The sequence below is a fragment of the Hyphococcus luteus genome, assembly GCF_002943565.1.
Taxonomy (GTDB): Bacteria; Pseudomonadota; Alphaproteobacteria; order Caulobacterales; family Parvularculaceae; genus Hyphococcus; species Hyphococcus luteus.
This window is the reverse complement of record NZ_PJCH01000010.1, coordinates 171,071-262,992: the sequence shown is the minus strand read 5'-3', so window position 1 is coordinate 262,992 and position 91,922 is coordinate 171,071. Positions and strand designations below refer to the sequence as shown.

Below are 91,922 nucleotides of genomic sequence, written 5' to 3'. Positions count from 1 at the left end.
CAAAGCATGAGTAATCGGGCTTGGCGCCCAGCGGTCAGGCTCCTGTGGCAAGGTCAGTTTTTGACCTGCAAGATGGGAGATGAAGATGAAATACTACGTTGGATTGGATGTTGCGCTGCGTTCACTGGCGCTTTGCGTCATTGACGCCGACGGCAAGATTGCTCTCGAACGAGCGTTGCCATGCGAAATTAAAGACGTCGCTGATTGCATTCGTGATTTTGGCAAGCCCGTCGAAATGATTGGTTTTGAAGCCGGCACAATGAGCCAGCATCTATTCCACGGGCTGGTCGCTGAGGGTTTTGAAGTTGTTTGCATGGAGGCGCGCCAGGTGAGCGCCGCTCTGTCCGCCATGCGTAACAAGACTGACAAAAATGATGCGCGCGGCATTGCGCAAGTCGTCCGGTCCGGCTGGTACAATCCGGTTCACATGAAAAGCCGTTCCAGCCATTGTGAACGAGCGCTTCTCACCAGCAGAAAAACAATCCTTCGCAAATGCCTGGATCTGGAAAACGAAATCCGTGGTCTGTTCAAGGCCTTCGGCATTCGATTGCCGAAGGCGATAAAGCGGTACAACTTCGCCAAGCAGGTGCGGCCCATCATCGAAGCTGACGAAGGCTTGTCACATGCGTTGTTGCCGGTGCTTGATGCTCATGAAACATTGCTGGTCATCTTTGTGGAACTGGATCGACGAGTAAAGACGTACGCACGAAAAGACCCCGTTTGCACCCGTCTCATGACGGCGCCGGGCGTTGGCGAAATTACGGCGCTGAGCTTTAAGGCGGCTATCGATGACCCGACGCGGTTTAAATCCTCCCGCAATGTTGGCGCACACTTCGGGCTTACGCCAAGACGCTTTCAATCCGGCGAGATGGACAATCATGGCCGAATATCCCGCGCGGGAGATGAAGGCGTTCGAGCTAATCTTTATTCGGCGGCAAACTCACTGCTGACACGGTCACGCAATCCATCGAGGCTCAAGTCATGGGCTATGAAATTGATGCGTAGCAAAGGTCGACGTAGAGCAACCGTCGCGCTTGCCCGCAAACTCGCGGTCATCCTGCATCGCATGTGGGTTGCCGGGACAGACTTCCGATGGAACGCTACGGAGGTAACTGCATGATCTAAAACCTCACCCCGTTCCATCGGGATCGTCCTCACTTGGACGAGGTTGGTGGATGAAGCCGATTATGTCTGCTGCGCCTTATAATAAGCGCGACTCAAAGCGAGGCTCTCCACAAACCAATCCGGCACATGCATGCAGCCGCTTTTCATCTTACGAAGCGAACAGACTGCGGAGAGAAGCGTGACCCAAGTGAATACGAAACCGCGGAAAACTAAATTTGGAGCTTGACTGGACCCGCCGATTAGAGAAGCGGACATCCGGCAGGAAAAACAGGCGGCCGCTCTACGCCGCAAACCGGAATAAGGCGATACTGTTCAGGATTCGGCAGGCGTGATATGAACGGAATTTCGCGGCGCAGCGGCCCTCACCGGTGCGTTTCTCATGAACTGATCAGGCGCAAAAAGCCCATGTCCGCGTGCAGCACTTCCTATTGCCGCGCAAGCGTTGCGAACGGCACGAACTGAACATCGGGATGCGCCAGTAAAAGCGCATCGCTCTCAAGGCTCGCCCAATAGGTCGCGCCCGCCGGATCATAGTCGACGAGAAACCATCGCCCGGCCCCGTCCGGATAGGTCGCATAGCGCATGACCTTCTCCTCGCCCGAAGCATAACGAATGCGCAATGACGGGATGTGCCCGCCTTCAATCGTCCAGACCTCATCGTCACGCGTCCACGCGCCGACAAGCTTTGGCGGCGGTATGTTTTCAACTGGCGCACCCTCGATTTTTACAGTCACCTCGGTTGTTTCAGTCTTGAAAAACACCGAACTCGCGCTTTGCCCGCGTCCGTCGCCGGAGGCGGCCAAGGAGAATGTGAATGCGCCGGACGCTGTTTCCGGCACGTAAATCAATATGTCTCCGCCGACATCGCCGCTGCGGAATAAGTAAAGGCTCGAATCCAACAGCTCAGCGCCCTGCGGCAACGGACTGGGACTAATCAATGGGCTTGCCTCAATAGCACCCAAAGCGCGTTTGGGCGCGCCTTTGACTGGCTGCTTGAACGGCACGACGAGCGCCGCGCCGGGACGGGCCGTGACTTCGAACGACGTTTGATATTCCGGGCCACCGCACCCTGCAATCAGCGCTATCCCAAGGGCGGACATAAAAGTCCGGGCTGCGGAAAAGTTCGAGTCCGCTGTCATGATCGATTTCCCTCTCACGCCATGCGTCAAAAGCCACAGGACGGCATGGCGACGCACTGCATCAGCGCGGCGCGCAGCGCTTCGTCATAGGCGTCGCCTTCGCCGTTATAAAGACCGCCGCGCTTGAGCCCGTCTATGATGGCGTTCGCTTTCCTGCGCGCCTGCTCGCTCGCCTCGTCCATTCGTGCGAAAAAAGCGTCGTAATCGGTCATAGCCTCAGCGCCGTCGCGGCGCATATGATGAAGCATCGCGCGCGACAGGCGCGCGTCGAGCCTGCGGGCCGCGGGCGCGGCGGACATATCGATGATGCGCGTATAATCCGCAATGGCGCCGTCATAGTCCTGAAGATAGGCCGAAGCCTGGCCGCGCAACTCAAAGGCGTACGCGCGCTGCGCCGCATCGGGCAGGCCGAGCGCCAGCGCGCGGTCGAGATCGGCCTTTGCAGCTGTATAGTCCTGACGGTCCAGATGGAGCCTGCCGCGCGCAGCGTAGAGAACGCCGTTCTCTATCTTTGCTATCGCGGCGCTGAAGTCCTTCAGCGCGCCGTCCGCATTTTTCGCCGCATACCGCGCAAGCGCGCGCTGATAGAGCAAATCCGCCTTCGCATTATCGTTCGGCGCCGTTTCGAGCGCACGCGTAAAATCGGCGGCTGCCTGCTCCGGCTCGCCGAGCGCCGCATAGGCAAGACCACGCTGAAAATACCCGTTCCATTCCGGATTGATCTCGATCGATTTGGTAAGATCGGCGAGCGCGCCGGACGGATCGTTCAGCTGCAGGCGGGCCATGCCCCGCATCAAATGGGCGTTTTGACGAAACGTCGCTTGCTGGCCGGCGAAAAGCGGATCGGCGATAAGCCTGTCGAGGTCAATTTTCGCATTTTTTAAATCGCCGTCCCGAAAATTTCCTTCGGCTTGTTTGGCAACGGTGTTGAAATCCTCGCGCGCAATCTGATTCCGGAATTCCTCGCGCCCGGCATTATTCAGGGACGCGACAATAGCGTCATTACGGTCTTGGATGAGGCTGACAAAGTTCGCCCGCGCTTTTTTTATTCTTTCATTTCCGGGACTATTTGAGAACGCCTTGTCATATTCAGCCAGAACTGCGTCATGGTCGGTCGTCGTCGGCTCGGCGATGCGTTGCACATTGTATGAAAGCGTGTAATCAAATTTTCGGTTCGCTGGCGCCAACTCAGGGCCATAACATATTCCCGATTGCATAATCCGTTCGTCTTGGTAGCTGAAATTCTCCTTATCGAAATTGCACGGATCAGCTTTGCCGGTTATTCTGAAAGCGTAGTAAGCGTGGCCAAGATTTTCCGCGATGTAAAAATGCGCCACGGCGAGACGTTCGGGATCGGATTCCCTGCGGATAACCTTTTGGCACGCCTCGATCTTCTTTTCCCAGGAATCATTTTTGACGTCTCGCCCGTCGCTGCATGCCTCCCAGGCGGACGCAGCAAACGCCGGCGGCGGCGCTGCCGCAATGCCGGCGGCGGTCAAAAGGGCGAAAACAAGCTTGCCGCCCAATCCCCAAATCCGGCGGCCGCTTGCGCCGGCTTGGCATGCGCTCGCGGCCGGGCCGTTTTGTGCGCCGGCGATAATCGGCGCGACGAAAAGCGAAAGAAAAGTCAAAACGAATTCTCCCTTTGCAGCGCCATCACTCAGGACGAAACACCGAGGCCCGCAGGAGCGCCAGCGCCCTCTGCGCGTCTTCGTTTCCGCTCGCCGCCGCCTTGCGATACCAACGGGCCGCTTGGTCGAGATTGCGTTCGACGCCGCGCCCTTCCTCGTACATCAGACCAAGCGAAAACTGCGCGGATCCATGGTCCTGCTCGGCCGCCCGGCGAAACCATTGCACGGCCGCGACATCGTTTTGCCCGACGCCATCGCCGTTCTTATACATCAAGCCGAGATTTTTTTGAGCGGAGGCGTGGCCCTGCTCCGCCGCCAACCGGAACAGTCGCGCAGCCTCCCCGCTGTCCTGCGAAACCGCACGCCCGGCGAGGCGCATCACGCCAAGACTATATTGCGCTGACGAATGACCCTGTTCCGCTGCCTGACGATACCAGCGAGCGGCCTCAACACCGTTCTGCTCAACGCCGCGGCCGTTCTCATACGCCCAGCCAAGATTATATTGCGCGGCCGCGTTTCCTTTTTCCGCCGCTTGCCGCCACAGGCGCGCCGCTTGCGCGTCGTCGCCCCTTTTATGCGCGTCATAGCCCTGCGTAGCGAGCGTTTCCGCCGGGGTTTCAGGCGGCGTCTTACCGAGGCGGATCAGCGCCTCGCGCGCCTTGCCGGCGCCGGATCCGCCTTGTTTCACCGCCTCTTTGTACCAGTAGATCGCTTGCCGGCGGCTCTTTTGCAGGGCGACGCTTTCGCCGCGCCAGGCGCCGGTGTCCACATCTTTGATAGAGACCGTTCCGCCGGTCTCGTATTTTTCCCCGAGGCTGTATTTGTCATAGGAAGACCCGTTCCTGGCCTGTCGTTCGGCCCGCTCTTTGCCGTAGGCGTACGTCTCTCTTTCCGCCTGATACGCGGCGCAGCCGGATGAATCGATCTCCTCATAATACTGAATGTTGCCTATGCGGTATGACGGCACAGACATGCAATCGACGCCGGCGCAGCCGGAAAGCGCCGCGGCGCATGCTGCGATGGTGATAACCGGTAAGCGTTCCATTGATCTACCTCCCCTTGCCATGCTGTTCACCGCCGATGATCGAAGGCGGCGAACTCCGCGATAGCGGAAAAATCGAGATCTTCGATCATGGCGTCGAGGTCGCCGCCGCAATCGGGATAAGCGCATTCCAGTGAGACCGCGCCGGCCGACCCGATCTTGAACGCGCGGCCGGCTTCGCCGTCGGCTTCGGCCGAAACGCCAGGATGACCTCCATGCGATATCGGCGATACGCCCGCAGCGAGTAGTTCTTCTCCCAAGGCGACGAGTTCTTCGGGTCCGCTGCCTTCGGCGCTTGCGACGGCGTCGACGGCGTCGACCATCGCGGCCGTTTCTATATCTTCCGTGTCGATTGTAATAGCGATCGCCCTGTCCCCGGAACGGTATGCTTGCGTCACCCTTAACCGGACAGTGACGCCGACGGCCGCGGTTTCGGCCAGAGGGGCAAGCGCAAAGGATTCAAACCCGCTTGTGATCGTGTCGCGTTCTTCCACGGCGGCGCCTTCGGCTTTCCACCCCTCAAGCGGCGCGGGGAACAGCGCGGCGATATCGTCTTGCGTCCATCCGCTTTTCATCCCGTTCGCCGCGGCGGAAACCGCCAAAGCTGCGCTTGCCGTCAGGAAAATGGTCAATAGGCCAATACGTCCCGATCTGCTCCCTGTTCGTTTCAAGGCCGCTCTATTCATTTCGATTTCCTCCATGTGGCGAAACGCGCCAATTTCTCATTTCTGATACTCATGGGCGCGGCCCGACGGTCCCCGGCCGTTAAAAAACTTCTTCGCTTTTCTGTTATTGTTCATATCCGCCAGGTTGATCGGGCATGTTTGCGGGCAGGCCGCGAGCGGCCTCGCATAATGCGTTCGCTCTTTCGACCATTTGCCGGCCGATCGTCGGGTCTCCGGCTTTCATCAAAGCTTTGGCGCAACTCCCTTTGATGAAAGTAGAGCGGGGGCGAGGGAAAGAATCGGGAAAAAGATCAACGCTGTAGAATCCGTCGCACGCCCTCTTCAGCCTATCCAGGTCCGGAGCATAGCGGGTTGCATCGCCCGCCCGGATCGCCTCGTCGAGCGTCGTCGCCGCAGCCTCGACATCGTCAAATCTGTAAGAGCACGTCCTCGCATTAGCATTACGGTTATTCTCAAGCTCGCGGAACACATCTTGAACGGGGTCATCGTATAAAGGATCGCTGGCGCATGCTGCGACCGCGATGAGGGATGCAAGCAAGGTGTTTTTCATATGCCGTTCTCCTCGGTCCTCGCGAGAGGCAGGTGGACCAACCGGTCACTTCGGACAATTGGCGCGATTATCCGCTGTCATAAGCTTAAGCAGTTCATAAACGGACAATACATCGGCCTGCGCCTGAAACGCTCGCTGTGCGTCGGCGGGCGCGCCAGTTGTCCATGAGTGGATTGCAGTAGGAAAATCCGCCGTGTCGATGATCTGCGATAATGCGTTCTTGTATTCGATCGGGCATTTTGAATCATCTCCCATTGTGTTAAATGAATCGCCCACCCAGACTTCCTTCATCTCCCAGCACGCCATTTGATCGGCGCTCGCATCAGCGTAATGAAGGAAAAACCGCAGCTTCTTGAAATCGCATTTGAACATTCCTCCGCTACCGGATCGCTTTGAGCGTTTATCGCAATCGCTTCCGGCGGACGCCGCAGATTCTGCAAGATCCCACGCGCCCAATGTGGCGAGAGAAGTGAGCGCTACGCCGATCCCTGCGCCCTGCGGTTTCACGAGCACATCGTGGATTTCGATAAAACCACCGCCCGGAATGGCGATTGTCCGGTCAACGCCTCCAATCATTCTGGTTAAAGCCGTTCCGCCGACGCAGGCGTTGATTCCCCCGACATCATCGAAGGATTTCGCGGATATCGCCCGCCCCGTCGCACAGCCGGTCGACAACACGGCGACGAGCGGCAATATCATCAGTCTCACGATCATCTATTCTATCCTTTTGCTGTTGGCGATCCGGGCGAGCCATTCCTTTGTCGCCGTCGTCTCAGTCCCGCAAAACCGGCAAAGCCAAGGCCGAAGGCTGCGAAGGCCGGCGGAAGCGGAACTTCTGCGACGTCCTCGCCGATTTTGGCGACGAACAGCTGCCGGCCCGAAATATAAGCGACGAGATCGCCGAACACGTCCGCCACGCCGCCGCCTTCCGGCCCGTCGGTGAGCTGCAAAAGCGCGCCGTCGGCGATCCTAAGCAGGAAAGCCTGTGAAATCCCGCCGCCATCGAGCGCATTGAAGGTCAAGAACTCGCCGGTGAGGGCGAGCGAGGAAAGCCCACCAAGATCGAGATCGAAAATCTCGGTCGTGTCGGCCAGAATATCTGCGAGAACGATGTCGCCCAAACCGGTCGCCCTATCGACCAGGCCGAAAGCAATGAGATCGCCCCAGGTAGCGGGGTCGATCTCGTCGAAACCGTCATCCAGACCGTCCGGCGTGACGAAGAAGGACGAGCCGCCGATTTCCTGCGCGCGGGTTTCCGCATCGAAGCCGAATTCGGAAAGTTGCTCGGTCCAGACGATGAACCGGCTGTCAATCTCGGCATCGTCCGTCACCGGAACCGGCCCGCGCACGGTGGTCGGCGGCGTTCCCGTTCCGATGCTGGCGACATTGAGGGCGAGTGTCACATCCCCCTCGTTCCAGACGATCCAGTCGTCGGCGATGCGCACATCGCTGACGTCGCCGGCAGCCGCTTCGCGTAAGAGAACGTGCTCTCCGGTGCGAAGGTTGCGCAGCCAGACCTCGTCGGCGTCGCCGCCGGGCTCTCCGGGCGGAATGGCGCTGTTGGCGGCGTAGACGATGAAATCGCCGGCGGCATCCGGCGACCCGGCGTCGGCATTCGCCAGGTTGGTTACGAATAGGTTGCCCTCCGGGAGAAGACTGCCGTCCTGGTCCTCCGAAAACCGTCCCATCGCAATTGCGCTTCGTTCGTCCGTCAAAAGCTCGATGTGCGCTCCTCCGAGCGGCCCCTGACCCAGCGCAAATGCAACGTCGGACACGACCTCGAAGACGACATAATCGCCGCCGCCATCCCTGCCCAATCGAACAGCCGCGATATCGGCGCCATCAGCCTCAACATCGACGTCGGCGATATGCGCCTCGAATTCGAAGAACGACCCGTCAAAAACCGGCGTGGCTTCAAGTATAATCGGTCCGGCCATAGCCGGCGCCGAAACCGCAAACGGCAATGATGACAAAGCCGCCGCCGCGAGAACTCGATTTTCACGCAACATAACGCCCTTGCTCCCTTCCTGGCCTCCGCAGGACCCGCAGGCGACCCGCTTCCTGCGCAGCGCGTCAAATGAAGCGCGAGATCACCCGCCCCGGCGCGCCCGCCAGGGACGTCGACCGCCGCCATTCATGTTCGGAGCTTATGGAGACAAGGGTGTAATGTATTGAAAGAAAACATAATTTAAGCGGAAGAAAGCTTAAGAAAAGCTGAAGGCGGATTCCAGCAATCACGCTGGCATGCGTTGATTTATTTCTTTGCTGGCGCATAAATATCATTTGCAAGGCTGACGGGCCGGCGTCGCCGGCAAGACGCTTTCGGCTGGCGGTTTCGCATGCGTTAGCGGCGCGACCGGACCAGCCGGTTCGAGACGAGTGAAGCCATGTCAAACGTCCGCATATGGGAACCGGAGCTGGGTCAGCCCTTTGTACTTGCCGGCCGCAGGGTCGATCCCGCCGCGCAAATCATCGTTTCGGCGAATTCCACCGTCGAGGTAGAGCCGCGAGTCATGGCCGTGCTGATCGCGCTTGCACAGCGGCAGGGCGGGACAGTTCGCCGCCAGGAACTGATCGATAGGGTATGGAACGGCGCGCCCGGCGCGGATCAATCCCTCAATAACGCCATATCGCTCCTGCGGCGCGCACTCGAGGACACGAACGCGGATCGCCGGCTGATTCAGACGATCCCGAAACAGGGATACCGGCTCTGCGCGCCGGTTGAGCCAGAGGCTGAGACAAGGGCTGGCGCCACCGCTACGCCGCCAGCCGCCGAGCGCAACATCGAGCCGGCGCAATCTCTGAAGGTCCGCGCTCTTGCAGGTCGCTGGCGCGGTGCGGTTCTGGCCTCAATCCTGGCCGTGCTTGTTACGGCGGCCGGCGCGATCGCTTTCTTTCAGCGCCAGCCGACCAACGAGACGGCGAATGCGGATAATTCCGCAGAGCTGGACCCGAACACTATCGCCGTCCTGCCTTTCGTCAATATGAGCGCCGAGCCGGACAACGTCTATTTTTCGGACGGGCTGGCCGAGGAAATTCTGCATGCGCTTTCGCAAATCGATTCGCTAAGCGTGGCGTCGCGCACGGATTCTTTTCAGTACCGCGACAGCAAGGCTTCGGTAACGGAAATCGCGCAGCGCCTGCGCGTCGCGAATGTACTTGAAGGCAGCGTCCGCCGCGAAGGCGACAGGTTGCGCGTTACCGCCCAGCTTATTTCCGCTTCGAGCGGCGCGCATTTATGGTCGTCGACTTATGACCGGGACGCCGACGACATATTGGCGATTCAACAGGACATCGCCGTCAATATCGCCGGCGCTCTTGTCGACAAGATCAGTGAAACGGAGCGCAACTATCTGACTACACTGCCGACAGAAAATTTCGAGGCCTATGAGCAATATCTCATAGGCAAACATGAACTGCGTAAATGGACGCCTGAGGGAAACAGGCGTTCCATAGACTTTTTTCAACGGGCGGTCGCACTTGATCCTGAATTCGCCGAAGCCCGGCTTGCTATGGGCAGGGCGTATTATTTCGCCGGCACGCATTATGGCTGGATGACGCCTGCAGAGGCTATCCCCAAAGTAAAAGCATCGCTTGTATACGGCGTGTCGGCGACCAATCCGGTGACTCGCGCCTCGGCATTGTCGGTTTATGGCGACGTTCTGGCCTGGAACGATAGGGACTGGCCCGGCGCGCTCGCAGCCTATGAACGCGCTTTTGAGCTCTCTGGAACGCCGCCGCTCGGTTATGCACTAACCAACTCTATTGTGGGCAATCACGACGTCGCGATCCGAATCTTGAAAATATTACTGCAAGACGGCGCGGGCGATATCGGAATCAATAGCGATATTGGAATTCGGAACAATCTGGCCTGGGCGTATTTCAATGCGCGGCGCTATGACGACGCCATGCGGGAGGCCAGCGCTGTACTGTCGGAAGACCCCGCCTTCGCCGACGGATACAGAGTGCTCGGGCGCGCCCAGCTTCTGCTGGGGCAAACCGATGAGGCAATCGAATCCTTTTTAAACGCGGCGCGCCTGATGGACGGTACGCCTGTCGCTAAATCCGATCTCGCGGTCGCCATGGCGCAGGCCGGACGCGAGACTGAAGCGCATGCGATACTTGATGAACTTCTCAAAGCTGAAATTTATGTGCCGGCCCCGCTGATTGCTCAGATTTATGCAAATCTCGGCGAACATGACGAAGCATTTGTATGGCTGGAAAAAGGCGTCGAAGACAGGGCGAGAGGCGTGATCTTTCTCAAGATCAACCCTCTTTATGATCTGATCCGCGACGATGCGCGGTTTTCCGGGCTGCTGTTGCAGCTTAATTTGAACAGTTAAAACGCGCCGGAAAGCCGGAAAGGGAGTGTCCGCCGGAGGTCATGCAACCGCGTGCCCGGACCATAACGGGGCCGAGCGTTGCAAGTGCGCTGATCCGTTTCACGCCTGGCCGCAAACGGCGCGCCAAAGGAATGTCCGCTTTTGCGCGCATAGCCGACGCCCCTCACGCTGGGTATCGCCATTTAGTGGGAACCGAATGGGAGATACTCCATTGTCCTTCAAGAACACGTTCCTCCGCGGCAGGGATCGTTACCGGAAGGCGAAGACGGGGGGACGAAAAACGGCCCGCCGGCTTCGGGCGGGCGAGCCTCAAGCCGCCCGCCTAGAGCCCGGCGCCGCGCCAGCGGCGGCCGCCCAAAGATGCACTATAAATTCGAGAAAGCTTAGCAATCCAAGAGTTCGCCGGCTTTGCACTTCAGCCGTTTGCAAAGAAGCTCCAAGGTGTCGATCGTGACATTCTGCTCGCCCTGCTCGATCCGATTCACCGAGGACTGATCGATTCCGATCCTCTTAGCGAAAGCCTCTTGCGTGAGGTTGCCACGCCTCTTGCGAATATTCTCTGCAAGATTTTCTCGAAAACCAGCCACCTATACATGGTGACATTGACGATTACTCACATATGCATAATATGCACATGCGAGAAGTTTACCACGGTTGGGGATTTGCTGAGGTTAAAGGGGGCGGGTTGGCTGATTCAGTCGTCCAACAGTTCACCTGCGGTGCATTTCAAGCGTTTGCAAATGCGCTGGAGCGTATCGATCATAACATTCTGCTCGCCAAGCAGAAGCCTATTAAGAGAAGACTGATGAACGCCAATCTTTCTGGCGAACTGCTGTTGCGTCAGGTCACCCTGTTTCGCACTTAGGAAGTTAGCCAAGTTTGTCCGAAAATCAGCCACATACGCAAGCTGTCACCACAAAACTCTCACATGTGCATAAAATGCATTTGTGCATTGACGCTATGCAGCTATGTCTCCAGCGCTCGCGCCCCGCCCCATGAGCGCCTCCACAAAACTCCTCGCCGCGCCGCCAAACGCCCCCGAGCCCCCCTTCCCGGCCCTCGAGGCGCTTTACCGCGCCCATGCGCCGGGGCTCGCCCGCCAGCTCGCGGCGCGCCTCGGCTGCGAGGCGACGGCCCTCGACATCGTCCAGAGCGCCTTTTTGAAACTCGCCGAACACGAGAACCCCGAGGAGATCCGCGAGCCGGAGCGCTATCTTTTCCGCATCGCGCTCAATCTGGCGAGCAGCCATGCAAGCGACGGGGCGCGCCGGCGGCGCATCCTCGAGGAAAACGCCCCGATCCTTGCGGGCGCCTCTGAGGCCGCGCCGGTCCAGGAGCGCGGCGCGATCGCGCGCGAGGAAGCCGCGCTCGCCGCCCGGGTCATTGACAGGATGCCGAGAAAACGCCGTCATGCGGCGGTGCTATTTCTCTATCACGGGATGTCGGGGCCGAAGATCGCCGAGGCGCTCGGGATCAAGGAAGCGGCCGCGCGCAAGCATGTCTCCAGGGCCATGGCGGATATCCGCGAGGCGCTGCGCGCCGGCGAGACCCGGGCGAGAAAGCCCCGCAGAAGGAAGACCGGACATGGGCGCCGACAGGACTGACCGGAAGGAGCCCCGGCTCGCCCGCCCCCGCCTGAAACACGGCCCCGGCGCGGACTCTTTCACCGCCGGCGAAGACGCGCGAAGTGAGGCCGGCGCCGGTGCTGAACAGGACGCCGAATGCGCCGCTGACGCCGGCGCCGATGATGACGCGGCGTCCCGCGCCGAGACCGAAGCCGCCGAGTGGCTGATGGCGATCGCAAGCGGCGAGGCGGGCCCGACAGAACGCGCGGCGTTCAAAGCCTGGCGCGGCGCGGCCCCGGCGAACGCCCGCGCCTATGAAGAGGCCGAAAGGCTCAAGGCCGGCCTCGCCGCAAGCCCGGAGATGGCCTCCCTCGCCGAACGGACTGCGCGCGAAATCGCCGCCGACGCGCGCCGGCGCTCATGGATTTCGAGCGCCCTTTCTTCCCTGGGGTCCCTGAAGCACGCCTTCGCTCGCCCCGTCTTATCCGGATCGGCGTCTTCGCGCCCCGCTCCATCCCGGCCTGCTTTCGATCGGCCTCGCCTTTCCCGGCCGGCTATGGCCGCCGCGCTCGCCTCGATCCTTCTCTTCGCGACAATTGCGGCCGTGATCCAATGGCGCGCGCTCGGCGGCGCGGGCGTTGACTATGAGAGCGAAACCGGCGCGGCGCGCCGGATTGCGCTGAAAGACGGCAGCGTCATCGACCTCGCGCCGGAAAGCCGCCTGCGGGTTGCGTTCACGGCTGACGCCCGCCAGGCGGCGCTGCTTGACGGCGAAGCGTTTTTCGAGATCGCGAAAGACGAAAGCCGCCCCTTTATCGTGCGCGCCGGCAAGACGCAGGTGCGCGTCACCGGCACGCGCTTCAACGTCCATCGCGGACCGGACCGGGTGACGATCGCGGTCGAGGAAGGCCATGTGGCGGTCGCCCGCGCGCCGCGGCGTTTCCCCCTCCCGGCCCTTCCCTCCCTTCAGGGCCCATCCTCGAACGATAAGATCGATGGCGCATCCGAACAGAAGCTCGCCGCCGGCGAGGTCGCGGTCGCCGACGCCGATGGCGTCAGCGCGCCCGCGCCGACCGGCGCCGGCCGGCCCGGCGTCTGGCGCGACGGGCTTCTCGTCTATCGCGACGCAAGCCTTGAAGCCGTCGTCGCCGATCTCAACCGCTATTCGCAAACCGAGATCGTCATCGCCTCGCGCGCGCTTGGCGAGGCGCGGATCATGGCGGCCTTTCAGACCGACAATATCGGCGAGATGCTGGACGGGCTCGAGGACCTGCTTGGCGTCACAGTCGATCGCGCCGATCCGAACCGGATCGTTATCAGGGAACGCGAAGGCGCTTGAAGCGCTTGGATTCAAGGCCGGACAGGGCCGATCTCCGGCGCCTGCGCCTCGCCTTCGGCGACCCCGTAACAGCGCGCCGGCGCGTCGCAGCCCGCCCGAAGCGCTGCTTCCCTTCGCCTCCTCTGGCGGACACAAAAAAGGGCGGCATTCGCCGCCCTGGATCGAGGTCACGCTTTCAAGCCGGTCACCCGGCGAGACGCAAGCTCGACATTCTTCGTTTCAGCGTTTTGTATTGCTTCGCCAATGGAGATTGCATCAGCGCAGATATTTTACGCGTCAGCTCATCATATTCGGCGTATTCTTCTTTTGACGCGCTGCGGGCGACGATCTTGTTGATTAGCTCGTTGCGCCGGCGTTCGATTTCGGCCTCCAAAGGCATTTTTCCAGCCTCGTCAATGACCATACAGTGCCTCTGCGGTGTTAAGGCTCATTTCTCAATGAGACGTTAAACTCTGTAAGTACGCTTAACTTAAGGCTTTTCCGGGGTTTTTTTAGGCTCGGATCCGCCATTTTCGGGCCCGGTTTTGCAACTTATAGCTGAATTCGCACTGAAAGCCAGAGCGATCATCGCGGCCAGCGCCCGTACGGCGTCGATCGTGTGAAGGCCGGGCTTCTCGTTGTTGTGGAAGTGGTCGGTGCAACTGCTGGTCGCCACCACCACCCCCCAGGGCGTTTTATGAGGCTCGACCAGGATGGGGACGGCCGCCGCCGAAGAATAACGGGATTTGTCCGTCTCGCGCGCCTCCACATTCTCGTTGACATGAAAAATATCCGAGACGCCCGGCGCGAACAAATTAGGAATGACCACCTCTCGTCCGCTGGCAAAGGCGACGCCCGGTATCCCGACGCCGTCCGGCCACGGACGGGCGTCCTTCAATTCGCACATGACGGACCGGTCATGCCCGACGCAGGTCAACATAGTCCGGGCGTCCGCATCTGTCGGCGTCGCCTTGTAAATACATATTGTCCAATGATCGGCGACCTGAAAGCCGAGAGCGATCCGCAATGAGCGGGCGGCCGACTCGACCAGCGCCTGGACCAATTCGTCCTCTGTGCCCCGGCGCTCTTGCGTCAACCACGACTCAAGGGTCTGGGCCATGGTTTTCATAGCGAAATAGAGTTCTTTCGCCCGCTCCATTTCATCGAAATAGATTTCCAGATCGTCCAGTTGCGCATAAAGTTCGTATGCAGTGGAAATCGCCGAGCGCGCGCTTTCCAGATCGTCGGACGCATCCTCGTCGGTTGCGGCTAAATAGAGCGCTCCTAAAAAAACAAGCGCAGCGCCGATCACGCCTACGGAGTTCCAGACTCCGAACACCTCGCCCTCCGGGATGAGAAAAAACTGGGAAGCGCCCGCAGCAAGCCCGCCCAAAGCCAGGAGAGCGAGTTTTACGAACAAAGTTCCCCGCGAAATGCGTTTGCTGCGGTTTTTGAACCGGCCTCCAATGTCTTCCGACAATGAAAACAGCCTTGTCAGCGGATCTTCCATTTGCCCCCCTCAGGAATGGAACAGCTATTATGAAGGCTTCAAAGTATTTGTTTCTATTCTTAATATGAATTCTTGTTCTATGCAAAAGCAGGTTTGCCGCCCATAAATTGCCCGGCAGATACGGCATTTGCCCTTCCGCCCTGCCCGAAGAGCGCCCACCATCGAGCCCGGCGCGGAACCGCCGGGCAAAAGGCTCGACGTTTCTGACGAGTCGCAGCAGCGCAACCCGCACCGCTCTCGCAAATGACGCCCCAATAATTATTGTCCCGTTCGCCCGGCGCGCCTGTCTCTCTCCAGACGCGCATGACACGAAGCCGGCGTGAAGACCGGCTGCAAGTCATTCAAGAGCGCGTGCAAAAAAAACAAACGCGCAAAGAACGAGGGGATATCCATGACTTTCAAGAACAGACTCGCCGTCTGCGTATCGGCGTTTGCGCTAGGCGTGCTGCCGGTCGCCGCGCACGCCGAAGCGCCGGACAATGACGCGCCCCAGAACGGCGAACAGGTAAAACGCCGTTACGACATCCCGGCCCAGCCGCTCGCCGACGCGTTGATCGTGTTCTCGGCGCAATCGGGAGAGACCATTCTCGCCGATCCGAAGCTCACCGCCGGGCGCCGCTCGAAAACCGTCAGGGGCGAATTCGCAGCGCCCGAGGCGCTGTCGCGCCTTCTCGGCGACGCCTCCCTGAAAGCGCGCCCCGGCGCAACGCGCGGCTTTGTCGTCACAGCGAATGCATCGGCCGCGCTGCTCCCCGTCTCCGCCGGGGCGAGAGGCTTCGCCGGCGGCGAGCAACCGATAGAAACGACCGATGACGATGCCGGCGACCGGAACGCTTCGCCGGCGCGCAATGGCCGTCCGGCGAGGCGCAACCGCGACGAAGTCGTGGTCACCGGCACCAATATTCGCGGCGTCGCGCCGGATTCGTCGCCGTCGCGGACCTTCACCCGCGAGGACATCGAGATGACCGGCGCGGCGACGGCGCAGGATTTCATCCAGACGCTGCCGCAGAATTTCGGCGGGGGATCCAATGCCGATATCGGCGGCAGCCTGCCCAATGATTTCAGCGCCGGCGCCAATAGCGGGCGCGAAGGCGCATATGGATCGAGCGTTAATTTGCGGGGCCTCGGGTCGGGCAGCACGCTCGTTCTCCTGAACGGCCATCGCATGGCTCCGTCTTCCGGCCTCGGGGATTTCGTCGACATTTCGCTCATACCGGGCTCGGCGATCGGCCGCATCGAGGTGCTGAGCGACGGCGCGTCCGCGATCTATGGCGGCGACGCAGTCGCCGGCGTCGTCAATTTCATTTTGCGCGACGATCTCGACGGGATCGAATCCTCCTTTCGCTACGGAACTGTGACCGAAGGCGATCTCGACGAATATCGCGCGAGCCTCGCCGCCGGCCAAAACTGGAGCGGCGGCGACGCCATGATCGCCTATGAGTTCTATGACCGGGACAATCTGAGCGCGGGCGACCGGGCCTTTTCCGCCGCAGCGCCGCTGCCCAACGATCTGTTTCCGTCGCAGCGGCGTCACTCGGTTATCGCCGCGGGGTCGCAGTCGCTGTCGCCGCGCGTCGAAATCGACGGCGAAGCGTTCTTCGCCCGCCGCGCAAGCGTCACCAATTACACCGATACGGGCTATTTCGTCCGCGCCGCGCCGGTGGCCTCGACGCTCTCCCTGTCGGCCGGCGCTCATGTCCTGCTCGGCGGAGACTGGTCGGCGGATATTTCGGGGGCTTACGCCAGCACGGACAGCAAGATCGACGTTGAAGGTGATTTCCCGCGCCAGAAGAAAATCGAGTCGGGGCTTTCGACCATTGATGCAAAAGCGTCGGGCGCGCTGGCGACGATCTGGGGCGGCGATATGAAACTGGCCGTCGGCGGGCATTACCGCGAAGAATCCTTTTCCAACGTCCATCTCGACGCCGACATCGCCGGCGTCGAAGCGGACCGGACGGTCCATGCGCTGTTCGGCGAGATCTTCATTCCGCTCGTCGGCGAGGAGAACGCCGTGCCCGGCATGCGCCGTTTGGAAATCAACGCCTCGGGGCGGTTCGAAGATTACAGCGATTTCGGCTCCACCGCGACGCCGAAGCTGGGCGTCCTCTGGGCCCCGACGCCGTCGCTGCGACTGCGCGGCTCTTACGGCCGGTCTTACAAGCCGCCTCCCCTGGGCCGGGTCGGCGCCGTCGATTTCACCGCCTTCGCCGCGCGAACCTCGGATATCAACGGCATTTTCGGCCTGACGCCGGCCGATCCTTCAATAGCGGACGTCACAGCGATTTACGTCTCGGGCACACAGAATGATCTCGCCCCGGAGCGCTCGCGCAGCTTCACCGCGGGACTCGACTTCGACCGCCAGACGGGACCGCATTCCTTCAGCGTGAACGGAACCTATTTCGATGTCAGATTTGAGGACCGTCTTGGCAACACGCCGGTTCCGGGCAATCGCAGCGTCTTCGACGCGCCGAACATCGCCTATCTCGCGCCCGACGCTTTTCCTGCGGGAACGGTCGTGTTTTCCCCGTCCCAAAGCGCGATCGGCATGCTCCTGGAGAGCGTGGACGCAATCCGCCTCCGGGGCGATGCGGACCCGCTCGACGCGGAGATCATCAGTTCCGTCCAGGTGACCAGAAACCTCGCGCTGACGCTGGCGCGGGGCGTCGACTTCGAGGCGGCCTACCGGTTCGATTCCACTATCGGCGCATGGAGCCTCGGCGTCAGCGGCTCCTATCTGAGGGATTTCCAGCAACAGGGCGCGTCGTCGTCACCCGTGGTCGAACGCGTCGATACGCTTTTCAACCCGGTCGCCTTGCGCCTTCGCATGCGGGCCGGCTACGCCCATCGTGGCTTTGAAACGAATCTTTTCGTCAACCGGTCGAACGGTTACCGCGTCGACGCGACGCCCGGCGCCCAAGCCATCGACTCCTGGACCACGGTGGACTTTTCGATCGCCTATGACGCGGGCCGAAACAGCAGCATTCCCGTCCTTAGGGGCGCGCTATTGCGCCTCTCCGCGATCAATCTGTTCGACACGCCTCCGCCCGACGCCGCCGGCGCGCCGGACTTCCGGATCTTTGGATACGATCCCACAAACGCGTCACCGCTGAACCGGTTCATCGCCATCGAATTCGAAAAACGGTTTTGAGCCAGGTCGGGACCGGCATGCATAGTATCGTTTCAATTCTCGCCGCTGCGCTCTGCCTGACAGGCGCGGCGGCGGGCGCGGCGGCGGACGGATCTTCGCCTCCAGCCCCCTTCGCGCTCGACGATTATGCGAAGATAAGCCGGATCACGGAACTGGCGATATCCGCAGACGGCGCTCTTGTCGCTTACGCCGCTGAACGGGCGTCGGAGGAACGCGACGGGTTCGCGCGCCGCATATTCATTCAGGAAACCGGCGACGAGGCGCAGCCAAGACAAGTGCTGCAGGGCCGGAACGCGTCGCAACTCGCCTGGATTCCGGGGACCCGCGAACTCGCCTATCTCGCGGCGGGCGACCATGGCGCTCAACTTTACGCGACGGCGTTTCCGTCTCGTAAGACGCGCCAGATTACGAACTCGCGCAATCCCGTCGTCTGGTACGCGTTCTCAAACAGCGGCGAACTCGCCTGGATCACGCAAGATGCGCCGGCGCCCGGCGAGAAAGGCATGACGTTATATGAACGCCTTCACGAAGGTGATCGCGGCGTCGTGGTCAATCCGGAATTTGCGCGGCTATACGACTTCATCGATCCGTTCTACTCGGCGCAAAAAACGCAGCGGCCGCGCACGCTCTGGCTGGCGCGCCCGGGCGAACGCGCTGCGCGCATCGATCTTCCCGGCGACCCGGCGTCCGGGCGTTGGTCGCCTGACGCGACCAGGCTCTCTGTCGCCTATGCCGCGCGCACGTTGCCGGAGCGCCCTTTCATCGACGCCTATGCCAGCATCGGCGTGTTGGACGTGGCGGCAGGCGAATTCCGCACTGTCGGCGCCGCGCGGTATTTTTCAGGAGAAAAGCCGGCCCGATATTTCCTCGGCGGCGAATGGTCCGCCGAGGGCGACGCCCTCTATCTCAGACGCGTGACGCAAGACAGCCTGTGGCGCGGCCGGCAGGAATGGCGAAGGCTTCCCCTCGAGCGCCGGCGCGGCGAAACAGGAGATCGCGCGGCGATGGGCGGCGGTTGGAAGCCGCTGGATTTTTATCCCGCCGGTTCGGCTATTCTCGATTCTGGCGAAGGCCGTGTTTTCGTCAACGCCATTAAGAACGGGCGCCGCAAACTGTACTCGCTCTCCGGAGAAGGCGGCGACGCGACGCGCTTCAGGTCCTTTCCCGATGGCGATCTCAGCCGGTTTCGGTTCACGGGCGATTATCGGTCGGCGGTCTTCGTCTCCGAGAGTCTTGTCCGCCCGCCGGAAGTCTATTTTTGGCGAAAAGGCCAGGCGCCCCGGCAGCTGACGAGCCTTAACGGCGCGGTCTCGGCCAGACAAATGCCCGCAAGCCGCGCGGTGCGCTGGCATGGGCGGGACGGTTCTGTCATCTCGGGGTGGCTGCTGGAGCCGCCTGACGCGCATGACAATCCTCGACCCCGGCCGCTTCTGACCTTCGTTCATGGGGGACCGTCCATGCCCATGACCGACAGTTTCGCGCAATATTACACAACCAATGGCGGAATCTGGCCTTATCCGCTGGAAGCGCTCGCGATGAAGGGCGTCAGCGTTTTCATTCCGAATTATCGCGGCGCCAGAAGCTTTGGCGACGAATTTGCAAATCCCTCACGCCCGGACGGGCAGCCGCTGCAGGATATCAGTCTCGGAATCGACGCGCTCATTAAAAAGGGCGTTGCAGACCCCGGCCGGCTCGCGGTGGCCGGGCACAGCCACGGCGCCTGGCTCGGCGCGCTCGTCGTGACGCGGCGCAAGGACATCGTCGCGGCTTCCTTCGGCGAGGGACCGCAAAACAATTTCCTGACCTATATCTTCAGCCCGGGTTATCTGTACGCCAATGGCTATCACAAGCTCTGGGGGGCCTCGCCTTACGATTCCCCGCAAACCTATATCGAGACTTCGCCGGTTTTCGAATTCGACGGCGCGGGCGCCGCCATTCTGTTCGAAAGCGGCGTGCGCTATCAGGCGATCGCGATGCTGGAATCTCCTAAGGCGGCCGCGCTTTCCGGCCTGCCTGCTGAATTTGTCGTCTATCCGAAAACCGGCCACAATATCAGATCGCCTGACCTGCAAATCGAATCTGCGGCGCGCAATCTGGACTGGGTCCTGTTCTGGCTGACCGGCGTCGAGGACCCTTCCCCCGACAAGCGCGAGCAATACCGCCGGTGGCGGCGATTGCGCAAAGACGCAAGCGATGACCTTTCGTCACAATGGCGACGCCGCAAGCCTGCAGCGAACCGGCCGCGACAAAGCGAATAAACAGCGCGCAGCGGTTCGGCTGCGCGCTGCATCTTGCGAAGCGGGCGTTTACTGCTGCTCGCGCCCGCCCTGATGGTCGCTCAGGCCTTCGTCGAAACCTTTGGTTTCTTCGGAGACTTTGCCAAGATCAATCATCGTGACCTCCTCTGTTTGAATAAAGCCGGAAGTTTCCGACCGTCATGACAACTACTCTTCGCGCGACAGCCCTGCGAGTTTTATATTCGCTTTATTGTCGGAACATCGGCGGTTCTGCGGCAGCATGCATTCTCCGGCGCCGCATCATAGCGAATACGCAAAATTTTTTGTCCTTACCATGACGAAATCGTTCATCCGCGTTCGCCCCAGCGCTGCAACCAAGCTTCCGTCGCCGCATAGGCGAGCAGATGGCTGGCCGGAGCCTGGCGTAAAAAATTATCGCCCGCCAGCGATTCCTCCAGCTTGCCGCGCAGCAACAGCTTTTTTCCGGTCATGACGCCATCGAGCAGGAGCGAGCGAAGAAACGGGAGGTTGCGCGCAACGATGTCCTCATAAAAGCATTCAGGCGTAGATTTGCTGAAACGGCGAACGACGCCCCATGGCAGATCGTGCTGAAAGGCCAGCCGCGCCAATCCGCGATCGACCCCGCCGCAGGCGAGGACCCAGGTCGGAATTCGAAGACACGTCTCGATAATCGGCTGGAGAAAGAAAGCATGGACCCGTTCGGCTGCGTGAGTCCTGTCCCAGAGATCGTAGCAACGGTAAGGAAAAAGCGCGCAGCCAAGAATGTGATGGATCTTTCCCTTCATCGGCTCGCCGCACTGAGCAATCAAGGGATGCAAGTCGCTTGCCGCGTCTGTTTCCGCCAACCATTCCGGGTTCACCCATGGCAAGTCGCGCGAACGCAAGAGCGTATCATGCGCATAGTCAAATCCGGGCTTCGGGGCGAAGCGTTCGCGCGCCATTTCGGCAAGGACCCTCGGGAAAGACTCCCGTCCATATCGCGCGCTCTGCAAGGCGATGCCGAGCGCGCGCCTGCCGAACACGCCATGACGGCGCGCATAGTCCAAGGCGCCGAGATATCGCGGCGCCTGAAAGAATACATTGTCTCCGCCCGCGCCGCTGAAAAGAGCGTCGGCCGCCCAGTCTTCGGCCAGCGCGGACTCATCGCCGATCAGCGCGGTTCCATCGAAAACGCCGGGAGGATTGGCTTCGAGATTGCAGCTGAATATTCGGGACAGATCGACCTTTTCTGCGTCCAGCAGATATTCCGTCAGCGCGGCCCCGTATCGCTCAGCGACCTGACGGCTGTATCTTCGCTCATCGCCGCGCAAGGATGATGTGAAATTGGTGATGCAAGCGATCGCCGGCGGCTTTGGGGCGGTCGCCATCGCGGCGAGCGCGATCGCGGAATCGAGCCCGCCAATATTATGGACGACGCGCCGAAAACAACCCGCCAGCGCGCCGATGGCGCCGTTGACGGTCTCGCGCAGCGACGCCGCGGCCTCGTCCGGATCTTCAAGGATATTCGCGCCGGATATCTCTGCGGGGTTCCAAAGAAATCTGCGTTCTTGCGGCGCCGGCGCAAGGCGGCGGCTTTCGGCAGGCAGGACCTCGCCCACTTTATTAAGGCCTGTATACGCCTTCTGAAAGAAGGGAAACATGATATTGGACCGGATGAACGACCAGTTCACTGAAAAGGAATGACACCCGAGGCGCGCGGCGTCTTCCATATCGGAAAAGAAAATCGTGACGCCTTCCCAAAAGATATAAAGGCACGGGATCGCTCCGGTCGGATCGCGCGCGATATATCGCTCGCCGGTTCGCCGATTATTGAGAAATGCGACATACTGGCCCCAATAGGTCTGCGCCAGATGTTCGCCTTCGGTTTCGACGCACCGTTTAGATTCCAGCGCGTCGAATACGCGCGGCGCCGGCGTGAAATCGCGTTTGAACAGACGGCCTAATACGACGCCCTGCCCGTCGCGGCAGCGATACGCCCCGATGCGCCCTTCCCGCTCGCCGGCGTGGCAGATCACGCATCCGTCCCAAGCATGAGCTTGACCCCATTCATACGGGGAACCGCGATGGAGCTTTTCGACAAGACGCCGCGCCGCATCTTGTTCATCCTTGTTCTCCGGGCTCCAGAAGAGCGCGAGATATCGGTATGCGCTCACGCCGGCCGGCGCAGCTTCATACTGACATGATCGGCGCGCTGGCGGCCAGGTTCTGGATCTGGTCGTCGCATATCAACTCTCCTTCCTGCACCCAGCAATGGGCGTGAAACCCGTGAACGCGCACGCCGAACCGCCATTCTGGAAAAATGCCGAACGCCGCCAGAAACTCGATCAGCAACAGCGAATTGAACAGGCAACGGTCTTTGACGGCGACGCCTAGAGGACGCAACACCCGAAAAATCTCGATGAGTTTTCTGATCCGCTCGTCATGCGCGTCACAGCGCCGGGCGGGCTTTTCGCGCCGCCTGCGCCGGCGAATGCGCGCGGCGATATGCGATATATCGGAAAATCCGAGAAGCAGGCTCGTGACAAGGAGCGCGCGGAAAAAAGCTGCGACATGGCGGAGCTGGATATAGGGTCCCTCTCCTGGCAGATAGCCGGGGGTCTCTCGAAGCATTGCCGTATGGGAAATCATTTCGGCGCGCTTTCCCTTCCGGGCGTCGCGCGTCACAAGACCTCGTTCCAGAAGGTCCCGCACGAGTTCATCGACGGCAGGCGTTTCGCCTGAAGCGCCCGTTTCGTCGGCGCCTTCTTCACGTGGAGCGTTCAGTCCCAAGAGGCCCGCCACCGCGGCGGAGCAGCGGGGTTCAAGACAGGAATATCTGTCTTTCTTTAAGTCGAGGAAGACAAGCACGCCGTCCGTCATCGCTGTGAATGTCTGCGGCGTCAGAAAAAGCTCCGGGGCGCCGGACTGCTTTTCGGCTCGCATTTTGCCTGTCGCTTCCGTCACGGCCGGGTTCCCGCTGAAAAAGCTTCAATCTCGGGACCCATGCTAGATGTTCCGGCGATGAATTCGCAGCACTATAAAATGATTATATTAAACCTCTTGGCCCGCGAAGAACGCATCAAAGGCGCTGCGCCTCACGCCTTCTCATCGCCCGATTGCATCTGTTCGCGCCACAACCGCGCATAAAGACCTTTGCGGCGGATGAGATCGCGATGCGAACCGCGCTCCACAATGCGCCCCTTGGCCATGACCAGAATTTCATCGGCGCCAGCGGCCATGGCGAGGTTATGCGCCACGACAAGCGTCGTGCGTTCAGCGGCGCCCGCCATGAGGCTGCGGCGAACGATTTTTTCCGTCACCGCGTCGAGCGATGACGTCGCCTCGTCGAGAACGAGGAGTCTCGGTCTTTTCACAAGCGCCCGCGCAATCGACAAACGCTGCCTTTCGCCGCCTGACAATTTGAGCCCGCGCTCGCCGACAATCGTTGCGTAACCGTCCGGCATGGCGGCGATCCGCTCATGAACGCCTGCGGCGCGCGCCGCCGCCTCGATCTCGTCATGGCTCGCGCCAGGTCTTGCAAGAGCGATATTGAAGGCGATGGTGTCGTCGAAAAGAACGATGTCCTGGGGAACGACGGCGACGGCCTGGCGGAGCTGTTTCAGGCCCAGCGCGCCAATCGACTGTCCGCCAAGCCGGATATCGCCGCGCTGGGGCATATAGAATCGCAACAAAAGCCGCAGGAGGGATGACTTCCCGGCGCCGCTTGGCCCGACAAGGGCGAGCACGCGGCCGGGCTCTGCGGTGAAGCTGACATCGTCCACAACCGGCGCGCCGTCCCCATAGGAAAATGAAACTTTCTCGACCTCAAGCCTGCAGCCCGGCAGTAGCCGCGCCGCCCCGCCGGGCGCGGCGGGAGAGACATCCGGCTCCGGCGCCTCTCGCGCCAGAGCCATCATGCGTTCAAGATTGGCCGCGGCCTGAAGGATTTCCCGGAAGCTGGCGCCCAGCATCTCGACCGGCCGCATGAGCTGCAGCATATAGGCGTTCATCATCACGAAATCGCCGATGCTCATGACATCCTGGCCGACGCGAAAAGCGGCGAGCCCGAGGGACGCGCCAAGGGAGGCGGCAAAAACACCGGCGGCGAGGCCGCCATAGCGGGATTTGCGCCTGTAAAACCGCCGCCACCGCTCTTCATTTTCAGCGAGCACGCGATCAAAGCGCGATGCGATGCGCTCTTCCGCGGCGAGGGATTTAACGGTTTCCGCGTTTATGAGACTGTCGGTCATGGCGGCGGACATGTCGAGTTGACTGGCGGCGGCCGCGCGCGCCGGCCCGACGATGCGGGCGGCCGCGAGCGCGAACTGGCCGAGATAGGCGGCGAGCGAAACCGCGAGAATGATGAGGAATTCAGGCGGAAGCCGCGAAACAAGGACGCCCGCGACGATGAGCGTTTCAGCAAAAACCGGAATGATTGTCTGCGCCGAATGATGAATAAGCACGCGATAACCGGCAAGTCCCTGCGCCAGAGTCTGGGTGAGCGCTCCTGTCCTGCGTCGGAGGTGAAAAGAAAGCGGAAGATCGATCACATGCGATATGAGGCGCGCTGCGAGCCGGCGCTGCAGGCGCTGGTCCGCCTCGCCGATCAGGCGCGCACGCAATTCCGCCAGCAAGCGCGCCGCCAGTAAAGCGGCGACATAAAGGAGAACGAGCAACAGGGCGCCGCTCGCGTTGCCTGCGCCGTCTCCCGTCGGCGTGGAGGGTTCCAGGCCATCAACGGCGTATTTCAAAAGCACGGGCGACAGGCCGGAGAGAAGCGCGCCGCAAAGGGCGAGCGCGATTGTCGCCGCCAGGCGCATCTTGACGGCGCCATCCGACTCGCGCCACGCGAAATCCGACGCTTGTTTCAACGCCCATAGCGGCGCGGCGGACCGCCGCGTCATGCTGGCGATTTATGAACGCTGCTCCTTAGCATGCGGAGCAGCTCCGGCAGGCGCAGTCTGACACCGCTGAAATAGGCCGCGAATTCATCGCGAGCGCTGACGGTCTCGCCGGCGCCATGCGCTTGCAGCGCTCGCATCATCGCCTCACGCGCAGCAGGGAAAAATTCGGCGTCTTTCTTGCGGGCCATTCTGGTGCGGTCATTAATATTGGCGGTGATATGCGCTGCGTCCTCATTTCCGGTTTTGCGGACGACGCGCACCATCACCTCTTCAATGGCCGCGCCTGGATCCTCCGGCGCTGACGGCTGATGGGCGCCCTTGCCGCGCGCTCCGTCCTGCAACGTCATTCCCGCGACGTCCTTTGCGCTCACAAGCGAATTGAGGGACCAATCAACAATCAGGGCCTGCATCTCGTAGAGCCCGCCGGTCTCCACTTCCGTTAGCGCCCGCGTGTAAAAGCCGGCCTTCGGCACTTCCTTGACGATGCGTTCAGCCGCAAGCCGGATCAGCGCTTCGCGCACCGGCGTGGTGCTGACAAACAGCTTTGTCGCCAGCGGCTCCACCAGGATTCTGGTCTCTGCCGGAGAAGCCAAAGAGAGAACATGTGATTTCACCCCATCATAAATGCTGTTGCTGCTCACCGCTCACTACCTCTCGCGCCCGGCGCCGGCGCAAATCCGCCGCCGGCAGCGTTCTCCGCCTCACGGACTGACGCACCGGTTTATGCGCTTGCGTCACCCTCATGACGCGCGACGCACTGGGGGCGCAGGCGCCGCCAAAGGAGCTTTTTCAGAGTCCGGCCATGGCGCCCGGCGACGCCGTCAATCATACCGAAACAAGTCGAACCCGGTTATATGAATGTTTATTTCCAATCATCCATATAGGTTCTAGTAAATTTCAAAGTCAACGACCGTGACATAATAATGAATAAATATATTTAACATATATTAGTACACTATACTTTTGTTTTATGCATTCAAGGGGGCGCCGTCAGATTCGCCGCTGCAAGCCGGCCGCGCTCGCCAGTTCATCCGATGTGAATGGGGCGCGAAGAAATCGCGCCGCTTGCTTTATCCCGGCCAACCTTCGGACGCGATCTGCATCAGGAGAATAACCGCTAGCGAGAAGCATGAGGAACGCCGCCGGCGCCGTCGCCTCCTCAATCTTTCTCACGACATCTGGCCCGTCCCCTAGCGCCAGCGCCAGGTCGAAAATGACCCGATCGTATGAATCGCGGCGCGCAGAATGAAGCGCCGACCAGCCATCGCCAGCCCATTGCGCCTCACAGGAAGATCCGGACAGCATGTCGAGGACCTGCTGGCGCATTTGCGAATCGGCGATGGCGACAAGAATGCGCACCATGTCATTGTTCCGGGCAGTCCTGAGAACCAGTTGAGTGAAGCGCCAGCAGACTGGGCGTTTTCAGGAATTGTAATTTATCCGGTATGTTTTTCTTATTAAGAGCGAAAGGAAATCCAAACTATGTTACAATATATTTGGAATATATTTAGTGGGCAAAAACCGTTATTGGAATTCGGCGAACAGGGCGGATGTCCGGGCTCGAAAGGCCGTTCTCAGCGGCGCCTTCGAATTCAGCTGTTCCCAAAAGCGCCGTTTCGCATTTCGCCTGCGGGCGCGAGCCCGCGCCGCACATGAGATCGCAGGAGGAGCCAATAGATGGGCGTGATAACGCAATTTCCTGACCGGAAATCGCTGAGCCGGCGACTCGCCAACCTTTCGCCAGCAGCTCGCCTGCGCAAACGGCGGCGCGTCGAAAGCATTGCGCGACGCTGGGCGACGCGTCTTACAGCGAAATATGGGAGCAGCGGCGCACTCGCCGTATGCCGGAAAAAGCTTCTGTTCTGCATTTCCCATGCGCCCGGCGTGCGTGAGCAGATCTGGAACAGGGTTTACAATTACCTCAGCCCGCCACCCGAACGTCATGACAAATGGCGGCGCGGCCCTGAAGGCTGATCCGCCGCCGCCCGACTTCAGCGCGCGGCGGTTTTGCGTTTGGCCCTGGTTTTTGTTTTGGCTGCGGGCCGCTTCTTCTTGGAAACGCTCGCCGTGCCGAGCCCGATATCCTTGGCGAGCTTTGAACGCCTCTTGGCGTAATTCGGGGCCGTCATGGGATAATCCGCCGGCAGCTTCCATTTACGCCGGTATTCTTCGGGCGACATATTGTAATGCGTGCGCAGATAGCGCTTCAGCATTTTCAGTTTCTTGCCGTCTTCCAGGCAAATTATATAGTCGGCGGTCACCGATTTGTTCACGGGCACCGCCGGTTGGCGGTTGCTGGGAAACCCTTGCCCGCCTTCGGACAGGCCGTTTACCGCTTCAAAGACTTCCTGCAGGATCGACGGCAGGTCGTCAGAGCCGACCTTGTTGTTACCCACATAGGCGGCGACGATATTGCCTGCGAGCCGGAGGGCGTCTTCGTTTGAATCCGGGGGCGAGCCTTTCCCTGACATGGGCGATCCTTTCCAAATAAGCGCCCGCCTCAAGACTTGAGGCGATTGTGACTAATCTGCGGGCTATTATGGCGGGTTCCGACTTGTCCGGCAATCTCGCAATTTTCCGTAAACTTTATTGGGAATCGCCATTCGGGCGTTGTTCCTGGCGCCCGGCGGCGCTGGGGCAGTCGCCCGCCTTCAGCGGATAACGCGGCCGAAAGCCACCATTTTCAGCCGATTTTTACTCCTGTCCCCGGCGTTGCGCGCCGGATTTGATTAGCCCGCCGCTGGCCAATAGAATGCGGAGTTGACCGTGAGGGGTAATCAGTCAAACTGACCCGAAAGGGGCGCGTCAGCGGGATAAGCGGCTATAGTCGCGTGCTGTGCGCAGGAGGAGAGGAGAAAGGCTGCGAACCGGACGCAACGGGTTTGAATGCCTCAAAGCGATTCAGACCAAGGCGCGCCCGGCCGGCGACCGGCGATATTATGACCGACTATGCGTTTCATCTGGTTCATCGCCGCAACGAAAAAGCGGCAGGCGGCCTTGCGACTGATGGCCGAGGTGATCGTCATGTCGGATAAATCCAGGAAATCATCCCGTCCGCGCGGGCGGGAGCGCCGCAAGCCGGGGGCTTACAAGCCGTCAAAAGAATTCCTGAAATATCTGACGCTCGTCCAGGCCTGCCAGACTGCGGCCGACGAAGTGGAATTTGCAAAAACGAACGCCGAGCGCGAAAAAATAACCCGCGAGATCGCGCGGCGTCATTCGAATACCGTCAGCGAAATCTTCGAAAAGATCTATGTGTGGCGCATGGAAAGTTTCGACCCCGATGAAGCCGGCGAAATCTGCTATGACGACATGTTTCCCCTTTCGGTCTATTACGATCTGAAGCGGCTTTCGAATTTCGAAGGCGCGCCGGCCGATGCGGACGCGCAATATGAGGATCATTTAAGATCCGATCGCGAGGACGCGGAGGCCGAGACAGAAGGCGGGCTGGAGGAGATTTACGCCCACCTGTTTCCGAAGGGCTCCTTCAAGCTCCACTAGCCGCCTTCTTGTTTTCCAATCTGGTTTTTTGCGCGCCGTCTTTTGTTGCTTGCCGCAACAATTGCGGTCCCGGCGCAATTGAACAATCTAAGCATTTCTGCAGCTTTTTTGGGGGCGGACTTTGTCGCCGACGGACTGCCGCCGCACTGTGTCCTAATTTCCGGACAGCTCCGGCCGTCAATGGTCCCCATTTCCACAAGACAATAGCGCTTCCGACCGGATCTAACCGCCTGATCAAATTGAAGGCCGCATTATTGCGCCAAAACATACCGGACAAGGACAATTGGTGAAGAATACTGGAAAAGGGGCAGTCTGTTTCATTAAAGATGCCGCTTTCCGGTCCCGCGTATGGCGCGGCGGCGAACCTCACACAAGGCGAAACTGATGCATAGGACAGGCGCAATGTCGCACACCCTCCCCCATAAAAGAATCCCCGCTGAAAACTCCCCCAATGGCGTTTATGAACGGATTAAATCCCGGCTAATCCGCTATGAATTTCCCGTAGGACGACGCATCGTTATTGAAAAACTGGCCGATCAGCTCTTTGTCAGCGCCACGCCGGTGCGAGAAGCGCTGGCGCGGCTCACCGCCGAGCGATTCGTCCAGGATATTCCCAATGCGGGATTCTTCGCAAAGCCGCTTTCTCAAACCGAACTTTCCGATCTTTACGATCTCCTGGAATTGTTGCTGGGCTGGTCCGCCTCAAGAGCAGCGGAACGCACAGCCGGTCCCGGCCCGCTCAAACCTCCGGACTTCAAACGCGAGTTTGAGGACGCCGTGCGCGACCGCCCCGATGCAGTCGCCGGCCTCGCCAGCGATCTCTTTCATCATCTTGCGCGGCAATCGGGAAACGAAGACCTGATCCGGCTCGTTTCGAACCTGAATGACCGAACGCTCCACGCGCGGTGGAAAACCTATGAAGCCTTTGGCGATCCGAACAAGGCTCTCCTAAGGGTTTTTGAAGCCTATTCGAGTCTGGACTTCCCGGCGGTCGGAACGGCTCTTTCAGCGTATTTCCTGGAGTTGCGGGAGTGGCTGCCGGGCCTTTTCCGCAGCCTCGCCAGATCGCGCGTTCGCACGGCGCGGTAAACTCGCGGCGGGCAAAGACAGGCGCGCAAACCGTTTGCCACGCCCTGCATTTTATCGGCGCCTGAACGGCGCGGGTCCGCCGAAGTCGGCGTTTTTTCGAAAGACAAATCAGCGCCCGCGAATGCTTCGCGCCGCGCAAATGCTTAAGCGCGCGCCGATATTCCGGCTCTATATTGTATATATAGTGCAAGCCTGCGCCGCGTGGCATTGCCTATTTGGAACGTTGATGAATGCAAATAGTTCCAGGCAAGAGACATGAATGCGCGGCAAAGCAAAAGCTGCTCTTCCCGACCAGCGCTCTATCTGAGCCCGCATATTTTCACCTGCATGGTTGGCGGCTCGCTGGTCTTTCTCGACGTAAAGAAAGACCGTTACTTTGGTCTGAACACAGAAGCCTCTCGCCGCGTTCGTGCGCTGCTCGCAACCGAAGCGCCGGATACTGCGGACGACGCTGCGCCCGAAGCGGAGCATCGGAAAGCCCTCATCGAGGACCCGGAAATCGCCGGGCTGATTGAGGAGAAGATACTCACTGCGAATGCCAGCGTCGGAAAGCCGTTCCAGCCGATCGACGGGCCACCTGACCTGCGCGAAGCGCCAGGCTTGCTGCCCGATGAGCGTCCGAAACTGAAAGCCGCCCATGTCGCAGCTTTTCTTGGCGCTTACGCTTCCGCAAATATCCGGCTGCGCCTGTTCGGCCTCGAACATTCTGTCAATTACCTCAAACGCTGCAAGCAACGGCTCGCGAACACGCCCACCGGAAATGGCGGACTAACGCGCCTTAAAGAGCTGATCGAGATGTTCAGGCTCTTAAAGCCGCTCGCCGCACGCGGAACCGATGCGTGCCTCATCAATTCGCTTGCGCTGGCGACGTTTCTTGCAGCGCACGGTTTCAAGACGGAGTTCTGCATTGGGGTTCGCCTCGATGAATTCGGCGCCCATGCCTGGCTGCAGCATGAAGACCTCGTGCTCGACGATTTCGTCTATGCAGTCGCGCCCCATACGAGAATTCTGACCGTTTAACACGCTCATCGGGGAAACCTCCATGTATCGCTATTTCGCAGCAGTCTGGGATCCACTCGATGAAACCGCGGCAAGCGAGGCGCGCGCGCTCGAACGCCTCTTTAAGATATCTCCGGCGCGGGACTGGCGCCATGCCTGGCGCGCCGACGGCGTCTCGGTGTTCGACAGCGGCGCGCTGCCGGCACGAACGGGAACGCTCCTTTTGCCTGACAATGGCGGCGCCGTCCTCGGGCGGCTTCATCGGAACGATTATTCGCCGGTCGACGGCGCGCTTTGCGCGCACGAGGCCCGCAAGCTGATCGCCAGCAGAGGGCAGGCTCTTGCCGATGGCTATTGGGGTCGCTACGCCGCCTTTCTGCGCGATAACGATGGGCGCGCGTTTCATATCGTGCGCGATCCGACCGGGGCCATGCCCTGTTTCGCAGCCTATTGCCGGCAATTGCGCCTCTTCTTTTCAGACATGCAGGACGCCGCCGATCTCGATTTCCTCCCCTTTTCCGTCAACTGGCGTTATTTGGCGGCGAACTTTCTGACGCCGCAGCTGCAGAAAACCGAAACCGGGCTAAATGAAGTCAGCGAAGTCCTGCCGGGCGAATGCTGGACGTTTCATCCCGGCGGGTTTTCGCGGCGCTTCATCTGGGACCCGTTTGCAGTTGCAGAGGACGTCGTTGCAACGGATGTGAACACCGCTGCGGATATCCTGAAAAACACTGTCGTAAAAACGATCAGTGCGCTGACGCGCGGTCATGACAGCGCCGCCGTCGCTCTCGGCGGCCTCGACTCGTCGATCGCCCTTGCCTGCCTCGCCAAAGCCCGGCCGCGCCCGAACCTAATTGCGCTCAATTACTACACTCCCTCCTCGCTTCGCGGCGAGGAGCGTTTTTACAGCCGGCAGACAGCACAGGCATGTGATGCATCGCATCTCGAAATCGAACTGAAGCCGCAGTCCGATCTCGGCCGGCTTTCCTCATCGATCAGGCTCGCCAGCCCGCCGGGCATGTTCGACTGCATCGGGCTCGCCGCTAACCCGTCCCGCATCGCCGCCGATCACGGCGCGGACGTCCTGTTCACCGGCATTGGCGGCGACAATGTCTTCTGCCAGCCTGCTTTTAATTTTTCAGCCCTCGACTATGCGCGCCGAAACGGCGCCGGCGCCGGCCTCTTTAAAGCCGTTCTGCACGCATCGCGATATGGCCGCGTCTCCTTCGCCGAATCGCTCGCGGACACGGCAAGGGAGCTGATCCGCCCGGCGCCGTGCGGCGCATATGTTCTCGAAAGACTCTACGGGTCTAGCGCTCCGGCATTCGTCAATCGCGATTTTCTTGCCGACTGCGACGCCAAATCCATGCTGCACCCTCTCCTCGCCGCCCGCGACGGCGATCTCAAGGCCAAATATCTTCAGATTCTCTCCTGCGCCTTTTTCGCCGTCGACTATTACGATCACTGGGACACGGGCTACTCAGCCGAGCGCGTGCACGCTTTTCTGCAACAGCCCATCATTGAGGCCTGTCTTCGCGTCCCCGCCTGGATCATGACGCATGGCGGCGTCGACCGTGCGCTGGCGCGCATGGCGTTTCGGGACATGCTCCCTGGCGACGTCGTTCGCCGTTTCGGAAAGTCGACGCCGGCCGCATATTACGAAGAACTCTGCCGCAACAATCTCGACTTCATCCGCAGCGCCCTGATAGACGGCGCGCTATCGGAGGCGCGCATTGTCGATCGCAAAAGTCTCGAATGCGCGCTCAAACCGGATGCGCCGTTCGTCGCGCGGCATGCTTACGACCTTCTGAATTTGACCGGCGTCGAATACTGGGCGCGGGGATGGAGCGAACGGCGCGCGCATCGGAATATCATGAGCGCAGCCTGAACGGCCTTTTAGTCTGCGGGACCGCAGAAAACCAGTCAGTATGCGGGCACAAACAACTGATGCGCCGGCTGTTTTAGGCCGGACGTTTCAACTCGCCCTTCGTTCCGGATAATATTGGGGCCATATAGTGGTCCGGCGTTCATCCGTAACCCTGTATCGTTCTTGAGGGGATGTTCCCCCCCAAGGAAAGAAGACGCAAATGAGGAGTCTTGTATGATCTATCTTGGCAAAGCGACAAGAGCGACCAAGGGCATCGGCGTGCCGGTGCTAATCGATTGGGTCGGGCGGTTCATCTAGCCCCCCAATCGGAACAGTCCGGCGCGCCGCTCATGGCGCGCCGGCGTTTTTCCGGAATTATTTCATTCGGCAATTTCGCGCAGTGGAACGCGCGATCGAGAATGAGGCGCGGGGCCTTGCGACCCCTCCCGGCTCACCAGGATTTCGAAACGCCGATCGAAATAAAGCGGCCGGTTGCATTGGCGTTGACGCCGTCGAAACTCAAGCCGAGACCGAGACCCAGATCCACAAAAGGCGGCGGCTCGTCGAACAGATTCGCCACGTAGAGATTGACGGAAAGACCCTTCCGCCTTTGGCTGGATGCGGCGTCTCCGCCGTCATAGGTCAGGCCCAGATCGACGGTCGTCCATGATGCGACCTGTTCTCGAACACCCGTCTCGAAGCTCTCATAGGAATCGACATAATTCACATAGAAAGCCGCGCTAAAGGCGCCGCTGCCAAAACCTGCATTGGCCCGAAAACGCAAATCGGGGGGATGGAAAACAGTGTCGAGCAGGGAGACACGATCCTGGGCGCTATTCGCCTGGAAATTGTAATCGAACATATAGCTCGCATCGAGGCCGGCGCTTAGCGCGCCGGCGCCGATATCGGCTTCGTAGCCAAGTTTGAGATCGACGCCGCTCACCTTCGTCGAAGCCGTGTTCGCCAGACCATAATCGACAATCGCCCCGATTGCGTCCGCCGAGATCCCGAAGGGATTGCTAAATTCGCTGCTTACATAATATGGCTGCACTTGCTCCAATGCAGGATCGATCGTTACCGCGCCGCCGAAGGCCTCGGGTGTCGCAAGCGCCTGATTGAGCGCGACGCCCGGCGTTCCGATGCGGTTCTTGAATTTTATGTCGTAATAGGTGAGCGCGGCTGCAAATCCCGGCGCGCCGAACGATCCGAAATCGGCGCCGGCGGTCCAGGTCGTCGCATTTTCAGGATCAAGATCGGGATTGCCCCCGGACAACACTAGAACGTCCGGCGGCGCCCCGAGCGCATCCGGATCGGGGACAAAAAGCGCGCCCGGCAAGGGTTGAACGGTCCGATTGCGGCCCAAATCATAAAGGCCCGGCGCCTGGAAGGATGTTCCGAATGTCCCGCGAAACCGGATTTCTTCGGACGGCGCATAACGCAGACCGACTTTTGGATTCACTGTTTCGCCGAAATCACTGAAACGTTCGATCCGCGCCGCAGCGGTCAATGTCAGCTCTTCAAGACCGGATCGCGCATTCGGCTCGCCGAAAACGGGAACATATAATTCGGCAAAGCCCGCATAGGCGCGACGGTCCCGGCTGGTCCGCTCCTGCGTCACGCTCATGGTAGAGCGCAGGAAACGCTCGGACCGAAACTGGAAACCCGCCGCGAGACGGACATCGCCGCCTGGCGCGGCGAAGACCGGTCCTTCGGCCATTAGCTCCGCGACCGTCATCGCCGAACGGGCGTCCACATCGAAAGGAGGCGCGCTCGCAGCAAGACGGGCGCCGGCGGTCTCGTTGCGGGAATAATTCGCCGAAAAACTCGCCGCCCAGCCGCGCCCCAGATGATAGGTTCCCGAGACATTCCCGAAAAGGAGCCGGGCCGACGTGGTTTCCTCGCCCGCGCCGAACAGGTTGTCGGAAAGTCGAAAGCTGACCTCGCGATCCGAGTATAGGCCGAAGATCTCGACATCAAGATCTGGGCTAAGCGCCGCGCTCGCGCCGGCGAAAACGCTGTGACGTTCGCGTTTGGGCGACAGATCGGTCGGATCCGCAGCGCCAGCGGAAATCTTCCGATCCTGCGAATCCAGTCTCGTCGAGCCAAGGAATTCATAGCCTGCAAAGATATTGCCGCCGCTCCACTTGGTTCCGGCCATCTGGCTCGCCCGGAGCTGGCGCAGGCCGCCTTCGGTGACGGACCCGAAGGCGAGATCGGTTTGCGCGCCCTCTATCCTGTCGACAAGCTCGAAATTAGCAACGCCCGCCACGGCGTCCGCGCCGTAAATCGCCGACGCGCCGTCGGTCACCATCTCGATTCTTTCAATCGCCGAGAGGGGCAGCAACGAGATGTCCACGAAACCTGCGCCCTCGCCGCCAGGCGCGACGCGCCGGCCGTTCACGAGCGTCAATGTTGCGCCTTCGCCAAGCCCGCGCATGTCTATCGCGGCGCCGGCGCCGCCAAAACCCGATGGCGGACCGGCGAAGCCGGCCGCCGTCGTATCGCTGAAATTCAGATTCTGGGGCAGCAGCCGAACGAAGTCCTGCACCGATGCAGCGCCCGAGCGTTCGATGGTTTCGCGGCGATGAATGTGAACGGGCGATGCAGGATTTCGCACGCCGCGAATATTCGTCCCGATGGCGACGACCTCATCCACTGGCGAGCGCTCATCGATTTCCCGCATGCCGGCCTCGGGCGACGTGTCGGCTGCGGGCGCCGCCGCCCGATCCTGCGCAGGTTCGGAAACGCGCCTGACGATGATGACGCCATATTCGTTTTTGACGAATTCGAGGCCTGTTCCCGCAATCAGAATGTCGAGCGCTTGCGTTTCGCCGAGAATCCCCGCGACGCCGGGGCTTGTCTTACCGGCGATATCCCGGTCGGCGTAGATGATTTCCGCGCCCGTCTGTTCCGCAAAGGCTTCGAGCGCGGCGTCAAGGCCGGACGGAGGAATATAAAATACAATCGCCCGGTCGGGCGCGCCTTCACCGGCCCCGGCGGCTGCGCGCGCCGGATGCGCCTGCGTCCATAGCAGCGCTCCCGCAAGACACGCCCAAAAGGCCCGTCCGCCAGGCGCAGATAAAACACGCATATTAAAGCCCCTTGCGGACGGCGCGCCCTAACGCCGCCTTTCCAATGCTCTCTACCAGAAAGAATGCGCAGACCATAATATATTGATTTGATTTCGTCATGGCAGGCTTAAGGGCAGACCCGGAAGGCGGCTGCCCGTTTCATGAAGAAAAAACCTGTGACGCCAGGCGCAGTCCGCGGCTTGTCAATTCAGGAAAGCAAATGCAAGGGCCGGAAAGGCCGGGGCGGCTGATATCTTCGGCGCCGGGGCCAAACCGGCCAGCTGCGTCGAAGAACATGCGTTCAGGCGGCTTCCTTGCGCGTCAGCACGATCGAACGTCCCTGCCGGCGGCTGTCGAGCCCGAACAGGGTTTCAACAGCGCTCGTGAAACTGTCGGCGTTGTGAATCCCAAATGTGCCGCTCACCAGCAATTCGCCGAGTTCTTCGCCCTCGAGGCGAATTTTCACCGCCGAATACCGGTTTATCTCTGCGACCGCTTCCTTCAGGGGCGTGTTCCGGAAACTGACCTTGCCTTCGCGCCACGCCATGAGACGGTCGATATCGGCTTTCGCCGCCGGCGACATGGAGCCGTCTCCGGCGTCAATGAAAATCTGATCGCCCGGGACAAGCTCCGCGACCTTGAGATCGGGGCTTCGCTCTTTCGCCGGGAGGTCGCGCACCGCCCGCCTTTCCGACAGGCCGGCGGCGACATCAACGGCGCCTTCAATCAGCGTCACCCTGACTTCATCGCCGGATTTGAAAACGTCGAATTCGGTGCCGACCGCCATCACGGCGCTGTCCGCAGCAAAAACGATGAACGGCCGGCCTTCATCGTGCGCGACGGAGAAGCTCGCCTGTCCGTCAAGAAGTCGCACGAGCCGCACCCCTTTTCTCAACCGTACTTCAGCCGAAGAGGCGGTGTTCAGGGTGAGCACGGATCCGTCCGCAAGCTCAAACTCGCGCTGTTCGCCGAGTGCGGTTTCGTATGTCGCGCCATTGAACGGCAGCTGCACGAACAGCATGACCAGCAAAACCAGCGCCATGGCGCCCCCCATTGTGCGCCAGGTCCGTCCGAACGGCCTCACGCGCGCCGGCGCCGGAGCGCGTTCCCGGTCGGCGCCGTCCGGCGCCGGCGCGGCGCGTTTCAGCTCTCCGTCCGCAACCGTTTCGACCTTGTCCCAGAGGCGTACAAGCGCTTCGTAGACTTTCGTATTTTCAGGAGACGCCTCGAGCCAGGCCTCGAATTCTTTCTCGAGATGTGCTGACGCGTCGCCGCGAAGCAGCTGCATATGCCATTCGATCGCGGCGCGCTCCTCTTCGCTCAGCGTCTTGCCGTCCTGGAAATATTCAACCTCACGGGTCATCTGCAAAACGCTCGCGAAACAATAAACCGCTGCGCACTAAGGTGATCAGCTTGAAACATCTATTAAACCGGACATTCATTTGCCGCGTGAATACAATTACCAAATCGCCTTCAGCCGACCCACTGAAAATGCTCATAAAATCGCTCACCAGTAAGAATGCTCGCGGGGGCAACCGCCGGGCAAAGTAGTTTCCGCTGATAGTCGCACCCAAGCCCGATGCTTTCGCGCCGCTCTATATCACCGTCTTTTCAAGAGCCGGTCGCGCGGCGCACAATTACACCTTCCGATAGAGATGTATTCCAAAAATTATGCTCAATCAATACTTCTCTATACTATATTTTTTCTCAGAAATTTCCCATAAATAGCCTTTTGGGCTCGGAAATTACGGGGTTTTTCGCGTTGTAGGCTTTCTGCATCGCCGGATCTGAATTCAAGAAGCTTGGCGCTGGATGAGAAAGCGAAGCCGTCAAATGTCGCTTCATAAACGATCATCCATCGAGCCTCAAAGTTCGACCGCCGTCGCCATTGCCACATTCTCTAGCTGCTCGAACACGAAGGCTGGCGCATCGGTCGACGGCACGTGAATCGCATACCGCAAAGATAACGTCCGAAAGCTCCCCCTAAGCAATAATAAAGAATTGAAAACATAACTTAGCCGGTATCATCCATCAAAGAACATACAAGCATGTAGATGTATATCTATTTGAATATATGGCCTTACCAGCGATCAGTGACAATCGATCCGCATCTGGATCGCAGTCGGTGACGACCATACTAATTATCCCGCCCACGAATTTATCTGGCTGCTTGAAAGAATTCCCGCGTATAGTGCTCGACCTCAAGAATAACGGACCTTCCGAGGTCGAAAATTCAAAAGCGTCGCCCTATGGAAACTTTGTAAGGATGAGCGCAGTAGCGCGCGAGAAAACTTCGACCAAGTTGCATCGGAAAATATAAAATCGAGCCTTACTCAGCCAGATGGAGACCATCCGCACCAGCATCAATTGAAGATAAATAATCCATAATATTGCTAGGGAGTGACGCCGTTATCCTTCAAAAAGGCGTCTGTTCGTTCCCACATATCACGAATATTCGCTGGGCTTGAGAGTAAATGGCCTTCACCCCAATAACGAACGTACCGCACATCTTTTCCAGAGCGCTTCAATGCCCCGAACATTTCATCGAATTGGGAAATATCGAAGAAATCCATATCTGAATGAATAAGCAGAACAGGCATGTCGATCTGCGGCGCAAGAAAGACCGGACTATTTTTATAGTAGACTTCCGGGTCTTCGAATGGCTGTCGCCCGATCCCGAAATCGGACCCGCTGATCGAGTCATACCGAAGAGCACTCGTGTTAAAATACTCCTCTCCATATTCGTACCTAGCGATGCCCTGAGCGCCAAAATAGTGACTAAAAAAATCCGCCCAGCTATTCCTCGCAATAACCCCCTTAAATCGATTGGAGTGAGCAGCCACATACAGTGCAGACACGCCACCCTGACTCGATCCATCTAGCACCATGCGCTCTGGGGCGGTGATTCCTGCTTTTACAAGTGCATTCGCGCCCGCCTCAATTACCTCATCCAAGCCGGCTATCGGGCCGTCATTGGTGCGTATCAACTGTCTCGGTGTTGCAAGGCGCGCGTAGGCGTATCCCTTGCCGGCCCATAAGTAAGGCGAATAGGGATCAGGATAGGAGATCTTTGGAGGCTCGCTTGTACAGCTCGGCTCCACTCCCGGATAAACATTCACGATTGCCGGTAAGACCTCGCCATCGTATCCCGGCGGCAGCAAAACGCAGCTTTCAACAACGTGCGAGGGAAGAATGCCCTGCGGATCGTCAATCTCATATGAGACCGTTTTCCAGGCGCCCAGATCAACCTCGGCAAGATGAGTATTTACACTGGCGATAGTATGCGGCCGCCTTTGATCCTCAGCTCTTGCAACCAAGAGACGTGAAACCGAGCCCTCTTCAACATCAAATAGAACAGCGCCTGCGGCAAGACTACCCGCCATCGGCGCCGCATCCGCTGATGGAGCGTCGACAATCACAACATCGCCTTCATGGCCATTTCGCAGATCAACCATCACGGTCTTTTTTGACCCGGCGTTGTTTACGGTAAACAACGCTTTTTCTTCAAATTCGGGACGGATCAAACCGCTCCTGCTTGTAAAGCTGTCCGCAGAAACAAACCGGAAGCGGCCGGGTATTTCTGGCGTCAGCAATAGACGACTGCCGTTTTCATAAAAACGGTAGACTCCATTCTCCGCCCACACAGTGACATGCCCGTCCCCTGCACCGACAGGAATACCTGATATTCCAGGGAGGTCCTTTGAGAGGTTTTCCGACGTACCGTCAGGGCGCAAGAGATACCAGTCCGGCTTCGAAAGATTGGTTGGCCATGTATTTTGAAAAGTGAAGCGCGGATCTTGCCTCTCATTTTCTGGAATTCGACGTGCGAATACGAGGAGATTGTTTCCAAGAAATGCGGTGCGTTCCGGGCGCTGCAGCCAGCCGCGCTCCCGTTCGGAAACCAGGTCGAGGCCCTTATGGTCATACCGGGTCGCTGCGCCATTTTTTACATCTATCACATAAAATCCGCCACTGCGCGGCCCTTCACTCGACGCCCAACCAAAGGCGGCGACACGCTCGCTGTCGGGCGCCCAGGCGATCGAATAAGGAAAGAATTCAATTTTGGGCGCTACCGGCCGGGCCTCGCCGGTATTCAAATCAAAAACCGTCAAACGATAGCGGCGCGAGTCAGCCACAATCAGTTTGCTGGAATCTGCCGAGCGCGGCTTTGAGACAGCAAGGCCCGCCAAATAGCGCGTGTCCGGCGACACCCTGAGGTCAGCAAACAGCCCCCTGGCGAGAGTTTTGACCTTGCCGGTGCGTGCGTTGGCGCGCACGAGGACACCAACTTCCTGTTCGTTGGATTGATCTTCAAAAGTCGAACGCACTTCGTCCGCGGTAGCAATCCTGCCTCGCCACGCATTGTCCCATGCGAGCGTAAGCGCCTTACCCGTGTATGCCCGCACGCTTGTTGATATCGGCTGCTCGCCTTTCGGCAGAGCTGCAAATACGAGCTCATCCTTGGATATCCAAACGGGATCATGCTCGCCGCTGCGGCTTAACGCCGGTGTCTGATCAAACACCACGCTCTTCTCTCGGATCATATCGTAAGCGGCTATGGATATTGCGCCAAAGCGATACTGAAAAAGTGCCAAAAAGCGCCCGGAGGGTGAGAAACCCTGGAGATAATTATAAAATTCCTGATCCAAACCGGGTAAAAGTGCGGCATCACCCCCTTTGTCTAAATCATATCGCCAAAGTTGATGACCGGACTTCCTAAACGCATAGGCGCCGAAAGTGTAATCTGGCAATTGACCGTAGGGGCGCAAGCGTTCGTAAACAAACCAATGTCCTGTTGGATCGCTGGCCGCCCTACCCAAACCTTCCACCTTCATCATGTCATCAAGAGATAACTTATGGGGCTCAGCCATTGAGGCGCCCGCATTGGCCAGCGCAAATACGACCCCAATGAGACCTCGGAATAAGGAAACCACGATCTTCGCCAAAATTGATACGGTTGAAAATGTTTGAGCGATCCAGATACGCACTCCGTATCTGAACCGCCCTCTTAATGCAGGGATCGCCGTTACCAGCGCTTTGTTAACAGCAACCCTATTCTTCGTCCTGACGGATCCGCATTGGCGCGATCATAAATGACGCCGCTCAAGGGCGGGCGGCCGCCAATCATTGGAGGAGCTTTGTCAAAGATGTTCGACGCACTTAGGGTAAGATACGTTTCATTTGCAAAATTGGATTTCATCATCTCTCCGAGACTTACCCGGACAGATGCATCCATTGTTGTCCATGAACCGACCTTGACGCCGCCATCCAATGCTTCGTCGTCCAAGTAATCATCAGCATAATTGATATAAACGGCCGCGGTAACAGGATTTGTACGCCATTGCACGCCACCCTTAAGCCTGAAATCAAGCGGATTAGCAAAGGTATCTAGCGTATCATCCAAAGGCGTCGAAGGAGAAACACGTTGCTCATATGCAGTCAAAATCGTGGAATTAACAAAAACCGCCACGTCGCCAACTGACGATGAAAAGTCATATGACGCTTCCAGATCAAATCCCGCCACGTCAGCGGAACTCAAGTTTTGAGGGCGCCTGTCTAGAATTACCTCGACATCTTCAATCACTAATGAACCTAGCGACGGAAAATAGTCCGCATAATTTATGAACCGGTCGGCAGAATTCACGTATCCCTGCACGTCCGCCACGCTGAGATTTTCAACCGGGATGCCTGTAAAGTCGGTAAATTGAAAACTTGCATTAAGCCGGGAAGACGGAATTCCAATACGTCCCGTGTAAGCAATATCGAAGTATGTGCCTCGAAAATTGAACCCGTCGAGCCAAGTAGGCGAAAAATCCATTCCTACTGTCCATGTTTCGGCCTGCTCTGGTTTAAGGTTCGACGTTTGCCCGGAAAGAACAAGCGCCACCTGTTCGGTCATAGGCGTTTCTGGGTCGACATAAACTCCCAGAATTGCCGCCTGCAAAATGTCCCGAAGCTGTTCGAGCCGGGGCGCGCGAAATGCAGTCCCCCAAGTACCCCTGACGCTAAGCCCTTCAAATGGAGACCAGACCGCCCCTACTCTAGGATCAATAGATGAGCCCACATCATTGTAATCTTCGCGCCTCACAGCAGCGGTAACAGCTAAACGCTTGATTCCGGGTACACTGTCTCCCTCAGAAACAAGCGGCGCATAAATTTCTCCAAAAAAAGCAAAAACGTCTCTGTTTTGCTCAACGTCAAGAGCTGTCTGGTTTCCGCCTGACAATATGTAGGAGTATAGTTGATCTGCTGCTTCTGTTCGAAAATGACCTCCAACGACGACCCTTACAGCCTCGTCTGTCAGATTAAATAGCGGGCCGCCCAGGGAACCATCCACGGAAATAATTTCCGACTTGGAATCGGCGCTGGTCCCTAATAGCGATGTTGGGATTCGATACAGCGCTTCTGTGGTATGGCCGTTCCAGGAATAAGCACCAGACAAATCGGCAGCCCACTCCTCGGTAAGATCAAAATGTATGCTAGCAGAGGCTCCGTATTGCTCAAGATCTCCTTCCCAGTATAGCGTATCTGCAGCGCTCCCGCTGGTTTCAAAGGATTTTGATTTTCTTTTACTATAATATCCATCAGCCGCCACGCGCATCCGATCTGTTAGTTTAGCGCCGCCAGACGAGAATACGCTATGTTTTTGGTTGTACGGCAATAGGTAATACGGCCCCTGAGTATTTTCGGAAAACGCTTTTTCTTTTACATCAAGATTATCTTCGGAAGAATATTCATAGGAAACAAGAGCGTGCGCCCGGTCATCGCTCCATCCGAAAGTTTGGCCAGCTTTGATCGTATTTCCACCGCCCTCCGTTAAGGTGCTGAGATTGAGTCGACTCTCGGCGCCGCTAAAATCATCACGCAAGATAATGTTAACAACACCTGCGACCGCATCAGAGCCATAGATTGCAGAGGCGCCGTCTGACATTACTTCTATTCGATCGATAGCAGCCGACGGGATCGAAGAAATATCTACGTAAGAACCTCTCAGGCCGCCTGGCGCTAACCGCCGGCCATTCAGCAGAACAAGAGTTGATTCATTACCCAAGCCGCGCAAGTTCACGCTGGCTCCGCCGGGCCCATTAATAGACGTTGCAGCATCCTGAGCGATCCCGCCCCCGAAATTTTGGGGGAGATCATCTAGCACATCCGCAATAGTCTCATTGCCGGCTAACTCCATGTCTTCTCTACCGATTTGAGTCACGGGTGAGAACTGGTCTTTGATGCCCTTAATCCGCGTACCGGTCACGACTACGGAGTCCTGCGTCTCCTGGTTCTCAATTCGCTCACTTGAGATATCTTCTACAGCCCTAGCTTCTCGAGGAACCGTTTGAGCCACGCGAAAAAGGCGACCTTTCTGAGCATCGGCTGTTGCCTGCGCCAGGATGAGTGAACCGTCATCTTCCGTACGTATGCTGAAGGAAGCGTCGCCAATAAGCGTTTCAAGCGCCTTTTCCGGCTCCATTTCGCCGACAACAGCGTTCGAGACCTTGTCGCGAGTGAGCGATGACGGGGCAACAACATTAATCTTTGACTGGCGCGAAAACTCAGCTAGCGCTTCGGAAAGCGGTTGAGACGGAATGTCGAATTGGGCCGCCTGTTCCTCGGCGCAGACCGGTGCGGAGATGGTCATAAGGATGGCGAGCGCAGACGCGGCGCCGAGCATGCGGCGCGCGGCGAATAAATTACTTTTACGTGACATGATGTTTTCGTCTCTCCAATGGTTCAATCACTGAAGGCCCCCGATCCCCTTAGGCGCCATCGCCCTGAATCCGCCTTCCATAAAGTGAGACGAACGAAAGAAAATATTTGCCGCAGAGTTTGTTAATAATTTCGCGAATCGCGATCGCGTTGTGTCCATGCAACTCAGAACACGAAACAAGTACGGATCCAGCGCTTCACGGAAGCGGCCATTATCGCAGAACAATATCGCCATTGGGGCGCTCTTTCGCTTCGAGGCCAAGCGACGACGCCAGCAGCCGGACACCGCGCGATACATCGTCAGCCTGGAGCGCGAGCGTGTAGCCGAGATCGCCGATTTCGCTATTAGCGAGGACGATCTTCGACGGCGAATATCGATTGAGATCGGCGATAATGTCGCGCACAGGCGTATCGACCCAGACCAACTCGCCGCGCCGCCATGCGGCGACATTCTCCACGTCGACAGTCTCCACAGGCTGGACGCGCCCCTGCTTTGCAGCTGCGACTTTCTGGCCTGCGGTCAACACATGCTTTATGTCGCTGTCGCGCATGACCCCACTGTCGCCTTCGGGCCGGATCACCTCGACGCGGCCTTCAAGAACTGAAATTCCAACGGCCTTGGCGCCGAGATTAACATCGAATTTCGTGCCCAACACCCGCACCAGCATGTTGTCGGCGACAACGATGAACGGCCGGTCCGGATCCTTCTCAACTTGAAAAAACGCCTCGCCTTCGGATAGCACGACGCGCCGTTCATTTTGCGTGAACAGCACGTCGACTCCTGACGCGGCGCCTAGCGTCACGATGCTGCCGTCCGACAATGTGACGTCGCGAATTTCTGCAATTTTCGTCTCATAAAGCGGTTCTGCCGGCGACGCAGGTGCTGATATCCGCATTTGTTCAGGACCGAACCCCAGTTGAACCGCAAAGAATGAAACGAGCAGGATCGAACTGACAGCCGCAGTCACGAACCCAGCACGAGCAATCCGTCCAGCAGATTGAGTCTGAAGCCATTGACCCGCATCATAAAGCGCGCTGTTTATGCGCTCATAAACTGTCGGACGCATCAGGTCCTCGAGATCGCGCTCACCGCGCATTAGCAGAACTTCGCGCAGCGCCATCTGCCCGCAGCGATATTGGCGTTCGTGTTCCGGATCGGCAGCGAGCCATTCGTTAAAGGCGCGTGCTTCATCAGGGGTTAGCGGCCCTTCATTGATTCGCGCATGCCAGCTGTCGGCCTCTGCGCCGATTCGCATCACGGTCTCTCGGACTGGCTGTCCGTTATGACGTTGGTTATCCATCATTTGTCATCAATTGGCGGACGGCTTCACGGCAAACGCCGATCGCAGCCTCAACTTCGCGTCTCGCGGTCGAAATCGAGACGCCATTGCGCCGCGCAATCTCCGTTAAACTCATCCCTTCAAGGCGGCTGAGGAGTAGAAAACGCCTCTGCCGACGGGGCAAAGCGCGTATTGCAGCCTCGACCCGGAAAAAACGCTCCCTATCGAGTAAGACGATTTCGGGACTGATTTCATCATGATGCTGAAACAAATCCTCGAGTTCTGCATCATCCACATCAAGCTTTTGATTATGGTGGCTGCTTTTTCGGTAATCCGTGATGAGATTAGCGATAGTGCGATAAAGAAACGCCCGCGGATTTTTGACGGATGCGGGGTCCTCCACACCGGCGAAATTGGCAAAAGCTTGTTGGAGCAAATCTTCCGGCTCTGGCGGACCTTTGCCCACGCGCCTCCGAGCAAAGGTCATGAGTTCCGCGCGATAGCGGACAAAAAGCGCGCGTACCGAGGTCGGCAGCAACACACTCTCCGTTGCTTCTTTTTTGTTTATGTCGCTCATCTCGTTTGCCAGAAGAGAACGCCAGGCCGATTGAAACACTTGATAGCAGAATATTAGAAGCTCTTGCGCGCAATCTGGCAACTCCCATTACGGCTGATGTTGCCCGCCGGCGACACCTAGGCAAACATCTCAGTGTTTATATATTCTTAGCTCGGTTATTGCGGCAAAATCATGTCTTCAATCGTCTTACTTATCGGAACTGCATGGCAGAAGACCCGAAATAGAGCCAAAACGCGGCTTCAGTTTCGTTTTCTGCGCGCGGAATTCGGCACGCATTTTTCGCCAGTGTTCATATTGGACCGCCTTTTCCGGAACATCATCTTCAACGCCTCTCAACCAGAAATTGAACCAGTCAATGTTACGACGATAAACAGCAAGACGATGCGCCGGACGCCATTTGACGTGATACTCATCCGGATAAACGATCATCTCCACAGGCTTTCCTGCGGCGCGAAGGTCCAGATAATTCTGCACCGAGAAGAGATATTCGCTGTCGGCCGATTGAAGGAGATACGGCGTGTTGACCTTCTCGGCATTCAGCCCGAGCGAATGCTTTCGCCAATTTGTTATCGCGTCGCTAAATGGCGCGCCACCCAGAATAGTGCGCTGACTTTTGCGCTCCGCTTCAGAATTGGCGAGATAATATGTCGTCGGCGACAGGAAACTCGTAGCCGCAGAAGCGGCCGCAAAATAATCTGACTTCGTCAAGGCCACGCTGGTGATCATTGCGCCATAGCTGAGCCCTGTAATGCCGACGCGCTTCGGATCGATCAGACCACGTTCGTCCAGAATATCGACGGCGTTTTCAAGCGCCGTAACTTCGCGCGCCTTGACATAGGTATCGCTCCATGCGCGGTTTTGCAGCGCCCAAAGATCATTGACGCGCGCGCGCATGTCAAAATCGTCGGGCAGATTTGTGCTTAGTACAAACATTCCGTTTTGCGCATAGACATAGATCGGCTGTTCATCGCCGACGGCGCCGCGCAAAAAGCCGCCGCTGCGATATTGGGTTATGACGAGCGGATAGCGTTCGCCGGGCGCATAGTCCGCCGGGTAAACGAGATGCCCATGGGTCTCGTTTCCTGCATTGTCCTTGTAGACCAGCTTTTCAATTCTGGTGAACTTGAAACGCCGCCAACCGTCATTGGGATCGGCGATCGTGGTAGCATCGCCGGTTTCGAGACTGACTGCCGCGAGATAAGGCGGCCTCGTCCAGCTCTCATGCAGGCAAGTTAATCTGGCCCTCGCCATAACGCAGCCGCTGAGGCGCGCCTCGTCGCTCCGCCATACTGTCCTTAAAGCGCCGTCAGATGGCGACCATGCATAAAGCGATGCTGTGCCATAACCAGACCCATCGAGCGCGTAGAAGACAACTTCAGATCTGCTTGCTGTTTCCCGCCACCAGGCTTGTTTCAACGTGAAGCCTGCGCATTGCGGCTGATTGCACAATGTCTTCTTGCCGTTTTCGGCATTGGCGACAAACAGGCGAAGCGGCGGCGCGATACCCTTAAACGTTTCAGGATCGGCGTTTTCAAAACCGATATAACGCACTCCATCAGCCGAATAGACACGCGCTTTCAATGATGGATAAGGCGTTTGACGGGCATCGTCCCCCTCTTCGCTCTCTCCTTCGCGCAGTCGCCTTGAGCTACGGCTGCGCCAGTCCAGCACCCATTTTTCACCCGCGCATGAGGCAAAAAGGCTGTCGAGATTGGCGCGGGAGAAACCGGCGCAACGCGAAGCGATCTTCCTGATCCCGCCCTGATAGTGGAGCATGGCCTCCGGCTCCACGAGCCAGCCGCTTTTCGCGGCCGCCTCTTCAATCTCCGCCTGGACCTTCCGGTCGGGGCCCAGCGTATAGATCAGGCTCTCGCCATCGCCAGACCAAAGAAAGGTTTCGACATCTGCGGATGGGTGATCCGTCAACCGCTCTTCAACGCCGGTATCGGGATTGGCCCGCCACAATTGCGACCTTCCTTCGTCGCTTCGCAGGAAGACGAACCAATGCCCGTCCTTCGACCATGCCGATTGAGGGTTTTCGAATTCACCGATGCGCCGTCCATCCGGCAACACGCGGAGCTGAACATCCCCGCCGCCGGTTAGCACTACCGGCTCCGCCCCGCCGTCCAGACGGGCGAGATACCAGCTTTGCGTGTAACTGTCCGCCGCTGGATCGGCTTGGCGAACAAGATAGGCGGCGCGCGCGCCATCCGGTGAAAGCACGAACGTCACGATATCGCAAAGGCTCGCCAGATCGTTCGCCGTCACGCCGCTCCTTTTCGCGGCGGGTTTCTCGGCCTGTGGCAGGCATTCAGGTGCTTTTGCCAGCCCGCGCATCGCGCCGGCATCCGGCGCGCTTGCACAGGCGAACAGCAACAACGCCATCCCTGACGACAGCAGCGCCGCCGCCGCTCCTTTTGCGGCGGCGGCGAAACGCGAATACGGCATTACCAGGTTTTCCGGATTTCAATCGCGAGAAGCCGGCCAAGCGGGTCGGCGTTGGCGGGATCGTAGCCGCTCCCGTCAAAGGCGTTCCAAAGCAACACCGCCGGCGGTTCTTCATCGAACAGATTTCGCACGCTTAGCGACAGCTCCAGCCCTTGCGTCACTGCATTTGCAGCAAGCGCTTCGAGTTCGAGCGAAGCTCGAACGTCAACTGTGGTCCAGGCGTCGATCTGGCGGTTTTCCGCATCGCGGTCGTCTATGTAAGATGGGACATAATTGACATAGACGCCCCCTGAAAATGCGCTTCTTGTGTAGCCAAGCGACGCGCGCATACGAAAGTCGGTCGGGTAAAAGATGCGATCCAGTTCGTTGAAGCGCGAGCTCTGGCGGGTCACGGCGCTTTCCAGATTGAAGATGTAGTTCGCGTTGAGATCGACATTGAAACGCCCGATGTCCGTTTCAACATTGTATCCTGCGCGGATGTCCACGCCTTCCGTATCCGTGACGCCAAGATTTCGCTGTCGGCCGTCAATAATATAGTCGGCGTCAGCGGCGGTGAAGTTCATCAACGGCGTCTGATCGAAAAAGCCCTGCCCCAACTCGCCGATGGCGATCGCCGCTGCAACTTCCGCAGCCGCCGGCGCGGCAGTGATGATGTCTGCAAAAGCGGTCGCGTCAGCCAGTATTGTACTTGAAGAACTCGGCGGAAAGGCGATCCGGTCCTTGAAGCTGATATTGTAGTAATTAGCTGAGAGGAATAATCCTTCCGCAAAGCCAGGTGAATAATCGAAACCAATCGTCCAGGTTTCAGCCTTTTGCGGCTCGAAATCGACAATCGTTCCATTGAGGCGCAGGATCGTGATCATATCCAGCGGCGACAGGGGATCGGCGATTTCAGACGCCGTCGCGGAGTTAAGCGCAGCCGTATAGTCGCGTAAGTTTGGCGCTTTGTATGACGTTCCATAAGAGCCGCGAAGGGTGAAGCCGTCAAAGCTCGTCAAGGAAAAGCCCACCTTGGGATCAAATGACGATCCGAAGGTAGAGTAGTCGTCATAACGTCCGGCAACTGACAGTTCCAGGCTCTGGACGAGAGCTGTGCCATTGTTTTCGCCGATCAGCGGGATGTAAGTCTCGAAAAATGCAGAGTAGACATCCTGCTCATCCGCCGCGCCGGTCGCGGGATATGAAACGCCCGCCAGCGCCTGCATGGTGACGATATCGAGCGACTCATGGCGCCAGGCGCCGCCGAGCGCCAGCCTTGCGGCGCCGCCTGGCAATTCAAACAGGGAGCCGTCCGCTTTGGCGTTTGCAGCATAGACCTCAAACACCGAGGTGATTTCCTGCTCGTAGGGAAAACCGGAGAAGACAGCATCGACATTGAGGCCCGTTTTCGACCGCCCGTAAGAACCGGCGGTTTCCAGCTTCCAGTCACTGAAAAGATCGAAACGCAAGCCACCGGACAGATTAAGCTTCCGGTCCTTTCCATCCGTCACCCATTGCGTAAGAGACAGGCCCTCACTGTGCGTATTGCGTTCCGACCAATAACCGTCGAAGAAAAACTCTGCAGCATCACCGACATCCTGGGCGCCAGCGAGCACGGCGGAATATTGCTCGTCTTCGGGGAGAAGGTCGCGCAAATCGGCGCCGCCGGAAAATGACCGGTCTGCGCTCGCAAGATTGTCGCGGCTGAAATACTGGAAAGACGCCAGCGCATGTCCGCTCCCCCATGCGCCGCCGAGGCTCTGCGCCGCCCTGTACTCGTCAACATCACTCGCGCGACCGTAGCGGAAGGTCGTTTCGGCGCCTTCAAAATCGTCGCGCAGAACAAAATTGACGACGCCTCCGATCGCATCAGAGCCGTAGATGGCCGAGGCGCCGTCCGTCAGAACTTCGACCCGTTCAATGGCCGTCAGGGGGATCGCGGAAACATCGACTGCTGTTCCCTGGAACCCGAGCGCCATGCGCCGGCCGTTGAGGAGCGTCAAAGTCGTTCCCTGCCCGAGCCCGCGCAAATTCAAGGATGAGCCGCCATTCTGGTTTGCGAATGCGTTGGGCAGGCCGGCGCCGCCGCCGGGGGATCCGTCCACCCCGACGAGACCAAAATTTTGCGGCAGCGTTTCCAAAAACTCCGGCATGGTCGCAAGACCAGTGGCCTCGATGCTCGCTCTGTCGAAGGTCAGCAATTGCGAGCCCACCGGCGCCGCGCCGCGGATGTTCGTTCCCGTGACGACGATCTCGTCTTTTTCTTCGTCGCGGCGGTTGCGGTCGACCGTTTCTACAGTCCCAGCATCTTCCTGACCCAGCTGAGCCACGCGAAAGGACCGGGCTTCGTTCGCCTCGGCAATGGCAAGAGTGACCGTGTAGGCGCCATTTGGCAGTTCGGTTGATTTCAGTCCGGTATCCGCAAGGAGTTTTTCAAGCGCCGCGCCGGGCTCCATTTCACCATGGACTGCGAGCGCGGTTTTTCCCTCGACAAGATTGCGCGGCGCCGCGACGGTGAGGCCCGATTGTTCGTTGAAGGCGAGCAGCGCTTTCGCCAGCGGTTGTTCCTCAATGTCGAATTGTTTTGCGTCTTCCGCAAAGGCCGGCGCGCTGGCCAGCAATAGCGCGAGGACGGACGCCGCGCCAATAAGGATGGATTTTTTCGAGTTCGTTTTTATCATGATGGTCGCCCTCCCGACGATGCTTGCTGCATGAGAGGCTTCGTCGGGACCGCTACTTTCCCGCTTCCCGAATTCAGCCTTATGACAACGACGGGGAGCCTTGATTTGCGTTCCAAAAAAGTTTCACCATTCCTTCATTTTTGTTTCATGACCGCCCCGCTTGCACGGCGTGCTGACGCGAAAGCGCCGTTCAGCGTTTGCGTTTGATGATGATGTCGCCGGATGCGGCGCGATCTATACTCACTGGCTGGATCGTTTCGATGACGTCGAAAAACTGGTCGATCTCAGAAGAGTTGAACGCGATCGTTGAGCGCAAGTCTCCCACATCGGAAGTCGCAATGCGGACCCGGCGATCGTAATAGCGGTTTACGTCGGCGACGATTTCGGCAAGGCTCGCGTCTTCATAGGCGAGTCTCCCTTCCCGCCAGACGCCGGGTTTGGCGGTCTCCACCTGGCGCGCTTCGGGCAGGGCAACGCGCCGCGCGGCGCTCACCCGTTCGCCGGCCGTCAGTATCTGTTTGTCGAAGGCGCTGCTATCAGCCGTCTCTATCGCTTTTTCGATATTGTCAGGCTTCATCACTTCAACGATGCCTTCAAGTACCGAAACATGAACAATCTCGGCGCTGCGTTTGACATCGAATTTCGTACCGACGACGCGCACCAGCGTGTCCTGAGCGGCGACATAGAACGGCCGGTCCGGGTCTTTCGTTACTTCAAAAAACGCTTCGCCCTCTAACAGCGTCACGCGCCGTTCCTTCGGCGTGAAGGCGGTTGCGATTTTGGACCTAGCGCCGAGGGTGACGCGTGTGCCGTCTTCGAGGGTGATATCCCGGATCTCGGCGGTCTTAGTGACATAATCGGGCGCCGCCGCATGAATGAGGTCGCCCGGCGCTTCTCTCGTAGTCAGATAGGCAGCGACCGGTATCGCCATGAGGGCGGCGGCGACAAGAGCAAAAGCCGGGCGGCGTAGCCACCCGGCGACAAGCTCAACCCAGCCGGCTTTTTGGCGAACAAGGGCGCCATCGACATCAACGCCCGCCTCGACCGCCACATGGTCGAGATCGCGATAGACCTGCTCGAATTCGCGATAGGCGATTTTATGAGTGCGATCGCCATGGAGCCACGCTTCAAAGCGCTGGCGCAATTCGGGCGTGGTCTCGCCCGAATGCATCGCTGCGAACCAATCGGCGGCCTCGCGCTCAAGTCTTTCCTCAATGGTTTCCTCGTTGTTCATCGGTCGTTTTCCGACATTTTTTGTTCTGCCGCGCCGCCGCCTCTTGTTGCGATCATCCGTTTGCGTTTCAGCGCAATGACGAGGGAAGCGATCGCCATTTTCATGTTGCGGCTGATATCGCCGGCGGACCAGCCCATCTCCTCCCCGATTTCCCGATAGCTTTTGCCTTCAAGTCGGCTCATGGCGAGGATGACCTGCTGTTTTCGGGGCAGCGCGCGCATGGCCTCGATCAGGATATCGAAGCGTTCTTTCGCTACTACGACGCGTTCGGGGGTGATTCCTTCCAGCTTCAGTTCATAATCGAGCGCGATCTGTTCGGCGATATAGGCATCGGCGACCTTCGCCGAGCGCTTATGGTCGAGCACGAGATTGCGCGCTGCGATATAGATGAAAGATCGGGGGTCCTTGATCTCTTGCGGGTTTTCAAGGCTCGCATATTTGGCAAAAGCCGATTGCACCACGTCTTCGGGGTCGGGCGGGCCTGAGCCAAAAGATTTGCGGATATTGGAAACGAGGTTTGCAAAATGATTGCGGTAAAGATCGGCAAGCAGCGTATCGGCATGAGCCTCGCGCACGCTTTCTGCGCAAAGCGACTTGTCGTTCGATCCTGTACGCGGTCCAGACAAGGGACTTCGATTCCTGTTGTTCTCTCGTGCGCCTAAGCAGTAAGCTGCAATTCCTGTACGACGCAAGATAGATCAGGAATAAGAAGAGGTTGCATGCTCGAAGCGCGGCCAGAAAACCACATTTTCCGGCCCCAAAGCCATAGTTCGAATTTTCTTCGCGAAAACGCTGCGAAATTCTGGAACGAAACCACGTCTCGCTCGTCTTTACGGCGACATCTTGTGTCAAGACTCAGCAGGTAAACTTTGTCGTCCGCACCGCGCCGTATCATCAAAATCCACGCTTCCAATTCATCTTCTCAAAGCACCGCATGATTAAAAAAAAACCTATCATCCGCAAACTATTCCGTGTGCACACATGTTGCACACTTCGGCTCATAACGCGTTGAAAACATTACTTAGTCTGTATCATCCATCATAGGACACGCTAATGAAAATTCCGCCCGCCCGGCAGGATGTCCTCCATATGCCTGGCGCGCTCCATGCGCCGGCGAAAATCCCCTTTCCTCAGATCCTCGATCACTGGCCGCTTGAACTCATCCGCTCTTGAAAGACCGTCATCCATCTCACCATGGTAGTCGCTGAGATCCGCGAGCTTGGGCGTCAGATTATAAAGCCGCCGCGCGACAACGTGGATGACGTCGCCTTCACGCTGCAAAGCGCCGGAAACGCCCAAGAACCGCGCGCCCAAGACTTCACGGCGGAAGCGCTCAAAGACTTTCGGCCAGATGATGATGTTTGCGATCCCGGTCTCGTCTTCGAGGGTGGCGAAGATGACGCCTTTCGCCGTGCCTGGCCGCTGACGCACGAGCACCAGCCCTGACACCGACACGGACCGGCCATTCGACATGGTCCATAATTCTTCATTCGCGGCGTAACGGGATGATTTGAGCCAAGGGCGAAGAAACGAGACCGGATGGCGCTTCAGCGACATCTTAATGGTCTTGTAATCATAGGCGACTTCCTCGCCGAGCGGCATCGCCGGCAGCGCGACCTCTTCTTCTTTCCGGAATGCGGTTTCGGCGGCGAAGAGCGGCAACTGGGCGTCGCCCTTCACCTTATCGAGCCCCTGGACGGCCCAGAGCGCCGCGCGCCGCGAAAGCCCGAGTGAGGTGAAGGCGTCGGCGTTGGCGAGTATTTCAAGCGAAGCTTGTGACAGGCCGGTCCTCAGCCAGAGATCGCGCACAGAATCATAGCCCGCGCCGCGACATTCTTCGATGCGGGCTGCATCTTTTTCGGCGAGGCCTTTGACGAGCCGGAAGCCCAGCCGCACCGTATGGCGCCCGCATATGGCGCTCTTCATTTCCTGATGGCGCGCATGAAGCGGCCCGGGGCCTTCCCCCTCCTCCAGCGTCAGATCGATGGAGGAATGATTGACGTCGGCGGGGCGGATTTCGAAGCCGTGCTCGCGCGCGTCGCGGACGATCTGCGCCGGCGCGTAGAAGCCCATGGGCTGTGCATTGACAAGCGCGGCGCAGAAGACGTCCGGGTAGCGGCATTTGAGCCAGCAGGAGACATAGACAAGCAGTGCAAAACTCGCCGCATGGCTTTCGGGAAAGCCATATTCGCCGAAGCCCTCGATCTGCTTGAAACAGCGCTCGGCGAAATCGCGGTCATAGCCGCGCGCCGCCATGCCTTCGACCATCTTGCCGTGATACTGGTGGATCGTTCCCGCCCGCCGGAACGTCGCCATGGCGCGGCGCAGTCCGTCCGCCTCAGTGGGCGTGAAGCCGGCGGCGACAATGGCGATCTTCATGGCCTGTTCCTGAAACAAGGGAACGCCGAGTGTCCTGCCGAGCACCTCTTCGAGATCCCTGCTCGGATACTCAACCTTTTCGATGCCGTCCCGGCGGCGCAGATAGGGATGCACCATGTCGCCCTGGATCGGCCCCGGCCGGACGATGGCGACTTCGATGACGAGATCGTAGAAGTTGCGCGGCTTCAAACGCGGCAGCATGGACATCTGCGCCCGGCTTTCGATCTGGAAGACCCCGAGCGTGTCGGCCCTGCAGATCATGTCGTAGACTGCAGAGTCTTCGGCCGGGATCGAAGCAAGATCGAGATCGGCGCCGTAATGCTTTTTCAGGAGCGCGAAGGCCTTGGCGATGCATGTGAGCATGCCTAGCCCTAAGACATCGACCTTGATCATGCCGAGGGCGTCGAGATCGTCCTTATCCCATTCGACGAAGCTGCGATCCGCCATGGCCGCATTGCCGATAGGAATAACTTCCTCCAGCGGTCCGCGCGTCATCACGAAGCCCCCAGTATGCTGGGAAAGATGGCGCGGGAACCCAATCAGCTGTTTTGAGAATTCGAGCGCGTGACGCAAGGTCAGATCGCCAGGATCGAGCCCCTGCTCTAGGACGCGCGCCTCATTGACGCCGGAAGCGTCGCCGCCCCAATTGCTTTTTGCAAGCGATGAGATGACATCGTCGGAAAGGCCGAAGGCCTTGCCGACTTCGCGCACGGCGCTCCTCGTTCTATAGGTGATGACCGTCGCGGCGATGCCGGCGCGGTCGCGGCCGTATTTCCTGTAGATATACTGGATCACCTCCTCGCGCCGCTCATGCTCGAAATCGATGTCGATATCCGGCGGCTCGTTGCGATCCGCCGATACGAAGCGCTCGAACAGAAGGTCCATCTGCGCCGGATCGACCGAGGTGACGCCGAGGCAATAACAAACGGAAGAGTTCGCCGCCGAGCCCCTGCCCTGGCAGAGAATGCCTTGCGATCGCGCATAGCGCACCACGTCGTAGACGGTCAGGAAATAGCGCGCATAGTCGAGTTCCTGGATGAGCGCGAGCTCGTGATGAAGCGCCTTCGAGACTTTCTCAGGAACCCCGCCGGGATAGCGCATCTTTGCGCCCTCCCAGGCGAGGCGCTCAAGTTCTTGCTGCGGCGAGGCGCTGCCCCCGCATGTTTCTTCCGGATATTCATAGCGCAGTTCGTCGAGCGAGAATTGCGCCCGCTCCGCCACATGCAAGGTCTCTTCGATGGCGTAGGCATGATCCTTGAAGAGACGCAGCATCTCCGACGGCGGTTTCAGATGCCGTTCGGCGTTTGCTTCGAGGGCGCGGCCCGCATCGAAAACCGTTACATGCTCGCGGATGCAGTGAACGATATCGGCGAGCCGCCGGCGTTCGGGCGCATGGTAGAGAATGTCATTGACGGCGAGCAGCGGAACGCGCGCAGCCCTAGCGGTCAGCGCCAGCTGATTGAGGACGCGGCGGTCATCGTCGCGGAAGCGCCGCGCGCCGGCGAGCCAGACCGATCCCGGAAAGGCGGACCGGAAATCGTTGAGCGTCTCAGCGATGACCGGCGCGAAGGGATCGTCTGGGAGACATGCAAACAATTGCCCCTCGCCAAGCTCCAGCGCGTCGGCGCGCGTAATCTCGCAATCGCCTTTCGCCGCGCGCATTTTCCCGCGGGTCAAAAGCTTGCAAAGCCGCCCATAGGCGGCGCGATCCGACGGCCAGCACAGCATATCGGGCGTATCGTCGGAAAAGTTGAGGCGCACGCCGGTGATGAACCGGAAGCCGATTTCTTTTGCGGCGGTATGCGCGCGCACGACGCCGGCGAGCGTGTTGACGTCGGTGACGGCCACCGCCTTGAGCCCGAGCTTCGCCGCCTGAAAGACCAGCTCGTCGGGATGCGACGCGCCTTTGAGGAATGTGAAATTGCTCATGGCGCAAAGTTCGGCGTAACGGGTCATGCGAAAAACCCGTGCAGGAACCACCGCGGACTTGCCGTCTCGCGCCCATAGAGCCCTTCGCGAAAAAGCCAGAAGCGGCGGCCTTCGGGCGTTTCAATACGATAATAATCACGCGTCGCGCCTGACGCTTCTTTCCTTTGCCATTCATCGGCGATGCGTTCGGGACCGTTGGCGCGCGCGACGGCATAAGCGACCCGACGCCATTTAAAGCGTAGCGGCGGGCCGTCCGGGACTTCCGCGATCGCCTCGATTTCTTCGGGACGCGGCAACAGCTTCACCGGCCGAGCGCCGGCGCCGGGACTGTGTTCGGGTTTGTCATCGGGCGCGATGACCGGCGTAAAGACCGCGGCGCGTTCGGGAAGATGCGTGTCGCGGAACCGCATGCGACAGACATTTTTCTCGCCCAACCAGTTGCTGAGCCGGTCTTTCAGTTCCGCCAGCGCTTCGTCCTGGGCCGCCCTGTCCGATTTGAGATCGAACGCGGCGCGCTGCCTGACGGCAAGCGGGCGAACCTCGAAGGCGCTGAGGCGCAATAGTTCGAACCCGAAACCGGCGTCATAATCGTCCTGAAGATCGTCGAGCCGGTTCGAGAATAATCGCATGATATGAACCGCATCGCGCGCCGGCGCGCTGGCGCCGACTTGCACGCGCGTTACATGATTATCGACGCGGAAGAGCGAGACCTCGAAACGCCGCGCCCCGGCGGCATCCCGGACAAGCGCGCCTGCGAGATCTTGGGCGAGCGGCGCCAGAATGGATTTGACGGCTTCGAGCGTGGAAACCGGTTCGGCGAGTTTCCGTTGCGAATAATAAAGCGGCGCCGGCGAAATCGGCGTCAGGGGTTCAGGCTCCATCCCCAGGGCCTGACCGAGCCGCAACAGGAGGGTTTTGGTAAAGCGCGCTGTCAACGGAGCGCGCGGCATTCCGTAAAGCTGCTCCACTCTTTTAAGGCCGAGGCGGCGCAGGCGGTCCGATAGCGCCGGCGGCAAGCGCAACGCCTCGACCGGCAAGGACGCGATGGCCGCATCATGCGCGCCCTGCTCTACGACGCCCTCTTCTCCATAACGCGCCAGCGCCCAGGCGGCGCCGGCGGTGTCTGCGATCGCGGCGCGGGCCGAATAGCCGGCGCGCCGGATGCGAGAGGTCAGATCCTCAAGAATGACATCCTCACCGCCAAAGAGGCGCTGACAGCCCGTGATGTCGATAAAGACTTCCCCTGTCTCTTGAACGCAGACGACCGGCGAATAGCGCATCAGCTCTTCGGCGAGACGCCGGAAGGCGCGCGCCTCTTCCTCCCTGCCGGCCTCGACGGCGATCAGCTTCGGCTCGATGGCGCGCGCATCGGCAAGCGCCTGGCCTTGATAGAAACCAAGCTGCGCGGCGCGCGCGTCCATGGCGCGGATGCGCAAGGCGCTTTTCGTCTTTTCATGAAGCACGATCGGCGCAGACGCCGCTTCAAGCGACGGCTGTATCTTTTTCAGATGATCTATCGGCCATCGCGGAAACCACGCGGCGAGAATGCGGCGCGGCCTCGATGAGTCTCCTGTGCTCATGATCCCATTCCAATACCCACCGGCCGCGATCCCCATCGCGGCTCTTCTCCAAAGCCGCATCCCAGCGCGGCCGCCCCAATCCCCGTTGATCCAATGGATCTTCCGCGCTCGGCGCCGGCGCGACGCGCCAGCGCGTGCGCGCCGCGCTAGGGCCTTCATCGCGCGCATCTCGCAGCAAAAAGAGCCGCGCGCCCGAGCCTTCCGCGCCGAGCTGCAAGCGCCGCGTCGCCGTCAGATCGAGCAGGCGATGCGGCTTCCAGAATTCAACAAGAACGATGGCGTCATGACGCGCCGCCTCTTCAGCCGCCCAGAGAACGGCCTTGACGTCGCGCGCATGAACGAAAATGCAGAGCGCGCTGTCGACGCCGTAAAAATGCAAACCGCACCCATAAGGAACGCCCTCATGAAAGGCGTCCCGCGTTTGCCCGATCCAGATGACGGGTTGCGCGCGTTTCATGCCTGCTGCGCCGGCGAGCGCAAGGACAAGCCCGAGGGCGGCGGGCGCGTCGCGATAATCGCCTGCCCGGAATTCGTGCACGGCGCCAGGCGCCAGCAAAACAGGCCCGCAGGCGAGATCGTCCGTCGCGGAAAGCCCGGTGAATTCGCGTTTCTCAATGTCGGTAATGCGCCGCCTGAGCCGCGCAAGCTCGGTGCGGCGCGCGATCGCTTGCATCCCGCGAGTTCCGTTTTCAGCTATGGGCGGGAATTAGAACAAAAAGAGAACTTTTGAGTCAAGCGGATCGATTCTATACGGAGCAATGCGCCGCTAACGCCTTGAATCCAAAGGCTCTAAAATATCGGATCGCCCTCGGGGTCGAGAAGTTCGGCGTAATTGTTCTTGACCGATCCGACATCGTTGGAGATCGGATAGGCCGTGAGCCACTTATCGGGGCAGGATTTCAGCAACGCCCTGTGAACCTCGCCCCAGGGCTCAGACCCGAGCCAGAGATCAAGATCGCCCGGATCGAGAATCACCGGCACCCGGTCATGGACCGCGCCCATCACCTCATTGGCGGGACAAGTGATGATGGTGAAGGTGCGGGGGTGGTCAGGATCCACCTTGTCGTTGAAGGCCCAAAGACCGGCGAGCAGCATCGGCTTGCCGTCCCGGCGCTTGATGGCGTAGGCCTGCTTCGATTTTCCGGGCCCGCGCCGCCATTCGTAAAACCCGCTGATGGGAATGACGCAGCGCATCTTGTTAAGCGAGCCTTTCCAGGTCGCCTTTTCCTCGATAGTTTCGGCCTTGGCGTTAATCGTTGAAAATTTCGGCTTGTCCTTCATCCAGATCGGAACAAGGCCCCATTTCATCTGCTCGATGCGCCGTTCGCCGTCGCGCTCTGAGCAGATGAGGACGTCATGGGTCGGGGCGGTATTCCAATTCGGCTGAAAATTCGTCTCCGGCGGCTTTCCCTGAAGGTCAAGCAGCTCGCGATATTCTTCCCAAGACAAGGAGGCCCAAAACCGTCCGCACATGGCCAAAGAATATGGATGGGTAGCGGCGGCTGACAAGAGTAAGTCCGGTTCAACCGGTCCAGACACTGATATTGCCTCAAGCTTTGTTCGGGGTGGTCATGTGGATAAACGCCATAAGGGACGATTGATGAGAAACCGGAACGCCAAAAGCGGGCTTCAAAATAGGTGGAGCCTATTCCGTCCCCCGCTCTCGCCGACGCCTGGGCGCCGCCAGGCAGGCCCTGAAAAAGGGGTGTTAAGAAGCGCTCCGCGCCGCAATTGCTTTTTACCGGCAAAATGGGATTCTGCCGGTAAATAGCGATCCAGAAACTGTCTCTCGTCCGCCTGACCAGTTATGCCGCTGCGCAAACCGCGGTTTTCAAGTCGGGCGGGCCATGAGGTGGAGGACCGGTGTTAAGAAATGCGTTATCCTAGCCCGTGTCCACAGCCCATGGACAGTGGACATTCCGTGTCTGCGAGAACGGCTGCGGGCCGGGCGGCATGCTGAATGAGCCGGTCATATGCAATTTAGCTTTCGCTGCTCTTGAGCACCCTTTTATCCTCCAGTCCCGAAGGAGCGCCACCATTCTTATAAATTCATAATTCGTTGATTTTATTTACATTTTTAAGCCTCCTGCCTGGCGAAGGTTAAATAAGCAAAGTTCTTATTTAACTTTCATGCCATATCCTTTAATAAGAGAATTCGTTATTAAAGGTTCGCGGCATGCCGAAACCCGATCTGAACCAGCGTATCGGCCGTTACGTCACCACTAGCGCCGTGGGCGAACGCGTGCGCGCTTATATCCCTGCGCCCCTGCCGCCATCGCCGCCCATAGACACATCCTCGCTTTCCGCCCTGATCAGCGAAGCCATGTTTGCGCTGGGGCGGCTGGACGGCGTGCGCGCTGTCGCGCCGGACACCTCCCTGTTTCTCTATATGTATGTGCGCAAGGAAGCGCTGCTTTCATCCCAGATCGAAGGGACGCAGTCTTCGTTGTCCGACCTTCTGCTTTACGAGACCGACGCCGCGCCGGGAGCGCCCATTGACGAGGTGGCGGAAGTCTCGACCTATGTCGCCGCGCTCAACCATGGCCTTCGCCGGATGGCGGAGGGTTTTCCGCTTTCGCTTCGTCTGATCCGCGAAATGCACGGGATTTTGCTGGCGACCGGCCGCGGCAGCACCAAGCAACCAGGCGAGTTCCGGACTTCGCAAAACTGGATCGGCGGCACGCGGCCCGGTAATGCGCTCTTCGTACCGCCGCCGCCAGGCGATGTGCTCGATCTCATGAGCGACCTTGAAGCGTTCCTGCACGAGGATGAGAGCGGCCTTCCCGTCATCATCAAGGCGGGCCTCGCCCACGTTCAGTTCGAAACCATCCACCCGTTTCTCGACGGCAACGGACGGCTCGGGCGACTGTTGATTACGCTCTATCTGTGCGAGCGCGGTCTCTTGCAGGAGCCGCTGCTCTATCTCAGCCTATGCTTCAAAAGCCACCGGCAGACCTATTACAACCTCTTGCAGGAAGTCCGCGAACATGGACGCTGGGAGGCCTGGCTCGAATTCTTCCTGACCGGCGTGCACGATGTCGCCCGCAGCGCCCATGAAGCGGCGCGGCGCATTTCCGAATTGTTCGAGGCGGATCTTGAATCCGTCAAAACGCTCGGGCGCGGGGCGCCGACCGCAAGCGCTGTCCTGCGCGCGCTTCAGCAGCGCCCCATTCTCGCAATCGGCGCCGCCGCGGAGCTGGCCGAGGCCTCGTTTCCGGCGACGGCGAATGCGCTCTCTCATCTCGAAAAGCTGGGCCTTATCGAAGAGGTAAGCGGCAAGCAGCGCGGCCGCGTTTACGCCTATGCGCGTTATCTAGATATTCTGAGCGAAGGCACGGAGCCACTCGCGCCTTGAGCTTTAAACATTGTGCGATCCGTCCTTGCTTACGCTTTGCACGGGAAAAGTCGCCAGATTGCTCTCTGGAAATTTTTTAATCTCAGTACTGACAAACATGCGCAAACGTGATACATAATAGACCATGTTTGGGAACTGAATTACCCAAGCGTAATGAAGCGTTGGTATGGTGCTTGGTACACGGATGATTGTTCTTTCGCAAAATTTTGAAAGAAAAAGCGGACTCGGCACGACCGATTCCTCTCGCCGGAACGGCAGCCGGTGAGGATGATGAGCCGGATCGCGTCGGCGGCGTCGCGCCAGCGCTGGGGCGGATTGTCGAGGAAGGCGCCGACTTTCGCGAGCTGGTCGGCGTTGAGGAGCCGTCCCCGCGATGGCCGCACATTGTAGCGGATCGGATGCGACGGGTCCGGCGCCTTCCTTGGAAGATAGCCATTGTCGCGTCCGAACTTCATGATGGCCCGGAAGCTGCCCAGCGCCTTGTTGGCGCCGCCTGCGCGGCGCGAGGAATAATCGAAGAACCATTCCGCGACTTCCGCGGTCGTGATGCGGGTTGCGGGGCTAGCCCCGAAGGCGGGCAGAAGCTGGGCCCGTAAATATTCGAGGGTCTTCGATTTCGTTGACGGCTTCCAGTCCGGGGTTTTCGCCTTGATGTAGTGATCCGCAAGCGCCCTGAAGGTGATGACGGGCTTGTCGGATTCCTTGAAGGCGATGGCGGACCCGGCGCCGGCGCGGGCCATGGTCTGGTGAGCCCGCGCCCGCGCCGCGTCCGCATCCGTCTCAGGGAAGGTTGCGATGGTGAGGCGGCGGTGCTTGCCGCCGGTCTTCATGCGCACGATCCACGCCTTGGCGCCCGAGGGGAGCACCCGCAGCGCGAAGCCTTTGAGCTTGGTGTCGGAGATCGCATATTCGCGGTTGCGCGGGCTCGCGCCCCGCGCAACCGCGTCGGTGAGGAGACGGGGCGCGCGGCTCATGACGACGCCTCCATGCCGAGCCTCGACTTCACGGCCTCCATATGGGTTTCGAGCTTGCTGCGCAGCAGCGGATAGCTGACGCCGGTCGACAGTGCGTATTCCGCCATGGTCTTTTGCTGGGCGAGGAAGTCGGCGAGCACCGGATCGTCCGCCGCCTCATGATCGGGCTTGGCGCTCATGGCTTTGGTCAGATACTGCGCGACACGTTCGGCGGCGGCGAGCACCGGTCCCTCGTCAATCGCGACATAGCCCGCCGTGGTCTTCAGCTCCGTATGACCGAGCAGGCCCGACACGGTGCGCAAGGGCTCGCCCGAGGTGATGGCGACCGAGGCGAAGCCGTGGCGCAGATCGTGAAGGCGAAGCGTCTTCAGTTTCGCCTTCGCGCGGACATTGCGCCATTCCCAGTCGAGCTTCGATTCTTTGACCGGCTCGGCGCCGACCGCAAAAACGTAATCGGCGATGCGCGGCTGTTCGGCGATGACGCGCAGCGCCGGTTGCCCGAGCCACAGCGCACGCGGGCCCGTCTTGCTGTCGGGGAGCGCCGCGCGCCGTCCGTCGATCATGTCCCATTTGAGGAGCCGCGCTTCGGTTTTGCGGCAGCCGGTGAAAGCGATGAAACGGATCAGCTTCGCGATCACGGGCTGATGCTGTTCGAGGCGGCGGATCGCCTTTCCGAGCCGCGCATAATCCTCCGCCGTCAGCCGCTGCGCCTTGAACCCGTTCTTGCGCCGCCTCATCCCCTGGCACGGATTGGAGCCCGCCTCGCGAACCCCCAGCAGCTCCGCATGGCGCATGATCCCCGACATCACCGCAAGCGCCCGCGAGGCGGTGTCATGGCTCTTGCCGATGCCGGAGCGCCATTGCGCGACGTGCTCCGGATCGATTGACGCCGCAGGCAGATGACCGAACTCCGGATGGATATAGCGCGCCGCCAGATAGCGATGGGTGCGCAAGGTGGTCGGCTTCCAGATCGCGGCCCCGTGCTTCAGATAGGCTTCGGCGCATATGGCGACGGCGGCGTCCTTCGGCAGCGCATTCTTTCGCGACGCGCCGTCGCCGGTCAGCTCCCTGATAAGGTCGCGGGCGGCGTCTCTCGCATCCTCAAGGCTCAGCTCGTGTTTGGGCCCGAGCGTGCGCCGTCGCGTGTGGCCGTCATGGCGAAACTGCACGCACCATGCGGGCCGCTGGTTCGGACGATGCCGGAGGGCGAGCCCCGTCACCGCATCGTCCCATTCGAAAAACTCCTTTTGAATGTCGTGAGCATGGTCTTCCATGAGTATCTCTCCTCACGCTTCCTTGGGTTTCAAAAATCGTGCGGACCCCCCGGAAGCGCTAAGGACGGCACGGGAAGCAATTCCCGAAGCCTTGAAGCGTCAGTTCGTCAGCGGCTCCGGATGTTCCGAAGCGCTCGCGGAATGGATGGTGAGTTCGTGCAACCGGTTGATTGCAAAAAGGCATCCCGCGCGCTGGCGAACCGTCGTCCGCAGCGCGTCAGCCCAAACAGGCCTCTACTTGAGACCCCGACATCGACGTTTTAAAGATCACACCCCGGCGCCTGAAGGCGCATACCGGCCAGAGGCCGGGAGAGCGGCAAGTCCAACCATATCACGGTGTTAGCATTCCCCTGCCCCGTGTACAAAATTGCAAATTCGCTGTGTACATTTTACCGCTCATCGGTCGATAAGTTGAGCGTCGCTAATGCATTAGCGTCTGATCACACCGTACACGCATCATGATGCTACTCCCGTTCGAGATTTCTCTCCTTTTGGCGCAGGCTGAAACGGATGCCGGACATGCGCGAAGGGCCGTCTAAAGTCGCCGCCAAACGTTGCAACAGGCGCGCGATGTTGGGCGGCCGGATGACCTTTTTGGGCTGCATTTCAGCATGTTTTTCGGGCTGGATTTGCGCCGCTTTAGCGCGTAATTTTGAGCGCATTTCCAGCGAATTATTAGCCCCGCGCTCCTGAATATTCTCCGCTTTTGGCGCATGGATTCGCTGTCTTTTCAGATCGAATCCGAGGATCTTTGCTTCCTCCCGCCACATGGAAAGTAAAGCCTCGCGGTTCATTTCCTGCTTTGGTTTTCGGGTCCTGAGCGCCGCCATTTCCATGCCTTTCGCGCTCGAATAGCCGTAGGTTTCGGCGGCGTTTTCGATAGCCTCGCGGCGCTTCGAGAAGGCGCGCTCCACATTTCGCGGGATCGCCGTCACGCGGAAACTCTCCGCTTCTCGCGTAATGTCTATTCCTGATCTTTCGAGCCCGTTTGCGAATTCAGCCCTGTAAACGAGGCCGGCTTCCTTCTGCGCCAGATAGAGTTCGCGGCCGACGATCGCGCCCCAGCTTCCGTCATGGCGCGGGGCCAGATTGAAGATGAAAGCATGGGTATGGAGCTGGGGATCGAAGTCGCGGCTCGTGTGATGATCAAAGGCCGCGACAAGGAGGCCTGCGGTCCTTTCTTTTGTGCCTCCGCGCCGTCCGCGGCGGGCCCAGGCATGATTGTTTTCGAGGTGGTTGAGCGCCTTGTTCACGGCTTTTTGGTGCGCCGCTTCGATGGTCATGCGCTGGTTTTCGTTTGAGAGAGCCCACAGGACCGAAGCGGATTTCGGGGCGCTGAAGGTCATATCCCAGCCCGCCGTATGGGCGATGCCGTTGGCCAGAATAAGCCGCTCCCCAGTCCTCGGATCGAGGCCTTCGAGGGCCGCTTCGAAGTCGGATTTCGAGACCGAACCTTCAAGAGAAAGCCGTTCAGCGGCGCGGCCTTCCCAGCGTCCGGGAGCCTCGCCCTCGCGCGCGTAATAGTCGTCCTTGCCCATATGCTGGTAATAGGCCGCGGCCGCGGCGACGCTTTTCCTGACTGAGATCGAGGCGACCATCAGTCGTCCCTGTCGCCCCGGATGAAAGCGGCGTCGGCTTTCGAGATGGCGCTTTCGGGCTCGGAATTTTTAGTACTCTTGCCATATTGCGCGCGCTCGGTCGCCCGATAAGTCCACTGCGCCGGCTGCGACGCGGGGCGGAATTGCTGCTGGCGAACATATGGAAGATCGAGTTCGTAAGCGTCTTTTCCTGGACCGAGCAGCGCGATGCGGATGCTTTTCCGCCGGGGGCCGAGACGGTTCGAAAGGTCTGCGGCGGTGACGACGCGGCGAGTTTCGCGGTGAATGCTTTCGCTAGTAGTGGAATGGCCGCCGCTGGTTCCGGTGCTGCGCACTTTATATTCGACGTCCTGATCGCCGATCATCAGGCTTGCTTCCTCCGCGCCCCGCCCGAAATTGAGCCGCGTGATCACCTGCGTTCCGATCATGCCGATCCAGGAATCGGCGCGCTCGCGCCCGTAAACCGAGCGGATCTGAGCGATATCCTGCGCCCCCAGGACCACGATCACGCCCTTCGAGCGGCCCATGTCGAGGAAGGTCGAGAAGTCGCTCATGCGCGGCAATTGCGGGAATTCGTCGAGGAAAAGCCAGACCCGGCGGGTGCGAGATTCCGGCAAGGATGGGCTGCCAACGGCCGAGGAAAGCAGGCCGAGAAGTCCGCTGATCCATGCGTTCGACAGCTCCGGATATTTGGCGTCGCGCTGCAGGATCACCGGCTTCGCATGGTCCATATGCAGCCATTTATTGACCGAAAACCGCGGCGGGTGGTCATGGCCGCCCCAGCTTTCGGCGAGTGCGCTCACCACATTCAGATGCGCCTGAAACGTCGTCAGCACGCTTTGCGCGGTCTTGCTGGACGGGTCTTTCAGCACGCGCATGGCTTCGGGATGATAGGATTGCGCGGTCTTGAATAACGCCGCCGCATCCTGAAGCACGATGTCCCGGAGATCGGTCCAGCTCCAGCGTTCGGGCTTTTCGGCCTGCAATCGGGCGATGCAGGCGACGAAGATTTCGCGCGCAGCGTCCGACCAGATCGGATCGTTGCTCGCCGGGATAAACCGCGCCGCCAGCTCTCTCGCATCCTGTTTGGTGCGGCAGTCGGCGGCGACGTCCCAGACGAATGAGCGTTCGTCCTGGGGCGCGACCAGCGCCGGTTCTGTCGGCATGGTCGCGGTCATGTCGCCTTTGGTGTCGAGGACCAGCACCTTGTCGCCGCGCTGGATGGCGGCGTGCATGAGATGCAGCATGGTCTGGGTTTTCCCTGCGCCGACGCTGCCCCAGATCAGCCAGTGGCGGGTCTCGCGCTCTGCGCTGATATGGATGCCGGGCGGGAACTCAAGACCTTTTCCGAAGCGCCGACGTTCGGCGGCGCAGGCGCCGCGAAGTTGCGCCCGGGCTTCGCCGCCCGTCAGATAGCGCCGCCCGCGGACAACTTTGGCCTTCGGGCGTTCCAAGCGCGCGGCAAGCGCGAAAGCAAATAAGGAGAGGACGCCAGCGCCGGACAGCGAAATCAGCGCCCAATAACGAAGGTGAAAGGCGGATAGCGATCCCGTGTCGGTGAAGCTGGCGCGGCAAACGCCCCAGAAATGAGCCGCGTAATTGTCGAAGAAGTATGTGCGCATTCGGTATCGTGCGCATTGAGATACGAAATTCGGATCGTATCTGGCGAGGCCGCCTTCCGGCACACGGCCAATGGGCGTCCATCGCTTGAAGCCGGTCTCGAAGACGGCGAGCGCCGCGGCGAAGCTGACAAGCGAGACGAGAAACAGGATTTTCTTTGCATTACTCAAGATGGGAATGGTCCTTCGAATGCTCGCCGGTCAGCACCTGAAGCAGGGCCTCGAACATGGCGAGGAGCCTCCCTGTTGAGGCCGCGTGCGCATCGGATTTCTGTGAAACCGCCTGCACTTGCTGGTCGATGGCCGCGAGACGGCGTTCGATCGTCAGCATGCGTTCCGCCTGTTCAAGGGAGTGTCCGTTGATGAGGCCCGCAAGGATCAGCTCGCGCGCAATGGCGGTTGGACGGCCTTTGACGATGTTTGCGCGTTCATGCAGGCGTTCGACGGCGCGGGCGGGCAAGCGGATCGTGAGCGGCCGGGTCTTCGCGCCGGTCACTCTGGTCCCGCCTCGCCCGTATGGCGGCGCTCCCTCGCCGCCATCCACTCATAAAGCGCCCGCCGGCGATAGCGCACCACGCGGCCGAGCTTCAGGAATTTCGGGCCGCCGCCCCGCGAGCGCCAGGTCGCAAGCGTCGCCGGCGGCACGCCCGTCAGCTTCGCCGCATCAGCGGCGGTCACCGCCTCGTCGAACCAGCCGGGATTGGCGCGCGCGATCTCTTCAAGCGGCGGCGGCGTAATGGGTTGGGCTTTGGGACTTTCGGCCATGGTCGGGCCTCCTCGCTACTGGAACGGGGAAAACCAAGCACAGGCGAAATCGGCGAAATAGCGGGATTATTTCGTCAAATTCAGGCGAAATGGCGCAAAACGGTGTAAGAATGACCATGACTGCCCCGCTTCCTTCTCCTGAGGCGTGGCGTCCTTTCCTTGAGCGGCCGCCTGGCATGTAAAACCGCGCGCGCCAATAGAATGTATTTGGCAAGCAAGCACCTCGCCCTTTCGCGAAGGCAAACACGCCGTCGCAAACACCATCGCCGGGAAAGAAGCCATTAGTTAGTCTTAACCGAGGTCTTTAAATCCCGCTTGGCTTGAGCGACCGCGTCTTTCAGATTGAAATATCCATACATGCCTAGGTAGAAGTACTCTATCGAAACCTTCTTAATCCCGTACCTCGACATTTCCTCCGCTTCATTCTGACCTGGCGTTTCGAACGGTTTGATCGTTTGATTGGGTTTCATATATCTATCTCGTCTTGATTGGTTTAATTCAGCTGCCTATTTTTATGTTGGTTATGGATTCGGACAACATCGCTCATAATGACTGGTTCCAAAAATGCACGAACATGCTGTGAGAACGCACCAGTCGATTATTCGAGGTTTTAGCGACTGAAATTGATTACCGTTGTGAGTAGATGCCGCAGTTTCCCACATCGAATTGCGCAGGTTTCAGTTCGGCATTTTCAATCGAAACGTTATTTAATAATTACGCCCATAAAATGGAACTTTATTCCGCGCCATTCATTTATTCAGTGTAGATATTTTTAACAGGCGGATCATGAAACATGGCCGCAGAAAGCAGCCGATTATGTCAATCCCGGCCATTCGAAAGTTAAATTCGCTTCAGCGCTACGGCGCCGTAAGCATCCTTGCAATTATGACCGCAAGCTGCGCGAGTTATGCCCGCGACAACCAATATCGAAACGACAATGTCCAATATCAGCCGTCCAGCAGCTACGATGACTATTATCCTAACAAATATGACGGCGAGCGCGTAAGCTACAACTCCGTCGCGGGCATTGAGGCTGCGCGAGCGGCGCATCGCAACAACTCTCCTTATCGGGCGGAACAGCTTGACGGCGATTGCGAAAATCGCGTTACGCTCAATTACGGCGAAACCCTTTCCGACATTGCAGAGTTTTGCGATGTCTCCATTGCTTCAATTCTGATCAGCAACCCGCAAATAACAAACCCAAACCGCATGTCAATCGGAGATCCGATTCATATTCCGAACGCGCGCGCTAACATCTATGAGGACAGCCTTTCCGGCGCCCGGTATAACGAAATTCAATATCTGGACAACGGCCGCCACGATGTCAGCAATGGCTATCATGTCGTTAGGCGCGGCGACACTCTCGCAGAAATTGCGCAACGCTACGATGTTTCCTTACGCGAAATCGCCCGGCTCAATCCAAATCTTCGGGCGCGTCACCTGGCTATCGGGGAGCGGGTCTATCTTCCCGGAAGCGCACGCAACGTTTCAAACAAGGACGCGTCCTGGCGTTCGGCGTCCCATGACAATGAACCGCCAGTTATTTCAATCACCCCGGCGCACGGGCCGCGCAATGGCGAAATCAGGCTTATTGGAGATAATTTCCAGCGCGGCGAGCAGGTATACATACTGTACGGCGACAGCCGGGACACCCTTATCCGCATTCGAACAATTGCAAGCGACCGCGAAGGCCGCATTGACGAACGCGTCACCTTGCCCGAGTCTTATGATCATAATCTTGCTTATTTCGCGATCCAGCGCGGGTCAGACACCTATATGAGCCAGTCATATTATGTCGATCGCGCCTCTGTTGAGAATAACAGCCATGCAAATGGCGACTTTTTTAACGGCGGCGACGCCGGCAAGCAAAGCTATCGCGGCCCCTACTCGTTGACTGACGATGCGGCGCTGATTGCCGTCGATCAGGACGTTTACTGGGGCGATAAGGTGACGCTTGTGGCGCACAGTTTCCCGCCGAACACGCCTGTTTCGATTTATGTGGGGCCCAACCGAAACGCACTGACCAAAATTGCAGAAACGAGAACAGGCGCCGAGGGCGTGTTCCAAACGCAGGTTGTCATTCCCGACACAATTAACAGCGACTCCGTGTATTTCGTCGCTGCTGTTGAAAACGGCGCCCGGACCTATTTTTCGGAACGCGTGCGCATCCGCACTGATGTCGATCGCAGACGCGGCGAGGGACATTCACATAATGATCGTACTTCCTCTGCAAACCAAACTGAACCCCCTTACCGCACGTCGACAATGGCGGCGCCCGCGTCAAGCGAACTTGATCGCGGGCGCAATAACAAGACGGGGAATATCGGATTCCTTTCGAGAGTGCGTAATAATACGGGCCGGGATGATGTTAACATCAATACAGGCGGCGAAAGCGCGGTCGCAGGGATCCTCACGAATGAGGGCGTCAGCTGCCCGACGCTGCGCGACGACGCCGGGCGTCTTTATACCCTGCTTGGCGACCTCCAGGGGTTCGATGACGGAGACCGCGTCCTGATTAGCGGCTCGGCCGCCGCCGACCGCCGCATTTGCGGGCAATCGGAAACCATCCAGGTTTTTTCAATCGCAAAGGCGCCATGGTAAGCGCGCAAAAGGACTTCCTTCCCGCATCTTTAAATCGGAAGTTATTGCTCGGGCGCCTTTTGTCCGTTCCTTAATGGGGAGTTCAAAGTGGAAACGAAAACACAAAAAATATTGATGATAGCAGGCTTCGTGGCCGTTATTATCGGCGGGACGTATTATATTAATGAAAGCAGCAAAAGCGATACGGAAAAGCTTGGAGACAGCATAGAAAACGCCGCCGACGACGTTAGCGACGCGATCAAGGATGCTACAAACTAAGCCCCAGTCGCTCGGAACACCTTTAAAGCGAAGGCCAACCGGTTGCGCTCAGGCCGCAGTGACCACAAGCCGGGCCAATTCGGGAAGCGATCTTGCGCCCGTACTTTTCATGACGGCGGCGCGATGATTTTCAACTGTGCGCTGGCTAATGCCGAGATCTGCGGCGATATTCTTGCTGGGTTGCCCAGCAAGAACCAGATCCATGACCTGACGCTGACGCGGCGTCAACGACGCAATTCGTTTTTCGGCATTTTCCTGGCGCGCATCTGCGGCGTTGATGTCTTGAGACGCCTCCAGGGCGCGCTCGACAGCAGCGACAAGCCCTTCGACGGCGATCGGTTTTTCGATGAAGTCGATCGCTCCGGCCTTCATCGCCCGGACCGCCGTCGGCACGTCGCCGTAACCGGTGATCATGATTACGGGAAGATGAAGCTTCCGGTCCCGCATCACGCGCAGCAATTGGAACCCATCCATCCCGGGAAGGCGGCAATCGACGAGCAGACAAGATTGAGAGCCTGGATGATATTCGGCAAGGAATGCCTCACAGGTGGAATAGGTCTTCACCCCCCAGATGTGTCCGCCAAGCGCATCCGCAACTTCATCGCGTATGTGACTATCGTCATCTATGACGAATATCGTAGTTTCTTTCGCTACGGCGTGGCCCGCGGCGGACGGTTCCAGCGTTTTCTCAGCAGCCTTCGGCGGCCGTGTTAAAAGCTGTCGCATCGCCTGCGTCAATTCATTCAAATTGACCGGCTTGTTGAGTCGCGCGCAGTTCGGCAGCGCGAGACTGCGAAATATTTCAATCGAAATATCGCCGGTTAAAATAATGACTGGAACATCGGAATGAAGAATTTCGCGCACGCTTTCGGCGACTTCAGCGCCATTCATGCCATTGGGAAGACTGAAGTCCGCCACTATGATATCCGGTTTTATCTTTCCGGACGACACCAATTCCATTGCGCCGGCGCCGTCCTCAGCAGCGGCGACTGGATATCCTTCCTCCGTTAAAGCAATCTGTAACAACTCTCGCACTTCATGATTATCTTCTACGACAAGAACAGCCTCCGCCTGATGCGCTGGTTTAATGCTTGGCGTGACCGGCCCGCGCGTCTCAATTTCATGCGAAAATGGCGGCGCGTTGTGGGCGATGCCAACCCCAATAGAAAAAACCGACCCTTTGCCCGCCTGGGAACGAACATCGACTTGATGTCCAAGCAAGTCGCCTAGCCGCTGAACGATCGAAAGGCCGAGACCGAAGCCACGGCTTCGCTCACGTTCAACATTGTCGAGCTGATGATATTCTTCAAACACAGCCGGAAGCTGATCTTCCGGAATTCCAGCGCCGGTGTCCCAGACTTCAATCCTAAGCCGTCCCTGCTTCCTGCGGCAGCCAACCAGGACTTTGCCTTGTGTTGTGTACTTTATTGCGTTCGACAGAAGATTGCGGACCATCTGCTCGAGAAGACGCGGATCGCTTTCAACGACAAGGCTGCTCTCCACGAACCTCAAATCGATCCCCTGGGATTGTGCTTGATATGTAAACTGATCGCGCAGTCGGACGAGCAGATTGTTGATGGAAAATCCGCGCGTTTCAACCTGCAGAGCATTCGCCTCAATCTGATTTAAATCGAGCAGCGCATTGAGCATGCCGGACATTGCATCCACGGTATCGCCCATGCGCACCACAAGATCTTGCTTTCTCTTCCCTTCCACCGACTTCGCCAACAACCCGTGCAGAAAAACAAGCGTTTGCAAGGGCTGGCGCAAGTCATGGCTGGCGGCGGCGAGAAAACGGGATTTAGCCTCCGTTGCGCGTTGCGCTTTCTCATTCGCCGCCGCGAGCGCGTCCGCAATTCTGCGCCGCTCCGTTATGTCGATAAACGTAATGACGACCCCTTCTACGTCGCCGCCTTGCGTGCGATAAGGCATGATCCGGCGAGAATACCACGCGCCGTCGCGCACATTGATATCGCGCCCCAACGGTTCATGCGACTGCAATACCTGACTGGCATCGCTCAGCAGCGAAGGATCGGCCGCAAGAGGATTAAGGTCTGACAAAGAACGCCCAATGTCGCTCGTGATAATGTGAAACATACCTTTAGCCGCCGGCGTAAAAAGGCGAATGCGCAAATCCGTGTCAAGGAAGATCGTCGCAACATCAGAACTGTAGAGAACATTTTGCAGATCGTCGGAGGCGGTGCGTTGCAGTTCGAGCGCTTCTTGAAGCTGGCTGTTGAGCGCCGTCAACTCCTCATTCAGGGACTGCAATTCCTCTTTTGACGTTTCCAGTTCTTCATTGGTCGACTGGTATTCTTCGTTGACAGACAACGCCTCTTCATTGATCGCCTGATGCTCCTGCTCGGCGACCTCAAGGGAACGAATCGCGCTTTCGAGCTCGGTGCGTGTCTCGTCAAGCTCCCGTTCAAGCTCCGCCACCTGCGTCGCGCCCCCGCCCGGAGTTGGCGCCGCGCCGCGTCGCTCTTCTTGCGCCGGCTCCTCGACAAAACAGACGAGCATGAGCTTTTCGCCGTCAAAAACCGTCGGCGAGGCCTCAATACGATAAGCCATCCCGTCCTTGTCTCGGCTTGCTCGCCTCCCTTTGACGACGACTTTCGCGTCAGCCTGCCATGCCTTCTGAAGAGCAGACCTGAGTTTGGCGCGAACAAATTCGCGCGACGATGCAATCAGATCGCGGGTCGCCAGCCCTGGCGCCAACTGCATGAACGGGTCCGTCGAACCGAGCGTAAAAAGACATTCCTGCTTTCTGTTAATCAGGACCGCCGCCGGCGCGTAATTTTCCATGACAAGCCGTTCGCAAAATTCCGCGAAAGCCGACGCTTGCGCGCGAGCCGGCGTTCGAACGATGCGAGACGGCGCCCGAACGTTTTCCGCCATCAACTCGGCAAACTCGCTGGGGCGATGATGACCGACGCGCCGGTACAGGCGCTGCGGCTTCGATACGATTTCAAACCCGGCTTCTCCGGCGCCCACTAATTCCGCCCCGCCAAGCAGTAAGACGCCATCCGCTCTCAGTGCGAACCTGAAGATGGAAATGACTTTCGCCTGCGCCTCAGGTCGGAGATAAATAAGCAAATTGCGGCAGGAAACAAAGTCAATGCCGGAAAATGGCGGATCCGAGAGCACATCATGCTCTGTAAAGACGACGGCGGCGCGCAGTTCCGGCTTCACACGATATTGCCGGCCTTCCTTGTCGAAGAATCGCTTTAACCGTTCAGGCGATACATCAGCCTCAATCGTCTCCGGATAAAGCCCCTCACGGGCCCGCGCTACGGCGTCTGCGTCCAAATCCGACGCAAAGACCTGCAACCTGACATTCCGCTTAATCGCTGAAATCTGCTCTTGAAAGAGCATGGCGAGCGAGTAGCTTTCCTCACCCGTGCTGCATCCCGCGATCCAGAGTCTTAATGGACGCTCAACATCATGGCCGGCGACAAGGTCCGGAACGATATTTTTCTCCAGGTAAGCAAACACGTCCGGACCGCGAAAAAAGCTCGTGACGTTAATCAATAAATCTTTCGCGAGAAGCTCGATCTCGTCCTGGTCATTGCGTAGCTTTTCCAGATAACAAGCCATGTCATCGCCATCAATCATCGCAAGCGCCATGCGCCGATCGATGCGCCGTTGCAGCGTGCCGGACTTGTACAGGGTAAAATCATGCCCTGTTCTTGTTCGAAGCAGCGCGATGATCTCCGGCAGCCACTCCGAATCCTGGGTTGAAGGGGTCAGGTTTTTCTTCTTGCGGGCGAAGGTCATGCGACGTTCGAATTGATCGAGCGCGTCTGGTATCTCGGATACCGGCAACACAAGATCGACAGCGCCGGTCGCAATCGCGCTGCGAGGCATGCCGTCGTGGCTCGCTTCTTCGGGTTTCTGAGCGATGACGAGCCCGCCAGATTCCCTGATCGCTTTCAATCCAAGGCTGCCGTCTGCGCCGGTTCCGGAAAGTATTACGCATGCGGCGCGCAATCCTAAAGTCTCCGCCATAGAGCGAAGCAAAAAATCAAACGGCAGGCGCGCGCCGTGCCTGTCGGGAGTTTGCGACAGTCGTAATGCATGGCCTTCGACAGAAATATCAGCCCCAGGGGGAATGACATAAATATTGCCGCGTTCAAGCGGCATTCCATCTGTCGCCTGCTGCACCGATATCGCCGCATGGCGCGACAGCAAATCGACCATCATGCTTTCATGGGTCGGGTCGAGATGCTGAACGATGATGAAAGCCATTCCGCTTTTCGCCGGTATGGCGTCAAGCAGCTTGTTGCAGGCGTCAAGGCCGCCGGCAGAAGCGCCAATGCCGACAACCAGAAAATTCGTTTCATCTGGCGCTATCGCAACCTTTTCGCGTCCGTTTGACGGCGCGCGAGCGGATTTACTCTTGGGCGAACGGCTTTCCGTCATTTGCGCTGCCTTTCAGTGGCTTGCTGCTAGGGGAAAGCGAGCGTGCACCATACCAGATCTCACCGAAATACACCAAAAATCAGGCGAATGGCGCGATTAGGGCTCTCCAACGCGGAGCACTGGGTGCTCAAATGAGTAGATTCCGAGTCTCGCAAACCGACCTGCTCGCCAGTAATTATAGCCAATAGCCCGTCAGGAGTGCGCTGTTTGCGGCAATTGGGTCCTTCAGCGCGAAACCCGCGCATGCCCAAAGCGCTTCTCCAGATATCGGTTTAGCGATCCGAAGAAGTTCCCCATGAGGGATTTTCGGTCGCGTCACAGGAGAAATGGCGACAATGATAAAACTCAGAATTCTGGCTGCGACGATTGTGTTTTTAGGCGGTTGCGCAACCGGGTATCGAGGGCCGGTTTACGAGCAGGCAACCTCGCAATACGACAATGGCTATTCTGAAACGAGAATTGATTCAAACAGGTTCCAGGTACGCTACCGCTCTGTTGGCGCCAGCCAGGCGCTTGCAGAAGATTGGGTGTTGCGCCGATCCGCTGAACTTACATTGGATCAAAAATATGACTGGTTTCAAATCACGAGTCGAAATCGCACTTTTTCAGACTCAACTTTAGACCGTTACGATCAGATGCGTATCTACGGCCGCGATAGCCAGCGTTATCCGGACAGACCTCAATATGACTACGGAACTGACGACAGTGCGGTAGCGCAGATCGAAATTCTCATGGGCAATAACCCCGCCCCGCGATCGACTAGCGTTTACGATGCGCGACAGGTGCTTGACTATCGTCCTCAACGCTAGTGCGCAACAACGCCTAAAATATACATGCGCTGCTCCCTCCCCCTGCAGTGCAGACATTTTCGGCAAAGCTAACATGGATAACCGCAGCCTTGGGGGAGAACCTTGCTGCGGTTTGGATCCGTGATCGGACACGTTTTTTCAGTGTGTTTTAGTTCGCTGTTGCGATCTTATCTCGATCACGGAGCCGCTTTTTCCGTATATTGTGGTGAAGGCCTCACAGGCCGGCGGATTTTGCGTACTTCATGACGAAACAAACGCTGCTCGTAGAATAAATAGCCGACGCTCGCTGGATGAAACAAAGTATGCGCCGAAGGCTCATATGAAACCGCGGATCTTGTCTGAAAAAGCAACCGCCGGCCTATTTATGGGAGGGCTAGGCCGGCGGTTGAACTGACCTGCCATTGCGAGCGCGGGGGGGCGGCTTGTCGCAATGCGCGCCGGTTTCCCGGAGGGATGGTCAGCCTCTACGTTAATCTTTCATCTTTTGAATGGGGAGCATCGGAATCTACTCATTTCATTGTTGAATAAGAGTTGAGTATATCCCGATCCTGTTAAACTTAATCCGCTCGCTGCACATTCATTAATGAACAGCGGCTCTGAGCAAAGCGATTGGCGCTGCACTGATCCTGCTGGCGCGCCTGATCAGACGAATACGAAGACAGTTATCACCTCCAGCTTATAGTCCAGACTTTCCCCTCTGCGCCGTATGCAGACGTCATTGCGGGGTGAGCAGAGTATTTACATAGAAGGGACGATATTCATGACCATTCAAAATACTTTTTTCGCCATAGATTGCGCCTCACCGGCTATCCGCGCCGAGTTGCAGGATCAATCCGCTGAACGGACAGGTGAAACAATCAATTCGCAAGAATTGACTGATCTGTTGCCCTACTTGCATCGCTTTGCATGCAGCCTGACGCGAAATGCGGATGACGCGGCAGACCTGGTGCAAGATACAGTTGAGCGAGCGCTCATAAAATCGCATCTATTCGACGGCGCCAACCTTCGCGCCTGGCTCACAACGATTTGCAAAAGAATATTCCTAAATAACATAAGGCGAGACAAATCGCGTGGCGTCGCTATTTCCTATGATGACGCTCCCTCATACAGCCTTTGCACGCGGGCGATCCAGGACGATCACATGCATTTTTCAGATGTTGCTGGTGCTCTGGATCGACTTACAATGAACGACAAGCAGGTTATTGCACTCAGCGCCCTCGATGGACTGAAATACGCTGAAATCGCGGAGCATACTAACGTGCCGATTGGCACTGTTCGCTCTCGACTTTCACGGGCGCGATCAAGGCTTGTCGACCTCGTTGAGGACGGATCGCTTTCGCGGCGCGCCGCATAACAGAGGGCCCCGCCCAATTGTGTCGACGGGCGGTGAAAGAGCAGTACGCCGCCACTTCCTCTCGATGCGATACCGCTTAGCATGCCAACGCTGCATCATACTTTCTCTAAAAGCGCATTATGAGCTACATTTCAAAAACACTCGGCCAACATGAAATCGTGATTTCAAGCGCTCACTTTCATTGGCTTTACTGGATCGGGGCCTGGCTCGCCCTGCTCTCGTTAGGCCTTGTTGGGGTTGGTTTCATTATCTTCTTTCATCTGTGGGTTACCGCCGCAACGACGGAGATTGTGGTGACCAACCATCGTGTTGTCGTAAAAACAGGGTGGCTGCGGCGTTACACCCGCGAACTTCCAATTCGCAGCATCGAACTGGTGACAATCCAGCAGGGATTTTGGGCGCGCATTTTCGGATACGGCCGCCTGGTTATCCATGGCAGCGGAGACGCTGATATCAAAATTCGCCCGATCGCAAATCCTTTACTGTTCCGCAAAGCTATTGAAAATGTCAGCAATCCTAACCCCGACTGGCCTATGAATGCGAAGTCGACACCTTAACCAAAAAGATCAACATCAAAGGATGCGTTCTCAGGCGCACCAGTTTGATCCACGATTCATCACGGATCTCCTGGCAAATCGCGACCTGCTAAACGCTACGGACCAGACGAATCAAGAACAGAACGATAACCGCACCGGTCGTGGCGCCCAGAATGGCGCCGAGGACGCCGTTGCTGACGATGCCGAACTGCCCAAAGAGCCAGCCGCCAACAAATGCGCCGACAATTCCCACTACAATATTCCCGATCAGACCAAAGCCGTAGCCCTTCACGATAATACCGGCAAGCCATCCGGCGATAGCGCCGATGAGCAGCCAGATCAGTAATCCGCTGAGTGACATTTTATATCTCCTATAAACTGGGCCAGTGAAACGCATTCTGTACGGAATGGTTCCGTTTTAGATGGCGTCTTGACGCCTGTTCCGGAACCTTGCGGCAACGTAGATGTTAATTGGGAACTTGATCCAGGAGTATAGTAATGAACAAGGCCAATCATGCCGCCCAACAACAGGAAACGCCTTTCGGCGCTTTCAAAAAAGCCGTCGCCAGGTTTATAGGCGTTAAACGCCTTCAGCATGGAGTAGACTTTGCAGAAGACGACAGCATCAGGGATGTATTTGTTGGCAAGCGTCAATATAATATGGGCGATCTATGGCGGGAGCCGTTGGACGCTAACTCAGACGCTGAAGAAATTCCATCTGGCGTTAGCATTGAACGGGAGCAATAAGCCTTGCAAAAACGCAAAAAATTGCGATCGCCACGTTTTCCGGCGACCGCAATCTAATAACAATATGCTAGTGCTGCTTAGGTTTCCCGGCAAGCATGCACAAATTCATATCGCAATAAACATCTAAAAAAATCGCCTTAGGCAGGATTTCGACGGCGACGAGATGCAAAACCTAATCCAAATAGAGCCGAAAAGAACAAAGGCAGGGCCGCAGGTATGGGAACTTCCGAGATTTTAGTTTCAACATCAACACCAAATCCGGCCCCGGCGACAGAGTCAGACCAATCAAAAACCAGGCGCTGTGATTGAAACATATCGGAAAAGACTGTCGACAGCGTATCAATGCCTGCAGCCTGAACAAGGGTATTCAGCGTGACTCCGTCGAGCCAGGAGATGGTCAGGTCGGTGAAAAGCGTATCGACCGCAGCGCTTGTCACCGCCGCATCAGCGACTGCAAGGACCGAACCACTCGGGTTCGTGAAGTCGATTGTGTACGACCCTGCCCCGCCTGCAGTCGACGAAACGACGCCGAAGAACAGATCGTCAGACTGGACATTATAGGGACCGCCTCCCTGTGCCACGATGGTTGAGGCGTTCGCGGCCATCGGCAGCGATGCTGCGCAGACGGCCACTATCAGAAATTTTCTCATTATCTAACCTTTCATAAATATTTTCGAAAAAGCGAATGTGGTCCTTCAATGGTCGGAAATTTGATGACTGACCCGCCCCCGAGGGGCCGGGGGGGCGTGAGGGCGGGTCAGACCGGCAAGGCCAGGAGATTCTGACCTACCAGATTCCTGGCCTCGACTTATTGAGGGACGCGTTTCCTAGCCAGCTGTCAGTGGAGCGCTTTTTCAGCGGCCGCCAATTCGGTCATGCATTCTTTGTCATTTTTCGCTTTATGCGCTTTTTCAGCAGCAGAAAAATGCTTGAAGGCGGCGTCTTTCTTGTCGCCCGCGGGCGCCTTGTCGCAGGCCGCTTTAACGGTTTTAAGTTTGCTTTCGGCGTTATTGTTCGAATTCACAGGATTTCGCCTTTTCAGTGTTTTATGCGCAGATGCGCACGGGGGTTCTGCCGGGCCAATTTGGACGGCGGTGGAATAATTTTTAGGAAGCAACTGCTCCAGTAGCTCGTTCGCCTTGTCGGGGTTCGCTTTGGAGAGCTCCAGACCGAGGTAAATGAGAGAGCGGATCGCAGCGGATCGGCTCGCGGCGCGGTTTTCGGAGCGCCAGTCATCAATCATGGTCAGCTCTGAGTCGGCCACCATGATCTGAAGCTTTTCGATAAGCTTTTCAGGTGAAGATGATTTCGACTGGATCATGCGATACCCGACACCTCGTCATCAATAGCTGGTGCGGCGGCGCTTATTTATAATAAGCATCATGTGTTGTTTTGAAGGAAGCATCAGAAAAGTCCGGCCATTTATCCTTGTCAAAACCGGGAGCGTCTTTAAGGCGCTGCTTATCTGCATCCAGGATCATGCATTTATTTTCGGTATCGACTTTCAACCGGCCGAAGGGAACTGCGAATAATTTCTCACCCAGCCCCATAATGCCGCCAAAAGACAGTACCGCGTACTGAATGGCGCCGTCATTCGTATCAATCATGAGATCTTCGATCTTACCGAGGTCTTCACCCTTAGCGTTTTTGACATGATCGCCGGTGATCGTACTTGAAGACAGCAGGTTATTGGTCATAGCTTTTCCCATATTTGATGAGCGGTTTCTCGCTTAAAGCAGAGGTCATCAATTGATTTCTATTCTTGCAGCTACAATGACAATTGATCAGCTTCCCCTAGTCTGACAAGGCTCGGAATATACTCACCTACAGCCCACAGTTTTTTGGAGACAACGAAATAAATTTAATTCCAACCAGCTCCCTGCGGAACCCTTGTCTTCGCGGCGAGTTGTTCACGCATGCACGGCCTACCGGCCGCTTGTGGAGGCTCCCATGCGAATATTAAGTATGCTGCTAATTACCTGTCTGTTTCTGTCTTCCTGCGAAACCATCAAGGGCGTTGGACGCGACGTGGAAGATGCGGGCGAAGCGATCGACGATTCGATTGACGACGAATAAAACGCGAAAATGCGCCATGTTCCTTTATGCGCGCATCCGGTTTTTTTTGCTTTGCGGAACATCTTTCTGGCTTTTAGCCGCGTGTTCCGTCTTCCCGAAACATCATCCTGAAACCGTCGCCACGAATGAGGTCGCTATGAAAATAAAAGGCGGCATGCGGCGTCTTGGCGCGTCATCGGCCAGGAGCGAATGCTATGCAAACCGCATTTCTGGCGCTTTGATCGAAAGCGAAGCAGTCGAGGCGGCGAAACTCATTGAAAGCGCGCTTTCAAGGGACGAAATGCGGGATAACGTGCTTGCCGCCAGCGTTCCGATCAGAAAGGCGTTCATCAGGGCGCATTTCGGATGCTCTCTTTCAGGATAGCGCCTTTCGATAAATTGTTTGAAGTTGTGCCGCGAAATTCTGATTTTCGAATGTCTGTCGCACCGTTAGTCCAGCAGTCCGTAGCGCCACGGCATGAACAAACTGAAAGCAATCCAAAGCAGTACGACCAATGGCGCCCCGGCGCGCATGAAATCCTTGAAGCGGTAATAACCCGGGCCCATCACAAGCAAATTCGTCTGGTAGCCGACCGGCGTCGCGAACGAACAGCTGGCGCCGAACATCACAGCCAGCGCGAACGGCATGGGATCGGTGTCCAGGCCGTTCGCCAGACCCAGCGCTATCGGCGTGAAAAGGATAGCGGCAGCGTTGTTGGAGAGGACATTCGTCAACAGCGCAACAAGCAGAAACAGCACGGAAAGGACCGCCGCCTTTCCCGCCGGACCGGCCAATCCGATCACGCCGCCGGCGAGATACGAAGCCGCGCCAGTCTCCAGCATGGCGGCGCCGAGCGCCAAAGATGCGCCCACCATTAAGAATATCTGGCGATCCAGCGCCGCCGTCGCCTGGTTCAGGGTTAAAACGCCGGTGATCAGCATCAACGCAACGCCGCCGACTGCAGCTGCAGCAATCGGCAAGATACCGGTAGAGGCGAGGAAAATAACGGCGGCGAAGATCGCCCCGGCCATCTTTGCATTGCGGGTCGCCGGGAGTTGCTGGGTCGTGCCGTCGAGCATCACGACGCTGCGATGCTTGCGCATGCGGTCGAGCGCCTCACGGTCGCCCTGCACCACAAGCACGTCGCCTTCTTGCAGCAGAGCGCCGGTAAGGTGGCGCTGGGTCAGGCGGGATTGCCGCTCTATCCCCAGCACCAGACAGTCATACCGGGCGCGAAACCCGACCTCTTCGAGAGAAAGCCCGGCGATATTCGATCCCGGCGCAATCATCACCTCTGCAATCATCTGGCCCCGCGACAGCCATTTCTTGCGCTCCTCTTCGTCCGCCGGAAGATCCTGTTCTCCCGACACGCTGAACATGAGGCGCGAGAACTTGGTTTGCGCTTCGGCCAACGCCTCATTCGTGGCCATGAAAACCAGAATGTCATTATCGTCTATCTTTAAATGCTCGAATGGAGGTATGTAAGCATGTTCGCCACGCTGCACGAGAATAAGGCGGGAACCGCGTATGCCCAGAATATTGAAACGGGCGGTCTCGCCGACCAGTTTAGACTCGCGCCCCACCGTAAGCTGCGCGATGAAGCGCCGGTTCTTTCCGGTCATATACCGCTCGACGGGCGAGTGACGTCGGGGCAGCAGATGCGGCATGACAAAAATGACATAGAGAATGCCCACGCTCGCTAGCGCCAGGCCGGGCACGATGAAATCAAAAAAGCCGAGCGGTTCCTCACCGAGTTCACTGAGGGCGCCGGAAACAAGCAAGTTGGTTGAAGATCCAATTAGCGTGGTCATGCCAGCGAGAATCGCGATGAATGAAAGCGGCATCATCACGCGGCTTGGACCCACAGAAAAGCGTCGCGCAATCGTCTCCATGATCGGAATGAAGATCACGACGACTGGGGTATTATTCACAAACGGACTCGCCAGGAACACCGTCGCGAAACAAATCCCGATTGCAAGCCGTCGGCGGCTGCCGACGCGGTCAAGGAACAAGCCCAGCGCCCAATCCAAAGCTCCCGAACGCCAAAGTCCGTTCCCAACCACTAATAATGCGAGAACCGCGATAAGAGCGGGATTTGCGAATCCCGCCAGCAACCGAGCGGTATTGAGCGGATTTCCTTCTTCAGAGCCGACAACAGGGATAAGCTCGAACAGAAGAAGCATAGCGGTCAGCAAAAGAAGGGATGTCACCTCAATCTTAAGCCGATCGGATGAAAACCCCACGACAGCCATTACGACCAGCGCATAAGTCGCCCAGATATGAAAGGCGCCTGTCAATGGTTCTGTCATGACCGCGCCATTCACCCTACCCTTCCAGAATGCGGGAGTTCACAGACTCAATAATTGGGCGCGATTGCGCGCTTTCGTTCAATGTCAGAAGTCCGTACAAAAATATTTTCCTTATATTGGCGTTGCCCATTGTATAGCGAGGCCTCGGCGCCCATTTTATAGAGTGCGCCAGCAAATCATTGCCGTGCAAAATGAAAGTTACATGACATGTTCAAGAAAAGCGATAATCAAGGCGATAAAACCCCGAAACAAGAAAACAAAGACCATGTTTCCAAAACGGCGGAGACGGCCGGTCAATCTGCGCCCAAAGCGGAAAAATCGGCTGCGCCCGCCTGCGAAGACAAAAAATCTTAAACCGCCTTGCGGAGGGGGCTTTTCCCCTCTCCGCGACTGTCTGATTTAGCGTCATGCGTCATCATACGGATTTTTTCCCATGCGCGCGCCAGTAGTCTATTCGCGAATCAATTTTCGGCGCCCTTTTTCTTTAACAGGCATCGCCGCCAGACAACCTGCCGGGTCATACAGTATCGAAACCCGTGACCGGCATTATTGGACGTTCCCGTTCTCCTGGGAGAAAAAGACGAAAACCACCATCCGATTGCACATGCTGTCGGGGCTGCAAGGCAGCCTGCATGAGGTCGAGCTCGATCCGAGAGACTTGTTCCGCGCACTGGAAAGCGACCGTTTAGCTGTCGCTGCATGATGCAGGCAATGTCGCGACGCCGTTTCCCGGGCTCTCTGCGCGGATAAGCGGTTGAGCCAGGCGTTGTCGAAGCGCAACTCCACATTTTTGCGCTGAAGCCTGAAACCGTCTCGCGCCTTACCCCTCCAATACTGAGTGCAGGACACAAAGAATGGCCAGTCGAATATTGAAAACCCTTAGCGCCGCCATGGTTTGCATGGCGCTTCCGTTTACGCTTCAACTGACGTTTTTCTTTGTTGCGCCAGCGTCAGCACAGGCGCAATCGCGCAGCTTCGATCCGCCTCAAAACGCACACAAAAGGAGCTATGGCGGCGGCTGGGAATGCGACCAGGGCTTTCAGGAAAAGGCTGGCGCCTGCGTCGCTGTTGTCGTTCCTGAATATGCTTATGGCACAAACGCTTCATATGGGCGCGCGTGGGAATGCCGTCGCGGCTATCGCCGATCCGAAGGGGCGTGCGCTGAAATCAACGTGCCGGAGAACGCCTACCTTACTTCCTTCGGGGATCAATGGAGCTGCAATCGAGGATACAGGAAGGCAAACAAGACTTGCGTTGAAATCAACGTGCCGGAAAACGGCTTTCTTTCCGATGCGAGCTATGGAGAAGGTTGGGAGTGCAACCGCGGTTACCGCGCCAGCGAAGAAGGCTGCGCTGCTATAGGCGTTCCCGTCAATGCATATCCAACAAATACGTCCCATGGTTCTGGCTGGGAGTGCGAGCATGGTCACCGCGCTGTTGGAGACCGATGCGAAGCCATTTCCGCGCCCAGGAACGGATTTCTCGTGGTTTCAGGTTATGGACGCGGCTGGGAGTGCGACCGCGGGTTTCGTGCGACGGATAATGCTTGCATCAAAGTGAACGTGCCCGAGCACGGGTTTTTGACCGGAAACCTCTATGGTTCCGGCTGGAAATGCGAAAGAGGGTTTCGGACGAATGGCGCAAACTGCGTCGCCGTCATTATTCCGAAGGGCGCCCACCTCGATTATTCCGGCAATGACTGGGAATGCGACAAGCTTCACCGGCGGCGGGGTAATCAATGTCTGGCGGAATGAGAGCGCTCCCTCCCCAATCCGTCTCTATTCTCAGATGGGAATCCGAGGGCGGCTCGTTGACGGCGCCGACGACGCCGCTTTACGGACGTGATCAAATAGATGGATCTGAGACCGCCACGCCGCGCCGCTTCTCAAAATTACGCAATGACGACGGGATTGCCGAGATCCGGATCGGGATGCGGGAATTCGAATGTATTGGCGCATCGCCGCCCCATGACCATCCCCATGTCTATTTGAATATGGGCTTATCCGATTCCATGCTCTGCCCCTATTGTGCGACTGCGTATTGCTTCGATACGGCGTTGGCGCCGGACAGCGTCATGCCGAGAGACTGCCTCTACAGGCAGTGTTGATTTTTATTTCTTGCCGCCCTTTTTTTGTTGCGGATTGAGCTTGTTTTCAAAGGTTGCGGAGACGCCTGAAAGCTTGCTTTCTGTCTTCTTGGGTTTGTTCTGTTTCGGTTTTTTGGGTTCGCGATTGCTGCGTTGTTGACCTTTGGCCATATTGGAAAATTCCTGTTCAAATAAACGCATTTTGAGAGGATCGCCCGCTAGGCGAAAGCGCCGGCAGGCGATCCTTCTCCCCCGAAGACTCAAGAAGCTATCAATATATCGGCAAGTGCACGGCGGATTGTCTATTCCTGAACGCCAATCGCGATTGCATCGAAGAACGCGTATTGACCATTAACGATTTGCCTTGAACCAGACGTTTGCAAGCAAATTTCCGTATTCAAACGAAATACCTTAAAATGTTGGAAAAAAGCTCCTGAAATGGCCATTGTCGATTGAATCGCGCCGACCGGGTCGCCATTTAAATACTTGAAGGGAATTTAGAAATGACGGAAGAAATCACGAAAACCGATACTGAAAGAACATTGGACGGGGAGATGCAGAAATATGGGATCAAACGTGTTCCTGTCGATTATTTCCACATCAATGGTTTTCGATATACCGATCTGAAGGACGCCGTCGCCCAGGCGAAACGTACGAACGCTACAAAAAAGGCGTCAGTTTAGGCGACCATCGCGAAGGGCGCAGAAATCAGGGAATAAATGGAAAAACTGCAAATATCGCGCAATGGCGAGACGGATCAATTTTCCGTCGTTATTTCGAGAGGAGATGACACCATCCGATGCATGGTTTCTGTCGCCGCAGGTCACGGAGAAAACACTCAGTCAGACGAAGACAAAGAACGGGCGGCGCTTTCGAAAGCCAAGGCATTGGCCAAGGCGCTGGACGATGCAATCCAGGCGGATTGATAAACCAAGCTAACAGCGAGCTGACGGCAGGACCTATAATCGTCTCCCCAAAACAGGAAATTTATTGACCAGGATTTCAATCCACCACCAGACGACTTATCGATACCGGGCGCCGCTGGCATTCGGACCACATCGGTTGATGCTGCGCCCGCGCGAGAGCCGCAACCTTCGCCTTATCGCCCATGATCTGACGTTTACGCCGGATGCCACTGTGACATGGGCGCACGACGTCTTCGGCAACGCCGTTGCTACCGCCATATTTGACCAACGTGCGGATACGCTGGTCATCGGCAGCATTGCCGAACTCACGCTCGACGCCGACCAGTGGCCCGTCTTTGATATCGCCGCATCGGCTGCGCATTACCCGTTTCTGCTGACCGAGGACGATATGACGGACCTTGGCGCCCTGCGGCTTCAGAGCTATCTCGATAGCTCCGGGCGACTCGCTAAGTGGACGCAAGGCTTCGTCGCCGGTGACCCGACTGGAACGCTTGCTCTGCTGAAGGACATCTCTTCCGGCGTCGCAGCGCAGATTGCTTACGAAATTCGTGAAGAAGAGAACACCCAGTCGCCGGAGGAGACGCTGGATCGCGGACGAGGCTCGTGTCGCGATTTCGCGGCGCTGTTTGTCGACGCCGTTCGCAGTCTCGGTTTCGGCGCCCGCATTGTCTCGGGATATCTTTACGATCCGGATCAGAATGCGCTTGGCTCAGCCGGCGCCGGATCGACCCATGCCTGGGCAGAGGTCTATGTGCCCGGCGCGGGGTGGATTACCTTTGATCCAACGAACCGAAGCGTCGGCGGTTTCAATCTGATCCCGGTCGCCGTCGGCCGCCACATTCGCCAAACCATGCCCGTCGTCGGCAGTTTCGTCGGCGACGGAAATTCCTTTGAACGGATGGACGTGCGGGTGGACGTCGCGTCTTCGGAATAAGCCGTTCATTCCCAAGCGCTTCAAGAAACCGCCGGACTAACAAATCGATGGACCACCTCTATGTGGCGGCGCACTTCATCAGCCCCGCTATTGGCCGATGGTAGGGAGTTAGCTGAATAAAATGTCGGCCATATGCGGCTCTCGGTTCAAGAGAATCCAGTGACGCGCCGCTGCGCCGCCTGTTGCAGCACGACGCGCATCGCCTGCTCGCAAAGCGCGCGCGGACAAGCCGATCGTCAGCAATGGGATTTTCGCACGGGTCATGCTGGCCCCGCCTCGCCCGTGTGGCGGCGCGCGCTCGCCGCCATCCACTCATAGAGCGCCCGGCGCCGATAGCGCACACCCCCTGCAGTCACGGCTTCTACCGCCCATCTTTTCGCTTCAGGGACACGCGGCGGGGGCGCGCCGCGTTTAACGCCTGTTCGACCGGAAGATTTCACCAAGCTTGCGCTGGATCGTCGCAACGCTCGGCAGGTCGGACTCCTCGAACTCTTTGGCGGCGCTCTTCCAGGCGGCATAGGCCATCGCCTTCCGTTGCATGGTCGGGTTTTCCGTCCGTAGCATCAACAGCGCCTGCGTGATGCATCGCCACGCCGCCTTCTGCGGCCGGCCGCGCAATGTCGGCTCAAGGGGCGCGCATGGGGCGGCGGCCGCGTTTTCCTTGTCCGCCTGTTCTTCGTCATCTCTCAGCAATTCCGGGACCGAAATTTGACGCAGCTCGAACCAGCGCCGCAGTTTCCCGCGCGGGACGTATATGCCCTCGATGAAGCGCCGCCCGGCTTGGGGATAATGCGCAAACGGCGTTTTCGTGAGCGCAGCGAAGGCCTCCTCCTGCCCTTCCGGGCGGGTGAGGTCGCGCAGGAGGGCGTCCCATTGTGCGGCTTCGCCCGGAAGACAGTCCTCCGATTGCATGACGCTGACGATGGTGTGCCGGTTCGCCCCGAAATATTGCTGCGGCTTTGGCGAGAGCTTTCGTTGGGATGGCGTCAGCCAGGGGGCCGGCGTTTCGATCGGAATGTGCGGCCAGTTCTCGGGCGCCTCGCGGACCTTTCTTGCGCGTTCGTCGAGACCTTCCGCCGAGGGCGGATCGAACGCGCCGGCGAACACGGCGCGCGCCAGCATGTCCATGACATCGGCGCTGTCGAGGCCGGGATGATTTTCGGCGGCCAGCTTTGCGGCCCGGCCGAGTTTCAGGAAGCGGTCATCGAATGGCGAAATGTAAGCAGGCATGCCGGTCTCCTTCCATTCGGGGCGGTGCTATTCCGCCATTGCGTCTCCCAGTGATCGGACCTTGATCGGGGCGTGGTTCGGCAGACGGATGACAATGTCCAGTTCGCCCCCCATAGCCTCGACGTAGAGCCGCAGGGTCGACAGATACATGTCGGTCTGTTTTTCAAGCTTCGAGATGGCGGGCTGGCTGATCTGCAATGTCTCGGCGAGTTTCGCTTGCGACATCGAGGTCAGCTTGCGCAGCTCGCTCAAGGTTTCAATCTCTTCGACGAGATCGGCGTAACGGCGCTCGACCTTGGCGCGCCGCGCCGGAGGGAGCTTGTCGATCACGTCTTTCAAAGCGCGGGGCATTCTTATTCTCCAAGCCTTTCTATATGGGCGGCGTAGCGTTTGTCGGCCGTCTCGATCAGGCGCTTGTAAAACCGCTTCTCGCTGACGCCGCCCTTGTCGCCCGCCACGAGAAGGATGGCGCTGCGCGCCGGATCGAAAGCGAAGGCGACGCGCCATACGCCGTCGTCAGCCCTGAACCGCAGCTCTTTCATGTTATGAAAGCGCGAGCCGTTCAGCGTATCCGCATGCGGGCGACCGAGCGCTGGCCCGAAATCCTCGAGCAGCCGGGCATGCGCCAACAGTTCTTCCTGAACTGCCTCGGCCAAGGCCAGATACTCCTCATAGAATGCATCATCGAACAATACCGACCAGCTCACGATATAACTCGCAGGTTATATTTGTCAAGGCGGACCACCCTGCCCTCGTTTGCGCGAACCCCGCCTTCATTGGCCGGGACCGGGGCTGGCGGGGGTCTGTCGGGAGCCGGTTTGAAATACTTTGCGACGGCGTTGCTGGCGTCCTTGAGCGGTTCCTGCGCGAGGTGGGCGTAGCGCGCCGTCGCCTGCACGCTGCGATGACCGAGAAGGCCCCCGATGATCGGCAGCGAGACCCCGGCAGCCGCCGCAAAGCTGGCGAAGCTGTGACGCAGATCATGGAGCCGAACGTCTTCAAGTCCGGCCCGGGCGCGAACTCGCCGCCATGGCCGCTGGAGGTCGACGAGATGGGCGCCCTCCTTGCCGCCGACCATGACGTATGGATTGCCGGCGCAGCGGGGCAGGTCTCGAAGCAGCGCCAGGGCGGCCGCGTTGAGTGGAATCAGCTTCGCCCCATACTGGCTGGTCTTGTGCTCGGCGAGCGTGAACCGTTCCTGATGGAAGTCGATAGCGTCCCAGCGCAGGGTGAGGATCTCGCTCAAACGGCAGCCGGTGAAGACAAGCATCCGCATGGCCGCCGCCATATACGTATCGACCGTTTCGTCCTGCTCGCAGATATCGATGGTCCTTAAGAGGTCCTGCAGCTCCTTCTGGCTGAGAAAGCGCTCTCGCTTGCTCTCCCTATAGGGTTTGATGAGCATCGCCGGGTTCGATCTCGGTTCGATCAACTCCTGCCGCTCCGCCCAGTTGAGCATCGCCCGCATCAGCCCGAGGGCGCGGTTGGCGTTGTAAGGCTTGTCGCGAAGGTCCGAGTGGAGTTTCGCGAGATCGCTCCGCGTCAGCTCTACAAGCTTTCTTGCGCCAAGCCGCGGCTTGATCAGTTTCGCGTACAGCCACTTATGCGCCTCCAGTGTCCGCGGCTTGCAGCGGCCTTCGCAATGTTCAGCCATATAGCGCTTGAAGAGATCGCCGACCGTTGCGCTGGCGCGCTTTCGCTCCCGGTCGCCAACGGGGTCGGCGCCACTCGAAGCCTGCGCCAGCAGCTTGATCGCCTGCTTGCGTGCTTCCGTATGGGTGATGACCCCGTGCTTGCCTATGGACCAGCGGCGGCTGCGGCCGGCTTGCGTGCGATACTGCACGACGAATGTCTTCAGCCCGGACGGCTTCACCCGCAAACCGAAACCAGTTAGGCTGTCATCCCAGAAAATCTTTTCACGGACGACTTCCGCCTTGTCGATAAATGCTTTGGACAGCTTCGCCATACTCGCTCAAATCGGTAAGCACTGGGTAAGCAATCACGCGCAAACTTCCGCATACCAGCGCAAAGTGCTGCAAATTCATTTTTAGTATAACACGTTGAAAAGCGTGCGTAAATCAAAGCACAGCAAATTTGGAAAATTAGTCCGTACACGACTCATAACCTGAAAATCGCCTGCCGATGCGGCGCGCGCGCCCAAAAACTATAACCTTCACCGGGCAGGCGCCCTAGAACATGCGTCAGACAAGACGACAGAAACGGTGGTTTCAAAGGGCCGCTATCCGGCGACATAACAGCCTAACGCGCGAAGAAGGCTGATTTCGCGGACAAGATTATCGCTCCGCGGGTCGTTGAAACAGACCGAAAGACAACAGGCTTCGCCATCTCCAAATACTCGGCAGATCGTCCGGCATCGCCGCATTGAAACAGGGAACGCCTGCTAGGCAAATGTTTAAATCGGCGGAAAACCACAGTGATCTGCGCTTCTCGTGTCCTGCACCGGTTAGGTGAGCCCTGCCGATGAACACCTCATCCTTTTCCGTTAGGCGAGTGCGTCCGGCGCGATGTATGCGGGTTGACGCCAGTGCGATTCTACCAATCGCGGCCTAGCTGAGGATGACCAGACAATGAAACAACTTGAATAGAATGGTCGGCGCGATCACAAAGTCTATCGACGCTATTCCGACTTTAAAACGAAAACGCCAAATGCGCGCCGGCGTCGACAAGCAGGGTCTCTCCGGTCACGTGGCGCGCATCCGGCGACGCCAGGAACAATGCGGCGCCGCAAATATCTTCCGCCGTTGAGGCCTCTTTTAACGGAACCGCGTTTTTGATGTGCTCACGCAAGTCGTCCATCTGATCGGCGGCAAGCCTCTTTGCAAACCATGGCGTATCAATAAATCCGGGACAAACCGCATTGACCCTGATTTTCGGCGCCAGCACGCGCGCCAGGCACAGCGTCATCGTGGTCAGCGCGCCTTTTGACGCCGCATAGGCGATGGAAGACCCGACGCCCGTAAGAGCGGCGATTGACGACGTATTGACGACCGCCGCGCGCTTGGGCGCCGCTTCGAGCAGCGGCCGCGCGCCCCGCGTCATCTGATAGGCGCCGACGACATTGACGCGATAAAGGCGCATGAAGTCTTCGCTGTTCAAGGCGCCAAGATCGCTCTGGTCCAACGCGACCGCCGTGACGCCTGCATTGTTGAACAACGCATCGATACGCCCGAAGGGCTCAGCGGCGGCGGCGATTTTCTTGCAGTCCTCGTCATCGCCGACATCCCCCCGGACCAGGACCGCTTTAGCGCCCGCCTCCTCGACCAGCGCTGCAGTCTCATCCGCCTCTGCGGCGTTCGCGTGATAATTGATAATGACGGCCTCAGCCCCGCGCGCTGCAGCCCCTTGGGCGATGGCGCGCCCAAGCCCTGTCGACGCGCCCGTTACAGCGACAATGCAGTCGGCGAAGGTCTTTGACATGGCGCCAGCCCTTTCCCGTTCCGTTAAAAAGGACGGTCGCCCTTGATTGTGACCCTGTTTCCGTAACGGCGATGGGGCCAGTAGTCCCACACCGCATGATGCTGCGCGCAGCGATTGTCCCAAAAAGCAAGGGAGCCCGGCGCCCAGCGAAAGCGGCACTGAAACGCCGGATGCGCCGCATGCCGGATCAGGAAACGCAAGATCGCATCGCTTTCGTCAGGAGGAACACCGTCGATCGCAGTCGTAAAGCCGGCATTCACATAAAGGCATTTGCGCTTCGTTTCCGGATGCGTGCGCACGACCGGATGATGGGCGCGCGGATATTGCGGCTTATCCTTGACGCCCAAATCCGCATATAGCCCTCGATAAACATGCTCGCCGTCATGGATCGCAGTCATGCCATCGAGATAGGTTTTCATCTGCGGCGACAAGGCGTCATAGGCCGCATACATGTTTGCGAACAGCGTATCGCCGCCGCAAGGCGGGGTTTGCTTGATGTAAAGAATGCTGCCCAGCGGCGGCTCGGGCTCGCAGGATACGTCCGTGTGCCATGTTTCTCCATTGGCTCTGGAAGAATTCTCATCGGCGGCGATGACCATCAGTTCCGGATGGCCGGCTTCGCTCGGGGCCGCCGGATGCGCATGCAGTTCGCCAAAGAGCTTGCCGAAGGCGACATGCTGATCCGGCGTCAGGTCCTGGCCGCGGAAGAAAATCACCAGATTTTCGAGGAAGGCGCGGCGAATTTCCTCAATGACGGCGCCGGAAAGCTCTTTGCCAAGATTGACGCCGCCAATCTCGGCGCCGATCACCGGCGTAAATTTGTTGACGGCGATGTAACGATAGCTGTCCGTCTCCATGCCCCCAACAGCGGGAGCGTTCAACGGTTTTTGCTTTAGATTCATCATTTGTTGCCTCGATTTCTAAGGCGTTCAACATGGTTTGTCGGCCCGTCCCCAGGTTTTGCCTGCAAAATAAAAGGCGATGGCGGACGGTATGTTGAACAAAAATGAAAAGGCGATCGCCATGCCGAGCGCCGCAACGCCAACGGACGGCGCCAGCGCATCGCTGATCAAACCGATCACCAGCGGCCCAAGCCCAAGCCCCACTAAATTCTG

The 91,922-nt window shown here is 58.3% G+C and carries 80 protein-coding genes (1 of these 80 cut by a window edge); 27 read left to right on the top strand and 53 right to left on the bottom strand.

What is annotated here, in order from left to right:
- The first annotated feature begins 85 nt into the window (after positions 1–85).
- Positions 86–1,120, top strand: a complete 1,035-nt coding sequence (locus tag CW354_RS14285) for an IS110 family RNA-guided transposase (RefSeq protein WP_104828498.1) — start codon at positions 86–88, stop codon at positions 1,118–1,120.
- A 430-nt stretch (positions 1,121–1,550) separates the two neighbouring features.
- Here the strand turns inward: CW354_RS14285 and CW354_RS14280 are convergent, their stop codons facing one another.
- The 7 genes from CW354_RS14280 to CW354_RS14250 form a co-directional block, all read right to left on the bottom strand.
- Entirely contained in the window at positions 1,551–2,024 is a 474-nt protein-coding gene (locus CW354_RS14280) for a hypothetical protein (protein ID WP_133162321.1), read from the bottom strand.
- A gap of 266 nt (positions 2,025–2,290) precedes the next feature.
- Positions 2,291–3,895, bottom strand: a complete 1,605-nt coding sequence (locus tag CW354_RS14275) for a tetratricopeptide repeat protein (protein ID WP_104830761.1) — start codon at positions 3,893–3,895, stop codon at positions 2,291–2,293.
- Positions 3,896–3,920: 25 nt separating this feature from the next.
- Positions 3,921–4,940 carry a tetratricopeptide repeat protein gene (locus CW354_RS14270; protein ID WP_165793730.1) on the bottom strand — a complete coding sequence of 340 codons (1,020 nt, stop codon included), beginning with the start codon at positions 4,938–4,940 and terminating at the stop codon, positions 3,921–3,923.
- 26 nt (positions 4,941–4,966) lie between these two features.
- A complete protein-coding gene (locus CW354_RS23115) occupies positions 4,967–5,512 on the bottom strand; it encodes a hypothetical protein (protein ID WP_133162320.1) in 546 nt (181 codons plus the stop codon).
- Positions 5,513–5,726: 214 nt separating this feature from the next.
- Positions 5,727–6,173, bottom strand: a complete 447-nt coding sequence (locus CW354_RS14260) for a hypothetical protein (RefSeq protein WP_104830758.1) — start codon at positions 6,171–6,173, stop codon at positions 5,727–5,729.
- A gap of 45 nt (positions 6,174–6,218) precedes the next feature.
- Positions 6,219–6,887, bottom strand: a complete 669-nt coding sequence (locus CW354_RS14255; RefSeq protein WP_104830757.1) for a hypothetical protein — start codon at positions 6,885–6,887, stop codon at positions 6,219–6,221.
- Positions 6,888–6,892: 5 nt separating this feature from the next.
- Entirely contained in the window at positions 6,893–8,110 is a 1,218-nt protein-coding gene (locus CW354_RS14250; protein WP_133162319.1) for a hypothetical protein, read from the bottom strand.
- A gap of 450 nt (positions 8,111–8,560) precedes the next feature.
- Here CW354_RS14250 and CW354_RS14240 point away from each other — a divergent pair, with 450 nt between their 5' ends.
- Entirely contained in the window at positions 8,561–10,516 is a 1,956-nt protein-coding gene (locus CW354_RS14240) for a winged helix-turn-helix domain-containing protein (RefSeq protein ID WP_104830754.1), read from the top strand.
- 383 nt (positions 10,517–10,899) lie between these two features.
- On the opposite strand, the gene CW354_RS24105 is transcribed toward CW354_RS14240, so the two are convergent.
- Together CW354_RS24105 and CW354_RS24100 are read right to left on the bottom strand one after the other, a co-directional pair.
- Positions 10,900–11,103, bottom strand: coding sequence for a helix-turn-helix domain-containing protein (locus CW354_RS24105; protein ID WP_104830753.1), 204 nt, complete (start codon positions 11,101–11,103; stop codon positions 10,900–10,902).
- A gap of 107 nt (positions 11,104–11,210) precedes the next feature.
- A complete protein-coding gene (locus CW354_RS24100; RefSeq protein WP_104830752.1) occupies positions 11,211–11,414 on the bottom strand; it encodes a helix-turn-helix domain-containing protein in 204 nt (67 codons plus the stop codon).
- 97 nt (positions 11,415–11,511) lie between these two features.
- On the opposite strand from CW354_RS24100, the gene CW354_RS14225 reads away from it, so the two are divergent.
- Both CW354_RS14225 and CW354_RS14220 read left to right on the top strand, forming a co-directional pair.
- A complete protein-coding gene (locus CW354_RS14225) occupies positions 11,512–12,120 on the top strand; it encodes an RNA polymerase sigma factor (protein ID WP_165793729.1) in 609 nt (202 codons plus the stop codon).
- Complete coding sequence (locus tag CW354_RS14220; RefSeq protein WP_165793728.1) at positions 12,101–13,420, top strand: FecR family protein; 1,320 nt, start codon at positions 12,101–12,103, stop codon at positions 13,418–13,420. Before CW354_RS14225 ends, CW354_RS14220 begins: the two co-directional genes overlap by 20 nt.
- A 184-nt stretch (positions 13,421–13,604) precedes the next feature.
- Here the strand turns inward: CW354_RS14220 and CW354_RS14215 are convergent, their stop codons facing one another.
- Positions 13,605–13,823 (bottom strand): hypothetical protein, encoded by a 219-nt coding sequence (locus tag CW354_RS14215; protein WP_104830749.1) that lies wholly within the window; start codon positions 13,821–13,823, stop codon positions 13,605–13,607.
- Between the two features lie 66 nt (positions 13,824–13,889).
- On the bottom strand, positions 13,890–14,909 hold the full coding sequence (locus CW354_RS14210) for a GAF domain-containing protein (protein WP_104830748.1): 1,020 nt from the start codon (positions 14,907–14,909) through the stop codon (positions 13,890–13,892).
- A gap of 391 nt (positions 14,910–15,300) precedes the next feature.
- On the opposite strand from CW354_RS14210, the gene CW354_RS14205 reads away from it, so the two are divergent.
- Positions 15,301–18,057, top strand: coding sequence for a TonB-dependent receptor (locus CW354_RS14205; protein WP_104830747.1), 2,757 nt, complete (start codon positions 15,301–15,303; stop codon positions 18,055–18,057).
- A gap of 17 nt (positions 18,058–18,074) precedes the next feature.
- A complete protein-coding gene (locus tag CW354_RS14200) occupies positions 18,075–20,315 on the top strand; it encodes a S9 family peptidase (protein ID WP_133162318.1) in 2,241 nt (746 codons plus the stop codon).
- Between the two features lie 48 nt (positions 20,316–20,363).
- Here CW354_RS14200 and CW354_RS24095 read toward each other — a convergent pair whose 3' ends face one another.
- The 6 genes from CW354_RS24095 to CW354_RS24090 all read right to left on the bottom strand — a co-directional run bounded on the left by CW354_RS24095 (position 20,364) and on the right by CW354_RS24090 (position 26,503).
- Positions 20,364–20,450 carry a hypothetical protein gene (locus CW354_RS24095; protein WP_423793536.1) on the bottom strand — a complete coding sequence of 29 codons (87 nt, stop codon included), beginning with the start codon at positions 20,448–20,450 and terminating at the stop codon, positions 20,364–20,366.
- Between the two features lie 191 nt (positions 20,451–20,641).
- Complete coding sequence (locus CW354_RS14195; RefSeq protein ID WP_104830745.1) at positions 20,642–22,468, bottom strand: asparagine synthase-related protein; 1,827 nt, start codon at positions 22,466–22,468, stop codon at positions 20,642–20,644.
- 16 nt (positions 22,469–22,484) lie between these two features.
- Entirely contained in the window at positions 22,485–23,258 is a 774-nt protein-coding gene (locus CW354_RS14190; protein WP_104830744.1) for a lasso peptide biosynthesis B2 protein, read from the bottom strand.
- A 131-nt stretch (positions 23,259–23,389) separates the two neighbouring features.
- Complete coding sequence (locus CW354_RS14185; protein WP_104830743.1) at positions 23,390–25,198, bottom strand: ATP-binding cassette domain-containing protein; 1,809 nt, start codon at positions 25,196–25,198, stop codon at positions 23,390–23,392.
- Entirely contained in the window at positions 25,195–25,839 is a 645-nt protein-coding gene (locus tag CW354_RS14180; RefSeq protein WP_104830742.1) for a GntR family transcriptional regulator, read from the bottom strand. The genes CW354_RS14185 and CW354_RS14180 overlap by 4 nt, the downstream gene beginning before the upstream one ends.
- Positions 25,840–26,188: 349 nt before the next feature.
- Positions 26,189–26,503 (bottom strand): response regulator transcription factor, encoded by a 315-nt coding sequence (locus tag CW354_RS24090; RefSeq protein WP_423793535.1) that lies wholly within the window; start codon positions 26,501–26,503, stop codon positions 26,189–26,191.
- On the opposite strand from CW354_RS24090, the gene CW354_RS23470 reads away from it, so the two are divergent.
- Together CW354_RS23470 and CW354_RS14170 are read left to right on the top strand one after the other, a co-directional pair.
- Positions 26,444–26,659, top strand: coding sequence for a hypothetical protein (locus CW354_RS23470; protein ID WP_165793727.1), 216 nt, complete (start codon positions 26,444–26,446; stop codon positions 26,657–26,659). The genes CW354_RS24090 and CW354_RS23470 overlap by 60 nt on opposite strands.
- 216 nt (positions 26,660–26,875) lie before the next feature.
- Complete coding sequence (locus tag CW354_RS14170) at positions 26,876–27,172, top strand: hypothetical protein (RefSeq protein ID WP_104830740.1); 297 nt, start codon at positions 26,876–26,878, stop codon at positions 27,170–27,172.
- 17 nt (positions 27,173–27,189) lie between these two features.
- Here CW354_RS14170 and CW354_RS14165 read toward each other — a convergent pair whose 3' ends face one another.
- Entirely contained in the window at positions 27,190–27,669 is a 480-nt protein-coding gene (locus CW354_RS14165; protein WP_104830739.1) for a Ros/MucR family transcriptional regulator, read from the bottom strand.
- Between the two features lie 478 nt (positions 27,670–28,147).
- Between CW354_RS14165 and CW354_RS14160 the strand changes: the two genes are divergently transcribed.
- The 4 genes from CW354_RS14160 (at position 28,148) to CW354_RS14145 (ending at position 32,675) form a co-directional block, all read left to right on the top strand.
- Positions 28,148–28,699 (top strand): hypothetical protein, encoded by a 552-nt coding sequence (locus CW354_RS14160; RefSeq protein WP_104830738.1) that lies wholly within the window; start codon positions 28,148–28,150, stop codon positions 28,697–28,699.
- 402 nt (positions 28,700–29,101) lie between these two features.
- Entirely contained in the window at positions 29,102–29,788 is a 687-nt protein-coding gene (locus CW354_RS14155) for a GntR family transcriptional regulator (RefSeq protein ID WP_165793726.1), read from the top strand.
- A 255-nt stretch (positions 29,789–30,043) separates the two neighbouring features.
- The gene (locus CW354_RS14150; protein ID WP_104830736.1) at positions 30,044–30,808 is read left to right on the top strand and encodes a lasso peptide biosynthesis B2 protein; all 765 of its coding nucleotides are present in this window, start codon (positions 30,044–30,046) and stop codon (positions 30,806–30,808) included.
- A gap of 22 nt (positions 30,809–30,830) precedes the next feature.
- Complete coding sequence (locus CW354_RS14145; protein ID WP_104830735.1) at positions 30,831–32,675, top strand: asparagine synthase-related protein; 1,845 nt, start codon at positions 30,831–30,833, stop codon at positions 32,673–32,675.
- A gap of 430 nt (positions 32,676–33,105) precedes the next feature.
- On the opposite strand, the gene CW354_RS14140 is transcribed toward CW354_RS14145, so the two are convergent.
- The 14 genes from CW354_RS14140 to CW354_RS14070 form a co-directional block, all read right to left on the bottom strand.
- Entirely contained in the window at positions 33,106–35,745 is a 2,640-nt protein-coding gene (locus tag CW354_RS14140; protein WP_104830734.1) for a TonB-dependent receptor, read from the bottom strand.
- 281 nt (positions 35,746–36,026) lie between these two features.
- Positions 36,027–37,088, bottom strand: coding sequence for a FecR family protein (locus CW354_RS14135; RefSeq protein WP_104830733.1), 1,062 nt, complete (start codon positions 37,086–37,088; stop codon positions 36,027–36,029).
- 1,030 nt (positions 37,089–38,118) lie between these two features.
- A complete protein-coding gene (locus CW354_RS14125; RefSeq protein WP_133162317.1) occupies positions 38,119–40,713 on the bottom strand; it encodes an alpha/beta hydrolase family protein in 2,595 nt (864 codons plus the stop codon).
- A 38-nt stretch (positions 40,714–40,751) separates the two neighbouring features.
- A complete protein-coding gene (locus CW354_RS14120) occupies positions 40,752–43,430 on the bottom strand; it encodes a TonB-dependent receptor (protein ID WP_104830730.1) in 2,679 nt (892 codons plus the stop codon).
- A 211-nt stretch (positions 43,431–43,641) separates the two neighbouring features.
- Positions 43,642–44,685, bottom strand: a complete 1,044-nt coding sequence (locus tag CW354_RS14115) for a FecR family protein (protein WP_165793725.1) — start codon at positions 44,683–44,685, stop codon at positions 43,642–43,644.
- Positions 44,686–44,722: 37 nt separating this feature from the next.
- Entirely contained in the window at positions 44,723–45,286 is a 564-nt protein-coding gene (locus CW354_RS14110) for an RNA polymerase sigma factor (RefSeq protein ID WP_133162316.1), read from the bottom strand.
- A gap of 186 nt (positions 45,287–45,472) precedes the next feature.
- Positions 45,473–47,623 (bottom strand): Atxe2 family lasso peptide isopeptidase, encoded by a 2,151-nt coding sequence (locus tag CW354_RS14105; RefSeq protein WP_243396415.1) that lies wholly within the window; start codon positions 47,621–47,623, stop codon positions 45,473–45,475.
- A gap of 110 nt (positions 47,624–47,733) precedes the next feature.
- Positions 47,734–50,394, bottom strand: a complete 2,661-nt coding sequence (locus tag CW354_RS14100; protein WP_104830726.1) for a TonB-dependent receptor — start codon at positions 50,392–50,394, stop codon at positions 47,734–47,736.
- Between the two features lie 190 nt (positions 50,395–50,584).
- Positions 50,585–51,628, bottom strand: coding sequence for a FecR family protein (locus CW354_RS14095; protein WP_104830725.1), 1,044 nt, complete (start codon positions 51,626–51,628; stop codon positions 50,585–50,587).
- The gene (locus CW354_RS14090; protein ID WP_165793724.1) at positions 51,625–52,254 is read right to left on the bottom strand and encodes an RNA polymerase sigma factor; all 630 of its coding nucleotides are present in this window, start codon (positions 52,252–52,254) and stop codon (positions 51,625–51,627) included. Before CW354_RS14090 ends, CW354_RS14095 begins: the two co-directional genes overlap by 4 nt.
- A gap of 424 nt (positions 52,255–52,678) precedes the next feature.
- Positions 52,679–55,963 carry an error-prone DNA polymerase gene (locus CW354_RS14085; RefSeq protein WP_104830723.1) on the bottom strand — a complete coding sequence of 1,095 codons (3,285 nt, stop codon included), beginning with the start codon at positions 55,961–55,963 and terminating at the stop codon, positions 52,679–52,681.
- Positions 55,960–57,516, bottom strand: coding sequence for a Y-family DNA polymerase (locus tag CW354_RS14080; RefSeq protein ID WP_165793723.1), 1,557 nt, complete (start codon positions 57,514–57,516; stop codon positions 55,960–55,962). Before CW354_RS14080 ends, CW354_RS14085 begins: the two co-directional genes overlap by 4 nt.
- Entirely contained in the window at positions 57,419–58,189 is a 771-nt protein-coding gene (locus tag CW354_RS23465; protein ID WP_165793722.1) for an ImuA family protein, read from the bottom strand. Before CW354_RS23465 ends, CW354_RS14080 begins: the two co-directional genes overlap by 98 nt.
- A 116-nt stretch (positions 58,190–58,305) precedes the next feature.
- The gene (locus tag CW354_RS14070; protein ID WP_104830720.1) at positions 58,306–58,989 is read right to left on the bottom strand and encodes an SOS response-associated peptidase; all 684 of its coding nucleotides are present in this window, start codon (positions 58,987–58,989) and stop codon (positions 58,306–58,308) included.
- 703 nt (positions 58,990–59,692) lie between these two features.
- On the opposite strand from CW354_RS14070, the gene CW354_RS14065 reads away from it, so the two are divergent.
- Positions 59,693–60,871, top strand: a complete 1,179-nt coding sequence (locus CW354_RS14065) for a Fic family protein (protein WP_104830719.1) — start codon at positions 59,693–59,695, stop codon at positions 60,869–60,871.
- Positions 60,872–61,011: 140 nt separating this feature from the next.
- Here CW354_RS14065 and CW354_RS14060 read toward each other — a convergent pair whose 3' ends face one another.
- From CW354_RS14060 to CW354_RS14035, 6 genes are all read right to left on the bottom strand, one after another.
- The gene (locus CW354_RS14060; protein WP_104830718.1) at positions 61,012–61,845 is read right to left on the bottom strand and encodes a tyrosine-type recombinase/integrase; all 834 of its coding nucleotides are present in this window, start codon (positions 61,843–61,845) and stop codon (positions 61,012–61,014) included.
- Positions 61,842–63,119, bottom strand: coding sequence for a site-specific integrase (locus CW354_RS14055; RefSeq protein ID WP_104830717.1), 1,278 nt, complete (start codon positions 63,117–63,119; stop codon positions 61,842–61,844). Before CW354_RS14055 ends, CW354_RS14060 begins: the two co-directional genes overlap by 4 nt.
- A gap of 464 nt (positions 63,120–63,583) precedes the next feature.
- On the bottom strand, positions 63,584–64,717 hold the full coding sequence (mobF, locus tag CW354_RS14050) for a MobF family relaxase (RefSeq protein ID WP_104830716.1): 1,134 nt from the start codon (positions 64,715–64,717) through the stop codon (positions 63,584–63,586).
- Positions 64,717–66,507: a type IV secretion system DNA-binding domain-containing protein gene (locus tag CW354_RS14045; RefSeq protein ID WP_104830715.1), complete on the bottom strand. Its 1,791-nt coding sequence runs from the start codon at positions 66,505–66,507 to the stop codon at positions 64,717–64,719. The genes mobF and CW354_RS14045 overlap by 1 nt, the downstream gene beginning before the upstream one ends.
- Positions 66,500–66,832: a hypothetical protein gene (locus tag CW354_RS14040; protein WP_104830714.1), complete on the bottom strand. Its 333-nt coding sequence runs from the start codon at positions 66,830–66,832 to the stop codon at positions 66,500–66,502. The genes CW354_RS14045 and CW354_RS14040 overlap by 8 nt, the downstream gene beginning before the upstream one ends.
- A complete protein-coding gene (locus CW354_RS14035; protein ID WP_104830713.1) occupies positions 66,829–67,101 on the bottom strand; it encodes a helix-turn-helix transcriptional regulator in 273 nt (90 codons plus the stop codon). Before CW354_RS14035 ends, CW354_RS14040 begins: the two co-directional genes overlap by 4 nt.
- Positions 67,102–67,986: 885 nt before the next feature.
- On the opposite strand from CW354_RS14035, the gene CW354_RS14025 reads away from it, so the two are divergent.
- Both CW354_RS14025 and CW354_RS23460 read left to right on the top strand, forming a co-directional pair.
- Positions 67,987–69,702 (top strand): LysM peptidoglycan-binding domain-containing protein, encoded by a 1,716-nt coding sequence (locus CW354_RS14025; protein WP_165793720.1) that lies wholly within the window; start codon positions 67,987–67,989, stop codon positions 69,700–69,702.
- A gap of 87 nt (positions 69,703–69,789) precedes the next feature.
- Positions 69,790–69,960 (top strand): hypothetical protein, encoded by a 171-nt coding sequence (locus tag CW354_RS23460; protein ID WP_165793719.1) that lies wholly within the window; start codon positions 69,790–69,792, stop codon positions 69,958–69,960.
- Between the two features lie 48 nt (positions 69,961–70,008).
- Here CW354_RS23460 and CW354_RS14020 read toward each other — a convergent pair whose 3' ends face one another.
- Positions 70,009–74,382, bottom strand: coding sequence for a chemotaxis protein CheB (locus CW354_RS14020; RefSeq protein ID WP_104830710.1), 4,374 nt, complete (start codon positions 74,380–74,382; stop codon positions 70,009–70,011).
- A 335-nt stretch (positions 74,383–74,717) separates the two neighbouring features.
- On the opposite strand from CW354_RS14020, the gene CW354_RS14015 reads away from it, so the two are divergent.
- The 3 genes from CW354_RS14015 (at position 74,718) to CW354_RS14005 (ending at position 77,102) form a co-directional block, all read left to right on the top strand.
- A complete protein-coding gene (locus tag CW354_RS14015; RefSeq protein WP_104830709.1) occupies positions 74,718–75,191 on the top strand; it encodes a CC0125/CC1285 family lipoprotein in 474 nt (157 codons plus the stop codon).
- Positions 75,192–75,951: 760 nt separating this feature from the next.
- Positions 75,952–76,545 (top strand): RNA polymerase sigma factor, encoded by a 594-nt coding sequence (locus tag CW354_RS14010; RefSeq protein ID WP_165793718.1) that lies wholly within the window; start codon positions 75,952–75,954, stop codon positions 76,543–76,545.
- A gap of 119 nt (positions 76,546–76,664) precedes the next feature.
- Positions 76,665–77,102 (top strand): PH domain-containing protein, encoded by a 438-nt coding sequence (locus tag CW354_RS14005; protein ID WP_104830707.1) that lies wholly within the window; start codon positions 76,665–76,667, stop codon positions 77,100–77,102.
- An 88-nt stretch (positions 77,103–77,190) separates the two neighbouring features.
- On the opposite strand, the gene CW354_RS14000 is transcribed toward CW354_RS14005, so the two are convergent.
- A complete protein-coding gene (locus CW354_RS14000; protein WP_104830784.1) occupies positions 77,191–77,442 on the bottom strand; it encodes a GlsB/YeaQ/YmgE family stress response membrane protein in 252 nt (83 codons plus the stop codon).
- A gap of 137 nt (positions 77,443–77,579) precedes the next feature.
- On the opposite strand from CW354_RS14000, the gene CW354_RS13995 reads away from it, so the two are divergent.
- Complete coding sequence (locus CW354_RS13995; protein WP_104830706.1) at positions 77,580–77,828, top strand: hypothetical protein; 249 nt, start codon at positions 77,580–77,582, stop codon at positions 77,826–77,828.
- 137 nt (positions 77,829–77,965) lie between these two features.
- On the opposite strand, the gene CW354_RS13990 is transcribed toward CW354_RS13995, so the two are convergent.
- The 3 genes from CW354_RS13990 to CW354_RS13980 all read right to left on the bottom strand — a co-directional run bounded on the left by CW354_RS13990 (position 77,966) and on the right by CW354_RS13980 (position 79,525).
- Complete coding sequence (locus CW354_RS13990) at positions 77,966–78,478, bottom strand: hypothetical protein (RefSeq protein WP_104830705.1); 513 nt, start codon at positions 78,476–78,478, stop codon at positions 77,966–77,968.
- A 188-nt stretch (positions 78,479–78,666) separates the two neighbouring features.
- Positions 78,667–79,149 carry a hypothetical protein gene (locus tag CW354_RS23695; RefSeq protein WP_207764818.1) on the bottom strand — a complete coding sequence of 161 codons (483 nt, stop codon included), beginning with the start codon at positions 79,147–79,149 and terminating at the stop codon, positions 78,667–78,669.
- Positions 79,150–79,192: 43 nt separating this feature from the next.
- A complete protein-coding gene (locus tag CW354_RS13980; RefSeq protein ID WP_207764817.1) occupies positions 79,193–79,525 on the bottom strand; it encodes a PRC-barrel domain-containing protein in 333 nt (110 codons plus the stop codon).
- A 253-nt stretch (positions 79,526–79,778) separates the two neighbouring features.
- Between CW354_RS13980 and CW354_RS13975 the strand changes: the two genes are divergently transcribed.
- Complete coding sequence (locus tag CW354_RS13975; protein WP_104830703.1) at positions 79,779–79,904, top strand: entericidin A/B family lipoprotein; 126 nt, start codon at positions 79,779–79,781, stop codon at positions 79,902–79,904.
- A 429-nt stretch (positions 79,905–80,333) separates the two neighbouring features.
- On the opposite strand, the gene CW354_RS13965 is transcribed toward CW354_RS13975, so the two are convergent.
- Positions 80,334–82,193, bottom strand: coding sequence for an SLC13 family permease (locus tag CW354_RS13965; RefSeq protein WP_133162315.1), 1,860 nt, complete (start codon positions 82,191–82,193; stop codon positions 80,334–80,336).
- 207 nt (positions 82,194–82,400) lie between these two features.
- Between CW354_RS13965 and CW354_RS23455 the strand changes: the two genes are divergently transcribed.
- The 4 genes from CW354_RS23455 to CW354_RS24085 all read left to right on the top strand — a co-directional run bounded on the left by CW354_RS23455 (position 82,401) and on the right by CW354_RS24085 (position 84,300).
- Positions 82,401–82,547: a hypothetical protein gene (locus CW354_RS23455; protein ID WP_165793717.1), complete on the top strand. Its 147-nt coding sequence runs from the start codon at positions 82,401–82,403 to the stop codon at positions 82,545–82,547.
- Positions 82,548–82,626: 79 nt separating this feature from the next.
- A complete protein-coding gene (locus CW354_RS23110) occupies positions 82,627–82,896 on the top strand; it encodes a hypothetical protein (protein ID WP_133162314.1) in 270 nt (89 codons plus the stop codon).
- A gap of 151 nt (positions 82,897–83,047) precedes the next feature.
- Positions 83,048–83,947 carry a hypothetical protein gene (locus CW354_RS13960; protein ID WP_133162313.1) on the top strand — a complete coding sequence of 300 codons (900 nt, stop codon included), beginning with the start codon at positions 83,048–83,050 and terminating at the stop codon, positions 83,945–83,947.
- Complete coding sequence (locus CW354_RS24085; RefSeq protein ID WP_423793531.1) at positions 83,932–84,300, top strand: zinc-finger domain-containing protein; 369 nt, start codon at positions 83,932–83,934, stop codon at positions 84,298–84,300. Before CW354_RS13960 ends, CW354_RS24085 begins: the two co-directional genes overlap by 16 nt.
- 3 nt (positions 84,301–84,303) lie before the next feature.
- Here the strand turns inward: CW354_RS24085 and CW354_RS23445 are convergent, their stop codons facing one another.
- Positions 84,304–84,450 (bottom strand): hypothetical protein, encoded by a 147-nt coding sequence (locus tag CW354_RS23445; protein ID WP_165793715.1) that lies wholly within the window; start codon positions 84,448–84,450, stop codon positions 84,304–84,306.
- Positions 84,451–84,782: 332 nt separating this feature from the next.
- On the opposite strand from CW354_RS23445, the gene CW354_RS13950 reads away from it, so the two are divergent.
- The 3 genes from CW354_RS13950 to CW354_RS13940 all read left to right on the top strand — a co-directional run bounded on the left by CW354_RS13950 (position 84,783) and on the right by CW354_RS13940 (position 86,139).
- Positions 84,783–84,962 (top strand): hypothetical protein, encoded by a 180-nt coding sequence (locus tag CW354_RS13950; RefSeq protein ID WP_104830699.1) that lies wholly within the window; start codon positions 84,783–84,785, stop codon positions 84,960–84,962.
- A 36-nt stretch (positions 84,963–84,998) separates the two neighbouring features.
- Positions 84,999–85,205 (top strand): hypothetical protein, encoded by a 207-nt coding sequence (locus tag CW354_RS13945; RefSeq protein WP_104830698.1) that lies wholly within the window; start codon positions 84,999–85,001, stop codon positions 85,203–85,205.
- A gap of 64 nt (positions 85,206–85,269) precedes the next feature.
- Positions 85,270–86,139 (top strand): transglutaminase family protein, encoded by an 870-nt coding sequence (locus CW354_RS13940; protein ID WP_104830697.1) that lies wholly within the window; start codon positions 85,270–85,272, stop codon positions 86,137–86,139.
- A 108-nt stretch (positions 86,140–86,247) separates the two neighbouring features.
- Here CW354_RS13940 and CW354_RS23440 read toward each other — a convergent pair whose 3' ends face one another.
- The 8 genes from CW354_RS23440 to CW354_RS13905 form a co-directional block, all read right to left on the bottom strand.
- Positions 86,248–86,403, bottom strand: coding sequence for a hypothetical protein (locus tag CW354_RS23440; RefSeq protein ID WP_165793714.1), 156 nt, complete (start codon positions 86,401–86,403; stop codon positions 86,248–86,250).
- Positions 86,404–86,550: 147 nt separating this feature from the next.
- Positions 86,551–87,369, bottom strand: coding sequence for a hypothetical protein (locus CW354_RS13935; protein WP_104830696.1), 819 nt, complete (start codon positions 87,367–87,369; stop codon positions 86,551–86,553).
- 27 nt (positions 87,370–87,396) lie between these two features.
- The gene (locus CW354_RS13930; RefSeq protein WP_104830695.1) at positions 87,397–87,720 is read right to left on the bottom strand and encodes an XRE family transcriptional regulator; all 324 of its coding nucleotides are present in this window, start codon (positions 87,718–87,720) and stop codon (positions 87,397–87,399) included.
- A 2-nt stretch (positions 87,721–87,722) separates the two neighbouring features.
- Entirely contained in the window at positions 87,723–88,076 is a 354-nt protein-coding gene (locus CW354_RS13925; RefSeq protein ID WP_104830694.1) for a type II toxin-antitoxin system RelE/ParE family toxin, read from the bottom strand.
- Positions 88,073–89,335 (bottom strand): site-specific integrase, encoded by a 1,263-nt coding sequence (locus CW354_RS13920; protein WP_104830693.1) that lies wholly within the window; start codon positions 89,333–89,335, stop codon positions 88,073–88,075. Before CW354_RS13920 ends, CW354_RS13925 begins: the two co-directional genes overlap by 4 nt.
- A gap of 683 nt (positions 89,336–90,018) precedes the next feature.
- Positions 90,019–90,807: an SDR family NAD(P)-dependent oxidoreductase gene (locus CW354_RS13915; protein WP_104830692.1), complete on the bottom strand. Its 789-nt coding sequence runs from the start codon at positions 90,805–90,807 to the stop codon at positions 90,019–90,021.
- Between the two features lie 23 nt (positions 90,808–90,830).
- The gene (locus CW354_RS13910; RefSeq protein ID WP_423793534.1) at positions 90,831–91,664 is read right to left on the bottom strand and encodes a TauD/TfdA dioxygenase family protein; all 834 of its coding nucleotides are present in this window, start codon (positions 91,662–91,664) and stop codon (positions 90,831–90,833) included.
- A gap of 72 nt (positions 91,665–91,736) precedes the next feature.
- Positions 91,737–91,922 carry the 3' end of a spinster family MFS transporter gene (locus tag CW354_RS13905; RefSeq protein ID WP_165793713.1) on the bottom strand. 1,113 nt of this gene lie beyond the right edge of the window, so the window shows 186 of its 1,299 coding nt (coding positions 1,114–1,299); the start codon falls outside the window, past its right edge; it ends in the stop codon at positions 91,737–91,739.

Excerpts from the sequence above, each read along its gene's own strand:
- CW354_RS14285 (WP_104828498.1), top strand. The coding sequence starts at position 86 with ATGAAATACTACGTTGGATTGGATGTTGCGCTGCGTTCACTGGCGCTT.
- CW354_RS14270 (WP_165793730.1), bottom strand. The coding sequence starts at position 4,940 with ATGGAACGCTTACCGGTTATCACCATCGCAGCATGCGCCGCGGCGCTT.
- CW354_RS23115 (WP_133162320.1), bottom strand. The coding sequence starts at position 5,512 with ATGAAAAGCGGATGGACGCAAGACGATATCGCCGCGCTGTTCCCCGCG.
- CW354_RS14260 (WP_104830758.1), bottom strand. The coding sequence starts at position 6,173 with ATGAAAAACACCTTGCTTGCATCCCTCATCGCGGTCGCAGCATGCGCC.
- CW354_RS14255 (WP_104830757.1), bottom strand. The coding sequence starts at position 6,887 with ATGATCGTGAGACTGATGATATTGCCGCTCGTCGCCGTGTTGTCGACC.
- CW354_RS14250 (WP_133162319.1), bottom strand. The coding sequence starts at position 8,110 with ATGGCCGGACCGATTATACTTGAAGCCACGCCGGTTTTTGACGGGTCG.
- CW354_RS14240 (WP_104830754.1), top strand. The coding sequence starts at position 8,561 with ATGTCAAACGTCCGCATATGGGAACCGGAGCTGGGTCAGCCCTTTGTA.
- CW354_RS14225 (WP_165793729.1), top strand. The coding sequence starts at position 11,512 with ATGAGCGCCTCCACAAAACTCCTCGCCGCGCCGCCAAACGCCCCCGAG.
- CW354_RS14220 (WP_165793728.1), top strand. The coding sequence starts at position 12,101 with ATGGGCGCCGACAGGACTGACCGGAAGGAGCCCCGGCTCGCCCGCCCC.
- CW354_RS14215 (WP_104830749.1), bottom strand. The coding sequence starts at position 13,823 with ATGGTCATTGACGAGGCTGGAAAAATGCCTTTGGAGGCCGAAATCGAA.
- CW354_RS14210 (WP_104830748.1), bottom strand. The coding sequence starts at position 14,909 with ATGGAAGATCCGCTGACAAGGCTGTTTTCATTGTCGGAAGACATTGGA.
- CW354_RS14205 (WP_104830747.1), top strand. The coding sequence starts at position 15,301 with ATGACTTTCAAGAACAGACTCGCCGTCTGCGTATCGGCGTTTGCGCTA.
- CW354_RS14200 (WP_133162318.1), top strand. The coding sequence starts at position 18,075 with ATGCATAGTATCGTTTCAATTCTCGCCGCTGCGCTCTGCCTGACAGGC.
- CW354_RS24095 (WP_423793536.1), bottom strand. The coding sequence starts at position 20,450 with ATGATTGATCTTGGCAAAGTCTCCGAAGAAACCAAAGGTTTCGACGAA.
- CW354_RS14185 (WP_104830743.1), bottom strand. The coding sequence starts at position 25,198 with ATGACGCGGCGGTCCGCCGCGCCGCTATGGGCGTTGAAACAAGCGTCG.
- CW354_RS23470 (WP_165793727.1), top strand. The coding sequence starts at position 26,444 with ATGAAGCGCCGACCAGCCATCGCCAGCCCATTGCGCCTCACAGGAAGA.
- CW354_RS24090 (WP_423793535.1), bottom strand. The coding sequence starts at position 26,503 with ATGCTGTCCGGATCTTCCTGTGAGGCGCAATGGGCTGGCGATGGCTGG.
- CW354_RS14170 (WP_104830740.1), top strand. The coding sequence starts at position 26,876 with ATGGGCGTGATAACGCAATTTCCTGACCGGAAATCGCTGAGCCGGCGA.
- CW354_RS14165 (WP_104830739.1), bottom strand. The coding sequence starts at position 27,669 with ATGTCAGGGAAAGGCTCGCCCCCGGATTCAAACGAAGACGCCCTCCGG.
- CW354_RS14160 (WP_104830738.1), top strand. The coding sequence starts at position 28,148 with ATGCGTTTCATCTGGTTCATCGCCGCAACGAAAAAGCGGCAGGCGGCC.
- CW354_RS14155 (WP_165793726.1), top strand. The coding sequence starts at position 29,102 with ATGTCGCACACCCTCCCCCATAAAAGAATCCCCGCTGAAAACTCCCCC.
- CW354_RS14150 (WP_104830736.1), top strand. The coding sequence starts at position 30,044 with ATGAATGCGCGGCAAAGCAAAAGCTGCTCTTCCCGACCAGCGCTCTAT.
- CW354_RS14145 (WP_104830735.1), top strand. The coding sequence starts at position 30,831 with ATGTATCGCTATTTCGCAGCAGTCTGGGATCCACTCGATGAAACCGCG.
- CW354_RS14140 (WP_104830734.1), bottom strand. The coding sequence starts at position 35,745 with ATGCGTGTTTTATCTGCGCCTGGCGGACGGGCCTTTTGGGCGTGTCTT.
- CW354_RS14135 (WP_104830733.1), bottom strand. The coding sequence starts at position 37,088 with ATGACCCGTGAGGTTGAATATTTCCAGGACGGCAAGACGCTGAGCGAA.
- CW354_RS14120 (WP_104830730.1), bottom strand. The coding sequence starts at position 43,430 with ATGTCACGTAAAAGTAATTTATTCGCCGCGCGCCGCATGCTCGGCGCC.
- CW354_RS14115 (WP_165793725.1), bottom strand. The coding sequence starts at position 44,685 with ATGCGAATCGGCGCAGAGGCCGACAGCTGGCATGCGCGAATCAATGAA.
- CW354_RS14110 (WP_133162316.1), bottom strand. The coding sequence starts at position 45,286 with ATGAGCGACATAAACAAAAAAGAAGCAACGGAGAGTGTGTTGCTGCCG.
- CW354_RS14105 (WP_243396415.1), bottom strand. The coding sequence starts at position 47,623 with ATGCGCGGGCTGGCAAAAGCACCTGAATGCCTGCCACAGGCCGAGAAA.
- CW354_RS14100 (WP_104830726.1), bottom strand. The coding sequence starts at position 50,394 with ATGATAAAAACGAACTCGAAAAAATCCATCCTTATTGGCGCGGCGTCC.
- CW354_RS14095 (WP_104830725.1), bottom strand. The coding sequence starts at position 51,628 with ATGAACAACGAGGAAACCATTGAGGAAAGACTTGAGCGCGAGGCCGCC.
- CW354_RS14085 (WP_104830723.1), bottom strand. The coding sequence starts at position 55,963 with ATGACCCGTTACGCCGAACTTTGCGCCATGAGCAATTTCACATTCCTC.
- CW354_RS14080 (WP_165793723.1), bottom strand. The coding sequence starts at position 57,516 with ATGAGCACAGGAGACTCATCGAGGCCGCGCCGCATTCTCGCCGCGTGG.
- CW354_RS23465 (WP_165793722.1), bottom strand. The coding sequence starts at position 58,189 with ATGCAAGCGATCGCGCGCCGCACCGAGCTTGCGCGGCTCAGGCGGCGC.
- CW354_RS14070 (WP_104830720.1), bottom strand. The coding sequence starts at position 58,989 with ATGTGCGGACGGTTTTGGGCCTCCTTGTCTTGGGAAGAATATCGCGAG.
- CW354_RS14065 (WP_104830719.1), top strand. The coding sequence starts at position 59,693 with ATGCCGAAACCCGATCTGAACCAGCGTATCGGCCGTTACGTCACCACT.
- CW354_RS14060 (WP_104830718.1), bottom strand. The coding sequence starts at position 61,845 with ATGAGCCGCGCGCCCCGTCTCCTCACCGACGCGGTTGCGCGGGGCGCG.
- CW354_RS14055 (WP_104830717.1), bottom strand. The coding sequence starts at position 63,119 with ATGGAAGACCATGCTCACGACATTCAAAAGGAGTTTTTCGAATGGGAC.
- mobF (WP_104830716.1), bottom strand. The coding sequence starts at position 64,717 with ATGGTCGCCTCGATCTCAGTCAGGAAAAGCGTCGCCGCGGCCGCGGCC.
- CW354_RS14035 (WP_104830713.1), bottom strand. The coding sequence starts at position 67,101 with ATGGCCGAAAGTCCCAAAGCCCAACCCATTACGCCGCCGCCGCTTGAA.
- CW354_RS14025 (WP_165793720.1), top strand. The coding sequence starts at position 67,987 with ATGACCGCAAGCTGCGCGAGTTATGCCCGCGACAACCAATATCGAAAC.
- CW354_RS14020 (WP_104830710.1), bottom strand. The coding sequence starts at position 74,382 with ATGACGGAAAGCCGTTCGCCCAAGAGTAAATCCGCTCGCGCGCCGTCA.
- CW354_RS14015 (WP_104830709.1), top strand. The coding sequence starts at position 74,718 with ATGATAAAACTCAGAATTCTGGCTGCGACGATTGTGTTTTTAGGCGGT.
- CW354_RS14010 (WP_165793718.1), top strand. The coding sequence starts at position 75,952 with ATGACCATTCAAAATACTTTTTTCGCCATAGATTGCGCCTCACCGGCT.
- CW354_RS14005 (WP_104830707.1), top strand. The coding sequence starts at position 76,665 with ATGAGCTACATTTCAAAAACACTCGGCCAACATGAAATCGTGATTTCA.
- CW354_RS14000 (WP_104830784.1), bottom strand. The coding sequence starts at position 77,442 with ATGTCACTCAGCGGATTACTGATCTGGCTGCTCATCGGCGCTATCGCC.
- CW354_RS13995 (WP_104830706.1), top strand. The coding sequence starts at position 77,580 with ATGAACAAGGCCAATCATGCCGCCCAACAACAGGAAACGCCTTTCGGC.
- CW354_RS13990 (WP_104830705.1), bottom strand. The coding sequence starts at position 78,478 with ATGAGAAAATTTCTGATAGTGGCCGTCTGCGCAGCATCGCTGCCGATG.
- CW354_RS23695 (WP_207764818.1), bottom strand. The coding sequence starts at position 79,149 with ATGATCCAGTCGAAATCATCTTCACCTGAAAAGCTTATCGAAAAGCTT.
- CW354_RS13980 (WP_207764817.1), bottom strand. The coding sequence starts at position 79,525 with ATGACCAATAACCTGCTGTCTTCAAGTACGATCACCGGCGATCATGTC.
- CW354_RS13975 (WP_104830703.1), top strand. The coding sequence starts at position 79,779 with ATGCGAATATTAAGTATGCTGCTAATTACCTGTCTGTTTCTGTCTTCC.
- CW354_RS13965 (WP_133162315.1), bottom strand. The coding sequence starts at position 82,193 with ATGACAGAACCATTGACAGGCGCCTTTCATATCTGGGCGACTTATGCG.
- CW354_RS23455 (WP_165793717.1), top strand. The coding sequence starts at position 82,401 with ATGTTCAAGAAAAGCGATAATCAAGGCGATAAAACCCCGAAACAAGAA.
- CW354_RS23110 (WP_133162314.1), top strand. The coding sequence starts at position 82,627 with ATGCGCGCGCCAGTAGTCTATTCGCGAATCAATTTTCGGCGCCCTTTT.
- CW354_RS13960 (WP_133162313.1), top strand. The coding sequence starts at position 83,048 with ATGGCCAGTCGAATATTGAAAACCCTTAGCGCCGCCATGGTTTGCATG.
- CW354_RS24085 (WP_423793531.1), top strand. The coding sequence starts at position 83,932 with ATGTCTGGCGGAATGAGAGCGCTCCCTCCCCAATCCGTCTCTATTCTC.
- CW354_RS23445 (WP_165793715.1), bottom strand. The coding sequence starts at position 84,450 with ATGGCCAAAGGTCAACAACGCAGCAATCGCGAACCCAAAAAACCGAAA.
- CW354_RS13950 (WP_104830699.1), top strand. The coding sequence starts at position 84,783 with ATGACGGAAGAAATCACGAAAACCGATACTGAAAGAACATTGGACGGG.
- CW354_RS13945 (WP_104830698.1), top strand. The coding sequence starts at position 84,999 with ATGGAAAAACTGCAAATATCGCGCAATGGCGAGACGGATCAATTTTCC.
- CW354_RS23440 (WP_165793714.1), bottom strand. The coding sequence starts at position 86,403 with ATGACCCGTGCGAAAATCCCATTGCTGACGATCGGCTTGTCCGCGCGC.
- CW354_RS13935 (WP_104830696.1), bottom strand. The coding sequence starts at position 87,369 with ATGCCTGCTTACATTTCGCCATTCGATGACCGCTTCCTGAAACTCGGC.
- CW354_RS13930 (WP_104830695.1), bottom strand. The coding sequence starts at position 87,720 with ATGCCCCGCGCTTTGAAAGACGTGATCGACAAGCTCCCTCCGGCGCGG.
- CW354_RS13920 (WP_104830693.1), bottom strand. The coding sequence starts at position 89,335 with ATGGCGAAGCTGTCCAAAGCATTTATCGACAAGGCGGAAGTCGTCCGT.
- CW354_RS13915 (WP_104830692.1), bottom strand. The coding sequence starts at position 90,807 with ATGTCAAAGACCTTCGCCGACTGCATTGTCGCTGTAACGGGCGCGTCG.
- CW354_RS13910 (WP_423793534.1), bottom strand. The coding sequence starts at position 91,664 with ATGGAGACGGACAGCTATCGTTACATCGCCGTCAACAAATTTACGCCG.